The sequence below is a fragment of the Salinimicrobium xinjiangense DSM 19287 genome (genome assembly GCF_000423585.1).
Taxonomy (GTDB): Bacteria; Bacteroidota; Bacteroidia; order Flavobacteriales; family Flavobacteriaceae; genus Salinimicrobium; species Salinimicrobium xinjiangense.
In genome coordinates this window covers 1-92,970 of the sequence record NZ_AUIG01000015.1, presented here as the reverse complement: position 1 = coordinate 92,970, position 92,970 = coordinate 1, and the positions used below count along the sequence as shown (strand labels likewise).

Below are 92,970 nucleotides of genomic sequence, written 5' to 3'. Positions count from 1 at the left end.
TGGTTAATTAGGGATTGGTGAATTGGGATTGGGGATTGGGGATTGGTGAATTAGGGATTGGGGAAGAGGTCGAGAGTCGAGACTCGGGAATCGGGAATAGTTAACTGGTTAATTAGGGATTGGTTTATTAGGGATTGGTGAATTGGGATTGATGATTGGGAATTGGTTTATTAGAAATTGAAATTTGCTGCTTGAAATTTGGTGCCTGGGATTTGGTGCCTGGTGTTTGGAATTTGATACTTCGACTTGTCATCTCGACAGAGCATTTTCTTTATCATACTCACTTCGGTAGTATATTTTCCCCTCTTTAACTACAGCAAAGATCTTCTTTAGAGCGGCAATAAGCGCAAGAAGGGATTGGGGATTGGAGAGGTCAGGAATCGGGAATCGTTAATTTGTTAATTCGGGAGACGCGAACCGAGAATCAAGAAACGGGAGTCGGGAAACGTTAATTCGGGATTCGGAAACTGGCAACTGGAAACTGGCAACTGGCAACTGGGAACTGGGAACTGGGAACCGGGAAACGGCTAACGCCCCTCGAAGCTTGCATCATACTCACTTCGGTAGTATATTTTCCCCTCTTTAACTACAGCAAAGATCTTCTTTAGAGCGGCAATATCTTCTGTTGGATTTCCATTCAGTATTACAAGATCGGCTATTTTTCCTGCTTCTATGCTTCCGTAAGTATCTTCAATTCCAAGTGCTCTTGCCCCCTTCAAGGTTGCTGCTGTGATAACTTCCAGAGGAGTGAGTACCTTTTAAAAACTACATTTTTTTCCCTTGTTTTCGTCACGCGGCGCGAGAGCGTTATGGGCTTTTCTGTAAATTATCCACCTCTATAAAATGTTATTTTGTAAGAAATGATAAAAATAAGCGTTATAGAATTTCATCAATCAATCATCATCTCATGCTAAAACAATTTTTTATTTTCTGCTCCGGGGCAGATACCAAAATCCCCGACTCCTGTTCACCCGGCGAACAAACAAAATATGCAGGCATAGGCGCCACTGTTTTCTTTACGGCCGTCATGGCATTTATTGCTTCTTCTTATGCCCTATATACCGTATTTGATAATTATCTCACTGCTGTTCTATTCGGTTTGATCTGGGGCCTCCTTATTTTTAACTAGACCGTTTTATTGTCTCCACGATCAAAAAGAAAAACAACTTCAGGAGTGAGTTACTTCAGGCCACCCCGCGGATAATTCTGGCAATAATCTGTCGTGATCGCCAAACCGCTGGAGTTGAAAATTTTTGAGAAAGAGATCAACCGGGTTTTACTGGAACAAAAAAACGATATGACCCTCGCAAACCAGGAACAGATCGCCACACAGTTTACGCCGAGGATAAATGAGCTTAATGCGGAAATAGCATCTCTGAAGGAAGAAGTTTCTTCCAAGGAAGCTGAGGTTAACGCCCTCTACAGCACCTATATTGCAGAAGCCGAAGGTACAGCCGGAACCAAAAGATTAGGCAAAAGCCCGGTATATCCCGCAAAAAGGGAAAAGCATGATTCAGAGTTGCTTGCCCTTAAGGAATTAAAAGAAACAAATGCCGGTAAAATTGAAGCTGCGGAAGAAAAAATTGCTTCGCTAAACGAGGACTATCAGACCAAAGTAAATGAGTCGCAGCCTTATTTTCAATTTGATGAGCGGACTCTTTACCCCCATAGAGAGTATGCCAGATTGGGCTCAAAAATTTACCCTCTTCAACCCGATCAGATATTTTGTGGAAACCATTAGTATGGTCATCCTCAAAGGTTCGGGATTTAAGGACATCATCCCGCAGCTCACTGTCATTTCAGCTTATGCCCTTGTCATGAATGCGCTCGCCGTATGAAGTTACAAAAAAACAACCTTAATGGATTCCTGCAGGCAAAAGAAGAATGGCCCAATTAATTTCTGAAAATATCCTTTGCACAGTTCAATAAGATGAGAGATATCTGAAAATCTACTCGAAATCAAAAATTATTTTTCCCCGGAAATTAGGAGAGAAATTCCTCCAATATTGACTTTTCCGTCAGGATATTTTCTATTTACTACCTCATAAACCTCATTTTTGATTTTTTCTTTCATGGCGTCATCAGCTTTATTAAGGGCCGCAGCTAAAGGAGGAGTAACTTCGGTTATTATGGTCCAGTAGCGTTCTACAGTTTCGAAATTCAGCTGAACAGAAACCTCTTTCTCAGTCACATTTTTGAAACCCGCCTGCTGAAACAGGTGAGGAAGAAGTCCACTCTCAGCACATCGAAAAAGGCCTGGAGCTTGTGGAGGAGCTGGTGATAGCTGCATATTTTTAGCTATGGTACTGCTAATTGCTGTTGCCCAAAAATTGCTTTCGGGCACACTCCAAACCGATGCTGCAATTTTTCCACCTGGTTTCAGAACACGATACATTTCTTTAGTCGCCTCTAGCATATCTGGAAAAAACATAAACCCTAGCCGACAGCTTACTGCATTAAAAGTATTGTCCTGAAAGGGAAGTTCACAAGCGTCACACACCCGGGTCTCAATGTTCCCGATTTCTTTTTTTGTCGCATGATCACGGGCAATTTCCAACATGTTTTCTGAAAGGTCTGTCAAAATAATCCCACCATTCTTTAAGCATTTTGCAATGCTCAATCCTGGTTCTCCTGTTCCCGAAGCTATATCTAAAACAGTATCTGTTTCCTTAAGATCCAGTAAACGGATCATTTCCTCACCCACTGGTTCTAAAGATTTCATTAGCAAATCATCCCACTTTTTCCACATAGGAGAAAAATCGTTCCACGTAGACTTCTGCTGATCACGAATTTTTTCAGATTGAATTTCCATAGTCTGTCCTTTTATGGTTAAACCTCATTTCTAAAACATCAATTCATCTATAAATTTACTTTTAATTAGGCATAAAAATAAATGCAACAGTAAATTTATTCTATTTACATATTTGATTATGAGACAATTAATTAACCTATTCCTGAATACTTCTGAAAAAATGGCATTTTTGAAAGGTGCTGCGGAAGCATCTGTTGATCCACTATTCAGGGTTGTGAGGCAGCAGATCTTTACACCAGGATTTACTTCGCTTCCTGTTTTTCCCAATGATCATTTGCCGGAACAGCATCTCCTTTAAGTGGAACTTCTAAGCTAACTTTTGAGGGTTTATTTTGAGAGGAGAAGTCGTGGACATAGATAGAGGAGTCCTTCCATACAGCCGGACTAATAACTTCTGTGCTTTCCTCCCCATTTTTTGAAATAATAACGACCTTAAAACTCACCGCTTTGCCCCCATTATTCCTCACTTTTATTTCCCTGTCTTCAACAGACAGTATTTCCAGATCAATGTAGCCCCAGTCAAACAACCAGTTATTGAAAAACCAGGTTAGATCTTCATTTGTTTCCCTGTTAAACATGTTTACCATGTCATATGGAGTAGGATGTTTGTATTTCCATTCCTCTATGAACCCGTGTAATGCGTCTATAAAGGTTTCTTCACCCAGGAGATTATAAAGGGAGTAGTACATTGCAGCACCAATATCATAAGAGTTTATCCAACTTCCTTCGTGTTCCCGAGATGTCACCATTAACGGGGTTCTGCTAATTGATCCAAGAGTCGCCGGATTTGGCATTAAAGCCGATACAGGCCAGAATTGTTCTAAAAAGCTATCCATGAAATCAGCAAAGCCTTCGTCCATCCATGCATAATTCTTTTCATTAAACCCCATCATAAAAGGAAAATACATATGAACCATTTCGTGTACCGAAAGCCCTAAGTACACTCTTTCTAAATCTTCCTTTGACGCAGGTATTCCCGAATACTGTTCAATTATTTCAGGATCATAAAAAGCATTATTCGCCATTCCCGGAAACTCCATTCCTCCTATATGATTTCCATTAAAAATGACAAAATTCTTATATGGGAAAGGGTATTTTGGTAATGTGTTATGGAATAAATCCAGAGATTGATGTATTGTTGGCATGACCAGCTCATAATTTTCGTGAGCCGGCGGATAGGCTACATGAGCAAAGACTTCAGCCTTGTCGTCTTTATATGTACTGGATTCCCACACAAAATGATCACTCAGTGCAAAAGCAAAATCGGGAAAATCCCGCACCTTATACTTCCAGGTGGTTTTTGTGGAAGATCTTGGTTTTAAGTCTGCTTCTGTAATGATCTTAACAGCTTTTGTACTTTTCTTTGCCAGCTTCAGCCTTTTTAAAGTCTGGTCATTGTACACCTCTTGCGGATTCTCTGGCGCTGCAGATGCCCATACCAGGAAATTGTCGGGAACGCTAAGACTCACCTCATATTCTGAAAAATCGTGATAGAATTCGGTAGCTGTATCGTATACACTTTTATCCCACCCATGAATATCATCTTTAACTGCAATTTCGGGATACCAGTAGGCAACAAACATAGAGGTGCTGTCTATAGCCCCGCTTCGGGTAAACTCCATGGGAATGGTATAATTCCACTTTACCTTCACCTCCAGGCTATCCTGTGATGGCAATGGATTGTTAAGCCTTACCGTATAATTTGTCCCTCCATAGTCTACCCGATCGGGATTTTGCAGATCTATGCTGTCACCGTCTACGGAAAAGGATTCAATTATAAATCCTTCGTGATCTATTGTGGGTTCATGTTGAGGTGGAAAGAAAAATTTTCTTTTCGTATAAGGCTTCAGGTAATCGTGATAGGCCTGTACGGTAATAGATCTAATACTGTCCGGACTCTGGTTAAAGTACGTAATAACTGCTTTACCTTCCAGGAGCCGGGTATAAGGATCGATACTGGCGTCAATTACATAACGGGAGTGATTTTGCCAGTATCCTTCCGCTACCTCACCAGTTTTGGATCTGGTTCCCCTTTCATAGGCCTCCCTGAATTCCAGTGGCATATATAATTCTTCGGAAGCTTTTTCCGAAGTTTGAGCAATCCCTGGTTTTCCAATAGTTAGCACAATAATTAATAATATGTATCGCATTGCTGACTTTCTCATGGCTCTTATTTTTTATATTTTATTTCACCCCCTACAATGGTCATTTCTACAACTGTATTTAAGATTTCCTCTTCCGGAATGGTCATAATATCTTTATAAAATACCGTAAAATCAGCAAGTTTCCCCACTTCAATTGTTCCTTTATCGTCTTCCATAAAACTTCCGTAGGCAGGATTAATGGTATAAGATTTTAGGGCCTGTAATCTGGTCATTTTTTGATTAGGCTCATATCCTCCCTCTGGAGTACCCTTTAAAGTTTTCCGACTTACTGAAGCATAAAAATTAGCCAGGGGATCAACCGTTTCTACCGGAGCATCTGTTCCATTAATGATTCTTGCTCCAGATTCCATTAATTTCTGCCATACATACGCGCCTTCCCTTATTCTTTCCTCTCCGAGTCTGTCTATTGCCCATGGACGATCTGAAGCCAGGTGTATGCCCTGCATTGAGGCAAGAACATTAAGGTCTGCAAAACGATCAATATCTTCAGGATGAAGGTGCTGTGCGTGTTCAATTCTAAAACGATGGTCCCTGCTAAGTTCAGGATAAGCCTCAAATGTTTTCTGATAAATGTTCAGCACTTCCCTGTTTGCACGATCTCCTATGGCATGCGAGCACACCTGAAAACCATGTTCAATTCCTTTCTTAGCTGTTTCTTCAAGAAAATCCATCTCAATAGTGGCGTGTCCCAAATGACCGGAACGATCTGAATAGGGTTCCAGCAACCAGGCTCCTCTTGAACCCAGGGCACCGTCACACCAGAGTTTGATCGCCCTTATATCCAGCCAATGTGTATTGTGATCTATCTGAGGACCTTTCTTATACCATTCTTTTAATTGCTCCTTATCACCTCCCGCAAGCATTAAGTACAGCCTGATATCCAGCTGTCCTTTTTCTTTGATTTTCTCTAAAACTTCAATGTCCTCTCTATAAGCCCCGGCATGATGGAATCCTGTAATTCCATTTTTTAAGGATTTTTTTTGAGCTGCCAGGAAAGCCTCTTCATGTTTTCTTCTATTTTGTGTTTCGTTACCTTCAGGAACATGTGTTGCCACAAGATCAATTGCACCTTCAATAAGAATTCCTGTTGGATTTCCCCTGTCGTCAACGATGATTTCACCGCCTTCCTCTTCTTTTAATTGCCGGTTAAGACTACTGACGGTCTCCTTTGTAATCCCTGCAGTTTCCAGTGCTTTGGAATTTACCAGAGCTGCATGCCCACTTGAATGTACTAATGCAACGGGATTATTGGGGCTGATCTTACTTAGCTTGTAATGGGTTGGGAAACCCTGTACCGCATCCTCAGGTAGTCCGAACCATTTTTCCTGGTGCCATCCACTGCTCATGACCCATTCTCCCGGTTCAGCTTTGGCCACTCCTTTGTGAACATTGTTGACCATGCCTTCATAAGAACTAATGTCTTTGAGGTCAATTTCATTTTCGGAATATCCAATAGAAAAAATATGCCCATGTCCCTCAATAAACCCGGGAGTAAGCGTCTTCCCTTGCAGGTCTATTAGCCGGGTTGCAGAATCCGTTCTGATATTTTCCCGGTTATTCCCCACATAAATGATCCTGTCGTCCTTAACCGCAATGAAATTTGCGGTAGGTTGGGCCTCATTTACGGTATAGATGGTTCCGTTTTCAATGACCAGATCTGAAATGTGTATTATATTTTCATCCAATTCTGCCTGAGCAGATGCTATAGACGAAAAAGAGAATACTGTAAGAATTACAAGATTTTTGAGTTCACTAATCCTCATGACTTAGAAAATTTTTCAGAAATTTTATACTTAGGTTATTCACTGTTGCTCGGGCTTTTATCTACCACATTTCGTATTGCTGCTAAAACAAGAGCCGGCTCATCATGCTGAATGTAATGCCCGCTTTGGTCTGCAAGAATGAAGATACCATCTGGAGAATCCAGGGTCCAGCTTAACAGGCGCTCCATTTCCCGACGGTTAATGGCTATGATCCATTTATCGTAGTCAAATGGCAGTTGCGCCAATAATGGAGGTCCGGGGCCGGGTTTGCCTCCTAAAAGAGCAGCTACAGGAGTTTGTGGCGTGGGAGGAAAAAATGGGGAGACAAACCATTCGGCCATAGCTGTAAAATGCCGCACCTGATTTTCAGTATAATTAGGATTATCAAAATTGTCTTTAAAAGTATCAAGGTAAGCTTTAAAGCCTTCCTCCGGTGAAGCACCAATATCCTCCAAAGCAGCTTTAAAGGTATTTGGTCTGAATCCCGGATCCAAAAGAATGAGTCCGCCGGTTTTCTCCGGGTACAAATAAGCAAAATGACGTACGAGCTGTGTTCCCCATGAATGCCCCACCAATACATAAGGAGGTTTTATTTCCATAGTTTCCAGCAACTCAAGAAGATGAACAGCAATATTTTCGGGAGACGGCTTTTTTCCATTCCATTCAGATTTCCCTAAACCGGAACGGTCGTATCGAATAACAGGTGCAATGCTTGCCGCTTTGTAGAATATACTGTCCCAGTCCTTTACAGTTCCTCCCGAAGGACTTTCAAATATAATTACAGGTTCTCCCGGCTCACGGGCGTCAAGACCTGCAGTTTCTACATTCATTTGATGACTATTGATGTCAATGAAATCTGACTGGCCAAAAAGAGGTTCAACGAAGAATATTCCTATGATTAATAAAGAAATTAAATGTCTCATAGATAATGATTTGAAATTTTGGTTAGTGAATTTCTTGCTAACCAACAGGAAATTCATAAAACTAATGGAGGTCAGCAATAAGTTTCGGTTCCGGAGTGGGCTCGTGTAGGGAATGAGCGACATAGGAAATTTCCGGTTTCCTTCAATGTAAGTTTAAAGTCTTATATTCAAAAACTTATGGGATGTAAAACAGGAAAAATCTATTAATGGTAAGGGTTAACCGTAATTAGGCTATTTGAAGGATGTTTTTCCAGGAAGTGTACTCTTTAAGGACAAAAACATTTGTTTCGGGATCATAGCATAAAGTAACCACGAGGTCTTTTCAGTTTTTCAGGCTATGTTTTGTAGATCTCCCGGGCTGGAAAAATCTGAGACTTTCCTTACAATTTAAATTATGAAAAGGGGTATTTTTGGGATAAAGAATCCACTATGGCGAACCAGAAATATAAAACCCCCACTTATGTTATTTCCGGCAACAGCAGCTTACTGGATGAGATCAATCATATCACGCCTGAAGTTGGCCGCATTCTGTTAGAGTTGAAACCCGACATTGAAAATGGCAGAAAGTATCTTCTTAAGAAAATAAACAAGCTATGTCTCCAGTATCCCAGGGTTCCGGTGTTCAAAAACATACTTTCCAATCTTTATGAACAGCAGGGAAATATGAAACAGGCTATAGCCGTAAATCACTGGCTGGTAAAGGAGCATCCCCACTACCTTTTTGGAAAGGTTAATCTGGCAGCTGAATATCTGTCCAGGGAGGAGCCCCATAAAGTACCTGAAATTCTGGGGGAGTATCTTGAGATTGGGACTTTATATCCTGAGCGGAAGGAGTTTCACGTGGAGGAGGTGCTCGCTTTTAATCTTATTGTAATACATTATTTTCTCGCCATTGGTGAAATCGATGATGCCGAATTGAGGGTGGAGCTTCTTCAGGATCTGGATGAAGATCATCCCAAGACCCGGCAAGCCCTGGATGCTATTCAGCGGTGGTATCTTTTAAATGCTGCCGTGCGAACAGAAGGACGAAAGGAAACCGAAAGAAAGGTTCCGGTAAAAGACACCCGCTCCCACCTTCAAACAGAAGAAGCCCCTCAATTCAATTTTCCGGAGCAAATTGGATGGCTCTACGAAAAGGGACTTAAAATTGATTTTTTCGAAATAGAAAAGATCCTGCAGCTTGAACCACAAAAACTGGTGGAAGACCTTGAAAAAATGCTGCAGGACAGTATTGCCCGTTTTGACTATTTTATGGAAGCAGCTCTTAAGGAAAATGTAGAACTCCAGGAACTGGATTTTCCTCAACATGCCTTGCTCCTGCTGGGGCATTTAAAAAGTGAGCGCTCATTTGATCAAATACTCCTTGTCCTTCAACAGGATAAGGAATTTACCGATTTCTGGTTTGGGTATAATTTAAGTTACCTCCTGGAAAATGCCATTTTTCACTGCGGAAGAAATAAAATTCCTGAACTGTTCAAATTTCTTAAGCAACCTAATATCTGTGGGCAAAGCAAAGCCGTTGTGGGAGAGACACTTGTTAAGATGATCGGAGAACAGGGAGATAATGATAAATATATTCCGAAGTATAAAGAATTACTTGATCATTACATCGCCAATGCTGATGATGAAAACCTGGCCGATACTGAGGCCATAGGTTTTTTAATAAGTGATGTTGTGGATCTGGGCTATAATTCCTTACTACCCGAAATTAAACAGCTTTTTGAGTTGGATCTTGTGGACAGTTTTATATGTGGGGCATATGAGAGACTGGAGCCTGAGATGCGGAAATTTTCTTACATGCCTTATGAAGGTTTTGCTAAACAGGAGCTCAACCAACAATATCAATTTTTTAATGAAGAGGATAGTCACCTTTTTCCTATTGAGACTTCAGATTTTGATGAAATGTATTACCGCCAATCCCTGGAAGCCATCGAAGAAATGAATAAACCGCTAAGAAGTGAAAAGAAAATCGGCCGCAACGACCCCTGCCCCTGCGGAAGCGGAAAGAAGTATAAGAAGTGTTGTTTGAATGATTAAATAGGGTAATTCGGGAAACGGGATTCGAGAACCGGGATTTGGTAATTCGTAAAACGGTAAACGGAAAGCGGTAAACAAAAACCAAGATTCGTTAATTCCTTAACTGGTGATTGGGTTCATGTGTTATAAGGAAAAAATAAGTTGGAATTTGGTACCTGGCATGCCTTCGCTCAAGCTTCGGCAGATAAAGTTTTGGTGCCTTGGTTTTTAATCGGGAAACGGGAATTGGGATTTGGTAATTCGTTAATTCGGTAAACGCTAAACGCTAAACGCTAAACGCCAAACAAAGAACCCAAAATCTGAACTTCGTACTAACTTCGTAAATCTAACTTCAGTACCAAGCACTGCAAACTTTCTGATCACTGAAAAACCTGCCTTTTAAATGATCAAAAATAAGGATTTACAAGGCAATAGATCAATGTGGCAGGAAGACCTTAAATTATTTTTTAATCTACTGGAGATCATATGTTTTTTTAACAGAACTATGTACTACATTTGATCATGATTATGGAAGAAAAATTTTCTTTTAAAACCTGGAGTCTGGTCTTTTTCCTCCTGCTCTTGGGCGGAAACAATCCTGCTTTTGCTTCGCAGTCTCAGACCTGTGATGTAACGTCTGTGACAGATACCGAGGAGGTGTTAAACAACTCCATGCTTGAGGCTCAGGTAAGTTCGCTCTTCGATTCCATACTTCCGCTTCAGAAGCCCATACTCTTTCAACAAGGGAGCGTTGGTACTATTGAAGATTATAAATTTCATAATCTTAACCTTACCACAACTTCCCTTGGATATTTAAAACGCTCCCGCTTCCTGGAACCGGGTCTGGGGGTAAAACAGGTGATCTTTCCATTTCACGTCTTTTTCTAAGTTTTCAGCTAAATCATTCCTGAAGGAGGTTCTTTGCCTCCCTCTTTTGCCACACCTACTCGTTTGGCAGCATTACCTGATACCCGAAACTTAAAAAATAAAAAAATGAAACTTGACATATTGATCATAGATATTGCCCTCGTGGCACTTATTGTAATTCCCTATATTCTTTTCATCCTTATTGGCAGGAGAGAACACAACAACTTAAAAAATAAATTCCTGAATGAAGCAAAATATCATCAGCTCCGTTGTGAGGAGGTTGATACCTGGAACAAAAATATGATGGGGCTGGATAAGGTCCGGCAAAAGATCCTTTTGGTGCAAAGAAGGCAAACTGAATTTGTTACAGTACTTATTGAACTAACAGAGGTGAAATCCTGCCAAATCCTTCGTGAGGTACAGACCTTAAAGATCGATAAGCGTACCGAGGATATCCTGCAGCGAATTCACCTCCAATTGATTCTGTTCAACGGATCTGAAAAGAGCGTTTCCCTGTATAATTGTGATGACACCTATTATCAGGAATATGAACTCCTGCATGCCGAAAGATGGAATAGTAGCATAAACGCATTAATATCCTTTCGTCCAACCATTAATTCGGCTGCATAAAAAACGGGAGAAGAGTTCCGTTTGTGAACTATTCTCATATTTTTATAATAAAAATAATATATTCACTTAAAATTCTTCAATTGTTTATATGATACTACAGTTTTTTTTGCTCATAGGCGGTCTCCTTTTACTTATCAAGGGTGCAGACTGGCTTGTGGAAAATTCCTCAACCTTTGCCCGAAAAAAGCGGATTTCAGACCTGGCTATAGGACTCACCATTGTGGCCTTCGGCACCTCGGCTCCCGAGCTGGTGGTCAACGTGGTGGCGGCATATCAGGGACATGAGGATATCGTATTTGGCAATGTAATAGGCAGTAACAATTTTAACCTGCTTTTTATTCTGGGGATCACGGGTCTCATCTCTCCCTTGCTGGTGCAGCAAACCACGGTGTGGAAAGAGATCCCGATTTCCTTTTTTGCTGCGATTTTATTGTTCCTCCTCGTCAATAACTTTTTTATGAACCAGGTAGGGGCGCTGGACAGGTGGGATGGATCAATCCTGATCATATTTTTCCTGACTTTCCTGTTCTATGTATACAAACAATTAAAGGAAGTACCCTCCACTACTCCTCCTGCTGAAACAAAACATTCTTCCAACGGCCGGATCTTACTATTCATCCTTTTAGGTTTGGCCGGATTGATATTGGGTGGACGTTTGGTGGTATCCTCTGCCATGGAAATTGCAGAAAGTCTTGGAGTGAGCGAGAAGATCATTGGGATCACTATAGTTGCGGCAGGTACTTCTCTGCCCGAATTGGCCACCTCTGTACTGGCGGCCTTTAAAAAGAATAACGACATTGCTGTTGGAAACATCATTGGTTCCAACATCTTCAACATCTTCTTTATCCTTGGATTGAGTTCGCTTGTAAAGCCAATCAACTATGATGCAGTCTTTAATACAGACCTGTATCTGCTATTGGGCGGCACCGCATTGTTATTCCTGTTTATGTTCCTCGGCGGAAAGAAAACCCTTGAAAGATGGGAAGCCGGGGTACTGCTTGTTATCTACCTCGCCTATACCGGTTATCTGGTCTCCATGGAGGTGTAGGTCCGGAAAAAAGGGATCTTCAGTATCAAATTTAACGATTAAGTGCTTATCAATATGAAATTTAAAAAGCTCCCAATGCACTGGAAGATTCTTATAGGCATGGGCCTTGGCGTTATGGCAGGGCTGTTACTGGCGAATTTTTCCTGGGCCCCCTCCTTTGTTAAGGACTGGATCAAACCCTTTGGTACCATGTTCATAAATGCGCTCAAGCTAATTGCTGTTCCCCTTATCCTCACTTCTTTGATCAAGGGAGTTTCAGATCTAAAAGACCTCTCTCATCTTTCAAAAATGGGATTTCGAACGGTCTTTACTTTCATAGCCACCACAGTAGTAGCTGTTTCCATAGGCCTTGTGCTGGTCAACATAATAAAACCGGGGGCCTCAATTTCTGAAGCCACGAGGGTCGATCTCATTAGCAGCTATGAAAGTGACGCCTCCACCAATATCTCCAAAGCTGTTGAGCAAAAGGAAACCGGTCCGCTGCAAGGGCTTCAGGAAATCATCCCCGACAACATTTTCGGTGCAGCTGCCGATAACCGGAACATGCTGCAGGTGATATTTTTCGCCCTGCTGGTAGGCGTGGGTCTTATTTTAATTCCGAAGGAATCGGCCCGGCCGGTGAAGGAGTTCTTTGATGGCTTTAATGATGTCATTCTAAAGATCATAGACCTTCTTATGTTGACAGCCCCATTTGGGGTATTTGCACTCCTCGCGGCCCTGGTGATTGATGCTCCCGGACTCGATCTTTTCGCTGCTCTGGGAATGTATGCTATTACCGTAATTGCCGGTTTGATCCTCATGTTGGTGGTTTACGCGATCCTGGTATATACCTTCACGGGAAAAAATCCTGCCGCCTTTTACAAAGCCCTGGCTCCGGCGCAATTGCTGGCCTTTTCGACCAGTTCCAGTGCGGCCACCCTTCCGGTAACTATGGAAAGGGTAACAGAACATATGGGTGTTCCTAAGGAAGTGGCGAGTTTCGTGCTACCGGTCGGCGCAACCATTAATATGGACGGGACCAGTCTTTATCAGGCAGTAGCGGCAGTTTTTATCGCCCAGGCCTTTGGCCTGGATCTTTCTATTGGCACCCAGCTGGGGATCATTGCAACGGCCACCCTGGCGTCCATAGGCTCGGCCGCCGTCCCCGGTGCAGGTATGGTCATGCTGGTCATCGTTCTTGCCCAGGCCGGAATTCCCGAAGCCGGACTTGCTCTAATCTTTGGAATCGACAGGCCTTTGGACATGTGTAGAACGGTTGTGAATGTCTCAGGTGATGCTGCAGTATCAAATCTGGTTGCCAAAGCCATAATACCGGTAACTGTTCCTGCTGTCGAACTGGAGGAAGTGAAGCTATAAATGTTGTACATAAAATCAGGGTTTTCACCTTGGACTATCAATTGTATAATTTATAATGAATAAGGTATAACAAGGATTGAAGGAAACTCCAAAACGATGTTCGTTAATTCGGGGATTGGTAGGTAGTTGTAACTGAACTTCTTAAATTTAACTTCGTACTTCTAACCTCGTACTTCCAACCCCGTACTTCTAACTTCGTAAATCTAAGTTCTATTTTTCTGCCTACTAACGACTGTGCACTGGAAACTTGCTGATCACTGAACAATTTTTTGGTGCTTGGAATCTGGGAATATGAAATTTAATCGCTGTAAACAACAATACTCTTTGTAATCTACAGAATATCCTATACTCTCGATAATTTTTATTTTTTGTTTAAATTTTGGTTAATAAATATAAACATTAATAATATAGCTCTATATTTACCTCATAATCAAACTTTAACAGATATGAAAAATGTTTTAAAAAATTCGAATGTGCTTATGACCTTCTTACTGGCAGGTCTGTTTATGATGGCGTCTTGTGCAAGTGAGCCCACCAATGAAGACTTAACTTCGCTTAATGCAAGTGTCGAAGATGCTTCGGCCCCAAATGCCAAAGCTTCTCCTGCAGCAATTAAGGGAGACAAGACTATCGCCGAGATAGTAGTATCCTATGCTACTGCCGAAGCTGAAGAAGACAGGCAGTTTACGCTGTTACTGGCAGCCCTGGAATATGCGGGAATTACTTCCATGTTCACAGAATCTGACCAGTACACGGTTTTTGCTCCTACCGATGCCGCTTTTGTGAAATTCCTTGACGGAAATACTTTAGATTCCTTTACCCCCGAACAGGTGGCAGCAGTATTGTCTTACCACGTCACCGACGGTAGAAGAATGAGCAACAGCGTGGTTCCAAAAAATTCTCCGCGTGAGATTACCACACTTTTAGGGCCTTCTATTTATATAAATAAAGCAGCCGGTATTGATACTAATGATGCCGACATGGAGGCTAATGCTTCCATTCTTGTAGCCGCTGGATTGTTTGACATTTCAGCCAGTAACGGAGTGATCCACGTAATCGATGAGGTACTGGTTCCCGTAACAGAATAAGCAAGATTTTGTACTTCAACTAAAAAGCTGTCTTTTCCAAAGACAGCTTTTTTAATTATATAATTTATAGGCCATAAGGTATAATGAATAATGTATAATGGGTTCCGGATTCAGAAGCTTACTCTGATATAGCCGCTCTTCCGGAAAAGGCTAAGTAAGACTTATAATATGCTTTACATATAAGATATTTCCTATTCTGAATTATTACCAATATACCTTCTTATAATTCTAATAATATTATTCTGGATTATTCACCCGCCGTTCCTGCATCCTTTCCTGCATCTGCCGGTACATAGCGGTATCGCGTTCCATCATTCTGGTCATGTTCTGCATCATTCTTTCCCGTCTTTCAGGATTGCGGAGCAGCATAGTGTCCTGTTCAATTACTTCATACATACCCACCATAACAGCATCCATGACCTCAGGGTCGGCCATCATTGTTGCTTCTACCTGTTTCCGCGTGTACAGGTTTCGCATTGCACCGCGATCTTGATGCATCTCTGCCATGAACTCAGCAAATAGTTCTTCATCATTGAGGATCTGCCGGTAAACTTCCTGCCTTTGTTCTTCATTTTCTGCCAGATTGATCTCCCGCTCCCGTTCCTCACAGGAGATAAAAATTGTGGAAAATAAAATCCCCAGCAGCAGTGACAGATTTCTTAAACTAATTTTTCTCATGATCTCAAGTTTTGGTTAGTTGTTATTTTAAAACAGGTCTTTTTTCTTAACTACCATTAATTTAAGGATTTATACAATAACAGCCGAACGGACTGAATAAAAATTGGGAAAAAGGATTATTTCGGGAATCGGTTAATTGGTTAATTGGTGATTAGTGATTGGTTAATTGGGAATCCGGAAACCGGGAATCGGGAATCGGGAATTGGTTAATTCGGGAATCGTTAATTCGGGATTTGGTATGGGGAATTGGGAGACTGGAGTCGCTAATTCTAAGGCTTGGCCCTTAGAATTTAGTGCTTGTAATGTGGTGCTTAAGATTTGAAGCCAGGTTTATTACCGGGAACTGTTTCCTCGTGACGGATTGCAAATCGGCGCCAGCTTTGATTTAATATTCAAGATGTCATCATTATATATAGCCAAATGAGATTTCTCGTCGCCTCTTCTTTTTCTCAAAATAAAAGGCTCTGTTGAAATGACAATCCCACTCTTTATGATTTATTGCAAAAAGCTACACATACACAATTTTCAACTCCGTAAAATCTCTCTTCAAATTTACTGCCGACTAAAAACTGCATACTGCCTACTGAAATCGTACTTCTAATTTCGTAAATCTTACTTCTACTTTTATGTTTTCCCGTAAATTGCCAATCGTAAATACTTTATTGTTTATTGTTTATTGTTAATTGAACTTATGGAGGTAATAACCTGGGCCAGGATCATTCATGTTTTGGCAGTGGTAATCTGGATTGGTGGGGTAGCAATGGTGACCATGGTGATCATTCCGGCAGTAAAAAAACTCAATTCCAAAGAAGATAAAATTGACACTTTTGAGAGAATAGAAGGTAAATTCGCCAATATCGCAAAGGTAGCCACTATACTAACTGCACTCAGTGGTTTTTACATCCTCCATGAAATGAACGCCTGGAACCGTTATCTCGATCCCCGGTTTTGGTGGATACATGCCATGACCATTATCTGGCTCATCTTTACTGTCATTCTTTTTATCCTGGAGCCTCTACTTTTGCACCGCCTTTTTAGAAAGTACACTCAAAGGAACCCTGAGAAGACCTTCCGGATCATGCATCGGGCGCATTGGGTATTGCTCATTCTCAGCTTCATTACAATTATCGGTGCAACAGCAGGAAGCCACGGGCTGTATTTCTTTTAAAAGTAAGATTAAAATACGGGCTCCGACTTCCGTCAGATTCCGGATCTTATTGATTTTCAACTGATGATTTTAAAAATAAACAGTACGAGTAACCTCCTCTCCCTTGTTCAACTAATTTTTTTTTGTAATTTACACTCTCTCAGTCACTTCCCCTTTTCCCCAACTCCAATATTCCCCAAAAAAAATTCCCCTTACCCCCTAATAAGCGGTTTATTAATCAAAACCAGTATATTATGAAAAGAGTAAGGATAATGCTTGAAAATTCCGTAACGGTTCGGATGTTGATGCTAAATTTTATAGTGATCTTTTTTCTGAGCTGTGAAAAAGAATCTCTTAGTACTGATCCCACTGCTGTGGATAGAATGGAAGAGGCCGATCTAAAGGCGAACAAAAATCTGTATTCAGAAACCTTTGAATTTTCTGCCCCTGTGTATGATATTGCGGCTGCGCCCGACGGAAGTATTTTGGTGGCAGTAAACCAGGGAGATGACAGAATAATTCAGCAGATCAAAAATGGAAGTCTTAGGACTATGGTCGAATTTCAAACAGCTACCGCTATTCAGGGCATTGCACCTATTGGTGCGGGTAACGCCTTCGTCACCACCGGAGGAACAGATCTTGCCGAACACGGGGAGCTCTACCGGGTCTCCAATGGAAAGGCCAGAATGGTGGCCGACCTCGGCGCCTATGAATTCGAAAATGATCCTGATGCTTATTCGGGGATTCAGTGGAAAGATCAATTATGTGAAGCTATAGACGGGTTTAGTGCCGGTCCTCAAAACAATCCTTTTAAAGTAGCAGCACTTTCCGGCAGCACTGCTCTGATAGCCGATGCTGCAGGTAACACTTTGCTTTCGGCCACCACTACCGGCGATATTGACTGGGTAGCCATCTTTACACCGCCAGTCGATGAGAACGGAGATTACATCCTTCGATGGGACGCAGGAGACGAATCTCAATCTATTCCCTGTTTTGTACAACCGGTACCCACCTCGGTAGCTATAGGACCTGATGGTTATATTTATGTCGGCGAACTCACCGGGACACTAGCTGTTGAAGACGGTCTTGTTCCCATTGGACTTTCGCGTGTTTGGAAAATCCCTGCCGATGCGAACAAGGTCGTTTGCGAAGTAGGTTCCGGTCCCTGCCAGTTGCTTATCGACGGACTAACCTCTGTGATCGATCTGGCCATTGGTCCCGACGGACTCCTCTATGTAGTGGAATTTGACGAGAACAGTTGGTGGTCCTCTTTTTATCCTCCGCTGCCTCCTGCAGGAGGAACCATAAGCGTCTACGAGCTGGATGGTACTCTTGTAAAAGTGGTGGCTTCGAGCCTCTCCTTTCCCAGTGCCATAACCTTTGATAAAAATGGAAATCTATGGTTGCTTGAAAACAATTACATCGGTCTTCCCGGTTATCCGCCAACGGTAAGGATGCTGGAGTATTAACAGTGTGAACAACATGAAACAATGAAGACAGGGTCGGCCGTTAAAGCCGGCCTTTTTGCTTTCGCAATTTCGTTAACTTGGGAGTCGGGAATGGGAAACCGGCCCTCCTTCGCTTCAAAAGCTTCGGTGGGTAAAGAATCGGGAACCGGGAAACGTTAATTGGTTATTTAGGGATTGGTTAATTGGTTATTTAGGGATTGGTTAATTGGTTATTTAGGGATTGGTTAATTGGCGATTGGTGGCCCACCTACGCCAAAAGCTTTGGCGGGTAGAAATTTGATGCTTGGAATTTGTTAATTGTTAATTGGAATTTGGTGCTTGGTGCTTGGCCCACCTCCGCTAAAAGCTTCGGCGGGTAAAAATTTGGTGCTTGGAATTTGTTCATTGTTCATTGTTCATTGTTCATTGTTCATTGGAATTTGGTGCTTGGAATTTGGTGCTTGGAAAGCACTGATCTTTCCTGATCACCAACATTATTCTTTAGTAATTCTTTAGTAAAATTTCTTTGCACCAAAGCCTTTAAATCCTGAACTTAAAAGAAAAAAGAGATATGAAAAAGAAAATGAGAGCTGCCAGGTACGATCAATTTGGAGGACCAAAAGAAGTAAAGACAGGCGAGATCGAAATTCCGGAGTTAAAAGAGGGAGAAGTACTGGTGAAAATAAAAGCAGCGGGTGTTAATCCTGTAGATGCTGTAATTACCAAAGGATATTACAAAGATATGATGCCACACAGCTTTCCGGTCATCCCAGGTTGGGATTTCGCCGGAGTAATAGAAGAAAGAGGTCACGCAGCAAGAAGATTCGAAGTGGGAGAGGAAGTATATGCATACGCTCGCAGACCGGAAGTGAAATGGGGAACTTTTGCTGAATACATTATTATCCCTGACAGCTATCTCGCTACACGTCCCAAAAATGTATCTATGAAAGAGGCCGCTGCTATACCACTGGCGGGATTAACTGCTTATCAGGCTCTGTACATTGCAGCCAGATTATCGGAAGGCCAAAAACTCCTCATCCTTGGATCTTCGGGAGGTGTTGGTAGTTTTGGAATTCAATTGGCAAAGGCAAAAGGCGCAGAAGTCATTGGCGTCGCCAGTAGCAAGAACCACGAATATATGCGATCCCTGGGCGCAGACCACACAATAGATTATAAGGATAAAAACATTGGAGAGGCAGTAAAGGAAATTTATCCCGAAGGTGTTGATCTTATCTTTGACTGCACCAGCGGGGACAGTCTGCAGCAAAGCCTAAAAGGTCTGAAGAAATCAGGAAAACTGGTTTCTATATTGAATCAGGGAGAAGACCTGGATCCCAATATTGATTTTGAATTTGTTTTTGTGGAACCTCACGCAAAACAATTGGAAAGTTTTCGGGAAATGGTAGAAGAAGGAAAAATTACAGTTAAGGTAAATCAGACTTATTCTCTTGAAGAAGCTGCCGAAGCCCTAAAACAAATAGAAACCTTACATACTACCGGAAAAATTGTAGTGGTACCTTAGAAATCGTATAATGGATAATATATATTTTGCTCAGTTTTTAAACCCGGGGTAAAAATTCCGGGCTACTCCTCCTCTGCAGAATGCTATAGAGGATAAATGAATCTTCGGCGGGTAAATTCTATGTCTTTAGAATCCGTATTCCTTCATCTTCAAATTTTCAAATCACCACATCTTCAAATCTCTTTTTAAAATTTGGTGCGTTTAGCAATTGTTTATTCAATTAATAATTGATTAAGAGTCCGCAAATTTTATTTTCATAAATTATGTCTTATAAATATTCAGCATGTTTGGCATAAGCGACATCCCTAAATTTATACTTGCATTTTTCCTGGTCCTCCCGGTGATCTCCATACTTCATGAGGCCGGACATGTATTTTTTGCATGGGTTATGGGGGCGAAAAAGATCAGGGTGGTGGTAGGAAGCGGCAAACCGATCTTAGATTTTGGAATTGTTGAAATAAGGCAATTCTATTTCTGGTATGGCTTCTGCAATTTTGAAAACATCAAACGCAAAGAGAAACTGGCTAACATCCTTATCTTTTCGGGGGGTGCGTTTTTTAATCTGCTGAGTATCATTGCAGTGATCTTACTGGTCGAAAATGAAGTTCTCGAAGAGGGAATGCTCACCTATCAATTCACCTATTTCTCTATGTATTACGTGTTCTTCGCAATGCTGCCCATGATCTATCCCGACGGAAATTTCAGCGACGGCAAAATCATTCTTGAACTCCTAAAGAATAATAAAGAAATCATTAAGGAGCGGACATACCGAATAAAATTTAAAGCTGAAAGCGAAGAATGGGAGGTGCTGGACCACCAAAAGGAACTGATCCAAACCTTCGAAAATGAGGAAGATGCGCGGGAAAAAGCCAGGTCCATCGCACAGGACAACCGTCCCAGCCGTATCATTCGCATTCAGGGAGATGACGAAAAAGAGATACAGAATTATCCCCGTATCCCCCTGTAGCTACTTTACAACCCACAACGGCACAGCGAGATTGGCGTTAAACAGTTCCTCGGTCACCGTACCAACTGCAAAGGGTGAAAAAGTATTTCCACCTTTATCTGCTACCACCAGCAGGTCTACGTCTGATTTCCGGAGATTGGCCATAATCTTTTGCGCGGCTCCCGATTCTCTTCCCATGAAGATGAGTGGCTCAATACTTTCGGAATAATTAAGCTTCTTCAGGTATTTCTCAAATTTTTCCTCAACATGCTTTTCCACTTTTGGGCCCATAGATTCGGGAGAAACATAGGGAGAAAATTGCACTGGAACACTATAGACATGGACCACCTTTAATTGAGTATTATTTCCCTCCTGCAGCATTTTGGTCACTGTAAAGACTTTTCGGGAATCCTGGGAAAAATCAGTTCCGGCCCAGATAACATCAATCTTATCATTTGCTACCGCAGGCACTGCGAGGATATCACAGCGCAACAGGCGCAGTAATTTGCCGCTTACAACGCCGGTTCCTTTCTCGTGCTTCTTGTTACCGACAATGGCGAGGTTGATCGCGTATTTTTCCACAATATATTTCAAAAGGGACTCACTGTAAGGATCTTCAGATATAAGTACTTCCCAGTTAGATGAGGCTTTAAAATGGGTTTTTACCTTCTCATTCAGCTCATCTCCTATCACCTCATCCAGATTTACATCCTTAAGATGTTCTTCAAAAAGTTCGGAGATCTCGTATTTCTTGATGTTATGTACAAAATACACGTTCTCTGCCTGCAGTCTTTCAGCAATAAAAGATGCATAGGTGATCAATTTTTCATCTATCGCTGAAAGATCCAGCGCCACCATTATATTCTTAATATTTTTCATAACCTGTTACTGATTATCGGAATTATTTCTTCCTCTTTTTTTAATAATGTCTGAAATTACTTCTTCATAGCTCTCCTTTTCCTTCAGCGCTTTCTTCTCTTCTGCTTTTTGATATTCATCCCGCACTCCTATATATAGTGAATAACACATGAAGAGCAGGATAAAAGCAAACGGCAGCCCCGTTACTATAGAGGCAGTCTGCAGGGCCTGTAAGCCTCCTCCAATAAGCAATACAGCTGCTATCCCTCCTTCGGCCAGGGCCCAAAAAATCCGCTGCCCAACAGGGGCATCGATCTTTCCTCCTGAAGTGAGGCTGTCTACAACCAAAGATCCGGAATCTGAAGAGGTGACAAAAAAGCCGGCTATCAGGATCACCCCGATGATATTCAATACCACCGCAAAAGGATAATCCTCCAGGAAGACGAAAAGTGCCGTCGCTACATTATCATTAACTGCATTTAAAATAGTCTGATCTCCCGTCAATGCCTGCTGAATAGAGGTGCTTCCGAAAGCGGTGATCCAGAAAAAGGTAATCAGAGAAGGTACGATGAGCACTCCCAGAATAAATTCCCTGATGCTACGACCTTTGGAGATACGCGCAATAAACATCCCCACAAACGGAGACCAGGCGATCCACCAGCCCCAGTAAAATACTGTCCAGGCATTCTGCCAGTCATTCCCGGTGTAGCTCTCGGTCCAGGAAGATATCTCTAAAAAGCTGTACAAGTAATTTCCTGTATTCTGAACAAATGCCTGAAAGATGAAAATAGTAGGTCCTAAAACCACTACAAGTAACAACAACAGAACTGCTATCCTCATGTTCCATTCACTCAGGAATTTCACCCCTTTGTCCACTCCAAGCACCACAGAGATAGTAGCAATAGCGGTAATTCCCGCGATAAGGCTTACCTGGGTGACAATGCCGCTGTCCACTCCAAACACGTGTGCTAAACCTGCTGCTATCTGCTGCACTCCCAATCCTAATGAAGTCGCCAGCCCAAACAAGGTCGCCAGCACTGCAAAAATATCTATCAGGTCTCCTCTTTTTCCGTAGATCTTATCGCCCAGGACAGGATAAAACACAGAACGAATAGTGAGCGGTAAACCGTGGGAATAAGTGAAATAGGCTAAAGACAATCCCACCAGTGCATAGATTCCCCAGGCATGAAAGCCCCAATGCAGAAAGGTAAAGTTCATAGCTTCCTGTGCAGCCGCCGGCGTGCCGCCTTCCGTGAGCGGCGGATTCATAAAATGCATCATAGGCTCTGAAATACTCCAGAAAAGTAGGCCTATTCCCATACCCGCACTAAAGAGCATCGCGAACCAGGAGATGGTTTTGAATTCGGGTTTTGCATCCTTCCCTCCTATCCTGATGCTGCCGAATTTACTAAAGGCGAGATAGATCATGAAGATCAGGAAGATATTTACACAGAGTACAAAGAACCAGCCGCCGTTGTTGGCCACAAAATTCTGTATGGCATCAAAGTAACCTTCCGCCTCCTCCTTAAAGATCAGCGTAAGGGCAATACTTAATATGATAATGATGGTAGAAGTGAAAAATACGGGGCCATTGACATTTAAGCCCATTATTGATTTTCGCTCATCACTTCTTACGATCTTCTTAGCCATAGTATTATTTTTAGCGTTTAGTGCTTTTTAGAAATAGTAGCCGAAATTTATATTGAATCTCGCCTCCCACTTCGCATTAGGATTTCCTGCTGCAAAATCATCAACAAAGTTGCCCCCCAGCCAGGAATGGTTGTACCCGGCGGCATAGTCAATATAAGTGTAAAGATTACCGGCAGTAACTAATACTCCCGTCACATTCATATATGAATCCTCAAATGAATTTTCCTTCTTCTGCATATATCCAAAATCGTTGTAAAACTGCAGATTGGACACCGGGCCCCAGCTCACCGGTACATTCCGTGCGACAGCCAGGGTATACAGATTAAAATCGGCCGCTACCTCATAGGGAGCACCGTAGGCTGCCATGGTAATGATCTCTTCGGAAGCTCCTTCCTCATTTTTAGGATTATGGGAAACGAGCATAGCTTCGGTCTTAAGGTTCCATAGCTTATAATCTGTCTCATAATGAAGAGCGAGAGCATAATGATTTCCGTTCTTTTTGGTGTTGATGTTGTAAAGTCCGCCGTATTGGGCCGAAGCTCCAAATCGCGACTGAAGGCTGTCTCCCCATTTATACAGGAGCTTGACATTCCCCTGATGCACCTCTTTATTATTCCCGGCCACATCATAAGAGTACCTGCTGTGGGATACTGCGGAAGCATCTCCAAACCTCAGCTCTTCGGCATTTTTGAAGTAAGCTGCCTGGTATTCCCATTTTTCTCCCAGGTGCATATATTTTATTCCCATATCATGATCGTCCTCCAGCCCCATATAATAGCCGAGATTAAAGAACCAGTTGTGAGAATTGTACTGCTGTATTCCCAAAGGAACCTGGGTGAGTCCCAGCTGCAGCTCTCTTACCTCATCGAATTTATACCCAAACCATCCCTGCTTTAGCATTCCCCCGCCAAAGGCTTCGGAGTAATGACGGAATTCGGCATTGACATAAACACCCTGATATGCAGCAACCGCATTGATCCTGAACATATCATAGCCAAAATCCCCGCCCCTTTTCTTTTGTTCGGGTTTCCAGGAAGAAAGGTTGTAGTTAAAACGTAAGGCCCCTCCAATATCAACTTCCGGGGACTCCTGAGCCTGTAAAGGTGAAAAAAGCACTCTGCTCCCCAGGAAGATTAAGAACCAAAGTTTTTGTAGAGATTCTGTCATGGATGAGTATTAAAGAATACCCAAGTTAATTTTAATGTGACGGAAAAAAGGTCTCAGGAAGTATAAAATATTGTTAAGACAAGTTGATTCAAGGTTCAGGATTCAAAATTTCAAGATTGAATATCAGCTCCCTGTGTTTCACGCTAAGCTCGCGAAAAGCAAAAAAACAAGAGCACGAAGAAAGTTTTTGGAAATTGGTTTTTGGTGCCTGGAATTTGGTGAATAGTTAATTGGGGAATCTCCAATCGTTAATTGGTTAATTCAGTACTAGTACATTAACTGAACTTCGTACTTCTAACTTCGTAAATCTAACTTTAATTTCACTGCCTACTAACTACTGCGCACTGTTTACTCTTTGTCGATTTTACCTGGTCTTAACTGATGCTACAAAATGTAAAGCATTATACAGCAACTGCCGGTAACTCGGATTGTTATAAGCACTTTCACTATGACCATTAAGCAGGTAAACGATTTGGGAATTGCCGTATTTATTAACCCAACCAAGAATATTCCCACTAGAGGGATGGGCTGTAGTCAATAAGATTTCTACATCATCATTCACCACGTAATCCTTATAAGTTTCATCAAAGATTATAAAATCTTCTACTCCCCTGGTGACAGCATGCTCCTTATGCGCCACCACAACTTCATATTGCACATCATGCCGGTAAACTGACTGGATAGTGTCGCCTGTGGCAGTGATAAAAGGAGTTTTGTTATAATACCTTCCCCCAATAATATTCCGGAATTCATCCCATTCCCTGTAGGATAACAACGAATGATGAAGAAAAACTGCAGGAGCCCCTTCCTGAAAGAACTTCGTTATGTTCTGTTTTTGCTCATCTGTCAGGACCACCTCTTCGGGCATATCATAGAATAAAAGCGCATCATAATGCCTAAGGCTGTCTGAACTGAATAGTTCAACGACTTCAGATTGAGAGATTTCTGTCCATTGTATGTTTTCCAAATTATCTAACATACTATAAAAAGCTTCTCGGTTGAATTTTCTGTCATCAGTTACAACCAGTACCTCGAACTGCTTTTCCTGTTCAACGGATTGTCCTTTGGATTGAAAAAAGAAAAAAAGGAATAAAAATGGTGCAAATTTACTCATGCCTGTAAGTCGGGACTACTTCCTAAAAATAGTGAAAAATTGAGTGTTTTCGGAAACTAAAAGAACAGGATTTAAGATCCAGGACTGTAAATAAGTTCCTGATGTTTCACACGAAGTCCACGAAGAGCAAAAAATAAGAACACGAAGAAAGTTGTCGCAAATTGGTTTGGTGCTTGGAATTTGGTGCTTGGAATTTGGTGATTAGTTAATTGGGGATTGGTTAATTAGTGATTCGGGAATCTTTAATCAAAAATAATTAGTGAAATATTATTAAAGAGTTTCATGAACAATAAAAATTTAACAGAAATTGGAATTTGGTGCTTGGAATTTGGTGCTTGGAATTTGGTGCTTGGAATTTGGTGCTTGGAATTTGGTGCTTGGCCCACCTCTGCTGAAAGCTTCGGTGGGTAAAAATTTGGTGCTTGTGCTTGGAATTACTCCGGATTAGCTGAACAAAGACAACGTCCTGTGACTCGCCATTATTGCTGCATTCTTACTCGTTCTGTCTACCGGCCGTGTCATTTGAATGTCATCTGAATTTTCAAAGAAAATCACTTTAGGTGCGCCCTGCTTCCGCAGGTAATTACTGAGGATTTTATGAGTATGGTAAGTAGCTGTTTGCCGCTTTAAAAAAGGCTCGTAATCTTCAAATCTGCTTACCTGCGCATCAGTATTAATGAATCCGAAGCCCTGGTATTGCCCCTCCTTTACCAGTACAAAAGCCTCTTCCTCAAAGTGCCTGCCCTTTTCCCTGATCACAAAAGTGGAGGATTCTTCTGTAAGCGAAGCAATGGCCGTTTCTACCTTCCGGTTATAGTTTACTACCTCCTCTTTACCGGAACAGATACCTTCACAACTCACAATACTGTAATGAGAACATTCCTCAACATTACTCTGGAGGCTGCAGTATTTTGGACAGAGATTGAATTCCCTGCACAGATATTCCAGCTTCTCCTGCGCCAGTGCCCTGCTGTAAAAAGTGCCTATAGATTCCCTTCGCTTTGTTGTTCTTTCCAGAACAAGCTGCAAAACACCCAGCTGATTAGTATAACTCACGATCTGATACACCGGGCCCGGCCTTTTTTGTGCCCTGTTGAACCTGGGATAATATTTCCTGATGCATTCTGCCTCAAGAAGTAATGCTACAAGCTCACTACCGGTGGTTTCGTGATCTATGGAAAAAGTTTCCTGACCTAATTGATATTCCTTGCTCATGCGGTCGTAAAAGTGTGAAACTACGCGCTTCTTAATATTTATGGCCTTTCCCGCATAGATCACTTTATGCTGCCTGTCTTTGAACAAATAGATCCCCGCACTTTCTGGCAGCCTGTGGATCTCATCGGCATCAATATGTGGTGGTAAAGTTGCCTGCCTCGATCGCACGTGCAGGAAAGAATTGATTACTTTATAATCTTCATCCAGCGACAGCAGGCGTTGAAATAAAATCACAGTCGCATCGGTATCCCCTTCGGCCCGGTGACGGTTGGAAATGGGAATATTGATGGAATCACACAACCTTCCCAGGCTGTAGGAAAACAAGCCGGGAATAAGTTTTCTGGAAAGGCGGACAGTACAGAGTTTTCTACGGGTATATTCGAATCCAAGTTCGCTGAATTCATTCCGCAGCACATTATAGTCAAAGTTCACATTATGTGCCACAAAAATGGCATCCCTGGTGAGCTCCTCCACCTTTTTGGCTACTTCATGAAATTTTGGGGCATCGGCTACCATGTTGTTATCGATACCCGTTAGAGCAGTGATCTGCCGCGGAATTTCCTTCTCCGGATTGATAAGACTGGTGAATTTGTCAACGACCTTTAAGCCCCTAAGCAATACGATACATATCTCGGTAAGACGGTTACCATTTATTCCTCCTCCGGTGGTCTCAACATCTATAACTGCAAATAACTGGTCTTTCATGAAGGTTTCAAAAAGGGTAAAAATAGCTATTAATTTTTAAAAAATGTAGGAAATAATCCACAAGAATGGAAAAAATCCGATTAAAATGCATGCCATTGGTTAATTGGTGAATTGGGGATTGGTTAATTTCGATAATTCGAGAGTCGGTAACTCGTTCGAGAAACGACAATCGGGAATCGACAATCGGGAAACGGAAAACGGACAAACGGAAAACGGACAAACGGGAAACAGGGAACGGAAAACGGGAAACAGAGTATTTTTATTTAAGATTCGCTACTTCAATATCAGGAGGCAAGCCCTGTGGAAACCTCGCAAACATTTTAATCTCTTCCATAGTTATATCCCCATCATTATAGGTGAAAGCATTAGCACCCCGGGCCGTAACCCCAGAGGTCACTATAATATTAACAGGTGCTGTAAATACCAACAGGAAACCATGAGATAAAGTCGCCAAAGCTGAAACAGGAATTGTCCAGCCATAGTTTTTAGGCTGCGCATACATTAGCTTAAATCCTTTTATTCGGGCAATTGGAACGGATTGAATCCTGTTTTCATCCTCCTTTGAGAGGACAATCAATGCCGTGTCGTCAACGGCTATTAATTCCCCTTCAATATCACTGCCTTCTGTAAGATCTATGATGACAAAAGAACCAAATTCATGTATCCCTATTTCCTCTGCATCGGGTAAGTATGCGGGAGCCTTACAACCCGGACTGCATAGTGCAATGAGAATTCCAAGTATAATGATATTACGTGCCATAATATGAAAAGTTTTTTGTGTCAATTTTGGAATCCCAGAACTGTTCCTCCATTGTTTGTTCATATTCTTTATAGGATTCAGCTTCAAGCCTTAAATACTTTTTAGGGTTCACGATCATCTGTCTCAGTTTGAGCAGGTCTTTGTCTTTGATCCAACTCTCCCGCATCCATTCCAGGTAATAACCTTTGGTATAGAGGAATAGTTCGTAATCGTCATGAGCTGCAGGTAGTTCAAACAGGAATTTATACTCACTTCCCGACATGGAAATCAAATATTGATCATCTGCATTAATTTCTTCTTTAGCAATAGCATCGGGCATATCTCTATTGAACACTTCGCAAGGCAGGATCTCTTTAGGTTGTAGCTTTTCCCGGATATTTGTAAGAGCAAGGTCATCGATGCGCCAAAGACCTTTATTAAGAATAATTTTGATCTTTATGGAAGCAGCTTCCGCAGTAGTCTTTAAAGGCAATATCTGCCGGTTAAAAGCTACTGGACCGGTTTCATAAAATCCTCCCTGGTGGATCCAGCTGCCGTTGCTTTTATCAAAAACATATATATCAATATCTCCAAGTTCTTTCTTAATGCCATTCTCAAGTTGCTCCTTTGTTGCTGAAGAAGTTTCCATAGTCGCAAAGATATCTCCCACCTCATCTCCCATATAACCCATGGCGCTGTAAATAAAATAGGTGGTCATAAGGGTTTGCCGAAAATTTATAAGAAGACCGAGATCCTGCCGATCTTCAATCTTATCAAAAGTGAGAATGATCTCCTCTTTGCTGCTAAGGTTATCTGGATCTGCCAGGCTGAACCTTTCCTTCCTGTCCTGAAACTTCAGGAGAAAAGGATCATTACCTTCAGGACTATTGACCTCTGCAAGCAGATAATTATTTTCACAACGGTAAAATTCGTTTTGAGGAGACTGATATATTCTTTGTTCTCTACTTCTTGGAAAGGCTAATAATTTCAGGTTTCTGATCATGTGAGATTCCAGAGCCTCATTTTTCATAGTAAGCGAAAAGGTATTGCTGAAAATTCTGGAATTATTCAGGGCATCTATGTCGAAGTATTCCATCGAAGGAGAAATGGCGTTAGAAAAACCCTCGGCATCAGCAAAATGAAAATTATCCTCCCCATTGATATAAAAAGTAGGACAGGAACCGAAACAGGCTTTAGGATTAGTGAGACATAACGCACCCACTGCTACATCTACTCCTGCCAGAATAGCCAGAGCCCTGATCCTTTTAGATTCCGTTTTCTCAAGCATTTTGTTAGTCTCAAAGATGACCACGCTGTCGAGAACTACAGATAATAATCCTTCAGAAATCTTATTCCGGTTATAATCAAACCTGCTTCCTGTGCCAAGGATTAGATTTTGAACCGTATCTATTTCCCAGGTATCCCTAAGGATGTAAACATCTCCATTCTGAAGATGAGCTTTTAGAAAATATTCTTTATTCAGATTTTGTGTTTCGTGGAGAAGCCTGTTGGCATCCTGGTAATTATTCCTGAAAAAGTAGGGTTTGGGAGTACAGGTTAGCATTATTCCCATTAGAAGTAAGATTGTAATTCCCCGGAATGTTATGCGATTTTTCATCTCCCATATTTTGAATTACAATTAATGTGGTTAAACAGTGTACCAAAAAATGGCAGAAATTCCTGTACAAGGGGAGTAACATCTTACAAGACTTATTTTTGAAGATGCTAGGATCTATATTTTCAATAAGTTACAAAAAAATCCTACATATAATCCTCTGCAGCCCAGCTTTTTATCCTGCTCCTTTTATTTATAAAAGGATTAAACTCAAATAAGGCGTCAATTTGATACTTTTTTATTGATGCTTTTAAGAAAGGAGCCGGGAATCGGAGTCGGGAATTGTCAATTCGGGATTGGTTAATTGGTGGTTAGGGATTTGGTGGTTAGGGATTAGGGATTGGTGATTGGAATTTGGTGTGAAATCCAACTTTATTCTACGGTCCGGTAACAAATGCCAAAAACTTTCTGATCACGGACTATTGATCACTGAATACTTTTTTAATGCCCGCCTCTGCTAAAACTTCTGGGAATAAAACCTTGAGATTTGGGTTTAGAACCACCGGTCTATTGTTAAAAATTCATAACTTATTGAAATATTGAATTCAAGGCTATACGACAGAAATCCTGAATGCTGAACTCCTTAAAATCCGCTGTAATTCGTATATTTAATAGTGGCCAGCTTTATATCTGTTCTTCTGAAAATTCCTTTTTAAGATGTCACTTAAAGCCTGTTCCACATTTATTTTTATGTAATGAAAGCTTCACAGCAATACTCCGGATCTAACTGGCATTCTATGCCTGTTGACGAGGTGAAAAAAAAGCTGGATACCGATAACATTTCAGGGCTTTCCCGGGAAGAAGTGCGTAAAAGAACAGAGCTATATGGCAAAAATGAAATTCCTCAAAGAAAAAAGCAATCTGAAGTAAAGCGTTTCCTCCTGCAGTTTAACAATCTTCTTATCTATATCCTGCTCATTGCAGCACTTATTACTGCCCTTATGGAGCACTGGATTGACACCTGGGTGATCATTCTGGTTGTGGTCGTCAACGCTATCATTGGTTATGTGCAGGAAGGAAAGGCAGAGAAAGCCCTGGAAGGAATCAGGAACATGCTGTCCCTGCATGCAGTAGTGATACGGGAGGGGAAACAAAAAGAGATCGTAGCCAAGGACCTGGTGCCGGGAGATGTAGTCCAGTTGAAATCGGGTGATAAGATTCCGGCAGATGTCCGCATCATTGAATCCAGAGATTTTCAGGTGGAGGAATCTCCCCTTACCGGGGAGGCTGAAGCTGTAGAAAAGAATACCAATCCTGTAAACCGGGATTCCCTGCTGGGAGACCGCACCGGAATGGGATTTTCGGGCACCACCGTGGTATACGGAGAAGCAAAGGGTTTAGTAGTGGAAACCGGGGCAGCCACCGAGATTGGGAAGATCAATAAAATGATGACTAACGTACAGGTGATCACCACTCCCCTGCTTCAGCAGATAGAACAATTCAGCAAATGGCTTTCCTTCGCCATTCTTGGGATCACCGCGGGATTTTTTGCATTTGGATTTTTCTTCAGGCAATATTCGGTTTCCGAATTATTCCTCGCTTCAATTGGTCTGATTGTAGCTGCAATTCCGGAAGGCTTGCCAGCGATCATGACCATAACTCTGGCCATTGGCGTACAGCAAATGGCAAAAAGGAAAGCCATTATAAGAAAGTTACCTTCCGTAGAAACCTTAGGAGCCGTAAATGTCATATGTTCAGATAAGACCGGCACTCTTACCCGCAATGAAATGACCGCTAAAACAGTGGTAACAACCGAAAATACCTACACAGTGGAAGGTACAGGTTACGAACCTAAAGGAGACATCCTTTTAGAGGATAAAAAATGCACAGTTGATGAAGACCCGGTCTTAAAAATGTTTATGCAATGTCTTCGCGCCTGTAACAATTCTGAAATCTCACAAAATGAAGACGGACAGTGGGAGATCACCGGAGCCCCTACAGAGGGGGCCCTTCTTAGCTTAAGCATGAAAGCCGGATTTGAGAATTTTAAACCCGATCGTCTGGACAGTATTCCATTTGAATCTGAACATAAATTTATGGCCACCTTAAACCGGGTAAATGAAAAAGACCTCGTTTTCATGACCGGAGCTCCCGAACGGCTTCTGGAAAAATGTTCTTTCCAATATACCGCAGAAGGGAAAGTAGAGATCGACAGAGAACTTTGGACAGAAAAGCTGGATAACACGGCTTCCAAAGGTCAACGTATTCTTGGGGCCGCATTTAGACCTGCAGAAGAAGGTGAACATTCAATTGAATTACCTTTCGATGAACCCAATTTTATTTTTCTTGGAATTATTGGCATAATCGATCCTCCCCGGGAGGAGGTAATTGAGGCCATAAAAGAATGTAAGAGCGCCGGAGTTAGGGTAAAAATGATCACGGGAGATCACCTGCTCACCGCCAGGGCAATTGGTAAAGAGATTGGGATCGAAGACAGTGAACATGCAGTGACCGGTCGGGAGATCGAGCAAATGAGTGACGAAGAACTACAAAATATAGTTCTTAAACATAATATTTATGCCAGGACAACTCCCGAACATAAACTAAGGCTCGTCAAAGCACTCCAGGCGAATGGTTTGCTCTGCGCCATGACAGGTGACGGAGTGAATGATGCCCCGGCCCTTAAAAAAGCCAATATTGGAATTGCCATGGGCATCAAAGGTACTGAGGTGACAAAAGATGCTTCAGAAATGGTTTTGGCAGACGACAATTTTGCTACTATAGTGAGCGCCATTAGAGAAGGCAGAACTGTTTATGACAATATTAAAAAAGCGCTGTTCTTTATTCTGCCCACAAACGGTGCAGAATCTCTGGTACTCATGGCTGCTGTGATCCTGGGAATTACCATGCCCATAACCCCGGCCCAGATCCTGTGGGTGAATATGGTCACTGCAGTTACCCTGGCACTCTCTATTTCATTCGAACCTATGGAAAGGAATGTAATGAAAAGACCTCCGCGAAATGCCCGGCAGCCTATTCTGGGAAAACAATTTATATGGAGGATCATTTTCGTATCCTTCTTAATAGGTGCCTTTACCCTGCAGGTATTTAATTTCATGCTTGATTCTGGCCTGGAAGAAGCTGCCGCCCGCACCGTAGCTGTAAATACCCTGGTGTGTTCCCAGCTGTTCTATCTGTTCAATTGCCGCAAAATGAAAGGCCCTGTCATTAACAGGCATTTCTTTGAAAACAAATACGTTTTCTACGCCGCAATTATTCTGACTGTTCTCCAGGTATTCTTTGTTTACACTCCCTTCATGAATCGTTTCTTTGACACACGGCCCCTGGAGTTCGAATACTGGATCTATCCCGGTCTTGCGGCCTTCCTGGTATTCTTGATTGTGGAAATTGAAAAATACACCACCCGCAATTGGTGGAAATAAAAGGCTGTTCAGACCTGGAGATGCTTATTTAGTTCAGGGTTGAATAAATTGTACATTAATAATTTAAAAAAAGCACCTCATGTTTTTTCAAGAGGTGCTTTTTGCATATTGAATAATCCTTGAGCTTAAACAGCTTCCGTCTCCTCTGAAATTTCCTCTTTTAAATTCTCTTCATCCGCAGGTTCTGAATTTTCTACCACTCCGTACTTTTCTAACTGCTCTTCTTCCCCTGTAAAATATGGAAATACATCCAGGATCGGGGATTCTGTAATCGCAGGAATTGTATAGTCTCCCATAGTATCTGCCATTGCTTTGGTGGTATTTTCAAAAGCCTCCTTGATATCATTGGCTTGTATCAGCAGATACATATTTGTTTTTCTTTCCTTCCCGCTCTCTTCATCGAGGGCTATGAGGGAAACTTTTGATTTAAACCAGCGATCGGAATTTTCAAAAGGATGCACTTCCGAAAAATTGGCCACCTTAATATTGGTGATCCTGAACTCCTCATTAGTGTAAGCAGCCATTTCTTCTGTTATTCTGGACTCTGCTTCTGTATAGGAAACTGCATCCAGCAGATAAGTATCTGTGGTCACTTTTTGTTCTCCTGTTTCGTGTGTTTTTCTGTATTTCACCTTACATTCATACCAGGTTACGCTCATAGTTCTGTTTTTTTAGGGTGCCAAAAATAGGATTTTCAGCAGGCCTTCAAGGTTAAAATGGCAAAGAGATATTCACAATTTCAGTTGTTGCCAATTGCCTGTTGTGAATGGAAACTGTGAATTTCGGATAAATGGTTTATTGATAAAAGAGAAAACTTACGTGAAGCCGGATTTCAGCAAAGAAAAAACCTTCAACGAATTTATCACTGAAGGTCTCCTTTGCAGAATAAAAGAATCCGTCTTAGATTCTCTCCCTTATTTCAAACATTATAGGCAGGGAGTACTCTACTGCAACCGCTTTATCTCTTTGACGCCCCGGTTTCATTTTAGGTAATAATTTAACTACTCTAATAGCTTCTTCCTCCAGTCTTTTATTTGGTCCTCTTGCTCTGATATCGGCCACATATCCTTTTTCATCAATCTTAAAGACTACAAAAATCCGGTTTAGGCCCGTCAATCCGAGCTCTTCACTGATATGGGTTCTGAATTCCTTTTTGACATGAGCATCAATTTTTTCGGACATGCATTTTTTCTGAGCCTCTTTTTCCTTTATATTCTCACAACCGGGATAGATGGGAATATTCTGAACCACCATGAAAGGAATTTTTTCGATCTCCTCCTCCTCCTCTTCATAGGTAATTTCCTGCACCTCGACAATTTCTATTTTTTGCTCCTGACTGCTTTCGGTGGATTGGATCTTTGTTTCTTCTACTTCCATTTTATCCTCCACAACTTCGATAACTTCAGGCATTGGTGGCGGTGGTGGCGGTGGTGGCGGTGGAGGTGTATTAATTTGTGTAATTGGCACATCTTCCTGTTCAAAATCGGAAACGGTGACCTCCTGGAGATCCAGATCTCCATTTTCGCTAAACCTCCACTCCAAACCGATATAGGTGACTGCCAGTAATAAAATAAGACCTATTTGGAAAAACACGAAACTCCACCTGCCTAGATCTGCTTTGGGATTTTTCTTGATTTGCATAACGATAGAATTAAACTTGACTATATGTTCGAGGAAATACCCTCTGAAAATTCCATTTTTGAAACCTCTTAATCGGCAACTAATCCGGCAATCACATTTTTCCCGCTTTTATACAAGAGAGGTGCGGGTTAATCATTATCATTCCCAGCCAAAAGCATTTCTTAACCATCGTATTAAAAGTAGGTACTATGTAGGAATTAAAGAATGATATAAGTCATGAACCAGGAATAAAAACGACAGGGTGAAATAGAAAGGTTACAGGAAAAATTAACGGCTCTCACCTAATTTTCCTTCCAATAAGTAAAAATTTGCTATCACTTTTTTTCTGTAAAGCTTTATCAGAAAACTATCCCCGGTTTACATCCTCTTCTTTCTCCTGCCATTATTAATGGTAAAGTTTCCCAAGATTTTCTGAATAATATAGTTTTTGCTTATATTTCCTCACAGAACATTAAGGGTCTATCACGGAGAACGGTAAGCCTCATAAAGGGACATTCAAAGTTTTGAAAGGCAATATACCGGCCTTAAAAACAATTCATCATATACACCTGTTTAATATTAAGTTTAATGGCAGACGCGGATAAATCCGGAAAGGATTTTAATGAAAAAGATTTAGAAGACAAAATCCACTTTTTAAATAGAATAGCTGAATTAAGTCCTAATATTCTCTTCGTTATAGACGTAGAGGAGAAAAAGCTGAATTTCATCAGTAACAAAGTCAGTAAACTTCTTGGTCTCGATGCAAAATATTTTCTGGATAAGGGTTCAGATATCTTCAGCATTATCATTCATCCCGAGGATTATGATCGTCGTATGGATAACCTTGAAAGATGTAGATCTCTTTCCGGGGAAGATGAATGCGAGGTGGAAGTCAGATTACGGGCAGGAGAAAATACATGGGAATGGTACAGGATAAAGGAAAAGATCTTTGGAAGAAAAGAAGATGGTGAAGTTTCCCAGGTCCTGGGGATCGCCGAAAATATTCATCAGCAGAAAATTGGTGAAGAAAAACTCCGCGAAGAACACCGGCGCCTGGAAAACGCTCAAAAAATAGGGCATATTGGCAGCTTTGAAAGACCACTACCCGGAGATATAATGTATTGCTCCAGGGAGTTCTACAGAATTCTGGGTATAGACCCGCGACCTGAAGGGCTATTATTAGAAGAATTCTTTTCTTTTGTACATCCCGGGGACAAGGAATCACTATTAAATGCTGTAGATAAAACTCACTCCTCAGGTCAGCCTTTTGATACAGTTACACGCATTGTACGTCCCGATAAAACCATAAGACACATACACCGGCGGGCGGCAATTATAAAAGATGAGCATGGTACTCCGCTAAGAGTATACGGGACCATACAGGATATCACTTCGAGAATTAAATCTGAAGAGGAAAGGAAAAGGATGGAAAATCTTATCCGTTCCACCGAAACTCTGGCGGAAACAGGTAGCTATGAACTGGACCTCGACACAAATGCAGTATTCTTTTCTGATGGTCTTTTTCGTCTCTTTGGAGAGGAACCGGGTTCGATCACTCCTTCCCTGGACTGGATTGACCAAAATTCCCATCCCGATGATGTTCTCCTAATAAAAGAGATCGTCAATGAAGCAGTGAAACATAGATCTACCTACACCTATACACGCCGGATCTTTCGTAAGGATGGCAAACATAGGGTGCTGGAAGCTCATGGCCGATTCAGCTCAGATCCTTCCACTAAAACAGACAAGGTTATTGGGATCGTCCAGGACATAACAGAACGAAAACAGGCAGAAGAAGAATTGCGCAGAAGTGAAACCCGCAGTCGTAATTTACTCGAAGTACTTCAAAATGCACCCGATGCTTACCTGGTACTTACGCCAGAATTCAATATCGAATTAGCCAGTGATGCATATCTTGAAGCGACATCCACCCGCAGGGATAAAATTATAGGAAAATATATATTCGATGTTTTTCCTGACAATCCTTCAAATAAAAATGCTACAGGAGTTACGAACTTGTTCACCTCGTTAAACAAGGTCCTTTACAACAAAGAGAAACATCGAATGCCTATACAACATTACGATGTGCGGGGCCGTGATGGTGCATTTATTGAAAAACACTGGAGTCCTACCAATACCCCTGTTATTAATTCCCGGGGAGAAGTAGAATATATTATCCATCGTGTTTTGGATATCACTGATGTCATGAAAGAACATACTGCCGTCAAAGGACTCGTATCGGAGACTGAAATGTTAAAAACCTCACTAGAAGAGGTAAAAATACAGGCTCAGCAATTAAAAGAAAACAGAGCTTTATTGCAGTCTGTCTTCGATGCATCTCCAAATTCCATAATTCTCTACCATACCATTTATGACCACAAAGGTCTTCCTGAAGATTTTGAATTTATGATGGTAAATGCTTTTAACCACCAGGTTCTTCAGGTGCCGGAAGATATCCTGGGAAAACGCCTGAGTAAACTTTTCCCTAACACCATTCCAACAGGAGTTTTTGATCGCTTTAAGAATACCATGAAAACAGGGGAGCCTGCAGATTTTGAGGTATGGTATGAGGGACAGGGTTTAAAACACTGGTTTCACTTTAGAGCTGTTAAACTAAACAACCTGCTACTGGCTACTGCCGAAGATATTACAGAAAGAAAAAGAGCAGAAAAGGAACTTATCGAGCTTAAGGAGGAACTTACAAAAAAAGCCACAGATAAGTACAGAAAGATCATCACCTCCATGGATGAAGGCTACTGCCTTTTAGAGATCATAAGAGACGATCACGGCACCTGTATAGATTACCGGTACCTGGAAACGAATCCTGTTTTTGAAGATCAGACAGGTTTAAAGAATGTCCTTGGAAAAACAATTAACGAACTCGTTCCGGGAATTGAAGATTACTGGAAGAAGACCTATGGCGACGTAGCACGAACAGGAGAATCCATAAGATTTGAAGATTACGCAGAGGCTTTGGGGAGGTGGTTTGATGTTAACGCCTTTAGAATAGATGCTCCCAACGAGGAACATGTAGCTGTAATATTCAAGGACATTACAGACCGAAAAGAAGCTGAAGAAAGAAAAAACTTCCTGCTCAACTTAAATGATGCTATTCGATCTATAGAAGAGCCGGCAAAGATCCAGAGGATTGCAATGAGTATTTTAGGAAGGCACCTGGAAGTAAACCGGGCGTACTATTCCGAAATTTTGGAAGATGAAGATACCCTGGCAGAAAGAACAGGATATCTCGATGACATAGCTCCCCTACACGGAAATGTAAAAATTTCAGATTTTAGTACTCCACTTCAAAAACAATTTCTGGAAGGGAAAACGCTTGTCCTTAAAGACCTTTTGAGTTCTTTTGAAGAAAATAAAGGAGCTATTGACAGAATAGGAGCTTCCGGGGTACGGGCGATAATCGCAGTTCCCCTGGTTAAAAACGAAAAACTGGTAGCTCTCGTTGTAGTTCAACAAAAGACCCCTCGCCAATGGCATTCCCAGGAAATAGCCCTGGTGGAAGAAGTCAGCGATCAAATATGGGTAGCAATAGAGAAGGCCCAGGCAGAAAAAGCTCTGAGGGAAAGTGAACAGCGTTTTAGAAATCTGGTAGAAGCTTCTGCCCTCGCTGTATGGGAATCAGGGCCGGACGGTAACGTAGTACAGGATAGCCCATCCTGGCGGGAATTTACAGGCCAAACTTATGAAGAATTCATAGGACAAGGCTGGTTTAATGCCATTCATCCGGAGGACAGACTTAATGCAAAAAAGAAATGGAAAGAAGCTCTTGAAACTACATCCAAAATTGACACGGAATACAGGCTCCTGAGTGCCTCCGGTAATGAACGCTGGACCAATGTAATGGGCACCCCCATTTTCGATATCGAGGGAAAGGTAACCAAATGGTCTGGCATGAACATCGATATTCATGATCGAAAAGAAGCCGAAGAAGCTTTAGTACAGGCAAAAGAAGAGGCAGAAGCTGCTTCACGCGCTAAAGAGGATTTTCTTTCCACAATGAGTCATGAAATACGAACTCCTTTAAATGCAGTCATAGGCCTCACAAATCTTCTGCTCGAAAAAGCTCCGAGAGAAGACCAAAAAGAAGATCTCAATTCCCTGAGTTTCTCTGCCAAGAACCTCCTTGCCCTGATAAATGACATACTTGACTTCAGTAAATTAGAAGCAGGAAAAGCAGAGCTTTCAGTAACAGATTTTGATCTTCCGGGCCTTTTGGTAAATCTTAAACAAGCTCACCAACCCCTGGCAGCTAACAAAAAAACTCACCTTGAACTGCACATTGATAATAAAATTCCCGTACGCATTGCTACAGACCAACTCAAACTCTCACAAATCTTACATAATCTTGTAAGTAATGCGGTAAAGTTTACCAGTAATGGAAAAGTCTGCATTTCTGTAAATCTGGAAAAAAAGAAAAAACGTAATCTATGGCTCAACTTTAGAGTGGAAGATACAGGAATAGGAATTTCTGAAGAGAAATTAGAACATATTTTCGACAAATTCACACAGGCAGAAAGCTCTACTGTTCGCCAGTATGGAGGTACCGGACTCGGGCTTAGCATCACCCGGCTCCTTCTTGAATTAATGGGAAGCAGGATAAAGGTCAAAAGTACACCCGGAGAAGGATCTCTCTTTTACTTTAGTTTACCTGTAAAAGAAGCAAAAACTGAAAGTGTGGCACCTACCCTCACCGGGAAGCTTCAGAAAACTGAGGAGCTTCAAAACCTAAAGATTCTGTTGGTAGAAGATGTCGAAATCAACAGGAAAATTATTATTCAATTTCTTCAAAACTGGTGGAAGGTGAATCCAGATGAGGCAAAAAATGGTAAAGAAGCTATAGAGATGGCAAGAACCAACCAATATGACCTCATCCTGATGGATATAAGAATGCCGGTTATGGATGGATACCAGGCCAGCCATGAGATCAGAAAAATCCCCGCATATAAGGATGTTCCTATACTGGCTCTTACTGCAGATAAAAATCAGGAACTGCAACAGGAAGAGTATATTACCAAATTCACCGGACTTTTAACCAAGCCATTTGAGCCACTTGAACTTAAGAAAAAAATTCTACTTCATCTTCCCCACTCCTATTTTGAATTAGAAGAAAATTATCAAACCGAGCAATCACCTTCTGATGATATGCTAATCCTGGAACTTAAAGATGATGAGGAATTAATGCCACTGGTTCTTGTTCAATTAAAGGAGTATAAGCAAGTTTTCATAAAGGGAGTGAACAAAAAGGATTTGCAACTTCTAAAGGATCTAAGGCACAAATCAAAAGTAGTTTTCGATTTACTCGGATTAAAGGAACTATCACAGCATCTCGAAAATGCTATATCTGTTATCGCTGAAGGTGCAGAAAAGGAGAAGCTCAAAGAGATTTCTGAGCAGGCTAAGATGAGGTTCGATCTTATTATAGAGCGTATTGGGGAGGAGCTAAACGAGTCTTCCTTCGAAATTTCCAGGTACAGCAGGTTAGCCGGGAAAAATAAGGAGATACTTCAAAAACTTGTTTCAAATTCTTTAGGAACAATGAAAACATATCAGGAAGAATTTGTTGCTGCAGCTGAATCACATGATCTCAAAAAACTCTCAGACCTTATTCATAAGAACACTACTTCTATCCATTATTTACAGGCAAACCGCCTGAAAAATAAAATAGAGGGATTTAGAAGTATGTTGAAAGGTGGTGAGGTGACAGAAAAGATCCTTCAGGAAAAGCAGAATGAAGTAATAATTGAGTTTCAGATAATAATAAGTGGACTAAAGCAGCTGGCAAACTAAAAAAGCAGCATCCTTGGGGGCTGCTTTTTCTATTCATTTACAAGATACACATTTTCCACATCTAAGAGAGTTTTATTAAGGCTTTGGAGGCAAATCAAAAGCCTCTGCCTCATGCTCAAAATGATTCCTGTGCGAACCGTCACAAAAGGGTTTGTTTTTAGACAAGCCGCAGCGACAAAGACTTACCTTATCTCTTCCGCCGAGATTATATTCTTTTCCGTTCTTGTCGAAAATTTGAAAATCTCCGTCAATGATCAGGGATCCATTGTTATTTACTGTAATTTTAGTTTTTGACATCTCTATCCTGTTTTTAAAACGCTAATGTAACCTGAATTTAGTTTCAGGACAATAGAATAAATCCTGGTAAAATTTTAAAAAATTATCGGTTAAAAAGATGATAATATTTTTTATCGGGTTATAGACCGATATTTGTATATATCGGATTTAAAACCGATATTCGCAATTAAATACCTCTTAAATGCTTGCAGTAATAACCGGTGACATTATTAATTCGCGAAACAAGGAGGCTTCCTCATGGCTACCACGCCTTAAGGAAGTATTACAATTGTATGGTTCAACTCCTAACCAATGGGAGATATCCAGGGGAGATAGTTTTCAGCTTTCCACAGTTCCTGAAGATGCTTTAAAAGCTGCATTCCATATTAAAGCAGCTATTAAGGAGTTCAGAGATCTTGATGTACGAACGGGCATAGGAATTGGAGAACAGAACCATAGAGCCGCAAAGATCAGTGAATCGAATGGAACCGCGTTTATAAGGTCCGGAGAAAGTTTTGAGGCTTTAAAAAAGCAAAATCTGGGTATTGTTACCGGGCAACCTGATCTTGACGAACAGTTGAACCTGCTATTAAGTCTGGCACTACTTACAGCTAACAACTGGAGTCCGACGGTAGCCACCACGATAAAAGCTTTTTTCGAACATCCCAATAAAAATCAGACAGAAATGGCCGCTGTTTTAGGAAAATCTCAGAGCAGTCTCAGTGAAGCTTTAAAAAGAGGAGGATATGATGAGATCACACGCCTGGAAAAATATTACAGGAAACAAATTAAAGAACTATGATCCTATTTGCTCTAAAATTAATTCTTGCTCACATATTGGGAGATTTTATGTTTCAGCCGGACAGGTGGGTGGCGGGGAAAAGAAAAAAGAAACATCGCTCGGGTTATCTTTACAAGCATCTTGGAGTACATGCACTGGCATTGCTGCTACTCCTGCAATTTGACCTCAGCTACTGGGCAGGTATTCTGCTGATCCTGGTAACTCATTTCCTGATAGACCTGGCTAAGCTCAATCTTGAATCCGGGTACAATAGAGGCTGGTTATTCGCTCTTGACCAGACAGCACATTTTCTGGTCATCTTTATTGTAGTATATCTTTATCATCCATACAGCTTCAAGACAGAATTAATTTTTACTCCTGCCATCCTGCTCTTTTTAATCAGTATCCTGCTGGTAACTTCTGTTTCCGCAATCCTTATGCGTCTATTTATGAGTCGGTGGGCACTACCCGAAGACCGGCCGGAAGATTCTCTTCCCCTTGCCGGAAAATATATTGGAATCCTGGAAAGACTCCTTGTTTTTGGTTTTATTGTTCTGGGACAGTGGGCGGCAATAGGCTGGCTCATTGCCGCAAAATCAATACTTCGTTTTAGTGATCTCTCCCGAACAAAAGACAGGAAATTAACGGAATATGTGCTAATTGGCACCCTGCTTAGCTTCTCGATAGCCATTTTGGTAGGCCTCGCCTATACCTATCTAAAAACCACTCTTTAACGAAAAATCTCTATCTTAGAAATTATGGTTTACTTAATAACTTCTACAGCCTGGGGATATGCAGTAATAATGGGAGCGGTCCTTATTGCGGTAATTATCTATTCCATAATAAAACTGCACAAACAGGCAGGAAAAGCCGAAGAGAAAGAAAAGAAGAAAGAAAGACGGGAGTAAAAATGCTCTGGTGGGGAAGTTAAGTTTTAGAAGTATGATATTCTAAACCTAAGCTTTAGACCTTAATCCTTAGACTTTAGACCTTTAAATAACTGATTCTGGCACAGTTGCTGCATATATCTTAGCCGATAACCATTACCCCTGAAAGAAATTTCTTTGGTATCCAAAATTTGCTACAGATGAAGATGAAGAATTTGCCCCTATGGACAGTATTTCTGTTCTCCCTGATATTTACCTCATGCTCAAAAGAAGATGAAATTCATGAACAAAACCTCTCCCCTGCCAATCCGGTAGAGGAAACTGCTGAAGTCGCAGACCTGGAAGTTGAAGACTTTATTTATGCGGGTTTAAATGAAATCTATCTATATAAGGCAGATGTTCCTTTGCTTGCCGATGCTTATTTCGATTCGGATGCAGAGAAGAATGATTTTTTAAGCTCTTTCGGAACTCCTGAAAAACTTTTTGAAGATCTGCTTTCTTCCCAGGACAGGTTCAGTTTTTTAACTGATGATTACAACGCTCTTGAGGATAGTTTCAATGGAATAAGCAGCAGCACAGCCGGAATGAAATTCGGTTTAGGCCGTATAAGTGGTTCTAATTATCTTTTTGCCTTCCTGCAGTATGTAATTCCGGGAACTTCGGCTGCAGAAGCAGGACTTACCCGCGGCACTATTTTTACAGAAGTCAATGGACAGAAGCTTACCCTTAATAATTTTTCTTCTTTACTGGCTGCCGATAGTTTTACGATCAACATCGGGTATGTTGAGAATGGAACTCTCAAATTAACAGACCAGACAGTGACACTCACCCAGGGTTCTTACTCTGCTAACCCTGTTCATTTAATTAAGACACTTAATGTTGATGGAAAAAAGATCGGTTACCTTATGTACAATAGTTTTATAGCGAATTATGATGATGAACTGAATAAGGCTTTTGCGCAACTTAAAAGTGAGGGAATAAATGAGCTGGTGCTTGATCTGAGATATAATGGCGGAGGCTCTGTAGAATCTGCCGTAGATCTTGCGAGCATGATAACAGGACAGTTTAAAGGGGAAATCTTTATGAAAGAACAGTGGAACGAAAAGTATCAGACATATTTCGAACAAAATGAACCTGAAAGGATTATTAACAGGTTTGACAACAACATTAGAACAGGGGCTGCTATTAACAGCCTGAATCTTTCCAAGGTTTATATTCTCACTACAGCAAGTACCGCCTCCGCAAGTGAATTAATCATTAATGGTCTTGAGCCGTATATCGACGTAGTACAGGTTGGTGAAACCACCACCGGTAAGTTTCAGGCTTCGGTCACTCTTTATGACAGTGATGATTTCAGCAAAGACGGAATAAATAAAAATCATACCTATGCTATGCAACCATTGGTTCTTAAATCTGCCAATGCGGTAGGTAAAACAGATTATGTGAATGGATTGGATCCTGATATCGATCTTTCCGAAAATATCGGGAACCTGGGAACCCTGGGAGATCCTGAAGAACCATTACTGCGTGCTGCCATAAACCATATCCTTGGAAAACCACAACAAGAAGCAACTTCGCAGGAAAAACGTGCTGAAGAGAACTTTAGAACTGTTGGTGAAAGCGGAATGAATAATTCAGGATATCAAAAAATGTTTGTAGATGAGCTTCCGGATATAATTACCCGCAAGTAAAATATAAATAATCAGTTTATAAGAGAGGCTATTTAAAAAGTGGTTGCCATCCTTCAGTATTAATGAAGTGTGTTGTGCAACGGCTTTTTAAATAGTCTTTATTATTTCTTCGGAATCTTAAAAAGGTCTAGAACCCTTCAGGCTTTTCCACACAATTGTGGAAATTCCCGTCTTTCCACACTTTTTCTTTTTTAGATTTTTAGGCAATTCATGTTAAAATGCAGATAAAATCTGTCAATGTAGGTAAGCTTAATCTTTTCGCCTGAAAAGCCCTACAAGCAGACGATTAGGATCAGAAAAAGACATTTCTACCTTTTAAAAATTTAATTCTTCTATAAGTTTCCGTTAGGTTCCAGCTCAATCCAAAAATTAAATGGAATTGTAATTGCTCTCTCTTGCAGAACAAAAACAGATTAAGTTATGGAAGTAAGGCAAAATCATTTCGGACGAAAAGAAGTTTTTCAAGCTTATATTTCTCAAATAAACTGGGACTGGCTGTTTTTAAAAGGTCAACTTATTTTTATAGGGATAATCTTTCTTGGGCTACTGGCTTTTCTTATTTGGTTCCTGCAGTGAACAGCAGCATTATAGCAGCAGCTAATTAAAATGATGTTAATTAGGGGGTATCGCTGAAACAAACCCTATAGTTCAGCGTCCTTAAGATACCCCCGGATAATTTAATCTGACGAAGAATAAAAACTACTAATAACATCTGGAAAGAAAAAACTGATTTTAAGAGATATCTGGATCAGATCAATGAAGACGGATTTTTTCTAAAGGTGCAGCTTGTTTGCGCACCACTTTATTTTATTGGTATGTTAGGTTATCTTTTTCTATTCCGCTAGGTGGATTTATTTCTGGCAGTTAGTTATTATCGGTTCTTCACCCAATAATCATCATTATCGGCTATTTCTTTTTTCATTAAAAAATTCGTGGGATTTCTCGAGATTTGCAACAATTTTCGTGATCATTCAAATCTCTTCAAGATGAAATTCCCTTCTGCACTATCTATCCTTTTGATCATTACTGCGGTGGTAGCTGTTTCCACCTGGTTTATTCCCTCAGGGAATTTTGCAAATCTGACTTATAATTCAGAAAATGAGAAATTTATTATAACTAGTACAGAGGGGACTCAGGTCCTTCCCGCTACCACGTACACTCTTGACAGTTTAAATGTGAAAATTCCCCTGGATAAATTTACCGGGGGAGATATATACAAACCTATTAATATTCCCGGGACCTATCACTCTGTAGAAGAGCAGCCTCAGGGGTTTTTTAAATTCGCAATGGCTCCGATCAAGGGTATAATTAATGCAGCGGATATTATTTTTCTGGTGCTTATAATAGGAGGTCTTATTGGGATAATTAACCTGACGGGGGCCTTTACAGCAGGTATTGCATGGCTCGCCAAGGCTTTAAAGGGAAGAGAATATTTGTTGATCATTATTACTACCACACTGGTAGCCCTGGGCGGAACGACTTTTGGTTTTGCCGAAGAAACCCTTCCTTTTTATTTGATCCTGGTTCCTGTATTCATAGCAGCCGGTTATGATGCTATGGTAGGCCTTGCCTCTATCTTTCTGGGTTCGGTAGTGGGGACCATGTGCTCCACTATAAATCCCTTTTCTACTATTATCGCTTCAGACTCTGCCGGTATTCTCTGGACAACAGGATTGACCGGCAGGATCATAATGTGGGTTGTATGTGTTACACTTTCAATTCTCTTTATTCTCCATTACGCGAAAAAAGTGAAGAGAGATCCTTCTGCCTCTATTCTAAGAAAGCAAAATGAAATGCTTAAGGAGTATTTTGGAGTTAATGCTGTGAGAGAAGTCCCTGCGCTTAACCTCCGGAGAATTCTAATTCTCATTGTTTTTATCTCCTGCTTCGCCGTGATGATCATTGGAGTCTCACTATTTGAGTGGTGGTTTATTGAAATGACCAGCACTTTTTTTGTAGGCGCTTTGATTATTGGCCTTATATACAGGATTAATGAAGGAAAATTTGCAGAGGAATTTATAAAAGGAGCCGGCGATTTGCTCGGTGTTGCATTTATCATTGGGATTGCCAGAGGCATTTCCATTCTTATGGATGACGGAATGATTAGTGACACTTTACTTTACCATGCAAGTTCGGTTACTGAAGGGCTTCACCAGGGAGTATTTATTAATACTTTACTATTCATATATAGCGGTCTCTCATTTTTAATTCCCTCCAGTTCGGGAATGGCCGTACTTACCATGCCTATCTTTGCTCCTTTGGCAGACACGGCAGATCTTGGAAGGGAGATTATTGTAAATGCTTATTTATATGGCATGGGTCTATTCCACATCATTAATCCTACCGGCCTCATTCTTCCATCTCTCGCCATTGTCAAAGTAGGTTATGATCGTTGGTTAAAATTTGTGTGGCCGTTATTGGTAATTCTTCTGGTTGTAACTATGATAAGCCTCACGCTGCAGGTGTACCTTTAATTGAATAGGCGGCAATTATGGCAATTCATGCACCATCTTTCAACACAATCTGCTTGGGAAAAATCGTAATTTAAGTTATCTTGAACTGCGAAAATATACTTACAAATTAAATCTTATGAAAAATTCCATTTCCCTTCTTTTATTTTTCATCACTCCCTTTCTTTTTGCACAGCAAAATGTGTTAACTGCCGAGGATGTGGCAAAAATTGAATATGTACAAAATGCAGAAATTTCCGAAGATGGAAATAAAATTGCCTATCAACTTTTAGTTCCCAAAGATCCGACACAGGAAAATGCCGCGGCAAGTTCTCATCTGTACGTTTACGACAGGGGCACAAGCTCTTCTTCAGCCTACGTTACTGACTACAGTGCAGGTAACGTGAAATTCCGCCCCGGTCAAAACACAATTACCTTTACCGCCCGCAGGGAAGGTGATAAATCTACTTCCCTTTACGAAATTGCAGCAGGGGGAGGTGAACCTCAGAAGATCTTTGAATTTGAAAGTTCTGTTTCCACTTATGACTGGCATCCAAAGGGAAATAAAGTTGCCTTTATTTCTCAAAGACCCGATGAATCAGAAAAGACCTCACTTCCATATGAGCCGGAAATCTATGAGACCAATCTTTCCAGCTCAGCCGTTTTTGTTGCAACTCTTGACGGTACAGAACCTAAAGAGCTTGCAGTTGAAGGTCATGTTGTTGGAGTACAGTGGAGTCCTGAAGGTAACAGGCTGGCGGTAAATGCAGCTCCATCTTCCCTGGTAGATGATTTTTATACAAGTCAGAAAATATACGTGGTTGATGCAAATAATTTAAATGTTACTTCGGAAATTGATCACAAAGCCAAGTTGGGATCACTTCAATGGAGTCCCGACGGAAAAAGAATTGCTTTTATTGCCGGTGAAGATCAGCACGATCCAATAGATGGAAGTCTTTTTATAGCTGAAGCCACAGGAGGAAAACCACAAATCCAGCAAAGGGATTTCCAGGGTCAGTTCCATTCTTTTATCTGGAATGACAATAAGAACCTGACTTACCTGGCCAGTGAGGGAGTGAACAGTATCATTGGAACACTGGGAGTAAATGGCAAAATGAAAACTATTTATGATAATAAAGATCTGAGTATAACAGGTTTTTCGGCAGCCAAAAATAACCGGATGGCTCTTGTGGCAAGCTCGGCTAAATACCCTAATGAACTGTTTATTTTAAATCCTAAAGCTTCAGGATTAGAGAGAATTACTACTTCCAACCCATGGCTTGAGGATAAACAATTAGGAAAACAGGAAGTGATCACTTATAAGGCTACAGATGGTCTTGATATCCAGGGTATTCTTATACATCCTGTCAACAATCCTTCAGGAAAGATACCTTTGATCACTGTTGTTCACGGAGGGCCTGAGGCTCATCATGACAATGGATGGTTAACAAACTACAGTATGCCGGGGCAGGTTGCTGCAGGAAAAGGATATGCTGTGTTCTATCCGAATTACAGGGGAAGTACCGGTAGAGGAATCGAATTCCAGAAGTCCAGCCAGGGAGATCCTGCCGGAAAAGAATTTGATGACATTATTGACGGCATCGATTATCTCATCAAGAACAACAACGTAGATGAAGACAGAGTAGGTGTAACCGGAGGTTCTTATGGTGGTTATGCTACTGCCTGGATGGCTACAAGACATACCGAGAGGTTTGCTGCCGGAGTGATGTCTGTTGGTATTAGCAACAATATCTCCAAATGGGGTACAAGTGATATTCCCGAAGAAATGTTCCTGGTACACAGCCGTAAGAGAATTTGGGATGATTACCAGTTCTACCTGGAGCGTAGTCCTATCTATTATGCAGACCAGGCAAAAACACCTCTCCTGATCATGCATGGTAAAGAAGACACCAGAGTAGACCCGGGACAATCTTTTGAATTATACCGTCATATCAAAACACGAACAGATACTCCGGTAAGACTGGTCCTTTATCCGGGAGAAGGTCATGGTAACAGAATGTCTACAGCTCGCTATGATTTTAATCTTCGTATGATGCGTTGGTTTGACACCTATCTTAAGAATGGAGAAGCCGAAGTTCCTGAAGTCATCCTGGAGCTTCAGATGAATTAAACCTTAATTTCAAAGAATTTTAACCCGTGATCTTTCCTAAAGCTCACGGGTTTTTTAGTTTCCTGAGGAAAGATCATCCTTACATTCCTAAATATTATTCAATAAACAATATTCATTGTCAAAGTTTTCCTAATCATCATTCTGTTTTGATGTAAAATACTTAGATTCAGAGGGTTTTGAGTTGATCCAAACCGCCAAAACATAATCTATGCCGATAACCAAACAAGAAACTATTGCTCCCGATATACAGCAAAAGCTACAAAAAGAGGAAGCTCCCCGGCCTGTGCTAGGAGCAGTTGATGCTATAGCTCTCATTGTGGGCATTGTTATAGGTGCAGGAATATTTCGAACTCCGTCTCTTGTCGCAGCAAATGTCGATTCAGGAGGAATGATGTTGGGGGTTTGGCTTCTCGGAGGTGCAGTTTCTTTAATAGGTGCCCTTTGTTACGCCGAGCTCACTACCACCTTCCCTAACACCGGAGGGGATTATCATTTTCTTATGCGGGCATTCGGAAAAAGAACTGCCTTTTTATTTGCCTGGGCCCGGATGAGCGTTATTCAAACAGGGTCTGTTGCATTATTAGCTTTTATCTTTGGAGATTACGCTTCACAGATCTATAGTTTAGGTGAATATTCGGCAGTCTTTTATGCCGCACTACTGGTCTGCACCCTTACAGCCATAAATATAGCAGGAATACATATGGGTGCCGGCGCACAAAAATTGCTTACCACAGTAGAAGTTTTGGGGATCGTATTGATCATTGTCGCCGGATTTTTTCTCATTCCTGAAGCTTCAGAAATATCATATAGCTTTACACCGGTTACAAACAGCGGCAATTCCCTGGGACTGGCGATGGTTTTCGTTTTGCTGACTTTCGGAGGCTGGAATGAAGCGGCATACATCTCGGCCGAAATAAGCAATGGTAAAAAGAAGATCGCTATGGCTTTAATAGCGAGTATCCTGGTGATCACCCTGGTATATTTCCTCGTCAATCTGGCATTTTTAAGAGGATTGGGATTGGAAGGCATGGCTGAATCTAACGCAGTTGCAGGAGATCTTTTGGGAGTAGCATTTGGTCAAACGGGAATAGTGATTATTTCTCTTATGGTGGCCATTGCCGCCATGACCTCAGCAAATGCCACTATTTTCACAGGAGCACGCTCTAATTACGCTTTGGGAAGGGATTTTAGTGCCTTTTCCTTTCTCGGGAAATGGAAAAGTCGACTGAAAGGACCGGTCAATGCTTTTTTAGTTCAGGGCGGTATTGCTTTGGTCCTGGTTAGTTTCGGTCTCTTCTCGCGAAGCGGCTTTGAAACCATGATAGATTACACTGCCCCGGTATTTTGGTTTTTCCTCCTTTTAGTTGGAATCTCTCTATTCATACTTAGAAAAAAAGAACCTCACAAAAAACGCCCTTTTAGAGTACCCTTATATCCCGTGCTTCCGCTTATTTTTTGCCTTAGCAGTGCATATTTACTTTATTCAAGTATCGTATACACAGGTTGGGGAGCGCTTGCGGGAATTGTTGTGCTTGCAGCAGGAATTGTCATTCTATTTCTGAATCCTTCCATTGCTGAAAAAACGAAATCCAATGAACTTCATTCTAATTAAAATTAATCCTATGAAAAATCTAAAAATTTTGTGCGTCTTTTTAATCCTGCCATTCCTTTCCCAGGCACAGGATGTTATTTATGTACCTACCAGTGATACTGTGGTTGATGCCATGCTTAAAATGGCCAGAGTCGAGTCTGACGATGTTGTATATGACCTTGGCAGCGGAGACGGCCGTATCGTCATTGCCGCTGCAAAAAACTTCGGTGCCCGGGGAGTCGGAATTGATATCGATCCTGAAAGAATTTCTGAATCCAATGATAACGCCGTGGATGCCGGGGTGACCGATAAAGTGGAATTTATTGAAGCCGATCTTTTTGAGTCCGATTTCAGTGAGGCCACAGTAGTAACGCTTTACCTTCTGGGTAGACTGAATGAAAGGCTAAAACCCATTCTTTTTGAACAATTAAAACCCGGTACCCGTATAGTATCTCATGCGTTCAGCATGGGCGACTGGGAACCCGAACAAACACAGGTAGTTGACGGGACTACAATTTATCTATGGACCATTCCGGAAAAGAAATAGTTTAAAGGTCCGAAAACTGAACTGAACACCTGTGGAATTCTTTAGGGAGTTGACTGCTAATTTTCAATGGCGAGTAGACCGGCAAACTCTTTAAGAGTAATTTCTGATAGTTTCGCCTGGAATTTTGCATTGCTGTGGCGAACCATCGCATTGATATAATTGAGTTGAGCAGTTCTGAACTCTATGGTGGGAATAGTTCCAATCCTGAATTTCTCCATGGTAATGTCCAGGTTTTGACGCGCAATGGCCTCATTTTCCCTCTCCAACTCCATTAAACGGATGTTGGTGAGATAGGTTTGATACGCCGTTTGTAGTCGCGACTGCAGTGTAAGAGTCTGCTCCTCGATAGCAATCTCACTGTTTTCCAGCTGAAGCTTTGCGATCTGCTCACTTCGGTTTTGATTAAGACCATCGAAAATATTTAATCTCGCAGTCAATCCATAATTAAACCCTTCTGTCCTTCCAAAAGTGGTAAAACCAACCGGAGATTCGTTCTGGGAGAAAATGTATCCCGTACTGGCCGCAATGCTGGGATATCTTCCCGCTCTCACCTGTTTTAACTGCAGCTGAGTAATGTTCCTGTTAATGATCTGTGCCTGTAAGGAAGGATTCTGAGCCATAGCAAGCTGCTCCAGGTTTTCAAGTAAAAGTTGATCGTCAACCCTAATATCTTCCTGAACCCGGAAGTCTATAGCCGGATCCCTTGCCAATAATTCATTAAGCTGAACTTTTGTATTATCAAACAATTCCTCCTGGCGTAACATGGTAGTACGATCTGTATTCAAATCTACCTGCGCATTAAGCACTTCAAGCCGGGAAGATCTTCCAATGGTAAAACGATTTTGAGCCAGCTCCACCCTTTGTTCAGAAATTACGAGTGTGCTGTCAAGAGCAGATAACTGCTGCTGTTGCTGCACCAGGTCGAAATAAGTTATTAGCACATCACTAACGCGGGAAAGTATGGTTTGCTGAAGTTCTGCCTCTCCGAGTTTTTCCAGTTCCTTTAGCTGGTCATATCTGGCAAACATTCTGAAACCATCAAAAAGCGTCCAGTCAGCTACCACTCCATAATTAAGGTTGTTGGACCTTGCATTATCGATTTCAATAATGTCTCCCGAAGCCCGCGTCTGTCGCGTGGATTGTATGCTGTTATTGCTGTTTGCTGTTAATCCTATTGAGGGAAGTATGCCTGCATTACCCCAGCTAACTCCGGTCTTGTCAATCTCAAGCTCGTTTCTTGCAATTTTGATAGAGTAATTATTATCAAGAGCTATGCGTATAGCTTCCTCTGCTGTTAAAAGTTCCTGGGCAGAAAGGGGTACACTTACAAAAAGTAAAACAAGGAGTTTAATTATCTTATTCATGCAAAAGGGGTTCCGGTTGAACACTGGGTTCAGAGGTTTCTTTTCGTTCAATTTCGTCAAATTCCGGCCTGTGCTTCTTCTCCCCCGACCACATTAGGTAAACGGCAGGAATAATAAAAAGAGTAAGGATCAAAGAGAACATGGTGCCTCCAATAATAACTACTCCCATTCCAATCCTGCTTGTTGATGCCGCTCCAAAAGCCACTGCAATTGGTAAAGCTCCGAGAGCAATAGTAAGACTGGTCATTAAAATAGGTCTTAGCCTGGATTCAGAAGCTCTTAATATAGCTTCCCGCTTTGGTATCCCCTGCTCACGTAATTGATTGGCAAATTCAACAATTAAAATACCGTTTTTGGTTACCAGACCTATGAGCATCACGGTTCCAATTTGGCTGAATATATTCCAGGTCTGCCCAAAAAGCCATAAACTGAATAAGGCTCCTGCCACAGCCATAGGTACAGTAAGTATGATGATCAATGGATCTATAAAGCTCTCAAATTGCGCTGCCAGTAACAGGAAAATAAGTAAAAGGGCCAGCACGAAAGCAAACATGGTATTGGAGCTACTTTCCACATAATCGCGGGATTCTCCTCCAAGATCTGTGGTAAAGGAATCATCAAGAACATTTCCTCTTATTCTTTCCATAGCTTCAATCCCGTCATCCATGCTCATACCCGGAGCAAGGCTCGCAGAGACCGTAGCACTCATATAGCGGTTATTGTGAAAAAGTGCAGGCGGGCTACTTTGCTCATCGGTAGTAACGAGGTTATCCAGTTGGATAAGTTGGCCATCACGGTTCCTCACAAACATGGACGTTAGATCCATAGGAGCGTCACGATCCTTTTTGTCAAATTGTCCCATTACCTGGTACTGCTTCCCATTCATCATGAAATAGCCAAAACGCTGACCACTTAAAGCCAGTTGCAAGGTCTGGGCTACATCAAGTACAGATACTCCAAGAGTTTGTGCTTTTTCCCGGTCAATAGTCACATATAATTCAGGCTTATTAAACTTCAGGTTTAGATCTGAATTTGAAAAGGTGGGATCATTCTGCACTTCCTCCATAAACTCAGGGATCTTCGCCTCCAGTTGTTCAAAATTCTGCGCCTGAATAATGTATTGTATTGGCATCCCACCCCGGCGATTCACTGCAATGGTAGGACTCTGACTAACATTAGTACGCGCACCGGGGAACTGTTTTGTCCACCCGGTAAGATCGGCAGCAATTTCGTCCTGAGAACGCTCCCTTTCTGAAGGTTCCACCAAGGCAATTCTCGCGAATCCGCTGTTGACAGATCCCGAACCCCAACCCGGAGAGGTAACAATAAGACTCACCTTTTTTTCAGGAATAGAATCATTAATTAATTGAGTGAGCTCATTCATAAATCGATCCATGTACTCATAAGATGCTCCTTCGGGTGCCGTAACTCCAAGACTTAAAAAGCTGCGGTCTTCATAAGGAGCTGTTTCCTTTTGAAGCAGACTATAGAAAACTACAGAGGCAATAAGACAAAGTCCGAGAATAGGGAAGCTTAACCATTTTTTTTCCATGAATTCCCGAAGAGAGGAAGCATAACTCCTGTTCATTTTCACAAAGTACTTTTCAGTAAAATTGTAGAATCTGGAATTGTTTTGTTTCCCGGGCTTCATCAGGTAGGCATTAAGCATGGGAGTTAAAGTAAGCGCAACAAAGGCTGAAATTAAAACCGCTGAGGCCAAGACTACTCCAAATTCCCTGAATAATCTTCCCACGAAGCCTTCCAGGAAGATCACCGGAAGAAATACTGCGGCAAGTGTAACCGAAATGGAGATCACGGCAAAGAAGATCTCATTGGAACCTTTTATTGCAGCCTGTATAGGACTCATCCCCTCCTCTACCTTTTTATATATATTTTCCGTTACCACGATCCCATCATCAACTACAAGACCGGTGGCAAGAACAATAGCCAGTAAAGTGAGAACATTTATGGAGTACCCAAACATCCACATGATAAAGAAGGTAGCAATAAGAGAAACAGGAATATCAATGAGTGGCCGCAGAGCAATGGACCAGTTCCTGAAGAAAAGATAGATCACCAGGATCACCAGGATTATAGCGATGGCCAGAGTTTCTGCAACTTCGGTAACCGATTTTTTTACAAAGGTGGTGTTATCAAAAGCAATGTTGAGCTTAAAATCTTTAGGCAGGTCTTTTTCCAGCATTTCATACTGCTCATAAAAAGCATCTGCAATATCCAGATAATTGGTTCCCGGCTGCGGAATGATCACCATCGAAACCATTTCCTGGCCCGAATCACTTAATTTTGTCTCCAGGTTTTCTGCTTCCAGGGCTGCAGATCCCACATCACTCAGCCGTACAAGGTTATCACCCTGAGCTCTGATGATGATGTTGTTAAATTCCTCTTCAGTAGAAAGATTTCCCAAAGTTTTTACTGCCAGTTCGGTATTCGAACCCGTTAATTTCCCGGTTGGCAGTTCCACATTTTGTGCATTTAAAGCTGCACGAACATCGGCTACTGTGGCACCATAAGACGCCAGCTTCACCGGGTCAATCCAAAGTCGCATTGCATAACGACGCTGTCCCCAGATTTGTACGCTACTTACACCGGGAATAGTTTGCAGCCGTGGTGCAATAACATTTTCGGCATAATCACTCAGCTCCAGTACATTTTTTTCATCACTTTGAACAGTCATGGCAATGATAGGCTGGGAATCGGCATCGGCTTTAGAAACCACAGGAGGAGCATCAATATCCTGAGGCAGTCTTCTAACAGCACGTGAGACTTTATCCCGCACGTCATTTGCCGCTGCCTCCAGGTCTTTATCAAGATTGAATTCTATATTGATATTACTTGAACCCTGGGTGCTTGTCGAGCTAATATTTCGAATTCCGTCTATGGAGTTGATTTCCTTCTCCAGGGGTTCTGTGATCTGGCTTTCAATAATATCGGGATTCGCACCTGTATAATTTGTACGTACAGAAATAATAGCAGGATCAATGGACGGAAACTCTCTGACTCCGAGATAAGTGAAGCCAATGACCCCAAAAAGTACTATTGCAATATTCATCACAATAGTTAGTACCGGTCTTTTTATACTTAAAGAAGATAGACTCATTACAAACTGGTATTAGCAACAGGCTGCCGCAGGTTTACATTGACGGGAGCTCCATCTTTTAAGATCATAACGCCGGAAGTTAAAATAGTATCTCCCGGTTTCAGGCCAGAAAGAACTCTAACCATTCGTTCTGTACGGGCACCTGTTTGTACTTCCACTTCTTTGGCTACACCTCCATCTGCAATAAAGATCTTTTTACCATTTTGAATGGGAATAAGAGACTCTGTAGGAACCATTATAGCATCCTGGACTGCCGCCAGTGGCAGGCTCACATTTGCAAAAATTCCGGGGATTAGACTTCCTGTTTCATTTTTTGCCAGGGCACGCATTTTTAACGTACGTGTGGCTACATCAATTCCGGGCTCAATTGCATATACCTTTGCCATGTGCACCTTTGAAGAACCAGATGTGGTAAAACTCAATTCGGAATCTATTCCAACCTGCCCTGCGTATTTTTCAGGGATAGAAAATGTAAGTTTTAATTCGTCCAGGTTCACCAGGTTGGCTATTGAAGTAGCAGGCGTTACATAAGTTCCTTCTGAAATATACCTGAGACCTATAGTACCCGAAAAAGGGGCTCTAACGGTAGCTTTAGCAAGCTGGGCTGCGATCAACTGAGATTCTGCCTTAGCCGATTGCAAATTGGCCTGTGCAAGATCATATTCTTCCTGACTAATAGCTTCTTTTTCGAGCAGGAGTTGAGCTCTTCGTTCATTTTCGACCGCCAGTTTTTCGGCAGTTTTAATTTTAGCAAGTTGAGCCCTGAGTTCAAGATCATTAACTTTAAATAAGACCTGTCCTTTAGAAACTTTGCTTCCCTCTGTAAAATTTATCTGTTCTACCACACCGGAGATCTCACTTCGCAGTTCTACCTGCTCGTTAGCCTCCAATGAACCTGAAAGAGAAAGATTTTCCGAAAAACGCTCCGGTGAAAGAACCATACCTGTAACCGTTGCTGCGCCCTGAGAACGGGGACCATTGGAAGTTTTAGCTTCATTATTGGCAGTGATCCTGTAAACGACCAAAATTACGAGACCAACAAGTAACAGGCTGTAAATAATATGTTTTGTCTTCATTTTATAAGAAGTAAGAAAATTTGCAAGCGTAAAATGGGCAAATGTAATACTTAATTGGACTGGATTAATCCTGAAAAGTTTAATTGGCAGTAGGAAAAAAAAATCTTCTTTTTCTAAACAAGGATTTCAGCCCCTTTAAAAATTCAGAGAGCTATCATCGTTTTATATTTATTCCTAACAGAAAAATTAAATAGGTAATTAATATAAACAGAATATCCGAATCAATAGCATTTTGGATAAATTTGTCTAAATTATAAGTTAATTATATAAACAAATTGAAAAACTTATTTATCTTTAAATTCTTGTAACACTAATACTGCAGTTTTGAAAATGTTTTGTTTTATCTCATCACCTTCATTATCGGGCAAACTCCTTTTCCTGGCAGCTTTATTGCTTTTGTTTCTCTCCGTTACGGGAGAGAACAATCCATATGAAAACGATCCCTATGCAGCAGTTCATAAAGAGACAGAATTTGCTACCTCTGCATTAAAAGCTTCGGCTCCGGGTGAAAGTTCAATTTCCCGCATTTTAATATCAGGTTATGAGGAACTGGTTAAAGCCTTAACCTTCGTTGATGAAAGCCTGCACACCCAGCTGGCCGGGCTTTTTATTTCCGAAGAAAATCCGTTTTTCGGAATTGCAATCAATAATGAAGTTTTTGAAAATAATAGAAAGATTAAAACATGACAGGAATTGGATTTTTGAACAGCCCTTATTTTATCTGCTGCAACGTCTATATTCTAAATGTCAACACTTCAAATAAGATCTCAAAACCATATATATAATTGTCGCTGTAATTTTACCTACTGAATAAGATTTGTTTGCTTTCGGATAGAATTACAGTCCTGAGGCCGTCAGTATTTTGACGGCCTTATACTTTTAAACATCTTCGGTATTTAGACCTTCCTGTTCAAATGTTCCTTTCGGCATATTCCCGGAAGTTTTCCAGGATCGCCTGCCAGCCCTCCTTTTGTTTCGCAACAGAATTTCCTGCCTCAGCATCAAAAGTTTCTTCTATGAAAGTTGCATTATCCACAGGTTTGAAAATAATTTCTACCTCTCTTCCATCTGTCAGCCGGTATTTGATCATTCTGTGTTCTTTTATTTCTGTGTAATTTCCCTCAAAATCAAATTTGGCGCTTCCATCTTTAGCCTCCATCCGGTATTTGAATTTTCCATTTTCCCTTAGCTCATTTTCGGCGAAGGGTGTATGCCAATCGGGTGATGCATTGTTCCACTTTTTAATATGTTCGGGAGTGGTCCATAAATTCCAGACTTTCTCTATAGGAAGAGGTACTAAGGTTTCTACTTGTATACGATTATCTTTCATAGCTTCAGGATTTATTTCTAACCGGTTTAGATTTCTAAAAAGAGCTACCTCACTACAGGCACATCGTCAAAATACCCACCCACCTGCCTGGCACTCAATTAAATAAAAATACAACATTTTAAAATTCCGGAACAGGATTGTTCCTGGTTTTCCTAATCATTTCTCAATTTTAAGTAGATCTTCTGGAGCTGAAGATATTCAGAAAAAGATGACCTATTGAATTTGAAAATAAATTGATCTTTAAAAGGAGTCAAAATCGGAAAATTGCTCCTTAATGATCCTGTCTTTCTCCTGCTGTAAATATTTAAGAAAGGAGCTCGAGGCAGGAGACAGGATTTTGTCTTTTAACCAGATCAATTTCCAGGTTGAATTTATAGGGAAACCTTCTACAGGAACAATATTTATGTGTCCCCTGCTCAATTCATTTCTAATTCCTATCAAAGGCATAACAGAATATCCCAGTCCCGCAATGACAGCCTGTTTTACAGCCTCATTAGATGTAAGTTCCAACCTCCTGGTCACATTAAGATCGTGTTGTTTTATGAATCTTTCCATGATCTTTCTGGTACCTGAACCTTTTTCTCTAAAAATCAAAGGAACTTTAGTAAGCAAGTCACTGGTCTGTTGCTGTTTTGTAATAAGATTTTTCCCTCCTACAAAGAATAGCTTATTATCCATTAGGTTGAGTTGCTCAACCTGCATATTTTGAGGCAGAAGGGATACAAGTGCAAAATCGACCTCATTCTTTTCTAAACTCTCTATTACCCGTGCCCGATTAGTTACATCCAGAATAAGTTCTAAACCCGGATGAGCATTTAAGTAATCGGAAAGAAAATAAGGCATCACATATTTCCCTGTAGATACTACCGTTATACTCAGGGTTCCTATAAGTTCCCCTTTGAAGGCAGCAGCCTTACTGTTTATTCCCTCAATCTCCCTAATGATCCTGCCGGATGCTTCAGCAATTTCATTTCCAAATTGAGTAATAAACACTTTACGTCCTATTATTTCCAATAAAGGAACATCAAATTGATCCTGTAAATTCCTTATCTGTATGGAAACAGCAGGTTGGGAAAGATGAAGCTCTTCTGCTGCCTTGGTAATGCTCCCGGTTTGCTTTACTTTTAGAAATACTTTTAGTTGATGTAAGGTATAATGCATAAAAGGCTTTTATGTATTGCATTAAATGTATAAATTATTTTATGTTTTATAAGGTGCTATTTTTGCTAATGCAATCTGCATATATTCGGATAATTTAAAATGAGTCAGCCAGAGATATTTAATGAAGCAGATGAAGATTTAAAAGACAGGCTTTTACAGCTCGTTGAGGAGGGAGATCCTACGGTAATTCTGTCTTCCCAATATATTGAAAGCCTTAATGATCTTATTAAGTATGAATTCATTTCAATTGAAAATGACAGGCTAAAATTAACTGAGAAGGGTTTGCAGGCTAAAACAATGGGATACAAAACTGTTATAGGTCAAAAATTAGTTGCAGAGGGAGAAAAAAAAGAAGATCATATTCTTCAACAAAAGACTTCTTCAGGTATTTCGAACCGGTCCTTCCTTATTCTTGTCTGTTTCCTAGTGGTTTCTCTTGTGGCTCTTTTAACGGCAACAAATTTCTGAACAAAGACAAACCGCCCTTCAAGTGCTTTTTCCGATTACCCTACATTCTCGGAAACTGCAGCAATTCCAGGCGGTTTTTGTTTATTTTTAGATGATCTTCAGATCTTTAAGTATTCCAATGAGATGTGGAGTGGTATTCGCACCAAACTCCTCCCTTAATTCTTTAAGCCTTTTTTCAATTGAACTTTTACTGCTCGGAGATATATTACGGTTTTTAAAATCCTCCTGAATTTCTTCTTGTGTAAGGCCGGTAGCCACAGCTTTAAGCATCTCGATTTCCCAGTTGCCTAAAAAAAGTAGATTATCCTTCTTGAGTACAGCTTCTATACTTTCGGAATTGTATTGCTGACCATCATTAAGAGCCAGAATAGCTTCCTGCAGATCCCGCATACCATTTCGGTCTTTACAGACATAAGCGTCAATATGACCGGAATCCCATAGGCTGCGCACTGTATGTGGATGATCTTCTATTGTATTGACCAGGACTTTGATATTTGGATCTTCCTGTTTTAGCAGGTTGATCAACTCTTTACCCGATCCAATATTTTCTGTATGATGATCATGTTTAAAGGAAAGATCACAAATAAGAAGCTGGAAAGGCTCCTTATCCTGAATAGCCTTTTTAGCCAGCAACCAGGCTTTGTCACAATACTGGGCATGCTCAACCTGATCAATATCAAGGTTTTGAAGCACTGCCGCAACCGCCAGGTTGATACTGTCCATGTCTTCCGCTACCAGAACCTTTTTAAACATGACCTTTAGTTTCTTTAATAATTCAAAGTTAAGACAAAGCTCGCAGGCTTGATTACGGTTTTCCTCATTAGCGGGCAAAAATTAGGAAATAATCACTTTTTTTATTTTTTGAACCCCAATAACTCAGAAAAATAAAAATACTTTAATGGGGAACCTCCACCTTTTTTTACAAAAATGTATATTTGAATTGTCCTGTTAATTATGACTATGAACTTCCCCGAAATTGTGGCCCTTATCCTGGGGATTCTTGCCCTTTTGCCCACGCTGGCCTCACTTACGAGGTTCGATCAGTGGTGGATCAGGGGTTTTGATTTCCCCCGTCTGCAGATAAGTACCATTATATTATTTGTAATTCTTTATTCTGCAGTAGTTTTTAATTTCAGTTCCTTCTGGGAGTATGCCATTATGCTGCTTCTGGTATTCAGTTTTCTGTACCAGTCTGTCAAAATTTTCCCCTATACTATTTTTGCTAAAAAGCAGGTGCAAAAATTCAAAGGAAAAGATGACCCTAATGAAGTTTCTATTCTGGTTAGTAATGTACTCGCAACCAATAACAAATACGGAAAGCTGATCACACTCATTGTACAGGAAAATCCCGATTTGGTTCTTACTCTGGAAACTACTAAAGAATGGGAGAAGCAACTGGAGGTGATAGAAAAACAATATACACATACCGTCAAGATTCCCCTGGATAACTTATATGGTATGCATCTTTATTCCAAACTTGAACTTGAGGATGTTGATATAAAATATCTAATTTCTGAAGAAATTCCTTCCATTCACGGAAAAGTAAAGCTCCGCAGCGGAAAGAGAATAAATATTCATTGCCTGCACCCAAAACCTCCCAGTCCTTCTGAAGATGACACCTCCACCAACCGTGATGCAGAACTTCTACTCGTAGGAAAGGAAGTGGACGGAAAAATGAAAACATTAGTTTTTGGGGACCTTAACGATGTGGCCTGGTCCCGTACCACGAAATTGTTCATGCGTCTTAGCGGATTATTAGACCCAAGGATAGGCCGAGGTTTCTATAATACCTTTCATGCGGAATATCCCGTTTTTAGGTGGCCTTTGGACCATGTATTCCACAGTTCAGACTTTCTGCTACAAAAACTGAAACGTTTAGATAAGATAGGATCCGATCACTTTCCTATTTTCATAAGTCTGGTCTATGACCCAAAAGATGAGGACCTAAATGACGGACCCGAAGATCCCGATGAAGAGGAAAAAGAATGGGCAGAAGAAAAAATAGACAAAGGACTCAACTCCGGAGATCACTAGTCTTTACAGAACAAAGGCTTCTAAAATGGCATTTTTGACACCTGTTATTTTTCTCTTATCACCGGTTCCATAACCTCCCACACATTTTCGGCTACGATATCGTATCCTTCGGCCGTTGGGTGGATCCCGTCCTGTTGATTTAATCCCGGAACTCCGGCTACTCCCTCAAGAAGAAATGGAATAAGATGAATGTTATTTTTATCTGCTATTTCAGGAAAAAGTTCCCTGAACTCTGCAGTATATTCCGGCCCCATATTGGGCGGGATCTGCATTCCGGCCAGAATGATCTCAACCTGCGGATTTTTCTCTCTTACGTTGTCAATAATAGCTTGTAAGTTTCTCCTGGTCTCTTCTACAGGAATGCCTCTAAGTCCGTCATTTGCACCCAGTGCCAAAACAAAAATATCTACCTCCTGATTAAGGACCCAATCTAACCGGTTTTTTCCGGCTGCAGTAGTTTCTCCACTTAGACCGGCATTAACCACTTCATAGTTAAGCCCCAGGGAGTCGATTTTCTCCTGTATTTCGGCGGGGTAACCTTCAGCAGGATCGAGGCCCATCGCCGCTGTAAGACTATCGCCAAAAAAAAGTATGGTTTTAGAATTTTTTGTGGCTTCAGCTTCCTTTTCACTTTCTGCAGGATCTTCGATCTTTGTTTCCTCTTCCTTCTTGGTATCTTCCCCACAGGAAGTCAAAATGAGTATTAATATAAATGGTAAAAATTTCAGCTTTTTCATGTCATCAGGGTTCAAATGAAAATCATTTCTTATTTTGCTTTTTTGACAGTTAATCATTAAAGATGACAAAGATATTGAATGTGCGCAACCTGGAGAAAAGCTATTCCAGTGGAGCCAAAAAACTCACTGTTCTTCAGGATGTAAGTTTTGACATAGAAGAAAAACAGACCTTCTCTATTGTGGGACCCTCGGGCAGTGGGAAAACCACTCTTTTAGGGCTTTGCGCAGGTCTCGACAGACCGGATTCGGGCAGCATAGAACTTTGCGGAACTGAATTAAGCAGCCTTTCTGAAGATGAACGAGCTGTACTGCGCAATCAAAAGGTAGGATTTGTTTTTCAGGATTTTCAATTGTTATCAACTTTAACTGCCCTTGAGAATGTTGCTGTTCCTCTGGAATTACAAGGCGCCAAAAATGCTTCAAAAGTAGCCAGGGAGCTACTGGAAAAAGTCGGACTTGGTGGAAGATTTGATCATTACCCCTCCCAACTCTCCGGCGGAGAACAGCAACGGGTCGCAGTGGCCAGAGCTTTTTCCAATAAACCTTCTATTCTTTTTGCCGATGAACCCACGGGTAATTTGGATTCAGAAACGGGGGAAAAAGTGATCGATCTTCTTTTTGAGCTCAACCGGGAAGCCGGTACTACCCTGGTGATCGTCACTCACGATCTTGATCTCGCAAAAATGACACAACGTATCCTTCGTCTTAAGGGCGGGAAAATAATTCAGTCACATGAACAATACTAGATCCGTGGCTTCCCTTTCCTGGTTAATGAAGATGGCGTGGCGCGACGGAAAAGCCAGCAGCCGTAAGCTGGTGCTTTTCATGGCTTCTATTGTTCTTGGAATTGCTGCTGTAGTTTCTATTCAATCCTTTGGAGAGAACCTTAAGGATAATATTGCTGAGCAGTCTAAAGCAATGATGGGAGCCGACTTTAAGATTGACCTGGACGAGGCTCCTTCCGAAGAGATCTTAAGTGTAATGGATTCTTTAGGAGGGGCACAGGCAAGAGAGATAAGCTTTAGTTCAATGGCTGCATTTCCTGGTAATCCCGGCACCAAACTGGTACAGGTAAGGGGAATTGAAGGAGGTTTTCCCTTTTACGGGGAGCTGGAGACCAGTCCTCCACAGGCAGCAGAAGAGTGGCGAAAAGAAGGTGCCGCCTTGCTGGATGCCACTGTCATGCTCCAGCTCGGACTCAAACCGGGAGACCAGATCAAAATTGGGGAGGTTGTCCTTCCCATCGCCGGGTCATTAATAAATGTACCCGGCAGCAACGCCTTTTTCAGTTCTATAGCACCGCCAGTTCTTATTCCCTATAGTTTTATTGAAGAAACGGGGCTCATTCAGACCGGCAGCAGGATCAACTATGATTTTTATTTCATTGCTCCGGGAGCAGATCTTGATCGGCTGGACAGGGAACTGGACCCCCAACTGGATAAGTATGAAGCAGATCTTGACACCCATACCTCCACCAGTGAACGCCTGGGACGTCGTTATGAAAACTTCGGCAAATTTCTCAACCTTGTGGCCTTTGTAGCATTGTTGCTGGGTTGTGTAGGTATTGCCAGTGCCATTAATATTTATATCAAAGGAAAATTAAAAGCTGTAGCCGTTTTAAAGTGTTTGGGAGCAACAAAAAAACAATCCTTCCTGATCTTTTTGATACAGATTGCAGGAATGGGTCTTTTAGGCGGGATCATAGGAACGATTGCAGGCTTATTGTTACAGCAGCTTTTCCCTTTGCTGCTGCAGGATTTACTACCGGTAGATATTCAAATGAGCTTTTCTCCACAGATCATTATAATGGGCCTGCTGCTGGGAATTCTAATGTCGGTGCTCTTTGCTCTCATTCCTTTGATAGGCACTCTATACGTTTCACCCCTGGAGACCCTGCGGGTACAAAAAAGCAGCGGAAAGAAAAAAGGAAAAGCTGAACTGACGGTACTTGCAGGCATTTTTTTATTTATTCTCCTCTTCTCTTATTGGCTTTTAAAAGACTGGAGATACTCCTTTAGTTTCGTATTTGGGATCATTCTTACTTTTTCTATTCTGGCGGGAATAGCTAAACTTTTCATGAAGGGGATACGGGAAAACTTTCCTAAAACATGGGGTTTTCCTGCACGACAGTCTTTACAGAACTTATTCAGACCGCAAAATCAAACCCTTACCCTCGTATTGGCTATAGGCGTGGGAACTTTTCTTATAAGTACGCTGTATTTCACTAAGGACATCCTGCTGGATCAGGCTTCACTGGACGCCCAAACCGATAGTCCTAATATGATCCTCCTAGATGTACAGGCGGGACAGGATGAGAATGTTTCAGAAACAATAAGAGCATCCGGAAATCCCGTACTTGACAATATTCCTATTGTCACTATGCGGGTTCAAAGTATTGAAGGACGAACTGTAAACCAAATAAAGGAAGATTCCACTTCAGGAATTAACCGCTGGGTATTAAACCATGAATTCCGGGTTACGTACAGAGATTCGCTTATCAATTCGGAAGTTTTAACTTCGGGGGAATGGATTCCCCGGGTTGATGATCTTAATCTTATCCCTATTTCTGTAAGTGATAATTTTGCGGAGGATGCCCAGGTGAGCATAGGAGATAGGGTGTCTTTTAATGTGCAGGGAGTGGTCATGAATACGGAAGTGCGTAGTATAAGAACAGTTGACTGGAGCAGGATGCAACCTAATTTTTCCATTGTATTCCCGGCAGGTGTCCTTGAGAACGCACCGCAATTCCGGGTGATAACTGCAAACGTTTCAAACGAAGAATCATCGGCAGCTTTACAGCAGGAACTGGTGAGGTTATTCCCGAACATTTCCATAATTGACCTGCGGCAGGTACTACGCGTAGTTGAAGATATACTCAATAAAATCGCCTGGCTCATTAATTTCATGGCTTTCTTTAGTATACTCACGGGAATTATTGTCTTGTTAGGAGCTGTGCGTACCAGTAAGTTTCAGCGTATAAAGGAAAGCGTACTGCTACGTACCATTGGTGCCCGAAGCAGGCAGATCTTAAAAATACTGGCCCTGGAATACTTTTATCTTGGTGCCCTGGGAACATTATCTGGCATCCTGCTTTCTCTGCTTAGCAGTCAATTACTCGCCTGGCTGCTGTTCGAAACAGCCTTCACGCCTTCTGTTTTCCCTTTCCTGGTATTGTTCCCTTCTATCACATTACTTGTAATGTTCATTGGCCTTACCAACAGTATAAGTGTAATAAAAAGTCCGCCACTGGAGGTATTAAGAAAGGAAAGCTACTAAGATTGGGTCGGGAAAAATTCTTTCCGTTTGCCAAAATCGAGATTACAAAACATCTCGAAATCTGTATATGCAAAGAATAAAAAATTGCCCCAAAAGTGTCTATGATGCTTCAACCAGGGATTTCGGGTTCTTTACAGCTTTTCATTTCCTTTTAAAATCCCGACCTTTGCTGTACACAAATTCGCTATGAATCAAAAACAGAAATCCATCCCCTATTCCATACTTGAACTCGCCAGTGTTGGTGTAAATTCCTCCATAAAAAGGACTTTTGAGGACAGCCTTGACCTGGCACAAAAGGCTGAAGACATGGGATACCACCGGTTCTGGCTGGCCGAACACCACAACATGGTAAGCATTGCCAGCTCGGCCACTTCAGTCCTGATCGGGTATATTGCCGGCGGCACAGAAAAGATAAGGGTAGGCAGCGGTGGAATCATGTTACCTAATCACTCCCCCCTGATAGTATCGGAGCAATTCGGAACACTGGGTAATCTATATCCCGATCGTATTGATCTCGGCCTCGGCAGAGCCCCGGGAACCGACCAGGTTACTGCCCATGCCATTCGCAGTGACCGTATGCAGGCTGTCTATAAATTTCCGGAGGAAATAAGTGAGATCCAGCAGTATTTTTCCACAGAAAATAAAAATTCAAAAGTCCGTGCCGGGGTTGCCGAAGGAGTTAAAATGCCAATCTATATACTGGGATCGAGCACAGACAGTGCACATGTGGCAGCCGAGAAAGGTTTACCCTACGCTTTTGCCAGCCACTTTGCTCCCGCACAACTTTTCGAGGCGCTAAACATTTACTATAACAAATTTCAACCTTCTAAGTTTCTTGAAAAACCTTATACCATAGGTTGCATCAATGTAATTGCTGCCGATACAGATGAAGAAGCTGAAGATATTTCCACCACCTTAATCAAGATGATGCTTGGAGTAATGACGGGAAATATTGATTACATGCAACCTCCTGCGAAAATGACTGCCGAGCTTCGGGAACTGGCAGCAAATCCCGCCTTTCAAAGGATGCTGAAATATGCATTTATTGGAAGTAAAGAATCTGTAAAGGAGAAAACTTCAGAATTTCTCAAACAAACCGGAGTCAGTGAAGTCATGGTGGCTTCCCATATTTTTCATCATGAAGACCGGGTAAAATCATACAGGATCTTTTCAGAAATTATGAAAGAATTAAACTAATTCCTTTCGACCCGGCTGTAGTTTGTCCGGCTTTATTTCTAATTTTGGTCTATGCAGCTACATTTATACCAGATCAATGCTTTTACAGATGGAAATTTCAGCGGAAATCCTGCCTGTGTAGTTCCCCTGTCAGAATGGTTACCGGATGATCTCCTCCTGAAAATAGCAAAAGAGAATGCTGTTGCCGAAACTGCATATTTTGTCGATTTAGGATATAAATTTCACCTTCGCTGGTTTACCCCCGAAATGGAAATGGATCTATGCGGGCATGCCACTCTTGCAACTGCTCACGCCCTAAGGGAGATTAGAAAATTTTCAGGTAAAAATATCATTTTTGAGACCCGTAGCGGAGATCTGACTGTAACCACAGCAGATGATCTTTATATTCTTGATCTGCCGGCAAGGAAACCTGCACCCACTCCTCTTCCCGAACTTCTTCAAAGATCACTGAATTTTCAGCCACAGGAGGTACTGAAAGCGCGGGACTACGTCCTGGTTTACCAGTCTGCAGAGGAAGTGAGAAATATTAGCATAGATCGTTCTTTATTTGATCAACTGGAATTGGGTACGGGAGGAGTCATCGTTACAGCTAAAGGTGACAATTCAGATTTTGTTTCCCGCTTTTTCACACCAAAGGCTTCTGTTTTTGAAGATCCAGTAACCGGTTCGGCGCATTGTTCCCTGACGCCCTACTGGAGTGAAAAACTGGAAAAAAACGAATTAACGGCCATGCAACTATCTGAGCGCGGAGGCCGTCTCCTTTGCCGGAACAAAGGTGAGCGGGTCGAAGTTGCAGGCACTGCAGGTACTTATTCCATTGGCAAATTATTTCTCGATCTGGATTAGCTCACTCCTATTTCCCGGGCCGCACGTATTCCCGATCTCAGCGCTCCTTCCATGGTACTTCTCAAGATACTGGTATGTTCTCCGGCGAAATGAATATTCCCATGGGAACTCTGAAGATGCTCAAGATGAGTTGTTACAGAACCCGGAGCAGGCCAGCTGGGACCTCCCAAAGCATATGGATCTGTAGACCAGTTTTTAATAATTGTTTTTGTATGATGTTCCTTTGTTCCCGGATGGATTTTTTCTATGTGCGATATAAACATTTGTTCCACCTCTTCTTTTGATTTTCCATTAATATTTTTCGCTGCCTCTCCTGCGAGCGAACTCTCCAGTAATGCAGGTCCCTGCACATCATTCATATTTTCATATGCATTTAGTTGACCAATGGGAAGATCCGTAAAAGTAAGTCCCGAAAGATTCTCTTTTCTCCACACAGGTTTTTCCAGTTCAAGAAAAACCCTCGCCAGGTCTAATACCCGCATTTCTTCTATAGCCGTTGTCTTAGGGTCGGAAAGAGCAGGAGAAAAATTAATTTTTTGAAGCACTTTAAGAGGAAGTGTTACAATTACCTTTTCGGCCGTAAAAGATGATCCTGTTTCTGAAGTTACTCTTACCTCTTTTCCAAGGTCCTCAATAGCTCTCACAGGGGTTTCATAACGAATGACATCGTTCATTTCTTTTGACATTTCCCGGGGCAATAGATCATTACCCCCTTTGAGAATGAATGGAGCATCCCCCATGAACAGGCCAAAATCTGAGATTGCCATAGATAATCCTGAAGTTCCTCCGGGCACTGCAGCAAACCATTGGGTGTTTCTTATGAGTTGAATAGCTCCTTCACTCGCTCCCTGTGCTCTTAGGTAAGCTTCAAGAGAGGTATGGTCCATCTGCACGAGCGGTTCCCTGTTCCAGTTTTCCGGCTGTCTTATTTCCTGCGGAAGGGTGTCAATTATGTACTTCTGAACGAGCCCGAATGGTCCTAATTCCTTTTCTTCTGCAGTAAGTTCATATGGCCATTCTACTGTTTCTCCCGAAGCCACATCAAGTCTTTTGCCGTTGAGATGATAGGTAACAGGCTTTTCCGGAAGTGTCCATGGTATCTTTTCAAATCCATATCGATCAATAAATTTTAATGCTGTAGTGTAGGAATTAGAAAAAGCTGCAGCTCCTTCTTCTGCATAAAGACCTTCAGAAAATGGTTCACGTAATGTAGATACTCTCCCACCGGGTCGATTTCTTGCTTCGAGCAAGGTCACCTCGTGCCCGGCTTCCCGCAGGTTCCATGCTGCAGCAAGACCCGAAAGTCCCGCACCTATTACTATTATTCTTTTTGGATCTTTTGTTTTTCCACTGAGGAATTCGGCTGCGGCAAGACTTGCGGAAAATAACAGCCCTGTTCCCAAAGCGCCGAATTGCTGTAAAAAGATCTTTCTGGAGATCCCCTTCTTTTCTGTTGTTTTCATAATATTTATGATAATTATTGGTTAGCAGTAGAAATAAAAGGGGAAGAAAGGAGGACTTATGATCACCTAAATTACATAAAATATTTTATTCAGTTAATTTATCAGCGAACGGCTTCCGAAACATCCTCCTGCAGGAGAAGTGCTGCACAGAGTCCTGAAAGTAAAAAACGTTCTGAGGGATCTTTCGTGTGGAAGTAGACTTCTCCTCTATCAACCAGCGAAACCGCTGCAACAGATGTTCCCCGGTTGTCAAAGATCTCATAACCTATAGAACCAAAGATCATCTCCTGTGGTCCTTTTTTACCCACCACCCTGGTAAGGGGTTTAAGCTTATAGAAATTGTTCTTATCAAGAGCAAAAAACCCGGTATAATCTCCTGCCGACAATTGGGCAGCATGGTTATCCAAAACAAGTTGCCAGGGCTGTGTTTCAGAATTTAGGAAGATCTGAAGATAGAACAGGTTTTCTGAATATCCCGATCCTCCAAAAATATCTTCCATAATATTCACTACAGAATTTGGGTTATCACCAATTTGTAGATCCCGTGAATGAAAAGCAGACACTGCATAAACATCTGCTGCATTTCCAAAGAAATCCCTGAGGGTAAAGTAGTAAGCCTGGTCGCTATTGGCGTAGTCCATAGCGATTAAGTTAGGATAGGCAGGGTTGTGCACCTGTCCACTAATGAGGTCCACACGCGTATTCCCACTACGGGTCCAGGACCGCTTCACTACTGAAGTTTCATAATCACTAAAGCTTATTTTCTGCCTTATCAACAGGCCTTGCCTGCCTTTAACGGGAAATGCTGTAGTGTCTGAGACCGAAAGGACCGGCTTCATTGGTGTACAGGAAACCATTATTATAACGATCGACAACAGAAGATAGAATGTTCTCATAAGAAGTTGATTATTCCTCTTATACGATTTATTATAATAATTGTTACCAATATTCAATAACTAAACCTGTAATTAGGCTACATTATCCTGGGACAATATTTTGTTTCCTTTTATAAAATACATTTTCATCAATCCTTTATTCTTTACCATAATTTCTCCGCGGTACTCAAATTCAAATTTATCTTTCACCAGCGCATAAGTATTTTCTGAGATATTTATTTTTCCCAATTCAGAAGAAGTTTCCATCCTCGCCGCAGTATTAACAGCATCCCCCCAGATATCATAAACCCATTTCTTACTTCCCACAACTCCTGCCACCACGGGTCCGGAATTTACTCCAATCCGAATGCGAAACCGGGTCTCTCCTTTGGGATTATTTTTATGTGCTTCCTCTACAAAAGAGAGCATATCACAGGCAGCTAATAAGGTCCTGTGAGCATGATCTTCTACAGGAAACGGTACTCCTGCAGCACACATATAGGCATCCCCAACAGTTTTGATCTTCTCTAATCCGTGCTCCTCCACAATCTCATCAAATTTGGAGAAGTAGAAATCTACTGTTTTTACCAATTCTTCCGGCGGAAGGTTTTCGGCATAGTGGGTGAAATTCCTGAAATCTGTAAATAAAATGGTTACTTCCTCGAAACGTTTTGCACTTACTTTTCCTTTTTCCTTTAGTTCCATTGCGGTTTCATGAGGAAGGATATTCAATAACAATTTATCAGACCTGTTTTTTTCCATTTCTATGATCTTTTTTGTCCTTCCTATATATTTGTTCCGCCTATAGAGTCCCAGGGCCAGCAGCATTACCAGGAATGAAGCGATTCCTGTAGCCACAACTATATTTCTCTGATTGGCTTTTTGTTCATTGAGAAGATCAACTTCCGTTTGTTTTCTGGCAATTTCGAAATCTGTGCGCAAATTTGCCATTTCTTCCACCGTCTTAATGTCCCGGATACTGTCATTAATAAAAACATGTTGTTTATAGTGATTATAAGCTTCAGGTATATTCCCCACCTGCTCAAAAAGATTGGAAAGCATTAAATGGGCCTCTTCAATATCCTGTTTTAAGTCGTGGTTATAAGCAGCTTCCAGGCTTCTTTGAGCATAATCTATTGCCGTTCTACAGTCTCCCCTCTCGGCGTATACTTCGCCCATAGAAGCGAGAAAATCGCTTGTGGCATTCAAATAGTCGGTCTCCTTGAGGACTTCAATAGCTTCTCTTAAATAACGCTCTCCTTTTCTGTTATCACCCTGGAGAGCATAGATCCTCCCTAGATTTCCAAGACTGTGAGCTTCATAAAAATTTTTATTGTATCGCTTAAAAATATCCCGCGATTCTTCTGTATAAACCAATGCAGAATCCAATTGGCGCTTTTCAAAAAGATTATCTCCTATATTGAATAATGCAAGGCCAAGACTTAAAGTGTCTTTCGAGCCTCTTAAAAAGTCCAGGCCACGATTGTAGTAAGTCTGCGCATTTTTGAAATCCCCACTTTCCCCATAGGTATTTGCTATTTCTATATTTGCCCTTCCTAAATTTACCGGATCTTTAAAGTTTTCGGCTATCTGTGCCATTTTGAAAAGATATTGCAGTGACGTATCGTAATTCGCTTTTCCGCGCCAGGTTGCTCCGTGCTTGTGATATGCAGCAAACAGGATAGAATCTGAGGATTGACTCTTTTCACTTTCAAAACAAAGGCGGGAATATTTAAGAATACTGTCAGGTGCCACTTCATGATGCATGATTCCCAGTAATAAATGAGGGTCATCACGTCTATCGGGCTGTTCATTAAATATTTTCTTGAGACTATCAAGTTGAGGCATGCTCATCTCCTGGGCCGCACTATTACAAATACTCCCTGAAAGTAAAAATATTAATATATAAAGCTTGATTTTCACTGACTTGTTGCCACCATTTCAAGTTTAGGGTCTACCTCAAACTCGCTTTTCCTTCCTTCAATCCTGAATCTCACACTATAGGGTTCCTGTCCTTCAATATATAGTCCCTTCACCCTTCCCACTTTGACTCCTTTGTTCCCCTGCTCAGATTCCACACCGTCAAGTAATGTCCAGGAACCTTTTGCATCTTTTACATCTACCCCGGTGATCTCTATAGTATCCCCGGAATCGGCATCTTTAGCTACTCCCCTCCAGTAGACTTTCATTCCTTTGTTTATAGTTGAAACATAATCCTTTGGATTTCCCGGTTTCTGCGGAGGATCATCTCTGTCATCTGAAAAAACAACATGTTGATCAATATTTCCTTCATTGATCTTCCGGGTATCGACTGTAACATAGATTACAGTGTTCTTTGGCTGTCCACCATTATTATTTTCACCTTTTCTCATAATATTCTATTTAGTTAATTATCTGATTATTAATTTACTAAAGATAACTTAACTAATAAATAATATTCGTTGAACTGTAACATTTTCTATTTTAAATACGGGATTTCCTTTAGATTCCTACAGAAATAGCTTTCCTTAAACTCTTAAAGATCTCATTACGAGAAGTTTTGTAATATTATTCCGAAAAATTTGTTAAGTTAGAGGTACCTCCCGGATCTCACGATGTAATTATGAAGTCAAAAAATCCCATTAACTGGAACTCCCTCTTTTCTCTCCAATCGGTGGTTTATTCCCTGTTGGGAATACTTTCCGCCATGGTCGCCCTGGAAGGATTTATGCTACCAAATCATTTTCTGGATGGTGGGGTAACCGGGATTTCTATCCTGGTGGAAGAGATCCTGAATATACCTTTTACCTATTTACTTGTGGCGTTCAACCTGCCCTTTTTGTACCTGGGATATAGAAAAATAGGGAAAACCTTTGCATTAAGATCCCTGTTATCTATTCTTGTTCTAACCATACTTATGCATTTTTTAGATATCCCGGCAGTGACCGAAGACAAAGTGCTGATCGCTGTTTTTGGTGGATTTCTTATAGGGTTGGGCCTTGGACTTGTAATTAAAGGTGGTGGCGTGCTGGACGGATTGGAAATTATGGCATTTTATACCACCCGAAAATCTGCCTTTTCTATAGGAGAAATCATCTTAGCTTTTAACGGACTTATTTTTCTTGGAGCTGCCTTCGTTTTTGACCTGGAAACTGCCATGTATTCTTTTTTGGTATATTTTACAGCTTCAAAGACCACAACATATGTTGTAGATGGTTTTGAGGAATTTACAGCTCTAAGCATTATTTCTAAAGACTGTGAGGAAGTGAAATCTCTTATTGTAAATGACTTTGGTAAAGCAATAACTGTATATAAGGGAGAAAGAGGTTATTTGCCCGGTGCATATGAGATAAAACACGATTGTGATATTATAATGACTGTCGTTACCCGGCTCGAAATACATCGTATTAAAGAAGCTACTTTAAAAATAGATCCCAATGCTTTCTTTTTTGTACAGAGAATAAAAGAAGTAAAAGGTGGTATTGGAAAACAGACAACAAGAGATACTTTCGAAGACCATGTTCAAAAGAATTTACAAAGAAGTGATATCGAGACTTGAGAATGATCTTCCTTCCTGGTTGACTTATCATTCCCCAGATCATACGCTTTATGTTTTGGAAAAAGCTGAATTCCTGGCAAAACAGGAAGGAGTAAAAGGCCGGGACCTTTTCCTTATAAAGGTCGCTGCCCTGTATCATGATCTCGGCTTTGTTAAAGACCGGGAGGACCATGAAAACACGGGCTGTGAAATGGCATCTATGGAACTTCCGGAGTATGAACTCACTCCTGAAGAAATCAACAGGGTTTGCGATATGATCACCGCAACAAAAATCCCCCAGAAACCGAAAACCATCTCTGAAAAAATACTTGCCGATGCCGATCTTGAGTATATGGGAACAGATCAATATCACGAAATAAGCGAAAAGCTTTATCAGGAAATGCTTCATTCCAGGCCAGACCTTTCCCGGGAAGAATGGAATGAGATACAGGTAAATTTTTTAAGCAACCACTCCTACCATACCAATTACTGTAAGAAACATTGTGAAGCGATAAAAGCTAAACATCTTAAAAAGCTTCGGAAACAGCTTACTCAAAGTAATTAATCTTTCAACTTCACCGATTCTACATTCCAAATGTTCTGGCAATAATCCCGTATGGATCTGTCCGAAGAAAATTTACCCATTCTGGAGACATTCAGAATGGATCGTTTCGCCCATTCATTCTCATCTGCCCAGACTTTAAAAACCTCTTCTTTCTTTTCGCAATAGGAATTAAAATCCTTTAGTAACTGATATTGGTCCTGTTGCAGAAGGTTATCATACAAGGGCCTGAAAAGTTCAGGGTCTCCTTCTCCCAATTCTCCTGACACCAGAAAATCCATCACCCGTTTTATACTTTCTTGCTCTTCATAATACTGGTATGGCCGGTAACCTTTTTTCCTGGTTTCCTGTACCTCTTCGGTAGTTTGCCCAAAAAGGAAAAAATTCTCTTCTCCTACTTCTTCCATGATTTCCACATTCGCTCCATCCAGGGTTCCTATAGTGAGTGCTCCGTTAAGAGCAAATTTCATATTCCCCGTACCTGAGGCTTCCTTACCGGCCATTGATATCTGTTCAGAAAGATCGGCCGCAGGATAAACCCGTTGTGCCTGTTTGACGTTAAAATTAGGCAGGAAAACAACTTTTAAAGTCTTATTAACTTCCGGGTCATTGTTAACCAGATCGGCCACTGCCGTAATGAGACGGATGATAAGCTTTGCCATGAAATAACCCGGAGCTGCCTTACCGGCAAAAATAAAGGCAGATGGGGCTATCCCTTTTCCTTTACCTTCTTTGATCCTAAGGTACAGGTCAATTATATGAAGTAATTTCAAATGTTGACGCTTATACTCATGTATGCGCTTTACCTGCACATCAAACAACATGGAAGGATCAATTACTACCCCCGCTCTTTCTTTCAGTAGTTTACTCAGGATCTTTTTATTCTCAAGCTTCACTGCTCTCCAGTCTTTCTGAAACGACTTATCCTCTGCATATTTCTCAAGCTCTTCAAAACTTGTGAGATCTGTGAGCCAGCTATTACCAACTTTTTGAGAAATTAATGCAGCAAGACCGGGATTACTTAATGCCAGAAATCTACGATGAGCCACTCCATTTGTAACATTTGTAAATTTTTCCGGCCATAGATTCGCAAAATCATTGAGCACCTGGGTTTTAAGGAGCCTGGAATGTAATTCAGACACTCCATTAACTTTAAAACTTCCTATCGTTGCCAGGTGAGCCATTCTTATGGATTGTTCGCCGTGGTCATCTATGAGAGACATTCTGGAAATCTGTTCTCCACTAAATCCTTTTTCCCGCAATTCATTCATGAACCTGCCGTTTATTTCATAGATAAGCTCTAAATGTCTGGGTAAGATTCTCCCTAACAAACTTACAGACCATTTCTCCAGAGCCTCGGGTAAGAGGGTATGATTTGTATAGGCAAAGGTATGGCTGGTAATATGCCAGGCCTCATCCCATTCCATTTGATGCTCATCTACAAGTAGTCTCATAAGTTCGGCTACTGCAATCGAAGGATGGGTATCATTTAACTGAATTGAAAATTTTTCATGGAATTGTTCTAGTTTTCTCCCCTGCAATAAATGCATACTTATCATATCCTGGAGAGAGCAGGAAACAAAGAAGTACTGTTGTTTCAACCGCAATTCCTTACCCGAAAGGTTTTCATCATTGGGATAAAGTACTTTGGTAATATTTTCTGAACGTAATTTCTTTTCGACAGCCCTGTAGTAGTCTCCCATGTTGTACACCGAAAAATCAAAAGATTCCACGGCTTCCGCTTTCCAAAGACGCATAATGATACCATTACTTTGATATCCCAGGATAGGAGTGTCGTAAGCAGTACCTTTAATAACAGATTCGGGATGCCAGTCTACCTGGTACTTATGGTTTTCATCTCTGTCATGTTCAGTTCTTCCTCCAAATTTGATCTCATAAGAAATTTCGGGTCTTATAATTTCCCAGGGGTTTCCGTTATGCAGCCATTTATCTGTGGTTTCAGATTGCCAGCCTTCAGATATCTCCTGCTTAAAGATCCCGAATTCATATCTAATTCCGTAACCTATGGAAGGTATCCCCAGAGTAGCCAGCGCGTCCATATAACAGGAAGCAAGCCGCCCTAACCCACCATTACCTAAGCCGGGTTCTACCTCCTGTTCCAGGATCTGATCCAGATCAAGGTCAAGTTCGGCGAGAGCCTCCCTTGCTTCGTCCATGATCTCCAGGTTAAGAAGGTTATTTCCAAGATGTGGACCGGGTAGATATTCTGCAGAAAAATATGCTATTCCGCGGGCATCTTTTTCAGCAAATTGCTCTGTTGAACGCACAAATTGACGAAGTACCCTGTCCCGTACTGTTAAGGCAAGAGCAGTGTATATATCATTATCTGTAGTTAAAGCCGGTACCCTTCCAAGATGATAGAAAAGCTTCTGTAAAAAGTCTTTTTTCAGGTCCTCCTTAGACAGTCCAACTTCACTAGCTTTCTCTCCTATGGTAGCAAAATAATTTTCTACACTTCTATTCTGTTTCTTCATAGCTGCATTTTTTAAAAAAGTAAGAAAAAAATCAAAATTGGTAATACTAATGCACAGATTATAAGAGTAATTTAAGATTTAAATCCCTTATTGGAACAGGAGTGGAAACCTCCGGAAGACAAGTCTCAATAAATGCTATTTTTAAAACTTTATTTTCATGCTTCTTTTGGCATGAATAATCTTTTCTCCTTTATCATTTCTGTGGTCCTGGGTGGCAGCATTTCTTCCCAACCAGACTTTCCGTCTGTTATCATTTGATAAACTTCACGGGAGAAAATATCGAGAATTTCAGGATTGTAATTGGTAATATCTACTACCCTGCCATTGTCTTTAAAGAACTTGTATAATTCTTTCATTCGGGGATGCACCTTAAGGTTCTCACTGGTGATGATCTCTCCTGTTTCCGGATCTTTCATAGGATGCAGGTAGATCTTTAGATCCCGGAAGAATAGTTTACCAAAGGCCTCTAATATTCCTCCGCTGAGGTGCCGGTAGTACTTCTCATCAAAAAGGGCCAGAAATGTGTTTATTCCCATTGTAAGTCCCATTCTTTCGGCCGTAAACTGGGAAAAATATTCCACTACCTTATAATACTCCTGAAAATTGGAGATCATAACCCTTTGCCCTAAAGAACCCAGAAGATCTGCCCGGTCCAGGAAATCCTTCTCGTCGATATCGCCTTCAGACCGCAGATTCGAAAGCGTGATCTCAAAGATCACTTTAGTCTTTTCGGCATTTACCTTTTTCTCATTTAGAAAAAGTTCCAGGGATTGTTCGTACATGTTCATATTGACCTTCGTCACCGGCCTGTAGCTTCCCCGAAGGGTAAGAATGTTCTTTTTGTACAGTTCATTTGCCGGAAGAACATTATTTCCCGAAGGCTCAAACATTACTGCCTGGGTCATTCCGTTTTTCACGAGCTGCAAACTCATCAACCGGTTATCGACATCTTTAAAAACAGGTCCTGTAAAATTGATCATATCTATTTCGATCTGGTCACTGTTAAGATGATCATACAGGTGCTGTAGAAGGATTTTTGGATCGTCGTATTCGTAAAAAGCTCCGTAGATCAAATTAGTACCCATGGTACCCAGGCTTATTTGCTGAAGGGCCGCGTTGTTCTCGTGGAACTGAACGTGGATAATGATCTCGCTGAATTCCTCCCGCGGCTGAGTCTGGAAGCGGATTCCCAGCCAGCCATGTCCTTTGTACTTTTTAGCATAATCTATGGTTGCAACAGTATTGGCGTAGCTGAAAAAAAGTTTATCGGGATGTTTTTCCCTGGAGATCCTTTGCTCAATAAGATCTGTTTCATAGCGGAGCATGCTCTTTAATCTTGCCTCTGTAACATAACGGGCATCTTTTTCGATCCCGTATATAGCATCACTAAAGTCTTTATCATAGGCACTCATTGTCTTTGCAATGGTTCCTGAAGCTCCACCGGCCCGGAAGAAATTACGAACCGTTTCCTGGCCCGCACCAATTTCGGCAAAAGTTCCATATATTTGCTCGTTAAGATTTATTCTTAAGGCTTTACTTTTTATCGATGGAACCGGATCAAATTCCTTATCCTCTCTCTCTCTAAATTTCATGGCTAAATTTTCAAATTCAGTTTTCGCACCTGAATTTAAGTATATTTTTCTGGCTAGGGCAACTTTTACCTAAGTTCCTTACCAAAATCTTATTCTTTCTAAGATGTTTAATCAAGGAATTTCTTAGCCAACTTAAGAGTTAAATTACAATAACTTTAATCGGGAGTTATAGCTACCAAAAACTTCCTGCGCATTACAATGTTTACAGGCACACTAATTAAAAAGCTTCACTGAACCTCGTTTTTTATTTCAAAAAAGGAAAATTTCATTTTGATGATCAGCATCATATACCGAAGAAAAGCTAATATTTATTTTTATTTTCATAAATTTTATCCTCAAAAATTACATTATGAAAATACTTGAAAAAATTTCGGAAAGGATGTGGATGTTAATATTCTTTGTTAGTCTTGTACTTGTATATCTTCTTTTTTCGTAAAAAATTTCCTTCAGATTATTTTTTCAAATTTAAGAAGCACATCTTACACAGAGGGTACTCTCTGGCATTATAAGTAACCTGCCTTCAGGAATTGGTTGTTTACACTTCCTGCATTTTCCAAAATCGGGATCATCCAGCCGGCCCAGAATAAGACGTAGTTTTTCCAGGCGTTCTTCGGCCTTTAACAAAGCAGCATTCACTACACTTTTGTTGTTAATGGCATCCATTCTGGAAACCCTTCCAATAGCATTATCAGGTGAAACGGGACCAGACATTGATCTGTAAAGAGTAACCGATTTTTCCTGCTTTTCGATCTGCTCGGTTACTCTTTGTTTAAATTCGGCTTTATTCATGTGAAATGAATTACTTACCTGTCAACCACCACTTTGTACGTTGGATCCTCTAGAATATTTACTTCGATGATCTCGTCGGCATTTTGAAGCAGCTGGCGACAGTCACGACTCAAATGTCTAAGATGCAATTTTTTTCCCTGCTTCATGTAACGCTCCGTGAGTTTATTTAGAGCCTCAATGCCCGACATGTCGACCACCCTGCTTTCAGAAAAGTCGATCACTACTTCATCGGGGTCCCCAAGCACATCGAATTTTTCATTAAATGCCGCAACACTTCCGAAGAAAAGAGGTCCGTAGATCTCGTAGTGCTTCACTCCTTTGTCATCAATATGCTTACGTGCTCTAATTCTTTTTGCATTATCCCAGGCAAAAACAAGAGCAGAAATGATCACCCCAACAAGAACTGCAAGTGCAAGGTTGTGAAGGATAACGGTAACGAAGGTCACCAGTACCATTACCAGAACATCACTTTTAGGCATTCTGCGGAAGGTTCTTAAACTCGCCCACTCAAAAGTACCCACAGCAACCATGATCATCAGCCCGGTAAGCGCAGCCATAGGTAAAAGTTCAATGATATCTGCAGCAAACATGACAAAGATAAGCAGCATAACGGCAGCTACAATTCCCGAAAGCCTGGCCCGTGCACCTGAAGAAACGTTGATCAAACTTTGACCAAGCATCGCACAACCTCCCATTCCGGAGAAAAGTCCCGACAATATATTACCAGAACCCTGTGCAACACACTCTTTATTTCCCCGCCCCCTTGTCTCTGTGATCTCATCCAGAATATTTAAAGTAAGTAAACTCTCAATAAGCCCTACTCCTGCCATGATCGCAGCATACGGAAAAATTAAAGCAATTGTCTCCCAGGTAAAGGGAACCATGGGAATATGAAAAGGTGGAAACCCTCCCTGTATTGAAGCAATATCGCCTACTGTTTTAGTATCTATTCCTAAAAAAGCAACAATACCAAACACCACCAGAATGGCAGCAAGGGAAGATGGAAATACCTTGGTAAGCTTTGGTAATCCCCAAATGATCAACATGGTGAGTAATACCAGTCCGAGTAAAATATAGAGATTTTGTCCTGTCATCCAAACCAGTTCCCCGGCTTCATTAACTGTTTTAAACTGGTCCAGCTGAGACATAAAAATGATGATCGCAAGACCATTCACGAACCCAAAGATCACAGAATGAGGTACAAGTCTTATAAGTTTTCCCAGCCTTAAAACCCCGGCCAATATTTGTATAAGTCCCGCAAGAATAACTGTTGCAAAAACATATTCGGGACCATGAGAAACTGCCAGGGCAACAATTACAACAGCGACGGCTCCGGTTGCTCCCGAGATCATTCCTGGACGCCCACCCAGAATAGAGGTCACAAGACACATAACAAAGGCGGCATATATTCCGGTCAGGGGTGAAAGTCCGGCGATCATAGCAAAAGCCACAGCTTCGGGAATTAAAGCCAGGGCTACGGTGAGTCCGGCAAGGATTTCAATTTTATAATCAACTTTTTGTGAAAAGTCAAAGAGATTAAAGATCTTTTTCATCTAAATGGTATTGAAAAATATTAATAATAGAGAGTGCTCCCAATAGAAAAAGGGAGGAAAGCGAGAAGGAATTTTATCTCAGGGCGGAGTAACCGGCGAAACGGATATTTTGTTTATGCTTGTCATAAGAGCCGGCAAAAGTAGACTTTTTTAGGTACTGACAAAAAAGAAAAAGAGAAAGATTAGCCCGTTTTGTTGCTAATCTTTCTCTCAAAGGTTTTCGTTAGAAATTAGCCACTCTGGGATTGTTCTTAACTCTTAAATATTTTTTGAATAAGGTATAATTGTTCTTTTAGCAGAAAGACCGGACTACTACTCATATTTTTTACTTCCGAATACTAATCCGAAGTATTGGAATTTTGATTTTGGTGCTTGAATATTGCTCCTTTATAATTCTAAAACTTACCTTCTAATTTCCTGATCACTCTGATATTATTATTCATTATTGTCCGGAAAAAGAATCTAGACCGCTCCGCTCCCAGTTACCTAAAGTCATACTGCACGGTAGTCCCGCTGTTCAGCGGGGGAGGTACTGTGAACTGCCTACTCCTTCCTGATCACTGATCACCGACCACTGCACACCGACCACTGAATTCTAAGCCACTCTCACGTCAGCCGGATTGAAGGTGTACAGAAGCTTGTAATATTCATCCACAGATTTTTTCCAGGTAAACCTCATCCTACGGGCATTTGAACTGATCTGCTTCCAAACAGGTTTGTCATTTTCAAAGAAGTAAAGGGCTTCTTTGAAGCTTTCTACCATATTGTAAACCTTTTCGTCATAAGTCTTACCATCAAAAGCAAAACCAGTATGTACATGCTGTACCGTATCTTTTAGTCCGCCGGTATGGTGTACAAGACAGGGTTGTCCATTACGCATGGCCAGCATCTGACTAATACCACAAGGCTCGAAAAGACTGGGCATAAAATACAGGTCAGAATCGCGGTAAATAGAATTCACCACCTGCTCACACTGTGTATTTATAAAAATAAAGTTCTTCCTTTGGTAGCTTATTTCTCTGAGTAAGATTTCATAATCTGCTGCTCCTGTACCCAAAAGCACATAAATTCCGTTCACTTCTTCCAGCCTGTCCAGGATTTCCAGTAAGGCTTCGGGAGAACGTTTAAAGAAATAGAATTTCTGCTCGGTAAGTCGGGCTACACTGGCACAAATGAAGTTTGGTTTTTTCTTTAGGAAAGGCACAACTTTCTCTCCTGTATGAGCTAAAAAAGCAGATTTTTCCCAGTCCTGTTCCCTTTGAAGCTGTTTGAAAATAGCTGTGGCAATATTTGGAAATAAACGTCCTTTTTTCACCAGGGTTTCAGGCCGATAATCAGATCCATTGAGAATTCCGTGGAAGCGCCCTTCCTTATCTGCCTGGCGAAGATCATTTTCAAGCCCTTCTCCTCCAATAAATTCGGGCGCATCACTGGGTAGCAATACGTCTTGTTTATAAGAAGGAGAAACAGTATGAACAGCATCGGCAAACCTGATACCAATAGCCATAAGGTTAAAACAGTCCGGGTAACGTGGATCTTTTAAAGCCTCACGATCGAATTCCAGATTTGGAAACCAGGTGTGCAATGAGGAATAATTGTCGTCAAACGGACGTATTCCCTGCAAAGCTAAATTATGAATACAATAAACAAATCTGTTCTTTTTAAGACAAGTGTACTGCGGATGATAATTCTTAAGGAACAACAGCATACTGGAGTGCCAGTCATGCAGGTGGATTATATCAAGTTTCCCAAAATGTTTTTGTTTAATGGCTTCGGCAACAGCTGTACAGAAAATTGTGTATTTGATAACATCACTGAAAAAGGGTTCAAAAGGATCGTGGTGATAGATCCCACCCAGATTACCCATTTCAATTTCGGGATGATGGATCACATAGTGAGTAATATTTTCATCCTTCTCTTTTGCGGGTACTTCATAAAGATGAGCAGTATAGGATATTCCGCGCAATTCAAGATTAAGTGTAGCTTTTAAGGTACCATTTTCGTGCAGCCTGGAATATGATGGCACTACAACATGAACCCGATCTCCGCGTTCAGATATCTGTTTTGGCACATCCCGTATAACATCACCAACCCCTCCAACTTTGCAATTGGCAATAGCATCATTTTCTGAAGCAACGAAAAGGAAATTATTCATAGATAAATTAATTAAAATTTACAACTTAAGCAATGAGCGAAAATAACTTTTATAAGCATAACTAACAGCATATCAAAAGGTTAAATTGGTATTAAAAAAGTATGCCTTCAAACGTTTTAGTGATCCTTATTTTCCAGAAAAGACTAATTGAGATTCCCAAATTCTCTTAATTTCTAATTAAACCGAAAAAAGCAATTAAAGGCTCCATAATCTTTTTAAATCTCCTGTTGCACCTTCCAAGGGATCGTTTATAGGAATGGGAACGGCTGCAATATTCTTATCTGCTTCCGGTCTCTCATCTTTTTTTCCCGTGTTCATATCGTGTGATCTTCCCTGAGGATAAGCGCCAACAACTGCAAAGTCTTCGCTTTCAAGATTCTTATGGGCCACTCCGGCAGGTATTACAATAACATCACCTGCAGAGACCCTTATTTTTTGCCCTTTTTCACCACCCAGCTGCAACAAAGCAGAGCCGTTATATACTCCAAGCACTTCATGTGTATTGCTGTGATAGTGATGATAATCAAATACTCCGTTTCTCCAGGAGTTCTTCCAGTCGTTTTCAGCAAACTTCTTCTCCAGCCATGCTGCACCTGCCTCTCCTCTTTCCGAAAAACATTCTTTATATCTCAATACAGGAAACTTGCTGTTCGGGATCCTTCTGTCATCCGCAAAATAAAATGTCTGCACCTCCATTATAGCATATTTAGGCTTTCCAATTAAGTTAGAAAATCTTCGTGTAAAGCGATAAGGTTTTCGGAAATTATTATGAAATTATTTTTCAACCTATAACGTTTGAGCCCAGTAAATACACGTAAATACAGGTGCAGACCCGCTTGAGATCACCTATAATTCCGTAAATTTAAGCTGAAGAATTTTTCCCGGCACAAATAACAGTAAAATGAAAGAAGTAATTACCAGTAAAGCATATTCTAAAATTGAGCAGGACATGCAGTTTCTTACCTCCTGTTTTCAGCAAGTGCTAAAAGATCTGGGCGAGCATGAACTCGCAGGTCTCCTTACCAGACATGAAGATTTAAAAGACTCCTTATCCATTAATCCTGAACTGGAAGAGAAGCAAATTCAGGTTCTGAGTATTTACCTGCAGCTTATGAATCTGGTTGAGGAGAATGCCGCAGTACAATACCGAAGAAGATTGACTGATAGTAAGGGGATGCAAGCCATAAGAGGTTCCTGGAGCGAAACTTTTCACCGATGGAAAGAACAGGGATTAAATGAGCATCAAATGCAGGAGATCATCTCCAAAGTTAAACTCATTCCTGTACTCACTGCTCACCCTACCGAGACCAAAAGAATTTCAATCCTGGAATTGCACAGAGAAATCTATCTTAACCTTATAAAGCTGGAGAATACTTCCTATTCTTTTACTGAAAGAAATGTGATAGCCGAAGATATCAAAACCCTTCTGGAAAGGTGGTGGCGAACCGGGGAAGTCTATCTCAAAAAGCCCACCGTGGAAATGGAGCGAAGAAATGTGATCCATTACTTAAGCAAGGTTTTTCCGCAGGCATTAAAAAAGATCGACAGTCAGTTCAAACAGAGCTGGATCCATATGGGTTTTAATCCGAAAAACCTGCAATTCCCCGGATTAGAATTTGGCACCTGGGTTGGTGGAGACAGGGATGGACATCCATATGTTACCGCTTCGGTTACAAAGTCTACTTTGATGGAACATCGCAAAACTTCACTTGATCTCGTTCTTGACCAACTGAATGAGCTTGCTGCCGACATGAGTTTTTCGGGTATGAGTAATAAAGTCTCTCCGCAACTGCAGGAAGCTATTGAAAAGAAAACTGTGGAGCTGGGGGAGGAAGCTAAGAAAGCTCTTGAACGAAATCCATTTGAGCCCTGGCGACAGTTTGTAAGCCTTATAATTCTGCAACTAGAACATACACGCGGCAATTCTGAGCAGGAACAAATCTATTACGCCGGTCCTGAGGATCTTATGCAGGATCTTAATATTTTAAAAGTTAGTTTGCTGGCTGTAGGTGCGAACCGTATTGTAGAAGATCTTTTATTTCCTGTAGAAAGAATGATTTCGACCTTCGGATTCCATCTGGCCAGGCTGGACATTAGACAAAACAGTGAATTCCATGATAAAGCTTTGGAACAGATCCTGAAAATTGCTTTTCCCGATAAGCCGGCCTTTAGAACCTGGAGTGAGGAAGATCGCGTTAAATTTATTTCTGAAGAATTGAAGAGCGACCGTCCCTTTGCCATCTCAGGCAGATCTTTTGGACCCGAAGCAGATCAGGTACTGGACTGCTATAAAGTGGTTAAAAAGCATACAGAAAAATATGGTCCTCGGGGAGTGGGTTCTTTCATTGTAAGTATGACGCGACAGCTAAGTGATCTTCTGGTAGTCTACCTCTTTTTTAGGGAGGTGGGAATTGACAGGCGCAACTTCCAGGTGGTTCCGTTGTTTGAAACCATTGATGACCTTATTGCTTCCGGAGATATTTTGGAAAGCTTTATTACACATCCGGCTTATTACCGTGAAAAAGGACACCCGCAGGAAGTAATGCTGGGCTATAGTGACAGTAATAAAGATGGGGGCATTATTGCCAGCCGGTGGAATATTTACAGAGCCGAAAAAACGCTCACCGAAATGGCAGACAGACTTGGAACGGAACTAAGATTCTTCCACGGTATTGGTGGTACTATAAGTCGCGGTGGCGGGAAATACCACCGTTTCCTGGAAAGCATGCCCGCGGGAAGTATGAGTGGCGAAATGAAACTTACCGTACAGGGAGAAACAATTGCCCAGCAATTTGCAAACAGGCTCACTGCCACCTATAACCTGGAAATGCTGCTTTCAGGTAGTGCACTGCAAACCGGGTACCGTCTTCATCCAAAAAACAGGAAGGGATATCCTATTGAAACATTAAGACAAGTGGCAGAAAACTCCAGGGAAAAATATGAAGAACTGGTAGGACACCCCTCCTTTCTTAACTTCTATGGGGAAGCCACGCCTATAGATGTGCTTGAACTCAGTAAAATAGGATCCAGGCCGGCAAGACGTACCGGCACAAGGACACTTAACGATCTTAGGGCAATTCCATGGGTCTTTAGCTGGAATCAATCCAGGTTCAACATTACAGGCTGGTTTGGAATCGGGTCTGCTTTGCAAAACTTAAAGTCTCAAGATCCCGAAAAATATGCACAGCTTAAGGCAGTATCCCAGGAGTGGCCTTTCTTAAGGTATGTTTTAATTCAGGTGGAAACAAACCTCATGAATGCAGAACCGGCTGTGATGGACGCTTATGCCTTGCTGGTAAAAGATGAAAAGGTGAGAAGTGAAATAACAGAGATCATTAAAGCCGAACACCAAAAAAGTCTTGAGGAAGTGGGAGCCATGTTTGAAGAAAGCCGCGTAGAAAGAAGGCAGAGCCTGCTCGACAACCTAAACCGCAGAAATGATGCTTTGATCTCCCTTCACCGCCTACAAATTAAGAATTTGGAGGAATGGAGAAGGATTAAAGGCAGTGCCGGGGATGAGAAACTGGTAACCCATCTCCTGCAAATCACTACTGCTCTAGCCAGCGGATTGAAGAATACCGGCTAACAAAACACAATTTTCAAGCACCAAATTCCAATCTTTAATATTTTTTGAATACCCCGAATTTTTTGCGGTGATGGCAAATCGTGTCATATCAGTTTTAATAGAACTTCTCTTGTGAATTATCTTTTTGGTTCGTTCTGCCTGCATCCGACGACCGTAGGGAGAGGGATGCCCAGTAAAAAAAATGAACAATACTGAATTAAGAAAATATATACTGGAACCAGAAGATAGAAGAAAATCGAAAAACTCGCTGTTATTTATATCTCCTTTACTGAAATGATCTTGACGGGACAGGCTTTTGCTGCGGCTTCGCAAGGTTCGTGTATGGAATGATCTGCCGCTTTTAGCGTGTGGAAGCCTTTACGATCTACCGACTTTAAAAGCACGCTTTTTCCGTCCTTTTTGGACATCTGGAATTGCCCCGGCGCCAGTTCGACACAATAGTTGCATCCAATGCACTTGTTCCGCTGCAAGGTCACTACTACCATTAAGCTTCCACCATTTTATAAAGCTTATCGGAAAGTCTCACCCTAAAAGGGACCTTGATGGTACAGCTATCCCCTTTTCCGGCTTTTTCGGTAAGCAGGTCATTCACAAACATCTCCTGCAGCTCAAATTCCTGAGCTCCGGTACTTGGCCCTGTTATAAGAATTCTGTCACCTTTTTTGATGTCGTAAGCCTCAATTTTAAATTCGGCTATACCTGCTTTGGGAAAATAATGCACTCCCTTGCCCACATAAACTTTCTTTTGTGTAGCCTGGGAGCCGGAAGTTTTGCTCCACTCCCCCATCTTCTGCCCCAGGTAATACCCGCTCCAGAAGCCGCGGTTATAGACTGTGCTGAGACGCTCCATCCAATCATTTACTTTTTCTTCGGAATACTTACCGGCGTACCAGGAATCAATAGCTTCCCGATAAGCTTTGGTTACGGTAGCCACATATTCCGGAGCACGCCCCCGACCCTCGATCTTCAATACCTGTACCCCTGCCTGCATCACCTCATCAAGAAAGTTGATGGTACAAAGGTCTTTTGGAGACATCATGTATTCATTGTCGATCTCGATCTCAAAACCGGATTCCTGGTCGATAACGGTGTATTTTTTACGGCAGTTCTGTTTACACGCTCCACGATTGGCCGATGAATTGTGGGAGTGCAGGCTCAGGTAACACTTTCCTGAAACAGCCATACAAAGCGCTCCGTGTCCAAAGATCTCCACCTTTATAAGCTCTCCTGAAGGGCCTTTAATTTGCTCTTTTTGGATCTCCTCTGTGATCTTCTTTACCTGTCTTAAACTCAGCTCCCGCGACAAAACCATGGTTTCGGCAAAGAGGCTGTAAAATTTTACAGTTTCAATATTGGTGATGTTGAGCTGCGTAGAAATGTGTACGTCAATACCCATGCTTCGGGCCGAGGCGATCACCGCCTGGTCACTTGCAATTACAGCAGTGATCCCAGCGTCTTTTGCTGCAGAAAGCAAATGCTTAATCAGCGAAAGATCGTGATCATAAACAATGGTGTTCAAAGTGAGATAACTACGCACCCCTTTCTCCTCACATCTTTTTACAATTTCAGGAAGATCGTCCATTGTAAAATTAATAGAGGCCCGTGCTCTCATGTTCAGCTGTTCCACACCAAAATAAACAGAATCAGCACCATTGTCCAAAGCCGCCTGCAGCGATTCAAAATTCCCTGCGGGAGCCATCAATTCCATTTTTTCTGAATTTTTATTCATGAGCTGTTATCAATAGTTATGCTGCCGCGGCAGAAATTCCCACCCGGCAGAAATGAGCGGCAAAGAAAATGTCATTTTTGGCAAGAAAATATGATCGTGGTCATACAAATTCCTCAATCCTCTTTTTCATCTTCCGGAATAGAAACTAAAATATCATTCTACAGAATCAGGAATCAGCACCTTATTTTTAATCTGCAGTCAAACTCCTACCTTTACAAAAAAGGAAATTTATGGGTGAATTTTATCAGCTTAAAGCAAAGGACATACAGGGAAAAGAAAAACAACTGGAAGAATATAAAGGAAAGGTGGTCCTCGTTGTGAATACTGCATCAGAATGTGGATTTACACCACAATTTGAAGGCCTGGAAAAGCTTTACAAGGAATACAAGGATGAGGGATTGGTAGTGCTCGGGTTCCCCTGCAATCAGTTTGGAAAGCAGGAGCCGGGAGATGAAAAATCAATTGCTGAAGGTTGTATGGTCAACTATGGAGTGACTTTTCCAATGTTCTCCAAAGTGGATGTAAATGGGAAAAACGCTCATCCCCTGTTCAAATATTTAAAAAAAGAACTCGGCGGCCTGTTAGGCAGCAAGATCAAGTGGAATTTCACCAAATTCCTGATCGACCGTGAAGGAAAACCTGTAAAAAGATTTGCACCTATCACAAAGCCGGAAAATATGGAAGAAGATATTAAGAGGTTGCTTTAAAAGAGTGATCAGTGATCAGTGGTCAGTGGTCAGTACCTCCCCCGCTGAACAGCGGGATTACCGGGGAATATGACTGTAGAAGATTTTGTGCGGACAGCAAAAAAAGCCCCAGGGGCGAAATATCGGTAGCCCGGTGTTTTAACGCCGGGATCAGAAAATGCCCCCTCCAAAAAGAGCCCCGGAGGGGCGACATATTTGCGATTGCAGTTACATCATAGAATTAATCATATGATAGATGCAGTGTTAGGAGCGAGAAAATATGGAGAAGGATGAGAGGCTGCTTTAAACCGAAAGCTCAAAGTTTCTTTCGGCGACTTTTATTAGATAATATACGGCACGGATTAATAATCCGCGCCAACATCTGGAAAAAAAGAGGTGTCTAACCCTTCAAGGTTTTGAACCCTCAAAGGGTTGAAAAACAAGAGGTGTCAAAAATGTCATTTTTGACACCTCTTGTTTTTTTTGTACAGAACCGCTGTCAGGGTTAAAAACCGCTGACAGGGTTGGTACTGCTTCAGTCCGCTGACAGAGTTGGGATTTGCTTAAAGTTCCTGTATGTGACCTGAATCATAATTTAGGATAAAGTTATCCGCTTTCTTTGCTCAAAATTTTATACCATGAGTGAGATCGCAGAAAAACCGGCATTACCTAAGGGGCATCCTGTCAATATATATTCCGAAGAAAAAAGTCTGATACAGAGATTGGGAAAGGAACTGCTGGAAACAGATCCTGAAACCGAGAACCAGAAGTTCTACAATATTTTTAATCAGCTGCAGCAGATAGAGAGAAGGTTTGAGCGGAAGGAAAATCAGTTGTTTCCGGTACTCGAGCAAAAAGGCTGGACGGGACCTTCAAAAAACATGTGGTCGTTTCACGACACTATAAGGGAGCAGTTCCGGTTATTGAGAAAGAAGATCGAAGACAGGAAGTTTTCTGAAGTAAATCTGGATGCGCAGTACCTGGTTAGCAGTATTTTCAGGTTGTTATTAACTGAAGACAGCGTGCTCTTTCCAAATTCGCTGGAATTACTTTCAGAAGAAGACTGGAAGAAAGTAAGGAAGGGAGAAGAAGAAATTGGCTGGATGCTGAAAGACGAACCTGCAGCCTACCCGGAAACCAGAGAGGAAGAATACATTCACCCTTCGCAGGACCACAGTAAACGGGAGCTTTCGTTTGATACCACAAATGCATCTCACTATGATGAGGGTTATATGACTGTGGAGCAGGTGAACCTGCTTTTAAGTACTATGCCGCTGGACCTTACCTACGTTGATGAAAATGATAAGGTTATTTTTTACAACCGTGGGGAAGAAAGAGTGTTTCCACGAAGTGCCGGGATCATTGGCAGGGAAGTAAAATTCTGCCATCCGCCAAAAAGTGTCGGGACGGTACTTAAGATCCTGGAAGAATTCAGGAAAGGCACAAAGAATGAAGCTTCTTTCTGGATCAATTTCAAGGGCCGACTCATCTACATCAGGTACTTTGCCGTTCGGGACAAACAGAAAAATTACCGCGGAGTAATTGAGATGTCACAGGATATTACAGAAATTAAGAAAATAGAAGGCGAGCAAAGGCTACTGGACTGGAATTAATTATGTTAATCATAAAGCTCATTACGGTTTTCCGCAATGGCTGTATTACTTTTTGAATTAGTTTTACGAACCTAATTCGAAAATGATGGAATATATTCTAACAGGAATTGCATGCATAGCCGTCTTTTTCCTCGTCATTTTTTTAATCTACAACAGAAGACAGGAAGCCAGAATAAAGAAAAACATCCGTGAAATAAAAAAGATGCAAACAGGAATTGAGGATTCCTTTGATATTTTCGAATAAAGGAACAATCAGTCCTGCTGAATAACTATTATTTTGTGGACTGAATTACCGTGAAACTGTTGTTTTTTCCGTTAGAACATTTTTCTCCTCCAGGAGATAATCTGGAACTTTACCCGGATCTTTTAGATGAGCTCTCACTTATATTAACATCATTCTCAGCTGCTTTTTTCTTATCTTTATACAGCTTAAAATCCTAAATTTTTTAAAAAATGAAAGCTCTCAATTTTGTTTTAATAGTAATATTTCCGGCTGTGTTATTTGCACAAAAGAAGCCGGTGCCGGCTGAAATCCAGATAAAAACAGCGACTCTTGCTGCACCCGAAGAACTAAGGGAAAGTACTAAAGTCTATGGCTATAATGATAAAGGTGAGCTGGTAGTTTTAAGAGAGGGAACTAATTATCTCGTATGTATTGCCGATGATCCTTCCAAAAAGGGAATAAGTGTTTCCTGCTATTCAGAAAAACTGGAGCCATTCATGGCACGAGGTCGCCAACTGACCGAAGAGGGAAAACCTGAAATGGAAAGAAGAGACATTAGAAGGCAGGAAGCCGAAGACGGTAGTCTCCAATTGCCTGATGCTCCCGCAATGACCTATATACTTTCGGGCAGTGAAGAAAACTATAATCCGCAAACCGGCGAGTTAAAAGATGGCCACTTCAGGTATGTGATCTACATCCCGTACGCTACTGCAGAATCTACCGGATTACCAGAAAAACCTTTTACTCCGGGAATGCCCTGGATCATGGACCCCGGCACCCACCGTGCCCATATCATGATCACGCCCCCTAAAAATTAGCTGAAGGTTTAAGGTTTTGGTTTGGCCTCTTTTAATTTAAAGTACAAATTCGACGCAATCTGAAAAGTAAGGATGGCTCCTGTTTTAATTTTAGCCCTAAGGCACCGGGAACAGGGAACTTTAAACTTTGGACGCCGACAGGTCCTTTGAACATTGAACGTTATTCCTATTCCTGAATTTCTACCTTGAGGATTTCATTCTCAATCTGAGAGACCTTGGTTAATTCCCCTTTTTGGAACATATCATCAAGATTTTCCAGGGGAATGGATAATTCGTCGGTCTTATAATTTTCATAATCTACAAAGCGGATACCCTTCACTGTACGGGGATTAACCGCTTTTCTAAATCTTATTCCGCCATCATTCACAAAAAAGCGGTAAGCTAGGTAATCTACAGTGTACTCATCTTTTTCTATCCAGTACATATAAATATCCTCATGGTCCACTCCCCCGCCTTCCTGTTTAAAAGTGACCTTAATTTCATGATATATTTTATCATTAATGGTGTCCTGACCAACAAGTTCTTTGATCACCGCATCATCATTTAGCCCGAAAGGCAACTGGACAAAATAATGTACTGCATTTACGCTTTCAGAATAAACTCCGGCAAGCGAATCTGAAATAGGCACCTGCTCGTTGGCGTGAAAGCGCGTGAATCCGGCATTATTCAGCACATCATAATAGGTTGTATTCGTGGAATCTGTAATGGTACGGGTAAACTCATATTGCCCGTTATTCCGCTTACTTGTATATAGCGTTTTCCTGAATTCAAATTCAATATTCGCCTTTTTGTACTTTTCCCCTCCGGCTCTTTCAATGGCTTCAGAGATTATTTTGTCGGCTTCAGAAGAGGAACCTTCTTCGTTACAGGATATTAGAGCGATACAAAATAACAGGAAAAAATATTTCTTCATGACAGGGGATTTAGAGAATGCAAAAGTACTTATTCCTTTACTGAAACAGAAATTCTACCGACAGCCTTTAAGAATCTCCCAAAAATAATGCTGTTTCGCTAAAGCTTGTTATTTTTGTGAGTATGAAGAACGACATTAACATTAAGAACCGGAAGGCAAAATTTGAATATGAGATCCTCGATAAATACATTGCGGGGATCAAATTGGCCGGTACTGAGATCAAGGCCATCAGGGAAGGAAAAGCTTCTATAGCCGAAAGTTTTTGTGAGTTCTCTAATAACGAACTTTTTGTGATCAACATGACGGTGCAGGAGTATTCTCATGCTACCTACTTTAATCATGATCCCAAACATGCCCGTAAACTGCTTCTCAACCGGAAAGAATTAAAAAAACTGGAAAAAGAGGTGAAGAATTCAGGTCTCACCATTGTTCCGCTACGCCTGTTCATCAATGACCGCGGACTCGCCAAGTTACAGATCGCACTTGCAAAAGGTAAGAAGCTGTACGACAAAAGAGAAGTGATCAAAGAACGGGAAAGCAAACGAAAATTAGACAGGATTCAGAAGGAGTATAAGTAGGGCAGGTTTCAGGTTCAAGGTTCAAGGTTCAAGGTTCAAAGTTTATGGTTCAAGGTTCAAGGTTTGTAATCATTGTTGTCCGATGAAAACAGAAGGAATCTTTGAAAAAGCCCGCTAATGCTGATCAGAGATCTCATCTATTAGTCTGAGGGGGTGGTTTTTAGTTCTTTGAATTTCAAATATTCTACCAATGAAAACATATTTTCACAACATTAAATTTCAGTATCTTATGAAAAAGTCTTCGTTCTAGATTCTAGAAGCGGAGCGGTCTAGATTCTTTTTCCGGACAACAATGGTTTGTAATGCTTGTAAGCTTCCCCTAATTAGAACTGCTTGATGATATAAAATTATTGTTTTTGGTTTTATCTGTAGTCGCTAATAGAGAATTATATTCTGCATATTCTATTGGAGCCATTTTTCCTAATGCATCGTGAGGTCTTTGATTATTGTAATCATCGATCCATACCTGTGTTTGTTCTCGTACCTGATCCAGATCTTCAAAAATGTATTTATTTAAAACTCCTCTTCTATAACTTCCATTGAATCGTTCAATGAAAGCATTCTGTGTAGGTTTTCCTGGCT

General features: G+C 41.3%; 71 protein-coding genes and 2 pseudogenes. 36 read left to right on the top strand and 37 right to left on the bottom strand.

The features are described 5' to 3' along the window. Positions 1–527: 527 nt before the first annotated feature. Positions 528–743 carry an amidohydrolase family protein gene (locus tag G564_RS0106505; protein ID WP_084625591.1) on the bottom strand — a complete coding sequence of 72 codons (216 nt, stop codon included), beginning with the start codon at positions 741–743 and terminating at the stop codon, positions 528–530. 164 nt (positions 744–907) lie between these two features. Between G564_RS0106505 and G564_RS20135 the strand changes: the two are divergent. Both G564_RS20135 and G564_RS20845 read left to right on the top strand, forming a co-directional pair. Beyond that, positions 908–1,633, top strand: a pseudogene (locus G564_RS20135) (DUF4407 domain-containing protein); the annotation flags it as partial. Beyond that, positions 1,620–1,694: pseudogene (locus G564_RS20845) on the top strand (hypothetical protein); the annotation flags it as partial. The pseudogenes G564_RS20135 and G564_RS20845, both read left to right, overlap by 14 nt. Before the next feature lie 272 nt (positions 1,695–1,966). Here G564_RS20845 and G564_RS0106495 read toward each other — a convergent pair. The 4 genes from G564_RS0106495 to G564_RS0106480 all read right to left on the bottom strand — a co-directional run bounded on the left by G564_RS0106495 (position 1,967) and on the right by G564_RS0106480 (position 7,663). Then, the gene (locus tag G564_RS0106495; RefSeq protein ID WP_029036949.1) at positions 1,967–2,812 is read right to left on the bottom strand and encodes a class I SAM-dependent methyltransferase; all 846 of its coding nucleotides are present in this window, start codon (positions 2,810–2,812) and stop codon (positions 1,967–1,969) included. Between the two features lie 242 nt (positions 2,813–3,054). Then, positions 3,055–4,977 (bottom strand): M1 family metallopeptidase, encoded by a 1,923-nt coding sequence (locus tag G564_RS0106490; RefSeq protein WP_029036948.1) that lies wholly within the window; start codon positions 4,975–4,977, stop codon positions 3,055–3,057. A gap of 5 nt (positions 4,978–4,982) precedes the next feature. After that, on the bottom strand, positions 4,983–6,740 hold the full coding sequence (locus G564_RS0106485; protein WP_029036947.1) for an amidohydrolase: 1,758 nt from the start codon (positions 6,738–6,740) through the stop codon (positions 4,983–4,985). Between the two features lie 35 nt (positions 6,741–6,775). Continuing rightward, positions 6,776–7,663, bottom strand: a complete 888-nt coding sequence (locus G564_RS0106480; RefSeq protein WP_169578118.1) for an alpha/beta fold hydrolase — start codon at positions 7,661–7,663, stop codon at positions 6,776–6,778. 429 nt (positions 7,664–8,092) lie between these two features. Here G564_RS0106480 and G564_RS20840 point away from each other — a divergent pair, with 429 nt between their 5' ends. The 6 genes from G564_RS20840 to G564_RS0106445 all read left to right on the top strand — a co-directional run bounded on the left by G564_RS20840 (position 8,093) and on the right by G564_RS0106445 (position 14,668). Further along, positions 8,093–9,700: an SEC-C metal-binding domain-containing protein gene (locus G564_RS20840; RefSeq protein WP_029036944.1), complete on the top strand. Its 1,608-nt coding sequence runs from the start codon at positions 8,093–8,095 to the stop codon at positions 9,698–9,700. A 507-nt stretch (positions 9,701–10,207) separates the two neighbouring features. Next, positions 10,208–10,567 carry a hypothetical protein gene (locus G564_RS0106465; RefSeq protein WP_156879192.1) on the top strand — a complete coding sequence of 120 codons (360 nt, stop codon included), beginning with the start codon at positions 10,208–10,210 and terminating at the stop codon, positions 10,565–10,567. A 105-nt stretch (positions 10,568–10,672) separates the two neighbouring features. Continuing rightward, on the top strand, positions 10,673–11,176 hold the full coding sequence (locus tag G564_RS0106460; protein ID WP_156879191.1) for a hypothetical protein: 504 nt from the start codon (positions 10,673–10,675) through the stop codon (positions 11,174–11,176). A gap of 88 nt (positions 11,177–11,264) precedes the next feature. After that, on the top strand, positions 11,265–12,224 hold the full coding sequence (locus G564_RS0106455) for a calcium/sodium antiporter (protein ID WP_029036941.1): 960 nt from the start codon (positions 11,265–11,267) through the stop codon (positions 12,222–12,224). A 75-nt stretch (positions 12,225–12,299) separates the two neighbouring features. Next, positions 12,300–13,580, top strand: coding sequence for a dicarboxylate/amino acid:cation symporter (locus G564_RS0106450; protein WP_029036940.1), 1,281 nt, complete (start codon positions 12,300–12,302; stop codon positions 13,578–13,580). Between the two features lie 446 nt (positions 13,581–14,026). Next, positions 14,027–14,668 (top strand): fasciclin domain-containing protein, encoded by a 642-nt coding sequence (locus tag G564_RS0106445; protein WP_029036939.1) that lies wholly within the window; start codon positions 14,027–14,029, stop codon positions 14,666–14,668. A gap of 237 nt (positions 14,669–14,905) precedes the next feature. Here the strand turns inward: G564_RS0106445 and G564_RS0106440 are convergent, their stop codons facing one another. Next, complete coding sequence (locus G564_RS0106440; RefSeq protein WP_029036938.1) at positions 14,906–15,346, bottom strand: hypothetical protein; 441 nt, start codon at positions 15,344–15,346, stop codon at positions 14,906–14,908. Between the two features lie 691 nt (positions 15,347–16,037). Here G564_RS0106440 and G564_RS0106435 point away from each other — a divergent pair. The 4 genes from G564_RS0106435 (at position 16,038) to G564_RS0106420 (ending at position 20,430) form a co-directional block, all read left to right on the top strand. Further along, entirely contained in the window at positions 16,038–16,514 is a 477-nt protein-coding gene (locus G564_RS0106435; RefSeq protein ID WP_029036937.1) for a membrane protein, read from the top strand. 233 nt (positions 16,515–16,747) lie between these two features. Next, entirely contained in the window at positions 16,748–17,962 is a 1,215-nt protein-coding gene (locus G564_RS0106430) for a ScyD/ScyE family protein (protein ID WP_029036936.1), read from the top strand. Between the two features lie 550 nt (positions 17,963–18,512). Further along, positions 18,513–19,463 carry an NADP-dependent oxidoreductase gene (locus G564_RS0106425; RefSeq protein ID WP_051205340.1) on the top strand — a complete coding sequence of 317 codons (951 nt, stop codon included), beginning with the start codon at positions 18,513–18,515 and terminating at the stop codon, positions 19,461–19,463. Positions 19,464–19,746: 283 nt separating this feature from the next. After that, complete coding sequence (locus G564_RS0106420) at positions 19,747–20,430, top strand: site-2 protease family protein (RefSeq protein WP_029036934.1); 684 nt, start codon at positions 19,747–19,749, stop codon at positions 20,428–20,430. Here the strand turns inward: G564_RS0106420 and G564_RS0106415 are convergent, their stop codons facing one another. The 7 genes from G564_RS0106415 to G564_RS0106380 all read right to left on the bottom strand — a co-directional run bounded on the left by G564_RS0106415 (position 20,431) and on the right by G564_RS0106380 (position 29,475). After that, on the bottom strand, positions 20,431–21,288 hold the full coding sequence (locus tag G564_RS0106415; RefSeq protein WP_029036933.1) for a universal stress protein: 858 nt from the start codon (positions 21,286–21,288) through the stop codon (positions 20,431–20,433). A 6-nt stretch (positions 21,289–21,294) separates the two neighbouring features. Further along, positions 21,295–22,917, bottom strand: a complete 1,623-nt coding sequence (locus tag G564_RS0106410) for a BCCT family transporter (RefSeq protein WP_029036932.1) — start codon at positions 22,915–22,917, stop codon at positions 21,295–21,297. Positions 22,918–22,944: 27 nt separating this feature from the next. Next, complete coding sequence (locus G564_RS0106405) at positions 22,945–24,084, bottom strand: hypothetical protein (RefSeq protein WP_029036931.1); 1,140 nt, start codon at positions 24,082–24,084, stop codon at positions 22,945–22,947. A 364-nt stretch (positions 24,085–24,448) separates the two neighbouring features. Then, the gene (locus tag G564_RS0106400; protein WP_029036930.1) at positions 24,449–25,198 is read right to left on the bottom strand and encodes a ThuA domain-containing protein; all 750 of its coding nucleotides are present in this window, start codon (positions 25,196–25,198) and stop codon (positions 24,449–24,451) included. Between the two features lie 444 nt (positions 25,199–25,642). Continuing rightward, a complete protein-coding gene (locus G564_RS0106390) occupies positions 25,643–27,118 on the bottom strand; it encodes an exonuclease domain-containing protein (protein WP_029036929.1) in 1,476 nt (491 codons plus the stop codon). 259 nt (positions 27,119–27,377) lie between these two features. Then, on the bottom strand, positions 27,378–27,878 hold the full coding sequence (locus G564_RS0106385; RefSeq protein WP_029036928.1) for a hypothetical protein: 501 nt from the start codon (positions 27,876–27,878) through the stop codon (positions 27,378–27,380). Then, positions 27,868–29,475: a hypothetical protein gene (locus G564_RS0106380; RefSeq protein WP_156879190.1), complete on the bottom strand. Its 1,608-nt coding sequence runs from the start codon at positions 29,473–29,475 to the stop codon at positions 27,868–27,870. The genes G564_RS0106385 and G564_RS0106380 overlap by 11 nt, the downstream gene beginning before the upstream one ends. Before the next feature lie 692 nt (positions 29,476–30,167). On the opposite strand from G564_RS0106380, the gene G564_RS0106375 reads away from it, so the two are divergent. Continuing rightward, positions 30,168–32,855 carry a cation-transporting P-type ATPase gene (locus tag G564_RS0106375; protein WP_029036926.1) on the top strand — a complete coding sequence of 896 codons (2,688 nt, stop codon included), beginning with the start codon at positions 30,168–30,170 and terminating at the stop codon, positions 32,853–32,855. A 125-nt stretch (positions 32,856–32,980) separates the two neighbouring features. Here G564_RS0106375 and G564_RS0106370 read toward each other — a convergent pair whose 3' ends face one another. After that, entirely contained in the window at positions 32,981–33,514 is a 534-nt protein-coding gene (locus G564_RS0106370; RefSeq protein WP_029036925.1) for a DUF4494 domain-containing protein, read from the bottom strand. A gap of 241 nt (positions 33,515–33,755) precedes the next feature. Further along, positions 33,756–34,496, bottom strand: a complete 741-nt coding sequence (locus G564_RS0106365) for an energy transducer TonB (RefSeq protein WP_029036924.1) — start codon at positions 34,494–34,496, stop codon at positions 33,756–33,758. A 567-nt stretch (positions 34,497–35,063) separates the two neighbouring features. Here G564_RS0106365 and G564_RS19835 point away from each other — a divergent pair. Continuing rightward, the gene (locus tag G564_RS19835) at positions 35,064–40,280 is read left to right on the top strand and encodes a PAS domain S-box protein (protein WP_051205339.1); all 5,217 of its coding nucleotides are present in this window, start codon (positions 35,064–35,066) and stop codon (positions 40,278–40,280) included. Between the two features lie 75 nt (positions 40,281–40,355). Here the strand turns inward: G564_RS19835 and G564_RS0106355 are convergent, their stop codons facing one another. After that, the gene (locus tag G564_RS0106355; protein ID WP_029036923.1) at positions 40,356–40,577 is read right to left on the bottom strand and encodes a CDGSH iron-sulfur domain-containing protein; all 222 of its coding nucleotides are present in this window, start codon (positions 40,575–40,577) and stop codon (positions 40,356–40,358) included. 181 nt (positions 40,578–40,758) lie between these two features. On the opposite strand from G564_RS0106355, the gene G564_RS0106350 reads away from it, so the two are divergent. From G564_RS0106350 to G564_RS18710, 8 genes are all read left to right on the top strand, one after another. After that, the gene (locus tag G564_RS0106350) at positions 40,759–41,358 is read left to right on the top strand and encodes a hypothetical protein (protein WP_029036922.1); all 600 of its coding nucleotides are present in this window, start codon (positions 40,759–40,761) and stop codon (positions 41,356–41,358) included. After that, positions 41,355–42,071 carry a DUF3307 domain-containing protein gene (locus tag G564_RS0106345; RefSeq protein WP_029036921.1) on the top strand — a complete coding sequence of 239 codons (717 nt, stop codon included), beginning with the start codon at positions 41,355–41,357 and terminating at the stop codon, positions 42,069–42,071. The genes G564_RS0106350 and G564_RS0106345 overlap by 4 nt, the downstream gene beginning before the upstream one ends. Before the next feature lie 24 nt (positions 42,072–42,095). Next, positions 42,096–42,245 carry a hypothetical protein gene (locus tag G564_RS20275; protein ID WP_156879189.1) on the top strand — a complete coding sequence of 50 codons (150 nt, stop codon included), beginning with the start codon at positions 42,096–42,098 and terminating at the stop codon, positions 42,243–42,245. Positions 42,246–42,424: 179 nt separating this feature from the next. Next, positions 42,425–43,915: a S41 family peptidase gene (locus G564_RS0106335; protein WP_051205338.1), complete on the top strand. Its 1,491-nt coding sequence runs from the start codon at positions 42,425–42,427 to the stop codon at positions 43,913–43,915. A gap of 986 nt (positions 43,916–44,901) precedes the next feature. Beyond that, positions 44,902–46,389 (top strand): YfcC family protein, encoded by a 1,488-nt coding sequence (locus G564_RS0106325; RefSeq protein WP_029036919.1) that lies wholly within the window; start codon positions 44,902–44,904, stop codon positions 46,387–46,389. 115 nt (positions 46,390–46,504) lie between these two features. Further along, positions 46,505–48,496: a S9 family peptidase gene (locus tag G564_RS0106320; protein ID WP_037373596.1), complete on the top strand. Its 1,992-nt coding sequence runs from the start codon at positions 46,505–46,507 to the stop codon at positions 48,494–48,496. A 208-nt stretch (positions 48,497–48,704) separates the two neighbouring features. Next, positions 48,705–50,108 (top strand): APC family permease, encoded by a 1,404-nt coding sequence (locus tag G564_RS0106310; protein WP_084625589.1) that lies wholly within the window; start codon positions 48,705–48,707, stop codon positions 50,106–50,108. A 10-nt stretch (positions 50,109–50,118) separates the two neighbouring features. Continuing rightward, positions 50,119–50,634 carry an SAM-dependent methyltransferase gene (locus G564_RS18710; protein ID WP_084625594.1) on the top strand — a complete coding sequence of 172 codons (516 nt, stop codon included), beginning with the start codon at positions 50,119–50,121 and terminating at the stop codon, positions 50,632–50,634. A 56-nt stretch (positions 50,635–50,690) separates the two neighbouring features. Here the strand turns inward: G564_RS18710 and G564_RS0106300 are convergent, their stop codons facing one another. Genes G564_RS0106300 through G564_RS0106290 form a run of 3 tightly spaced genes read right to left on the bottom strand, consistent with a single transcriptional unit; the run spans position 50,691 to position 56,192 of the window. After that, complete coding sequence (locus G564_RS0106300) at positions 50,691–51,998, bottom strand: TolC family protein (RefSeq protein ID WP_029036916.1); 1,308 nt, start codon at positions 51,996–51,998, stop codon at positions 50,691–50,693. Continuing rightward, positions 51,991–55,116 carry an efflux RND transporter permease subunit gene (locus tag G564_RS18705; RefSeq protein WP_051205337.1) on the bottom strand — a complete coding sequence of 1,042 codons (3,126 nt, stop codon included), beginning with the start codon at positions 55,114–55,116 and terminating at the stop codon, positions 51,991–51,993. The genes G564_RS0106300 and G564_RS18705 overlap by 8 nt, the downstream gene beginning before the upstream one ends. Further along, on the bottom strand, positions 55,116–56,192 hold the full coding sequence (locus G564_RS0106290) for an efflux RND transporter periplasmic adaptor subunit (protein ID WP_029036915.1): 1,077 nt from the start codon (positions 56,190–56,192) through the stop codon (positions 55,116–55,118). The genes G564_RS18705 and G564_RS0106290 overlap by 1 nt, the downstream gene beginning before the upstream one ends. A gap of 324 nt (positions 56,193–56,516) precedes the next feature. Here G564_RS0106290 and G564_RS0106285 point away from each other — a divergent pair, with 324 nt between their 5' ends. Continuing rightward, complete coding sequence (locus G564_RS0106285) at positions 56,517–56,879, top strand: hypothetical protein (protein WP_156879188.1); 363 nt, start codon at positions 56,517–56,519, stop codon at positions 56,877–56,879. A gap of 223 nt (positions 56,880–57,102) precedes the next feature. Here G564_RS0106285 and G564_RS0106280 read toward each other — a convergent pair whose 3' ends face one another. Both G564_RS0106280 and G564_RS0106275 read right to left on the bottom strand, forming a co-directional pair. Beyond that, positions 57,103–57,522: an SRPBCC domain-containing protein gene (locus G564_RS0106280; RefSeq protein WP_029036913.1), complete on the bottom strand. Its 420-nt coding sequence runs from the start codon at positions 57,520–57,522 to the stop codon at positions 57,103–57,105. 240 nt (positions 57,523–57,762) lie between these two features. Next, a complete protein-coding gene (locus G564_RS0106275) occupies positions 57,763–58,683 on the bottom strand; it encodes a LysR family transcriptional regulator (RefSeq protein WP_029036912.1) in 921 nt (306 codons plus the stop codon). Positions 58,684–58,782: 99 nt separating this feature from the next. Here G564_RS0106275 and G564_RS0106270 point away from each other — a divergent pair, with 99 nt between their 5' ends. Then, on the top strand, positions 58,783–59,151 hold the full coding sequence (locus tag G564_RS0106270) for a hypothetical protein (protein WP_029036911.1): 369 nt from the start codon (positions 58,783–58,785) through the stop codon (positions 59,149–59,151). A gap of 87 nt (positions 59,152–59,238) precedes the next feature. Here the strand turns inward: G564_RS0106270 and G564_RS0106265 are convergent, their stop codons facing one another. Next, positions 59,239–59,904 (bottom strand): helix-turn-helix domain-containing protein, encoded by a 666-nt coding sequence (locus G564_RS0106265; RefSeq protein ID WP_029036910.1) that lies wholly within the window; start codon positions 59,902–59,904, stop codon positions 59,239–59,241. Between the two features lie 207 nt (positions 59,905–60,111). On the opposite strand from G564_RS0106265, the gene G564_RS18700 reads away from it, so the two are divergent. After that, positions 60,112–61,185 (top strand): endonuclease/exonuclease/phosphatase family protein, encoded by a 1,074-nt coding sequence (locus G564_RS18700; protein ID WP_037373594.1) that lies wholly within the window; start codon positions 60,112–60,114, stop codon positions 61,183–61,185. Positions 61,186–61,229: 44 nt separating this feature from the next. Here the strand turns inward: G564_RS18700 and G564_RS0106255 are convergent, their stop codons facing one another. After that, positions 61,230–61,922 (bottom strand): arylesterase, encoded by a 693-nt coding sequence (locus G564_RS0106255; protein ID WP_037373612.1) that lies wholly within the window; start codon positions 61,920–61,922, stop codon positions 61,230–61,232. 62 nt (positions 61,923–61,984) lie between these two features. On the opposite strand from G564_RS0106255, the gene G564_RS0106250 reads away from it, so the two are divergent. From G564_RS0106250 to G564_RS0106235, 4 genes are all read left to right on the top strand, one after another. Beyond that, positions 61,985–62,668, top strand: a complete 684-nt coding sequence (locus G564_RS0106250) for an ABC transporter ATP-binding protein (protein ID WP_029036908.1) — start codon at positions 61,985–61,987, stop codon at positions 62,666–62,668. Continuing rightward, a complete protein-coding gene (locus tag G564_RS0106245) occupies positions 62,655–65,198 on the top strand; it encodes an ABC transporter permease (RefSeq protein ID WP_029036907.1) in 2,544 nt (847 codons plus the stop codon). The genes G564_RS0106250 and G564_RS0106245 overlap by 14 nt, the downstream gene beginning before the upstream one ends. Before the next feature lie 186 nt (positions 65,199–65,384). Beyond that, entirely contained in the window at positions 65,385–66,395 is a 1,011-nt protein-coding gene (locus tag G564_RS0106240; protein ID WP_029036906.1) for an LLM class flavin-dependent oxidoreductase, read from the top strand. Between the two features lie 51 nt (positions 66,396–66,446). Next, entirely contained in the window at positions 66,447–67,241 is a 795-nt protein-coding gene (locus G564_RS0106235) for a PhzF family phenazine biosynthesis protein (protein ID WP_029036905.1), read from the top strand. Here the strand turns inward: G564_RS0106235 and G564_RS0106230 are convergent. From G564_RS0106230 to G564_RS0106215, 4 genes are all read right to left on the bottom strand, one after another. Continuing rightward, a complete protein-coding gene (locus G564_RS0106230; protein WP_029036904.1) occupies positions 67,238–68,704 on the bottom strand; it encodes a flavin monoamine oxidase family protein in 1,467 nt (488 codons plus the stop codon). The two genes, G564_RS0106235 and G564_RS0106230, sit on opposite strands and share 4 nt — an antisense overlap. A gap of 101 nt (positions 68,705–68,805) precedes the next feature. Beyond that, positions 68,806–69,600 carry a hypothetical protein gene (locus tag G564_RS0106225; RefSeq protein ID WP_156879187.1) on the bottom strand — a complete coding sequence of 265 codons (795 nt, stop codon included), beginning with the start codon at positions 69,598–69,600 and terminating at the stop codon, positions 68,806–68,808. 72 nt (positions 69,601–69,672) lie between these two features. After that, positions 69,673–71,433, bottom strand: coding sequence for an adenylate/guanylate cyclase domain-containing protein (locus G564_RS18695; protein ID WP_084625588.1), 1,761 nt, complete (start codon positions 71,431–71,433; stop codon positions 69,673–69,675). A 65-nt stretch (positions 71,434–71,498) separates the two neighbouring features. Further along, positions 71,499–71,951, bottom strand: coding sequence for a hypothetical protein (locus G564_RS0106215; protein WP_029036902.1), 453 nt, complete (start codon positions 71,949–71,951; stop codon positions 71,499–71,501). Between the two features lie 230 nt (positions 71,952–72,181). Between G564_RS0106215 and G564_RS18690 the strand changes: the two genes are divergently transcribed. Beyond that, a complete protein-coding gene (locus G564_RS18690; protein WP_084625587.1) occupies positions 72,182–73,117 on the top strand; it encodes a YitT family protein in 936 nt (311 codons plus the stop codon). Further along, the gene (locus G564_RS0106205) at positions 73,077–73,661 is read left to right on the top strand and encodes an HD domain-containing protein (protein ID WP_029036901.1); all 585 of its coding nucleotides are present in this window, start codon (positions 73,077–73,079) and stop codon (positions 73,659–73,661) included. Before G564_RS18690 ends, G564_RS0106205 begins: the two co-directional genes overlap by 41 nt. On the opposite strand, the gene G564_RS0106200 is transcribed toward G564_RS0106205, so the two are convergent. The 6 genes from G564_RS0106200 to G564_RS0106175 all read right to left on the bottom strand — a co-directional run bounded on the left by G564_RS0106200 (position 73,658) and on the right by G564_RS0106175 (position 82,938). Then, complete coding sequence (locus G564_RS0106200) at positions 73,658–76,153, bottom strand: glycogen/starch/alpha-glucan phosphorylase (protein ID WP_051205335.1); 2,496 nt, start codon at positions 76,151–76,153, stop codon at positions 73,658–73,660. The genes G564_RS0106205 and G564_RS0106200 overlap by 4 nt on opposite strands. Positions 76,154–76,308: 155 nt before the next feature. Then, on the bottom strand, positions 76,309–77,745 hold the full coding sequence (locus G564_RS0106195; protein WP_029036899.1) for a hypothetical protein: 1,437 nt from the start codon (positions 77,743–77,745) through the stop codon (positions 76,309–76,311). A 465-nt stretch (positions 77,746–78,210) separates the two neighbouring features. Beyond that, positions 78,211–78,534: a TraR/DksA family transcriptional regulator gene (locus tag G564_RS0106190; RefSeq protein WP_029036898.1), complete on the bottom strand. Its 324-nt coding sequence runs from the start codon at positions 78,532–78,534 to the stop codon at positions 78,211–78,213. A gap of 14 nt (positions 78,535–78,548) precedes the next feature. Then, positions 78,549–80,087 carry a SulP family inorganic anion transporter gene (locus G564_RS0106185; protein WP_029036897.1) on the bottom strand — a complete coding sequence of 513 codons (1,539 nt, stop codon included), beginning with the start codon at positions 80,085–80,087 and terminating at the stop codon, positions 78,549–78,551. 595 nt (positions 80,088–80,682) lie between these two features. Then, the gene (locus tag G564_RS0106180) at positions 80,683–82,242 is read right to left on the bottom strand and encodes a glycogen synthase (RefSeq protein WP_029036896.1); all 1,560 of its coding nucleotides are present in this window, start codon (positions 82,240–82,242) and stop codon (positions 80,683–80,685) included. 195 nt (positions 82,243–82,437) lie between these two features. After that, positions 82,438–82,938, bottom strand: a complete 501-nt coding sequence (locus tag G564_RS0106175; RefSeq protein ID WP_029036895.1) for a cupin domain-containing protein — start codon at positions 82,936–82,938, stop codon at positions 82,438–82,440. Between the two features lie 205 nt (positions 82,939–83,143). Between G564_RS0106175 and G564_RS0106170 the strand changes: the two genes are divergently transcribed. Continuing rightward, the gene (locus G564_RS0106170; RefSeq protein WP_029036894.1) at positions 83,144–85,828 is read left to right on the top strand and encodes a phosphoenolpyruvate carboxylase; all 2,685 of its coding nucleotides are present in this window, start codon (positions 83,144–83,146) and stop codon (positions 85,826–85,828) included. A gap of 254 nt (positions 85,829–86,082) precedes the next feature. Here G564_RS0106170 and G564_RS0106165 read toward each other — a convergent pair whose 3' ends face one another. Both G564_RS0106165 and G564_RS0106160 read right to left on the bottom strand, forming a co-directional pair. Beyond that, positions 86,083–86,313: a ferredoxin gene (locus G564_RS0106165; RefSeq protein WP_029036893.1), complete on the bottom strand. Its 231-nt coding sequence runs from the start codon at positions 86,311–86,313 to the stop codon at positions 86,083–86,085. After that, positions 86,313–87,557, bottom strand: a complete 1,245-nt coding sequence (locus G564_RS0106160; protein ID WP_029036892.1) for a peptidase U32 family protein — start codon at positions 87,555–87,557, stop codon at positions 86,313–86,315. The genes G564_RS0106165 and G564_RS0106160 overlap by 1 nt, the downstream gene beginning before the upstream one ends. A gap of 230 nt (positions 87,558–87,787) precedes the next feature. Here G564_RS0106160 and G564_RS0106155 point away from each other — a divergent pair, with 230 nt between their 5' ends. From G564_RS0106155 to G564_RS0106140, 3 genes are all read left to right on the top strand, one after another. Next, positions 87,788–88,264: a glutathione peroxidase gene (locus tag G564_RS0106155; RefSeq protein ID WP_029036891.1), complete on the top strand. Its 477-nt coding sequence runs from the start codon at positions 87,788–87,790 to the stop codon at positions 88,262–88,264. A 617-nt stretch (positions 88,265–88,881) separates the two neighbouring features. Further along, positions 88,882–89,856 carry a DUF438 domain-containing protein gene (locus tag G564_RS0106150; protein WP_029036890.1) on the top strand — a complete coding sequence of 325 codons (975 nt, stop codon included), beginning with the start codon at positions 88,882–88,884 and terminating at the stop codon, positions 89,854–89,856. Positions 89,857–90,309: 453 nt separating this feature from the next. Further along, positions 90,310–90,897 (top strand): hypothetical protein, encoded by a 588-nt coding sequence (locus G564_RS0106140; RefSeq protein WP_029036889.1) that lies wholly within the window; start codon positions 90,310–90,312, stop codon positions 90,895–90,897. Between the two features lie 166 nt (positions 90,898–91,063). Here G564_RS0106140 and G564_RS0106135 read toward each other — a convergent pair whose 3' ends face one another. Then, positions 91,064–91,810, bottom strand: a complete 747-nt coding sequence (locus G564_RS0106135) for a DUF6503 family protein (protein ID WP_029036888.1) — start codon at positions 91,808–91,810, stop codon at positions 91,064–91,066. Between the two features lie 122 nt (positions 91,811–91,932). On the opposite strand from G564_RS0106135, the gene smpB reads away from it, so the two are divergent. Continuing rightward, a complete protein-coding gene (smpB, locus tag G564_RS0106130; protein ID WP_029036887.1) occupies positions 91,933–92,388 on the top strand; it encodes an SsrA-binding protein SmpB in 456 nt (151 codons plus the stop codon). 319 nt (positions 92,389–92,707) lie between these two features. Here the strand turns inward: smpB and G564_RS18685 are convergent. Further along, positions 92,708–92,970, bottom strand: a 263-nt coding sequence (locus G564_RS18685) for an integrase core domain-containing protein (protein WP_037373591.1), incomplete at its 5' end; no start/stop codon positions are given.

Coding starts and splice junctions, on each gene's coding strand:
- G564_RS0106240 (WP_029036906.1), top strand. CDS start 65,385: ATGAATCAAAAACAGAAATCCATCCCCTATTCCATACTTGAACTCGCC.
- G564_RS0106375 (WP_029036926.1), top strand. CDS start 30,168: ATGAAAGCTTCACAGCAATACTCCGGATCTAACTGGCATTCTATGCCT.
- G564_RS0106230 (WP_029036904.1), bottom strand. CDS start 68,704: ATGAAAACAACAGAAAAGAAGGGGATCTCCAGAAAGATCTTTTTACAG.
- G564_RS0106425 (WP_051205340.1), top strand. CDS start 18,513: ATGAAAAAGAAAATGAGAGCTGCCAGGTACGATCAATTTGGAGGACCA.
- G564_RS0106415 (WP_029036933.1), bottom strand. CDS start 21,288: ATGAAAAATATTAAGAATATAATGGTGGCGCTGGATCTTTCAGCGATA.
- G564_RS0106245 (WP_029036907.1), top strand. CDS start 62,655: ATGAACAATACTAGATCCGTGGCTTCCCTTTCCTGGTTAATGAAGATG.
- G564_RS0106485 (WP_029036947.1), bottom strand. CDS start 6,740: ATGAGGATTAGTGAACTCAAAAATCTTGTAATTCTTACAGTATTCTCT.
- G564_RS0106165 (WP_029036893.1), bottom strand. CDS start 86,313: ATGGTAGTAGTGACCTTGCAGCGGAACAAGTGCATTGGATGCAACTAT.
- G564_RS0106350 (WP_029036922.1), top strand. CDS start 40,759: ATGCTTGCAGTAATAACCGGTGACATTATTAATTCGCGAAACAAGGAG.
- G564_RS19835 (WP_051205339.1), top strand. CDS start 35,064: ATGGCAGACGCGGATAAATCCGGAAAGGATTTTAATGAAAAAGATTTA.
- G564_RS0106150 (WP_029036890.1), top strand. CDS start 88,882: ATGAGTGAGATCGCAGAAAAACCGGCATTACCTAAGGGGCATCCTGTC.
- G564_RS0106400 (WP_029036930.1), bottom strand. CDS start 25,198: ATGAGTAAATTTGCACCATTTTTATTCCTTTTTTTCTTTTTTCAATCC.
- G564_RS0106170 (WP_029036894.1), top strand. CDS start 83,144: ATGAAAGAAGTAATTACCAGTAAAGCATATTCTAAAATTGAGCAGGAC.
- G564_RS0106215 (WP_029036902.1), bottom strand. CDS start 71,951: ATGAGAAAAGGTGAAAATAATAATGGTGGACAGCCAAAGAACACTGTA.
- G564_RS0106365 (WP_029036924.1), bottom strand. CDS start 34,496: ATGCAAATCAAGAAAAATCCCAAAGCAGATCTAGGCAGGTGGAGTTTC.
- G564_RS20275 (WP_156879189.1), top strand. CDS start 42,096: ATGGTTTACTTAATAACTTCTACAGCCTGGGGATATGCAGTAATAATG.
- G564_RS0106385 (WP_029036928.1), bottom strand. CDS start 27,878: ATGGCACGTAATATCATTATACTTGGAATTCTCATTGCACTATGCAGT.
- G564_RS0106430 (WP_029036936.1), top strand. CDS start 16,748: ATGAAAAGAGTAAGGATAATGCTTGAAAATTCCGTAACGGTTCGGATG.
- G564_RS0106185 (WP_029036897.1), bottom strand. CDS start 80,087: ATGAAAAAGATCTTTAATCTCTTTGACTTTTCACAAAAAGTTGATTAT.
- G564_RS0106460 (WP_156879191.1), top strand. CDS start 10,673: ATGAAACTTGACATATTGATCATAGATATTGCCCTCGTGGCACTTATT.
- G564_RS0106390 (WP_029036929.1), bottom strand. CDS start 27,118: ATGAAAGACCAGTTATTTGCAGTTATAGATGTTGAGACCACCGGAGGA.
- G564_RS0106255 (WP_037373612.1), bottom strand. CDS start 61,922: ATGAAAAAGCTGAAATTTTTACCATTTATATTAATACTCATTTTGACT.
- G564_RS0106420 (WP_029036934.1), top strand. CDS start 19,747: ATGTTTGGCATAAGCGACATCCCTAAATTTATACTTGCATTTTTCCTG.
- G564_RS0106370 (WP_029036925.1), bottom strand. CDS start 33,514: ATGAGCGTAACCTGGTATGAATGTAAGGTGAAATACAGAAAAACACAC.
- G564_RS0106335 (WP_051205338.1), top strand. CDS start 42,425: ATGAAGATGAAGAATTTGCCCCTATGGACAGTATTTCTGTTCTCCCTG.
- G564_RS0106410 (WP_029036932.1), bottom strand. CDS start 22,917: ATGGCTAAGAAGATCGTAAGAAGTGATGAGCGAAAATCAATAATGGGC.
- G564_RS18700 (WP_037373594.1), top strand. CDS start 60,112: ATGAACTTCCCCGAAATTGTGGCCCTTATCCTGGGGATTCTTGCCCTT.
- G564_RS0106265 (WP_029036910.1), bottom strand. CDS start 59,904: ATGTTTAAAAAGGTTCTGGTAGCGGAAGACATGGACAGTATCAACCTG.
- G564_RS0106270 (WP_029036911.1), top strand. CDS start 58,783: ATGAGTCAGCCAGAGATATTTAATGAAGCAGATGAAGATTTAAAAGAC.
- G564_RS18695 (WP_084625588.1), bottom strand. CDS start 71,433: ATGAGCATGCCTCAACTTGATAGTCTCAAGAAAATATTTAATGAACAG.
- G564_RS0106225 (WP_156879187.1), bottom strand. CDS start 69,600: ATGAGAACATTCTATCTTCTGTTGTCGATCGTTATAATAATGGTTTCC.
- G564_RS0106235 (WP_029036905.1), top strand. CDS start 66,447: ATGCAGCTACATTTATACCAGATCAATGCTTTTACAGATGGAAATTTC.
- G564_RS0106140 (WP_029036889.1), top strand. CDS start 90,310: ATGAAAGCTCTCAATTTTGTTTTAATAGTAATATTTCCGGCTGTGTTA.
- G564_RS0106355 (WP_029036923.1), bottom strand. CDS start 40,577: ATGTCAAAAACTAAAATTACAGTAAATAACAATGGATCCCTGATCATT.
- G564_RS0106445 (WP_029036939.1), top strand. CDS start 14,027: ATGAAAAATGTTTTAAAAAATTCGAATGTGCTTATGACCTTCTTACTG.
- G564_RS18710 (WP_084625594.1), top strand. CDS start 50,119: ATGAAAAATCTAAAAATTTTGTGCGTCTTTTTAATCCTGCCATTCCTT.
- G564_RS0106455 (WP_029036941.1), top strand. CDS start 11,265: ATGATACTACAGTTTTTTTTGCTCATAGGCGGTCTCCTTTTACTTATC.
- G564_RS0106200 (WP_051205335.1), bottom strand. CDS start 76,153: ATGAAGAAACAGAATAGAAGTGTAGAAAATTATTTTGCTACCATAGGA.
- G564_RS18705 (WP_051205337.1), bottom strand. CDS start 55,116: ATGAGTCTATCTTCTTTAAGTATAAAAAGACCGGTACTAACTATTGTG.
- G564_RS0106205 (WP_029036901.1), top strand. CDS start 73,077: ATGTTCAAAAGAATTTACAAAGAAGTGATATCGAGACTTGAGAATGAT.
- G564_RS0106440 (WP_029036938.1), bottom strand. CDS start 15,346: ATGAGAAAAATTAGTTTAAGAAATCTGTCACTGCTGCTGGGGATTTTA.
- smpB (WP_029036887.1), top strand. CDS start 91,933: ATGAAGAACGACATTAACATTAAGAACCGGAAGGCAAAATTTGAATAT.
- G564_RS0106435 (WP_029036937.1), top strand. CDS start 16,038: ATGGAGGTAATAACCTGGGCCAGGATCATTCATGTTTTGGCAGTGGTA.
- G564_RS18690 (WP_084625587.1), top strand. CDS start 72,182: ATGAAGTCAAAAAATCCCATTAACTGGAACTCCCTCTTTTCTCTCCAA.
- G564_RS0106490 (WP_029036948.1), bottom strand. CDS start 4,977: ATGAGAAAGTCAGCAATGCGATACATATTATTAATTATTGTGCTAACT.
- G564_RS0106345 (WP_029036921.1), top strand. CDS start 41,355: ATGATCCTATTTGCTCTAAAATTAATTCTTGCTCACATATTGGGAGAT.
- G564_RS0106180 (WP_029036896.1), bottom strand. CDS start 82,242: ATGAATAATTTCCTTTTCGTTGCTTCAGAAAATGATGCTATTGCCAAT.
- G564_RS0106275 (WP_029036912.1), bottom strand. CDS start 58,683: ATGCATTATACCTTACATCAACTAAAAGTATTTCTAAAAGTAAAGCAA.
- G564_RS20840 (WP_029036944.1), top strand. CDS start 8,093: ATGGCGAACCAGAAATATAAAACCCCCACTTATGTTATTTCCGGCAAC.
- G564_RS0106380 (WP_156879190.1), bottom strand. CDS start 29,475: ATGAAAAATCGCATAACATTCCGGGGAATTACAATCTTACTTCTAATG.
- G564_RS0106195 (WP_029036899.1), bottom strand. CDS start 77,745: ATGAAATTTAGAGAGAGAGAGGATAAGGAATTTGATCCGGTTCCATCG.
- G564_RS0106480 (WP_169578118.1), bottom strand. CDS start 7,663: ATGAGACATTTAATTTCTTTATTAATCATAGGAATATTCTTCGTTGAA.
- G564_RS0106405 (WP_029036931.1), bottom strand. CDS start 24,084: ATGACAGAATCTCTACAAAAACTTTGGTTCTTAATCTTCCTGGGGAGC.
- G564_RS0106160 (WP_029036892.1), bottom strand. CDS start 87,557: ATGAATAAAAATTCAGAAAAAATGGAATTGATGGCTCCCGCAGGGAAT.
- G564_RS0106310 (WP_084625589.1), top strand. CDS start 48,705: ATGCCGATAACCAAACAAGAAACTATTGCTCCCGATATACAGCAAAAG.
- G564_RS0106300 (WP_029036916.1), bottom strand. CDS start 51,998: ATGAATAAGATAATTAAACTCCTTGTTTTACTTTTTGTAAGTGTACCC.
- G564_RS0106495 (WP_029036949.1), bottom strand. CDS start 2,812: ATGGAAATTCAATCTGAAAAAATTCGTGATCAGCAGAAGTCTACGTGG.
- G564_RS0106155 (WP_029036891.1), top strand. CDS start 87,788: ATGGGTGAATTTTATCAGCTTAAAGCAAAGGACATACAGGGAAAAGAA.
- G564_RS0106450 (WP_029036940.1), top strand. CDS start 12,300: ATGCACTGGAAGATTCTTATAGGCATGGGCCTTGGCGTTATGGCAGGG.
- G564_RS0106250 (WP_029036908.1), top strand. CDS start 61,985: ATGACAAAGATATTGAATGTGCGCAACCTGGAGAAAAGCTATTCCAGT.
- G564_RS0106465 (WP_156879192.1), top strand. CDS start 10,208: ATGGAAGAAAAATTTTCTTTTAAAACCTGGAGTCTGGTCTTTTTCCTC.
- G564_RS0106320 (WP_037373596.1), top strand. CDS start 46,505: ATGAAAAATTCCATTTCCCTTCTTTTATTTTTCATCACTCCCTTTCTT.
- G564_RS0106175 (WP_029036895.1), bottom strand. CDS start 82,938: ATGGAGGTGCAGACATTTTATTTTGCGGATGACAGAAGGATCCCGAAC.
- G564_RS0106135 (WP_029036888.1), bottom strand. CDS start 91,810: ATGAAGAAATATTTTTTCCTGTTATTTTGTATCGCTCTAATATCCTGT.
- G564_RS0106190 (WP_029036898.1), bottom strand. CDS start 78,534: ATGAATAAAGCCGAATTTAAACAAAGAGTAACCGAGCAGATCGAAAAG.
- G564_RS0106280 (WP_029036913.1), bottom strand. CDS start 57,522: ATGAAAGATAATCGTATACAAGTAGAAACCTTAGTACCTCTTCCTATA.
- G564_RS0106325 (WP_029036919.1), top strand. CDS start 44,902: ATGAAATTCCCTTCTGCACTATCTATCCTTTTGATCATTACTGCGGTG.
- G564_RS0106290 (WP_029036915.1), bottom strand. CDS start 56,192: ATGAAGACAAAACATATTATTTACAGCCTGTTACTTGTTGGTCTCGTA.